This is a genomic window from Rhodoferax sp. P2_H8_2 (assembly GCF_056403235.1).
Map to the genome: position 1 here is coordinate 278,822 of NZ_JBFUFW010000004.1, position 108,191 is coordinate 387,012.

Consider the following 108,191-nt stretch of genomic DNA (forward strand, 5'->3'; position numbering starts at 1 on the left):
CAATTGTTTGCGACACTGGACACGACAACCCGCCAGTTGTACCTGGGTGAAGCCGGTCGTTCGGTCTCGCTGTCCGACACCGTGGGATTTATCCGCGACCTGCCGCACGGCCTGGTCGATGCGTTTCAGGCCACTTTGCAGGAAGCGATCGATGCTGATTTGCTGCTGCATGTGGTGGACGCTGCCAACCCCGAATACGCCGAGCAAATTGCCCAGGTGCAAATGGTGCTGGCCGAAATCGGTGCCCAGGACATTCCGCAGTTGTTGGTCTTCAACAAAATCGACAATCTGGATGCGCAGCACCAGCCTTTGCAGACGGAAGATCTGTATGACCTGGATGGCGTGCCTACGCCGCGCATCTTTGTCAGTGCACGCGATCTGACTGGTGTTCCCGCGCTGCGCCAGGCGTTGGCGCGGATTGCGATGACTGAAACCCCTGCCATTTCTGGGGGCGACTTTGAATTGGGCACAATCGACCCCATATCCGATTGACGAGTTGATGCGTTGAAATATTGAGATGAAACTAACTATGAATGCCTTGGACTGGTCCGGCTGGAGCGTAAAGCTTCGCAAAATGTTCAATCTCAACGACTCTCGTTGGGGCCGCGGTGACAAACCTGCGGAATCCTCCCAACCAGAGCAGCCGCCGGAAGGCGAGGGCGCGCCACCGCCCAAGCAACCCAACGACAACGGACGCAAGGGCGGTCCCAATTCAGGCCCGCCTGATCTGGACGAACTGTGGCGCGACTTCAACCGCAAACTCGGCGGCTTGTTTGGAAAATCACCCCAGCCGCCTCGTGGCGGCTCTGGTGGCGGGTTCCAGCCCGACATGAAGAGTGCCGGTGTGGGCATTGGCCTGATTCTGGGCGTGGTCGTGTTGATTTGGCTCGGTACCGGCTTTTTCATCGTGCAGGAAGGCCAGCAGGCGGTGATCACCCAATTCGGCAAATACAAGTCCACCGTCAACGCCGGTTTCAACTGGCGCTTGCCGTACCCGATTCAGCGCCACGAACTGGTGTTTGTGACGCAAATCCGTTCGGTCGATGTGGGCCGCGATACGGTTCTGAAGGCCACAGGCCTGAAAGAGTCGGCCATGCTGACACAGGATGAAAACATTCTGGACATCAAGTTCGCAGTGCAATACCGCCTGAGCGATGCACGCGCCTTCCTGTTCGAAAGTAAGAATCCGACCGATGCCGTGGTGCAAGCCGCGGAAACCGCCGTGCGCGAAGTCATCGGCAAGATGAAGATGGACGCTGCCTTGTCGGAAGAGCGTGACCAGATTGCCCCCCAAGTACGCACGCTGATGCAGCAGATCCTGGACCGCTACAAGGTCGGCGTCGAAGTTGTGGCGATCAACTTGCAGCAAGGTGGGGTTCGTCCGCCCGAGCAGGTGCAAGCCGCGTTTGACGATGTGCTGAAGGCTGGCCAGCAGCGAGAGCAATCCAAAAACGAAGCGCAGGCGTATGCAAACAATGTGATTCCCAGTGCGGTCGGTTCTGCTTCCCGTTTGAAGGAAGAAGCGGATGCCTACAAAGCCCGTGTGGTGGCACAGGCGCAAGGTGATGCACAGCGTTTCCGCTCGGTCTATGCCGAATATCAGAAGGCCCCGCAGGTCACGCGTGACCGCATGTACCTGGACACCATGCAGCAAATTTACGGCAATGTGACCAAGGTCATTGTGGAGTCCCGCCAGGGCTCGAGCCTGCTGTATTTGCCGCTGGAAAAGATTTTGCAGATGAACGCGTCGCAAGCGTCCACCGATACCAGCGCGCCTTCAAGCCCGCCGGTGCAGGTGCTGCCCCCAGCCAACATCACGGGCGATGCCCGCAGCCGCGATGCGTCCCGCACGCGTGAGCGCGACGTGCGCTAGGAGCTATTCATGAATCGTTTGGGTTTTATCTTTTCTTCGCTGCTGGTGGTGCTCGCACTGGCCAGTTCCACCTTGTTCGTCGTTGACCAGCGCCAGTTTGGTGTTGTTTACGCGTTGGGACAAATCAAGGAAGTCATCACCGAACCGGGCTTGAACTTCAAGCTGCCGCCGCCGTTCCAGAATGTCTCCTACATCGACAAGCGCCTGCTGACGCTGGACAGCACCGATGCCGAGCCTATGCTGACGGCGGAGAAGCAGCGCGTGGTGATTGACTGGTACGTGCGCTGGCGCATTACCGAGCCGTCCGAATACATCCGCAATGTCGGTTTGAACGAGACGGCTGGCGCGCAGCAGTTGAACCGCGTGGTGCGCAATGCGTTCCAGGAAGAAATCAACAAGCGCACGGTCAAGGAATTGTTGTCCTTGAAGCGCGAAGCGCTGATGACCGACGTGAAGGCTGAAGTGCTGGAGAAGGTGCGCGGTGCCAAGCCTTGGGGTGTGGATGTGGTGGATGTGCGCATCACCCGCGTTGACTATGTGGAAGCGATTACCGAATCGGTCTACCGCCGTATGGAAGCCGAGCGCAAGCGCGTAGCCAATGAGCTGCGCTCTACCGGTGCGGCTGAAGGCGAAAAGATTCGCGCCGATGCAGACCGCCAGCGCGAAGTGACAATTGCCAATGCCTACCGCGACGCGCAGAAGATCAAGGGCGAAGGCGATGCCGAAGCCGCCCGCATCTATGGAGACGCGTTTGGCAAAGACCCACAATTCGCGCAGTTTTACCGCAGCCTGGACGCCTACAAGGCCAGCTTTGCGAACAAGAGCGACGTGATGGTGCTGGACCCTGCGTCTTCTGAGTTCTTCAAGGTCTTCCGCAATGGCGGTTCCGCCGTTGGCAACGGCAAGAAATAAGTGTTTGACAACGACGTTTTCTGGCTGGCGTTTGCCCTGGTGCTGATTTTTGAAGGACTGTTTCCTTTTTTGTCGCCCACGGGCTGGCGCCGCATGTTCACACAGTTGCTGCAACTGTCGGATGGACAGATCCGCTTCTTCGCATTGCTGAGTCTGGTGGCGGGCATGCTGCTGATCTGGAGCCTCGCGCCCTAAAACGGACCCACAAGCCGGGCAAAAACAGACCTTTAGCCCGGTAAAATCGCAGTTTTAATAGCTGCTCCAATTTCATGTCTGCTTGGGTCCTCCCGGATCACATTGCCGATGTGCTGCCTTCCGAGGCGCGCCACATCGAAGAAATACGTCGAGACCTCCTGGACATGGCACGCTGCTATGGCTACGAACTCGTCATGCCGCCGCTTTTGGAGCATCTGGAGTCGCTGCTGTCAGGCACCGGCGAAGCGCTCGATCTGCAAACCTTCAAACTGGTAGATCAGCTCTCGGGCCGCATGATGGGCCTGCGTGCCGACAGCACGCCACAGGTGGCCCGTATTGACGCCCATTTGCTGAACCGTGCAGGCGTGACCCGTCTTTGCTACTGCGGCCCGGTGCTGCACACCCGCCCGGGCGGCCCGCACGCCACCCGCGAGCCCTTGCAGTTTGGCGCTGAAATCTACGGCCATAAAGGCCTGGAAGCCGATCTCGAAGTATTGACACTGGCACTGGACGCGATGCGCGCCGCCCGTGTGGATGGTATTCGGGTCGACCTGGCAGACGCCCGCATCGTCCATTCGCTGGTGGCGCAAGCGGGTCTGGACAATGCGACGTCTGCTCTGCTGCACGCAGCGCTGGCTGCCAAAGACATCAGCGAAATCCGCGCACATACCCAATCTGCCCCCGCGGCCATTGCCAAAGCTTTGGTCGATTTGACACATCTGTACGGCGACGCCTCCGTGCTCAAAGAGGCTGCCAAGGTATTGCCCGCATTGCCCGGCATTCAGGAAGCATTGGCGCACCTGCAATGGCTGGCTGGCCATGTGGAAGGCGCGCAAGTGTCGTTTGATCTTGCCGACTTGCGTGGCTATGCCTATTACAGCGGAGCCATGTTCTCGATGTATGCGCCTGGCGCCTGCGACGCGTTGGCCCGTGGTGGCCGCTATGACGCGGTCGGTGCCGTATTTGGCCGCAACCGTCCCGCGGTAGGCTTCAGTCTGGATATCAAGGCACTGGTTGAAGTGGCGCAGAAGCCGCCGCTGCGTGCCGCCATCCGTGCGCCGTGGGGTGAAGATGCTGCCCTGCGCGAAGCCGTGGCTTCGCTGCGCAAAGCGGGTGAGACCGTGGTCTGCGTGCTGCCTGGGCATGAGAGTGAAGTCGATGAATTTCTATGTGACCGCGAGCTGGTAACTGCCGCGGGTCAATGGGTCGTGAAGAATGTTTAATCAGGCAATGCAATGAACACAACCAAAGGTCGTAACGTAGTCGTCGTCGGTACCCAGTGGGGCGATGAAGGCAAGGGCAAGCTGGTCGACTGGCTCACCGAAAGCGCGCAGGGCGTGGTGCGTTTCCAGGGTGGCCACAACGCGGGCCATACGCTGGTCATCAACGGCGTGAAGACTGCGCTGCATCTGATCCCCAGCGGCATCATGCGCCCGGGCGTCAAGTGCTACATCGGCAACGGCGTGGTGCTGTCAGCGGCCAAGCTGTTTGAAGAAATCGAAGGCTTGGAAAAAGTGGGTGTGGAACTGCGCTCGCGTCTGCGCGTCAGCGAAGCTTGCCCGTTGATCCTGCCGTTCCACGCGGCGCTGGATGTGGCGCGCGAAGCCTTCCGCGAAAAGGGCGGCACCGCCAAGATCGGCACCACCGGCCGCGGCATCGGCCCGGCCTACGAAGACAAGATTGCCCGCCGCGCACTGCGCGTGCAGGATCTGAAATACCCCGAACGCTTCGCCAGCAAGCTGCGCGAACTGCTGGACCTGCACAACCATGTGCTGACCAGCTACCTGGGCTCTGCGGCGTTTGACTTTGGTCCTACGCTGGCGCCTTACTTGAAGGACGGCCAGGTGCAATTCGAACCGGTGTACGCCGAAGCCATGCGCCACGCTGAGTTGCTGAAGCCGATGATGGCCGACGTATCGCGTGAACTGAACGACGCACACGAACACGGCGCCAACCTTCTGTTTGAAGGCGCGCAAGGCACGCTCTTGGACGTGGACCACGGTACCTACCCGTATGTGACCTCCAGCAACTGCGTGGCGGGCAATGCGGCGGCTGGCGCCGGTGTCGGCCCGGGCATGCTGCACTACATCCTCGGTATCACCAAGGCCTATTGCACCCGCGTGGGCGGCGGCCCGTTCCCGACCGAGCTGGACTGGGAAACCCCCGGCACACCCGGGTACCACATGAGCACCATCGGCGCCGAAAAGGGTGTGACCACTGGTCGCTCGCGCCGTTGCGGCTGGTTTGATGCGGCCCTCTTGAAGCGTTCGGCGCAGGTCAATGGCCTGTCTGGTTTGTGCATCACCAAGCTGGATGTGCTGGACGGTCTGAAAGAGCTGCTGCTGTGCACCGGCTACGAGCTGGACGGCCATGTCACCGACATCCTGCCCATGGGTGCGGACGACATCGAGCGCTGCAAGCCGATTTATGAAGTGATGGAAGGCTGGAGCGACAGCACCGTCGGCGTCACGCAGTACGACAAGCTGCCCGTGGCCGCGCGTCTGTATCTGCAACGCATTGAGCAGGTGACGGGTGTGCCGATCCACATGGTGTCGACCAGCCCGGACCGCGACCACACTATCATGATGCGTCATCCCTATCTGGCAGACTGAGCTGCCGGGACGCTTTGAAGTTTTAGTAAAAACGGGCTGCAGCGCGCATGGAATGTGCGTAATCAGCTATTGAAATAGGAGCATTGAGATGTTGACTGAAGACGGAAAACACCTGTACGTAAGCTACGACGAGTACCACAATCTCATCGAAAAACTGGCGATCAAGGTGTTCCAGTCCGGCTGGGAGTTCGACACCATCCTGTGCCTGGCGCGCGGTGGCCTGCGCCCGGGTGACATCCTTTCTCGTGTATTCGACAAGCCGCTGGCCATCATGTCCACCAGCTCCTACCGCGCTGAAGCCGGTACGCAGCAGGGCAACCTGGACATCGCCCGCTACATCACCACACCCAAGGGCGAGATCGCCGGCAAGGTGCTGCTGGTGGACGATCTGGCCGATTCTGGCCACACGCTCAACGCCGTGATCAGCCAGCTCAAGAACGACTACAAGCCCATCACCGAGCTGCGCAGCGCGGTGATCTGGACCAAGCAAGTCTCGGTGTTCACGCCCGATTATTCGGTCGAGTTTCTGCCCACCAACCCCTGGATTCACCAGCCCTTCGAAGGCTACGACGCGCTGCGTCCGCAACAACTGATCCAAAAATGGAGCGTGTGAAGATGTTGCCCCCACGCTCCGCCGCTGCGCGGGTCGCTGCCCCTCACGGGGGCTAATTTTGCTTGGGGCGGCCCGGCGCAAAATTGCATTTCTCATATGCCTCAACTGACCACCGAACTCATCCACCACCCCTACAAGCCGCCAGAAGGCTTTGAGGCGCCGCAAGAGGGCGTGTTCAAGGCGTCCACGGTGTTCTTCCCCAGCGTTGCCGCGATGCGCAGCCGCGAATGGAAAGACAAGACCGCATTCACCTACGGCCTGCACGGCACGCCTACCACCTATGTGCTGGAAGAAAAGCTGTGCACGCTGGAAGGTGGCCTGCAATGCCTGCTGCAACCCAGCGGCCTGGCGGCGGTGGCCAACGTCAACCTGTCGCTGCTCAGAGCAGGCGACGAGGTCCTGATCCCTGACAACATCTACGGCCCCAACAAGACCTTGTTGGACGGCGAGCTCAAAGACTGGGGCATCACCTACCAGATCTACGACCCGATGGACCCGCTGGATCTGGAAGCCCAGATATCCAGCCGCACCAAGCTGGTCTGGGTCGAAGCGGCCGGTTCCGTCACGCTGGAATTCCCCAATCTGGTCGAGCTGGTGCGCATCTGCAAGCGCCGCGGCGTCAAGGTTGCGCTGGACAATACCTGGGGCGCCGGTCTGGCGTTCAAGCCGTTTGACCTGCTGCCACGCGATGAGCCGGACTTCGGTGTTGATATCTCCGTTCACGCATTGACCAAATACCCCAGCGGTGGTGGCGATGTGCTGATGGGCAGCGTGATTACGCGTGACCAGGACCTGCACATGCGCCTGAAGCTAACGCATATGCGCTTGGGCTTGGGCGTAGGCGCGAATGATGCCGAGCTGGTGTTGCGCTCGTTGCCCAGCATGGCCATTCGCTACAAAGCGCACGACGAATCTGCGCGCACCCTGGCCACTTGGTGCGAGAGCCAGCCCGAGTTTGTACAGGTATTGCACCCGGCGTTGCCTAATTCGCCAGGCCATGAACACTGGCAGGCGCTGTGTATCAATGGCTTTGGTGGCGCGGCGGCCTTGTTCAGCGTGATGCTGGACGCGCGCTTTACCCAAGCGCAGACCGATGCGTTTTGCGATGCACTGAAGCTATTCCGCATTGGCTATAGCTGGGGCGGAGCGGTCAGTCTGGTCGTGCCTTATGAGCTGAAGACCATGCGCAAGGAATGGCCCGCGCATCTGGCGCAGGGCACGCTGGTTCGATTCTTCGTCGGCCTGGAAGACGTGGCTGACCTGCAGGCCGATCTGGCCCAGGCCTTAAAGGTACTGCGCTAGGCTGTTGCTGGCCTGCGTGTTTACCTCAATAGGCAGACGGGGCGGGCCGCTTTAGGCTTGCCGCATGGCAGAAGAAATCCCATTCGAAGCGCCTCCGGCCTATGTGCCACCTCCCTCAGAGGCGCCCCGCAAACAGATCGTTGCGCTCAGTTTTGCAGACCCGCTGCGCTGGCTTGCGCGCGGCTGGCGGGATATGTGGGCCCATCCCGGCATTGCCGCCTTTTATGGTGGGGCCTTCTGGGTCATGGCCATCGTGCTGGGCGCGGTGTTTCGTTCCCGCCCCGAATACACGATGACGATTGCTTCCGGCTGCCTGCTGGTCGGCCCGTTTTTGGCTATGGGTCTGTACGAAGTGAGCCGCCGTCGTGAATTGGGGTTGCCTCCGTCGCTTGGCGTTTCGCTGACCTGCTGGGACAGCCATATCCGCAGCATGGCGATGCTGGTACTGGTGTTGATCGTTTTGGAGCTGCTTTGGGGCAGGGCATCGCTGGTGGTGTTTGCGGTGTTCTTCAACACCGGCATGCCGTCCACCAGCAGCGTGATGCAGGCCATCTTCAATCCGCAGAACTGGCAGTTTGTGGCGGCCTACACCGTCATTGGCGGGGCGTTTGCGCTGCTTGTTTTTTCGCTGTCCGTGGTGTCCATCCCGATGATCCTGGACCGCGATACCGATGCCATATCTGCCGCCATCACCAGTCTGGAAGTCGTTTTCAGCAACACCTTCACGCTGGTGGTGTGGGGGATGCTGATTACGGCGCTGACCGCAGCGGCGTTGATGGTGCCCTGGGCACTCGGACTTTGGCTGGTCGGGCCGCTGTTGGGCCACGCAAGCTGGCATGCCTACCGCGGGGCGGTCGTCTGGCTGGACTGACTCGCATTGTGGAGTGTTACAGTCTCACCAACTATTGAAGGATTATCTTGGCAACACCCAATTACGGTTACGAGAAGCGTCAGAAAGAACTGGCCAAAAAGAAGAAAAAAGAAGAAAAACTGAAGAACAAGGCCGAGCGCAAGACGGGCGACGGCGTTGAAGACAATCCTTCTGACGAAACTACAGACGCACCAGCGCCGGAAACCCCTGGCAACACACCAGCCTGAGCGCGCTTAAGGCAACAGCTTGCGCAATGCAGACCACACGTTGTTCACAATAATCGGATGGGCAGTCTCATTGGGGTGGATGCGGTCTCCCTGAAACTGGCTATCCGCCACCCCCTGTAGCAAAAACGGCACCAGCACTGCCTTGTGGGCCTTAGCCGTGTTTGAAAACGCAGCCGCAAACTGGCGGTTGTAATCCTCTCCGTAATTTGGCGGCACCTGCATCCCGGCCAGCAAGACCTTAGCGCCCGCTGCTTGTGCGGCGGTGGCCATGGCCTGCAGGTTGTCCTGCGTCATCGCCAACGGCAAACCACGCAGCGCGTCATTGCCGCCCAGCTCAATGACCACCACTGCTGGCTTGTGCTGTGCCAATAGCGCTGGCAGGCGCGAGCGTCCGCCCGAAGTGGTGTCGCCGCTGATGCTGGCGTTGACTACGCGTGCCGCTACTTTCTCCTTGGCAAACTTCTGGTCCAGCAACGCGACCCAACCCGTGCCACGTTTGAGGCCATACTCTGCGCTAAGTGAATCCCCCACCACCAGAACCACTTTGCCCTTGGGCGGCGGAGTGGTGGACTGGGCTGCAGATAACCCCGCAAACCCTAACCCCAATGCCAGCGCGATAGAGTAGCGACGTACCAGAGAGAAACCCATGAGTGAATTCATTATTTCCGTTGAGCATGTTTTCAAGGCGGTGACCGATTCCACCGGCACGCTGGAGATCCTGCGTGACATTGATTTTGCACTCAAAGCGCAAGAGACCGCTGCCATCGTCGGAGCATCCGGATCAGGTAAAAGTACATTGCTGTCCATCATTGCCGGATTGGATACGCCCACCAGCGGTACCGTGCGTCTGGCCGGTGAAGATTTGTTTGCCATTGACGAAGACGCCCGCGCCGCGATGCGTGCCCGCAAGGTCGGCTTTGTGTTCCAGAGTTTTCAGTTGCTCGGCAACCTGACCGCGCTGGAAAACGTGATGCTGCCGCTGGAGTTGGATGGTCGCAAGGACGCCCGTGCGTTGGCGACGGAGATGCTGGCGCGCGTGGGCCTGTCGCAGCGGCTCAATTCATATCCCAAGGTTTTGAGCGGCGGTGAGCAGCAGCGCGTGGCGTTGGCCCGCGCCTTTGTCGTCAAGCCCGCCGTGTTGTTGGCCGACGAGCCGACCGGCAGCCTGGACTTCGCCACTGGCGAAAAGATCATGGAGCTGATGTTTGACCTGAACCGGGAGCAGGGTACGACGCTGGTGCTGGTCACGCACGACCGCGCCATTGCCGCCCGCTGCGACCGCCGCATCACGATTGAGGCCGGGCAAGTGGTACCTGCTACGCCCGCAGTTGAGGCATAAATCGGGCTGTATCGCCCGCAGAATGTGCGTAAGAAGCTACTAAATCGATAGCATTTCCATGGCAAAATTTGTTGCCCTTTTCCGCGGAATCAACGTCGGCAAGGCCAAGCGCATTGCCATGGCCGATTTGCGCAAGCTTCTGGAATCGATGGACTACACCGGCGTGGCGACCTTGCTTAACAGCGGCAATGCGGTGTTTGAAGCCAAGACCGGTAAAGACATCCAGCACGCCAAACGCATCCGCGGGGCTGTCGCCACCGAACTGGGCGTGGACGCGCTGGTGATCGTCAAATCTGCGAAGGACATTGCCGGAGCGATAGAGGGCAATGCATTGGGCGATATAGCCTCCGATCCCTCGCGTCTGCTGGTCGCCTTCACCGATGCGCCCAAGGCCCTGGCCGCACTCACCACGATGGCAGACGCTGCGTGGGGCAACGAGAAAGTGCATATCGGAAAGCACGCGGCCTACCTGTGGTGCGCCGATGGCATTCTGGAGAGCAAAGCTGCCGTCGCGCTGCTCAAGGGTTTGGCCCAATCCGGCACCACGCGCAACTGGGCCACACTCGAAAAAATCCACGCGCTGATGCAAAGCGACGCGTGAGCGAACCCAAGAATTAATACGAGAAGAGACCATGGGCGTTTTAAGCGGTATCCGCGTTATCGAAATTGCGGGCATTGGCCCTGGGCCATTTTGCGGCATGTTGCTGGCGGACATGGGGGCCGAGGTGATTCTGGTGGAGCGTGCTGCGGCCGGTGGCGGCGATGTGCTGAACCTGGGCAAAAACGCCATCGTCAACCGCGGCAAGCGCTCCATTGCGCTGGATCTGAAAGACCCGAATGCCATTGACGCCGTGCTGCAACTGATTGCCGGTGCCGACGCGCTGATCGAAGGCATGCGCCCCGGCGTGATGGAGCGGCTGGGCATGGGGCCGGACGTGTGCCTGGCACGCAACCCGCGCCTCGTCTATGGCCGCATGACCGGCTGGGGCCAAAGCGGCCCAATGGCCCAGGCTGCTGGGCACGACCTGAATTACATCGCGCTGTCTGGCGCACTGTGGTTTGCGGGCGAGCCGGGCCGCCCACCGGTGGCACCGCCCACGTTGGTAGGTGATCTGGGGGGCGGGGCTCTGTATCTGGCGATGGGCCTGTTGGCGGGCATTCTGAATGCGCGCAATGGCGGCAAAGGCCAGGTGGTGGACGCTGCCATCGTGGACGGCAGCGCGAATCTGATGAACCTGCTGCTGTCGGTCCACGCGGTCGGGCAAATGCCATATGAGCGAGGTCAGGGCATGCTGGACGGGCCGCACTGGTGCGGCAGCTACGCCTGTGCCGACGGCCTGTTTGTCGCTGTGCAGGCGCTGGAGCCGCAGTTCAACGCCTTGCTGTTTGCCAAGCTGGGCTTGGGCGACGACGCTGAATTCAAGAAGCCGTATGACTCCCGCGTGTGGCCGCGCCTTCGCGAGCGACTGGCAGCCTTGTTTGCAACCCAGCCGCGCCAGCATTGGGTTGATCTGCTGGAAGGCAGCGACGCCTGCTTTGCACCGGTGTTGACACCCTTGCAGGCGATGGACCACCCGCACATGGCGGCGCGCGGCGTGTATGCAAAGCAGGACGGTGTTCTGCAGGCTGCTCCTGCGCCGCGATTCTCCGTGACGGCGTCGGATGGCACCGGTGGCGTGCCCGCACGCGGCGCGCACACGGCAGATGTGCTGCGGGAGGCCGGTCTGGACGAGGCGGTGATCGCAGCGCTGTTGCCGCGATAATCGGGGCATGTCCTCCAAAGTCCTCTTCGGCTTCCATGCCGTGGGCGTGCGCCTCAAAACCGCCCCCAAATCCATCGTCGAAATCTACGTTGACCCTACACGCCGCGACGCGCGCATGCGGCAATTCACCGAGAAAGCGGCCGAAGCCGGCGTGCGCCTGATCGAAGCCGACGGCATGCGCCTGGCCAAGCTGGCCGGCAGCCACGGCCACCAGGGCGTAGCCGCCAAGGTGCAAGAGATCAAACAAGTCCATTCGCTGGATGAGCTGCTGGAAAACCTGGAAGCCGCCAACGCAGCCTTGCCAGCCGCAGAGCGCACCAACCCCCTGATTCTGGTGCTGGACGGCGTGACCGATCCGCACAACCTGGGCGCCTGCCTGCGCGTGGCCGATGGCGCGGGCGCGCATTGCGTGATCGCCCCCAAAGACCATGCCGCGGGTATCAACGCGACGGTCGCAAAGGTCGCCAGTGGCGCGGCCGAGACCGTGCCGTACTTCATGGTCACCAATCTGGCGCGCACGCTCAACGAACTGAAAGAGCGCAACATCTGGATCATTGGCACCAGCGACCAGGCCACCAGCAACCTGTACCAGGCCGACCTCAAAGGCCCGGTCGCGCTGGTGCTTGGCGCAGAAGGCGACGGCATGCGCCAGCTCACCGCCAAAACCTGCGACCAACTGGTCAGTATCCCCATGCAAGGCGCTGTTGAAAGCCTGAACGTGTCGGTGGCCAGCGGCGTCTGCCTGTACGAGGCCTTGCGCCAGCGCCGCACCGCATGACGACCGCCCGGGCAACCGGCATTGCAGCGCTCTTGCTGTTTGTCGGGCTGGCGATTTACCTGCTGCCTCTGCAGCCCAACATCGTTGCGCTGCAGTTCGCATTCAATGCCGGCACGTTTCGCGCCATATTGGAGCAGTGGGGGCCAGAGGGCGTGGCGCTGTTCCGCTCCCATCTGCCGGTTGATGTGGTGCTGCTGGTCGCCTACGGCACATTCGGCTACCTGTTCACCACGCGCACTGCAGTCTTCGCCCAGTACACACCCGTCTGGCGCATGCGCATCTCTGTGTTCATGCCCGTGGCCGCGCTGGCCGATGCGGTGGAGGACATCCTGCATTGGTATTTGACGGGTGACGGCTTCGTGAGCAACGCCCATGTTCTGGTGCCTGTCGCTACCGCCTATTCATCGCTGAAGTTCGCGGGCATTGCGATGTTTGGGCTGGCGGTGCTGCATGCGCGGTTCATTGCGCGGCGATAAACCTGTTGTTGTATCCCCAGAATGGGGGATATTCACGCGGGGTGGACTGACACAGAATCGCTGTTCACGGACTTCGGTCATTTCTTTCAACTGTGGGGTTTTCTGCTACTTTTATGAGAGCTGTCTACGCAAACTGGATAAGCGTTTATGCCACTTTTCACTGATCAGTTTTCCACGTTATATCGCTGTGTTTTGCGGTATACATTGCATTAGCCGTCACAAGCGCAGCTATGCCACCATCTTCGATATTTGACGAGTCTGACGCCTTAGCCGAGGAGCTGATGGCGCTGATTGCTGTACCGCTCTTCGACGATTCGCTGCGCATCCGAACTAGCGATGTCGCGTGCTCCCTTTCACTGGAGCATTGGGCGTCGGCGAGGGTGCTGCTTCATTCAGGCTTGCTGTCATCGGCTGTCGTTGTTCATCGCACCCAGTTCGAGGCGCTTGCTCGGTCGGTCTGGCTGCTGTACGCCGCGTCCGACGATCATCTTTCCAAACTGACCGCCACGTTGTCTTTTGAGTCCGAACAGGCCGCGAAGAACATGCCTCAAACTGCCGAGATGATGCTGGATCTAGCAAAGAGAGCGCCGCAGCAAGCTTACGACGCACTATCTCGCTTCAAAGAGAACTCATGGAGGGCGCTCAACTCCTACGCTCATGCAGGCATACACCCCATTCGTCGACACGGCGATGGGTATCCCGTCCAGTTACTGCACGACATTCTGCGCAATGCAAATGGCTTAGCGGTCGTCAGTTGCATGCAAGCCGCCGTCATTTCTGGGCAGCAGCCGCTACAGCGCAGCGTCTTGGCGTTAGCTGCCAAGCACCCAGCTTGTATGCCGCCGCCACTATGACGGCTAACAATTCGTTCAAGGCGGACGGCTGGGCCGCCGCTTAACTCAAGCGTTAAATGCCATGAAATGCCTCATTTTGATCGTTGCGCTCTTCATCGGAAGCGCCTTTGCTCAATCGTCCGAGCGTCCTTCAATCATTCGGGAACAGCAGGGCAATGTCACAAATTTGCGGATTGAGGGAAACTTGGAACCAACGCGGGATGTTGCCTGCATCGCTCTCAGTGAGGCTAAGTCGGCCTACACGCCGCCGGATATTCACACTGCTATCGTAAAGTGCATTTCCAGAGGGGATTTCGCCAAGGCGGCTTCGCTTTTCATGCTCGCGGGCATCTACTCGCGGTTCGACGCTGAACGCGTTGCCGACAAAACAGCGAGGGGGGGCGTGCGGGTGCTCATCATGAATACCTTCGGGCGCTTCTCCAAGGAACAGAAGGAAGGTTTTTCCGGCGCCGCGAACCAACTGACGCAAGCCTCCTCAGAGCTTCAAGCCTTTTGTTCGGAACTGGTTCGGATTGGTCCCCCTACTTACTTTCCGAAATATCTCATCCTGCATGGCATGAATGCTTTTACGTCTCCAAATCCGCTGGAAAATGCAATCGACCTAAGCTTTGATGCCGTCAGCACGTGGGCACGCCTTCAAGAGACCTACGCGCATTGCCCGAAATGACGACACCGAACCCCTCATTCCGGTGGTCTGCCCGGCGGTAACCGTGCTTTGCGGTATAAATTGCGTAGACCCTACCACCGTCAACTTTCTACACCGCCATGGCATTGAACCCTGAAGACGAATACGTGTACCTCGCGCCCAGTGGCCAGGGTGTCGCCTTGCCAGGAGGAGACAAGTTTTGGTCGATGCCTCCTGATGAGATGGCGAAGTTTGAGCAAGGTTGGGTTATCAGCGAGTTTGTTTGCTCTGAAGACTGGCAAAACTGGGAAATGCACCCATGCGCGGAGGAGTTTGTCTACTTGCTGAGCGGAGATATCGAGTTCCTTCAAGAACTACCGTCCGGCATCAGCGCAACCAAGATCACTGGCCGAGGTGCAGTTCTCGTCCCGCGTGGCGTCTGGCATACAGCGCGAGTTTTCGCCCCCAGTCGCATGCTCTTCGCCACCATGGGTGCTGGCACCCAGCACAAACCATTCGTTGGCGCCTAAGTCGCGCTGAACCATAGAACCAGGAAATCACATGACCATCGAAACCGAAAATGACGTCGTTGCACTCAAGCGCATAGGCCGGATTGTCTCCATGGTGCTGCACGAGATGCTCGACGCCGCGGAGCCCGGCATGACGACGCGCGAGTTGGATGCGTTGGGTGAGGAGTTGCTTGCCAAGCACGGCGCACGTTCGGCGCCCAAGCTGACTTACGACTTTCCGGGCTTTACCTGCATCAGCATCAACGAGGAGGCTGCGCATGGCATTCCGGGTGACAGGGTGATTCGAGCGGGTGACGTATTGAACGTGGATGTGTCGGCCGAGCTGGGCGGCTACTTTGCCGACACCGGTGGCACACGGGTTGTGCCACCCACCAACGCACAGAAGACACGCCTGTGCCATGCCACCCGCACGGCTTTGGCGATGGCCATGAAGCAGGCCCGCGCAGGGCGGCCCATCAATGGCATAGGTGCAGCCATCGAGCGCACGGCCAAGCAATACGGCTTCAAGATCATCGAGAACCTGGGCAGCCACGGGGTAGGGCGTGCATTGCATGAAGCGCCTGAGCACATTGCGGGCTACTTTGACCGGACTGACACGCGCCTGCTGGAAGAAGGCATGGTGATCACCATCGAACCTTTTCTTTCCACCAAGAGCCGCATCGTCACGGAGACTGACGATGGCTGGACGCTGGTGGGCGCACGCGGCAACCTGTCGGCACAGTACGAGCACACGATGATCATCACCAAGGGCGAGCCCATCGTGGTGACCCAACACTAAAGCAGCCACAACACCGAGGAGACGGACATGAAACGAGTGACAGGTATTGGCGGCATCTTTTTCTACGCAAAGGACCCTGCCGCGTTGGGCGCCTGGTACAAGAAGCACCTGGGCATTGACGTGCAACCCTGGGGCGGCGCAGCGTTTGACTGGGTCGATGCAGAGGGCAATCCGACAAAGGGAACCACGGCCTGGACCATTAGCAAAGCCGACGGCGGCCACTTTGCGCCCAGCCAATCGAGCTTCATGGTCAACTACCGCGTCGACAACCTGACGGCTTTGCTGCAAGCGCTCAAAGACGAAGGATGCAACGTACTGGAGAAAACGGATGACTCCGAGTACGGCAAGTTCGGTTGGGTGATGGACCCCGAGGGCAACAAGGTTGAACTGTGGGAGCCGCCTGCTGGGCAGTGATTTGACGCGCGTTAAAGCAAGCTTACTTGCGCTGATCGTTAGTGGCCATGCCGGGATCTACTTCTGGCATTGGTATCTCCCTCAAAAAATGTCTGCGGTGGCCACCGCGCCCTTGTCGGTTACGGTGACCGTGGTGCAGCCCAAGCCAGCCGTCAATGCTGGTCGATCGCCCAAGGCGGCAGGCCAGGCTTCCAGCAGGCGCTCTGAAGTCAGCATCCCCGCCCAGCCCGACAACAGTAATGCCATTGGTCTGGATGCACCGGACACAGCCCCCGCGTCGGTCGCGCCATTGCAATTGAACCTTCCGCGCGAGAGCCGCACCGCAGCCGCAATTGACAGCCCGGCCCGGATGGCCCTGGAAGACCCACGCTCCAACACCGCCAAGCCAACAAGCAGCGAACGCTTCGCCATCACGCTGGGCAGCTACGCGTGTGTAGTAACTGAGCGCATGCCCGATGGCAGCATCTACCGCGGCCCCGGCGTCTGGGACGCGGCCCCCAATTCGGATGTCACGGCCACCGGGGGAATTCTGGACCCGCGCGGCCCCTCGCGGGTCTGCCGACGAAAGGCACTCTAAGCAGCACCCGCGATGCGTCGCTTGTCAGTGCTATTAAAAACTACTAGTCTTGGCAGGCCAACCATGCAAACCAAAACCTTCACCAAAGAACTGCTCTCACCATGCGTGCTCTGAACCTCTCAGCCAGAAAGTCCAGATCGCAATGTTGAGTTGTCTACAGGGCCGGATCATCGGCGCGTTGATGGCGTGCTTGTGCAGCGGCGCAGTCCTTGCCCAACACCAAAGCCCCGGCCTGGTGGGGCCAGACGGGAGCTTGCCTGCCTTTCACGCGCAGTTGCGCGAACAAATGAACTTCAGCCTGGGCTGGACGGCAGCGCACCAATCGCAGCCGCAGGCCTGGCGGGCCGCGGGGTTGGCCAAGGCGCGCGAGCTGATGTTGCAGCCGGGTGTGGACGCAACGCCGTTTGCGGCCAAAGTGTTGAGCGAGATAGACCGTGGCAGCTACGTGGCGCGGCGGATTGAATTCAATGTGACGGCGCACAGTCGGGTGCTCGCCCTGATGCTGGTGCCCAAAGGCGCGGGGCCTTTTCCGGCGGCGCTGGTGCTGCATGACCACGGCGCGCGCTTTGACATTGGCAAAGAAAAACTGATTGCGCCGTGGGGCGATGCTGCGCGTGAGCAGTCCGCTGCCCAGTGGGTGGACAAGTATTTTTCGGGGCGTTTCCCGGGAGATGCGCTGGCGCAGCGCGGTTATGTGGTGCTGGCGGTAGATGCGCTGGGTTGGGGCGACCGCACGGCGCCGGGCTTTCAGACCAGCAGCCAGCAGGCGCTGGCCGCCAACCTGTTCAACCTGGGCACTTCGTTTGCCAGCATCATCGCCTCCGAAGACCTGCGCGCGGCGCGCTTTCTGGCCAGCCATTCCGAAGTGGACCCCCGCCGCGTAGCCGCGTTGGGTTTCTCTTTTGGGGCATTTCGGGCCTGGCAAGTGGCGGCTTTGTCCGACGACGTGACGGCCGGTATCGCCGTGAACTGGATGGCCACGGCGCAAGGGCTGATGGTGCCGGGCAACAACCAGCTCAAGGGACAGTCGGCATTTGCAATGCTGCACCCCTATGTGATGCGCTATCTGGACTATCCCGATGTGGCCGCCTTGGCGGCACCCAAGCCGATGTTGTTCTACGCAGGCGAGCAGGACAGACTGCTCCCTGTGGTTTCGACTCAGCAGGCGTTTGCCAAGATGCATGCCGTGTGGTCTGCGCATGGCGCGTCTGACAAGCTGCATACCCGCATTTGGCCAGTGGACCATGTGTTTGTGAAAGAACAGCAGGAGGCTGCGTTTGACTGGCTGGATGCGCAGTGGCTGCGAAAGTGATGCCATTGCACCCAAGCCAAGATTTAGATACTATCAATTTGGTAGCTGCTTACGCACATTCCGCGGGCGCTAGAGGCCTTTTTTCTTCCAATGCAAACCAAAACATTTAACAGCGGCCGCATCCGCAAAGCCGTTTACGACACCGAATCCCAGCAGCTGGATCTGCATTGGGATAACAAAACCGTGCTGGCGTACAAGCATGTTCCGCAGGAGGTGTACCGGCGGCTGTGCGCCGCGCCAAATCCGACGACCTACTGGGAAGACCGGATTGCCGAGGAGTATCCCAAGGGCAGGGCGATGGCTTCCGGTACGGGCGACGATAAGCCCAAAGATTTGAGCGATTTGTTTTCCAAACCATGAGGTGCTTATGCTGAAAGGTTCCTGCCACTGCGGCCAAGTTGAATGGACGTACGACCACATTCCCGATGCTGCGACCGCCTGCAACTGCACGGCCTGCCGCCGCTATGGAGGACTGTGGGCGTATGGATGGGAGGGTGAAGACGTGCACGTCTCGGGCGCTACCAAGACCTATGTGTGTGGAGATGCAATGCTGGCCCGTCATTTCTGCCCAGAATGCAGCTGCCTCGCCTATTGGCGCAGCCTGGAGCCGAACGCCGAAGGTCGGCGACGGATGGCAGTGAATTTGCGCCTCTCTGAGCCCGGGCCGGTTGCCGACGTGCCGGTCCGGCACTTTGATGGACTGGATAAATGGGAAGACTTGCCCAAGGATGGGCGATGCATCAAAGACATGTGGTTTTGAGCGGGCGCTACCGCCCAACCGCGCTACTGCGCTAAACCCAGCCCAACCACCCCAGCACTGCTCCGGCGCCAATCAGCACCAGGATGTGTACCTTGGTGCGCCAGACCACCACGGTAGCGACCACCGTGAGTAGCCACAGGCGCCAGTTCTCTATGGGGTTGCCGTGGCTGCTGGCCAAAATCCAGCCGGTGGCGCTGAGCAGCGCGATCACGATGGGCGCCATGCCTTGCTTGAAGGCGCGCACGGAGCGCAATTCGCGGTTCTGGTGGCCCCAGCGCGCGGCGGCGAAGGTGAGAGTGGTGCTGGGCAGCATGATGCCTATCATCGTGACCATTACGCCCAACAGTCCGTAGACTCCGGCCATCAGGCCCGCGCCCATGCCGCCTGCGGCGTTGACGCCGACGTTCCAGCCCAAGAGCGCAATGAACAGCACGTTAGGGCCGGGAGCCGCCTGTGCCAGCGCGATGCTGGAGGTGAACTGGCTGTCGGTCAACCATTGGTGCTCGCCCACCAGGTAGCGGTGCATGTCGGGCGCGGTGGTGATCGCACCGCCGACCGCCAATAGGGATAGCGACATGAAGTGCGTGAACAGCGCCAGCCAATCACCAAAGCCCAGACTGATGTGCAGTGCTTCGCTCATGGCTTGTTCTCTTCCAGCAGACCCAGTTGCCGGTAGGCCCAGAAGCAGGCGGCGCCGCCAAAGCCCAACAGCACCCAAAACAGCGGCCAGCGCAAAATTCCAATCGCGATGAACGTCAGTGCTGCCAGCGCCCAGCACACAGGCGCCCCCATCACATTGCCCTTCATCGCAGAGATCAGTTTCAGGCCAGTGGCGGTGATCAGCGCGGCGGCAATGGCGCCCATGCCGCGCAGCGCACCTTGGACCTGCGGCATATCCGAAATGCCGGCAAAGGCGATCGCAATGACCAGCACGATGCCCAACGGGAACAGCAACATGCCGGCCAGCGCAGCCAGCGCGCCGCGCATGCCGAAGTAGCGGTCACCAATCATCAGCGCGAGGTTGACGACGTTGGGGCCGGGCAGGATTTGGGCTACGGCCCAGTCTTCGACAAACTCCGCGCGCGTAAGCCACTTCTTGTTTTCCACCAACTCACGCTGAACCACGGCCAGCACGCCACCAAACCCCTGCAGCGCCAGAAAGGAAAATGACCAGAACAGGTCTTTGCAGGAATTGGGTTGGGGGTGGGAGGGATTGTCTTGCACGGGGAGGGCTGACCGCAGAGGTGTTGGGTATATGGTAACGGCCATCCAAAGGGTCGACTTTGCAAAGGTTTTGCGGAAAAATGATCGGCGTATTCAGTATTCAATTGGTATTTCCGGGAGGTCGCATGGGGTTTCGCAGCGTGGTTGCCAGCATGGTTACCGGTTTGGCCATTTGCGCGAGCGCTGGCGCCGAAAACAAACCGTTGTTGCTGTGCTTTGAAGATGTCCCACAAACGCCGTGGACGATGCCCGACGGCACAGGCTTGAATATTGACCTGCTGAAGCGCGTTGAAAAAATGCTCGGCGAGAACTTTGAGTTTTCTGCGAGGCCATGGGCACGGTGTTTGAAAGAAGTGCGTGAGGGAAGTGTTGACGGCTTGTTTGGGGCGGCAGACACTGAAGAGCGGCGTCACTGGGGCGTGTACCCAACCCTGCAAGATGGCCGCTCCGACACGCGGCGCGCGTTGCACGTCGACAGTTTCAATGTGTTTTTGCGCGTGGGCGGCCAGGCGTCGTGGGATGGCAAGGAACTCCGGGCCCCCGGCAAAGGTGTGCTGGTCCAACGTGGATACGTCACCGCCGATATCCTGCGCCAGCGCGGTTTCAAGGTGCAGGAAGCTACCACCTCCGGACCCGATGCGATACGCCAGCTTGCCGCGGGCATGTTTGACGTTGCCGTCATCCAGGGCGTTGAGCCCGAACTATTTCTGAGGTCAGACGCAGCCCTTACCAAAAGAGTCACGGCCTCCAAAACGCCCTACGAGTTGCTTCCCAGCTATCTGATCATCGGTCGTTTGACGTACGACCGGGACCCCAAACGGATAGAGGCAATCTGGAAAGCGATTGACATGGTCCGCAGGTCGCCGGAATACAAGGCGGCCGAGGCTGGAGCCCTGCACTGATCACACAGGTGCAGGAATCCCTTCGACCACAACCATATTGAAATAGTCGGTAGCGCCCGCGCGCTTGGCCCGCGCAGCACGGTACATCTCGCCGTCGTACCAGCCCTTGGCGGCTTCATAGCTGGGGAATTTCAACACCGCCATCCGGCTGGGATTCCATTCACCTTCCAGTGTCTCGAACTGACCGCCACGAACCATATATTCACCGCCCGCTGCCTTGATGGATGCGGGTGCATCGGCCATGTACTGCTTGTACTGCTCCATATCGGATATTTGCATATCGACGATGACGTAGGCGGCGGGCATGGTGGACTCCTTTTGATCTATTGGGGTGACTGCTACAGGCTGTTAGCGGTCTTGTGCCTCGCTCTAAAGCAGACACTAAATTCAGTGCTACCTGCCTGCACCTACTGGCTTCTTGGACTCGACAAACTCACTACCATTGAACAGGAACATATGCGGCTCCTTCGACGTAACAGAAGGCTTCTTGGGTGGGCTGTCCTTGATAGTGATTTCCTCTATCAGATCGAGATTGCCATCACCGTTTAAGTCGGCAAATCTCCAAGAAACGGTTTTGCTGTAGCACCCGATATCCATACCAATGGAGCCGCATCCTTCCTCAAACTCCGCCTTATGAAGAATCAGGGGAGTCCAGCCTTCAAATTGCACGATGACCCGAACTCCTGACGTTGTTCCTTGGCCGGAGCCAATTGTTTCGGCCACCACCTCCGAGACACCATTTCGGTCAAGGTCTTGGACCTGGGCAATCTTCGCAACTGGCTCAGCGACTTCGCGCACTTCCTTTAAACGTGGACGAACCATTGCAATATGGAACGTGTCATTCCTCCCACGGTTAAATGCCACATCTACGAGATAGGCAACTTCTCTGCCTCGAAGGTGAATTTCAACGGGTTCCCCAATAACGTCCATTGCTTCCACGGACTTCGCCGTCCACCAAGTCGCAATTGTTTCCTTTGTCGGCGGTGTCTCTGCCATCGCATTTGGCAGGTAGGCAATGGCACAGACAACAAGCAGAAGGGCGCGGAATAGCAACATGGTGGTCGATCAGGTGGCTAACGAAAAATGCAAAAGAACCATTAGGGGTGTATCAAGTTGGACTTTGTCGCTGGAAGTCTGCTTACGCTGCGAAGCAGAAGTCTAGCAATGTACCGGTGTCCCAACTCCATCAATAAAGTCAGGCCTTGGGTTTCTTCTTCACGGCCTTCTTGGCGGCCGGTTTGGCGGCCGTAGTTTTGGTCGCCACCTGTTTCGCCACCGGCGCATCCAGTCCCAGCGCTTCTTCCAGTTCCGCAATCGATTGCTCGGTGTAATCCAACATGCGCTGCAGCGCAGGGACCGAGCGGCGGCAGGCGATGAAGCCGAAACCCAGGTGGTCGCGGTAGCCGCTGATGGTGATGTTCAGCGCCAGGTAGTGCGTCGGGATGGAGACCGGGTAGATCTCGTCCAGCGCTGCGCCGTTCATGTACAGCGATTCGCGCGCGCCGGGTACGTTGGAGATCACCAGGTTGAACGGCGGATATTTGCCGGCCAGCTTGGTGGCCAGCGCAGGGCCGAAGGTGGCAATCGAAGTCATGCCATAGGCCATCTTTCCCAGGCGCGACATGCTGCGCAGCTTGTCCTTGGCTTGTGTGGTGGAGGTCTTGATCTTCTCCAGGCGTTTGAGTGGGTCCTTGATGTGCGTGGCCAGCTCGGCCAATAACAGCGTGACCTGGTTGCCGCCCAAGTCGGTCTCGCCGTGCAGCGATACCGGCACCATCGCAACCAATGGTTTGGAAGGCAGCTTTGCGTGGGTTTGCAGGTATTGGCGCAAGGCACCAGCGCAAATGGCGAGGGTCACGTCGTTGACGGTGGCGTTGGCGGCTTGGCCGATGCGCTTGAGGCGTGACAGCGCAAAGGACTGCGCGGCAAAGCGGCGTGAACCGGAAATCTCGACGTTGAAGGCGGTGGGCGGCGCTTTCAACGCAGCGATGGGCGTTTCTTCGCCGGCTGCGGAGCGGGCCAGGTCGACAAGGCCCGCGCCAATGCCGGGCAAGATCTCGCGCCCGGCCTGGGCCAGTTCATTCAATTGCTCCCGCAAGCCTTTGCTGGAAGACGCAGGGCGCGGGCGAGGGGGCTTGCCCAGCGTTTGTGCCCATAGCGGCGGCTTGTGTTCTTTGGCGGTGGTCGACATCGCCTGCGCGGTCATCTTCGCGCCGCTGACGCCGTCCACCAGCGCGTGGTGCATCTTGATATAGGTTGCGAAGCGCCCACCCGGCAGTCCTTCGATCACATAGCACTCCCACAGTGGGCGGTTGCGGTCCATCAGGTTGCCGTGCACGCGTGACACCAGCGCCAGCAATTCCCGGATGCGCCCGGGCTGCGGCAGCGCGAGATGGCGCACGTGGTAGTCCATCTCGAAATCTTTGTCCTCTTCCCAATGCCACATGCCAAAGCGCAGTTTGGGTTTCAGATTGAACGGTGCTTGCGCGCCCAGATGCTGGCGCCATTCCTCCAGCATCTTGCCGACAAACTCGGGGCCTGCGCCTTTTGGGGGCGTGTAGATGTTGAGCCCTGCAACATGCATGGGCTGGTTGCGCGTTTCCATCCACAGGAAGGCGGAATCGGTAGGGCTCAAGGCTTTCATCAAACGGCTCCAATAGGCTTAAACGGTCACACGCCCAGTGTAGGGATTCGCTGGCCGATGGATAGCAGTAGAAGCCCCTATGTCCGGGCCAGGGGAATGTGTGCCTCAGGCGGCTTGGCCGACCGCAGTGAACTGCGCAGCGTTGTCCCGCAGCCATTGCTCTGACAGGCCCGACTCCTGCTGGCGTGGATGGAAATCGGGTTTCATGTAGGCCTTCCACTCTGCAAAGTTGCCGCGGAACATGCCGTCTTTGGCCAGCAGCAAGCGCCAGCAACTGCGCCAGGTGCTCCATTTGAAAAGTGCACCGTCATGCCACAAATTGCGGACCGTCTGGCGGGTGATGTCGGCGAGGAAGGTGATGGTCACGTAACGGAAGATGCGCACGCGCCATTTGTCGTTGCCGTCCATGGCTTTGTAAATGTCAAACGCCGTGCTGCGGTGCTCGGACTCTTCAGCGCTGTGCCACAGCCACAAGGTTCGCAGGCGCGGCTCGGCGCCTTCCATTGCCTCGGGGTGGCGCAGCATCCAGTCGGCAAAGATCGCGGTCAAGTGCTCGGTGGCGGCAGTGGAGCCCACGTGGATACGCGTCTCCATGTGCGCGTAGCGTTGCAAGCGGCGCGCAGCGCGACGTTCCAGCACATTGTCAAAACCCTGATTGGACAGATGGCCGTTGAACAGCGCGTGGATGCGCCGGTGCGTGGCTTCCTGGCCGACAAAGCCCTGCACCTCAGTCGCCCACTGGGCGCGGACTTCTTCAGGCAGGGCTTTCAGCCCCGCGCGCACCGAGTCCATGAAGTACTGTTCGCCCACCGGGAAGCTCATGGACAGCGCGTTGAAGAAGGCCGAGCGAAACGCATCGCCGCCATTCCAGCGCACATCGAACGGCGTGTTGAGATCAATCAGCAGTTTGCGAACGGTCAGATCAGTCATACGGAGCCCCTAATGATCAGCCACACCATACAGCAAGCGCGCCGCGCCGTGTGGTGCGAAGGGCCGCCAGTTCTGCTGATTTTGCGCCAGCCGGTCAGCCAGCAAATACAGTGCGGCGGGGCTACAGGCCATGCCGCAATGGGTGGCGCCACGCAGGTGGATGTTTTCCGTCTGGCCCGCGCCGCTTTCAATCGAACACTTCCAGGCGACGATGCCATCGAGCTTGCTGTAGACCGACGTGGTTGGCACGGGCGGCGTAGCGCGAATTTCATGGTGGCGGTCAAAGTCCATGTCTTCAATGCGCTCGCCAGACAGCCATTCATAGGCGCGTATGCCAGTGGACGCCAGCGGATGGCCAGAGAAGGGCGAGCCTAACGTGATCACCTGGCGCACTTTGGTGGGCGCCAGCTTGGCCAGTTCGCGCGCATAGACACCGCCCAGGCTTTGGCCGATCACGGTGACTTGTTGACCGTGTTTCAGGTGAATACCGTGCAGCCGCGTAAGCAAGGCCTCGCCCATGTCGTCATTGAAGCCGCGGTTGCGGCCCTGTTTCCAGGCGTAGGACACATAGCCCAGGTCATCCAGGAATTTGCGTAGCAGCACGGTGGATACATCGGTAGCTCCCAAGCCAGGTAGCACCAGCACCGGGTGGCCGTCGCCGCGCTTGGCCATGCGCTTGACGGGGAAAAACATCGCCAGCCCGGCCCACAGCTCCCACACCGCGCGCGACTCCGAGGCCAACAGCCAGGAGGAGGGCGGCGCGATGTCGGGGAACTGCGTCAGCGAGGCGCGCAGGCGCTTAAGGCGAGACATGCGTTTGGGTTTGCTCATACAGAGGCGTCTTTCAAATGACTGGCCACCCATTCGATCACATCCCCGTCCAGGCACATCTGCACATGGCCAATGCCGGGGAAGACGGTCGCCTCAACGCCTTGCAACACCTGCGCGCGCTGCGGGAAGACGATGTTGTCTTGCGGCGTGAGGGCAATGCGAAACAGCGCGCGGGTGGCATCGGTTTCTGCTGCTGCCAGACCTTTGAGCCAATCGCTTTCCCAGACCATTTGTTTGCCGTTCGGCGTGTGCGCGCTTTTGGGCAATGCGTCGGCAATCTTGGTGCCGACATGGGGTGTGCCAAGGGTCAGCACGCGTGCAGCGCGCGCGCTGCCATGGGTGCGCAGCCAGGCGCGAATCGCCAAACCGCCCATGCTGTGGCCCACCAGCGCGACCTGCTTGTGGCCGCTTTGCGCGAGGAGGGTCTGCACCGCTGCGTCGACGATGGGTGCATAGCGGTCTATCGAGCAATACAGTGGCTCCAGGTTGACGGCATGCACCGCATGGCCCTGCGCGCGCAAGACGGGAATGATGTCGTCCCAGATGCGGTGGTTGCACACATAGCCATGCACCAGCACAACCGGAATGCGGTTGGCATCGCCCGTGGCGGGCAATAGCACGGGCGGCTGAGTGGCCCACGGCTGGCGGAAGATGAAAACAACAATGCCTGCCCAGTACTCGCCGAAGAGTGACTTGAACCAGTCGGACAGCGGTTCGTCACCGCGCGACAGGATGCCGCTCCAGGTGTCTACCAAAATCATCACCGCAAATGGCAGGCAAAGCGCAATGCATACGCCGGCCCAAGGTGGCACGCAGCCTGCGGATTGCAGGCAATAACCCAGGCCTGCGCCCAGCAAGAGTTGGGTGAAGATCGACAGGCGAAGGAGTTTGGCGAGCATAGGTTTCCGAGACGTGAGTGGATCAGCCTTGGGCGGAATTGTGCTTGGCTTTGGCCAGTGGCATCCAATGCAGCAGGCCATACAGCAGCGACAGAACGATGCTCACCCACAGCGGGCCGGGATAGGTTTTGATGTACTTGAACGCGATCAGCATTTCCAGCGCATGGACTGCCAGAAAAGCCAAAGCCAGCGTCTGAATGACAGGGCCTGCGCCATTGGGGAAGGTCCATAGCAGGCTGGCCAGCGCCAATGCGTACAGTGCGATGCAACCGGCTTTGAGAACTGTATTCATGAAGATGTTTCTCGGTTAAAGATGTTCAGTTGTTGGAGGTCGTGATTTGGTGCCGCGCACGCGCCCGCATGCGTTGGCCCAGGTTGCTGAACCAGCGCGATGCGCGGGTAGGAAACAGACGGAACAACAGATCCATGAACTTCGCGTCTGCGCCAATCAGTACGCGGGTCTTGCGTGACTCAATCGCTTCGATGATCACGGCAGCGGCCTCTGCGGGTGTGGTGCGGGCCAGCTTGGTGAAGTTGTCGCGCATTTCCTGGTCCGAATCAGCCACCATGCTCACATCGGTGATGCGTGCCTTGTTGGCGATGTTGGTCTTGATGCCGCCGGGGTGCACACACAGCACATCAATACCGTCGCTGCGCAGCTCTTCGCGCAGCGCATCGCTAAAACCGCGCACCGCGGCTTTGCTGGCGTTGTAGATGCTTTGTGTGGGGATCGAGATCATTGCGAAGATGCTGGAGGTATTGACCAGCACCGTATCCGGTTTGCCGCGCATCAATGGGATAAAGGCCCGGCAGCCGTGCACCACGCCCCAGAAGTTGATGTTCATCAGCCAATGCGCATCGTCGATCTGTAGTTTGTCCACTGGTGACAGCAATCCTACGCCTGCATTATTGATGACAATATCGGCTCCATAGCCCGTGGATATTGCGTAAGCAGCTAGCGATTTGATAGCATCTTCGCTTCCGGTGTCGGTTGCTTGTATGTGGCATTGCGCGCCCAAAGCCTGCGCCGCACGCTGCACGCGGGCCAAACCCGCTGCATCAATATCTGCCAACAGCAGCCGCGCGCCGCGTTGTGCCAAGGCCAGCGCCAACGCTTCTCCAATGCCCGATGCCCCACCGGTGATCACAACGGATTTGCCTTGTATGGGTCTTGCGTTCATTGCAGCGTGCTCCGGTGGGTATTCCTACTGCCCATGGGCAGACTGAACAGCATGCCATCTTCGCCTATTTTTAACCGGCTGGAGAACCCTGAAGAACGGGCTTTCATGGGGTAATTACCAAGCGGGTAAGCACCGACGAGAGGGCGCTTCTCCAGTGTCTAGAATTTGCTGCAAAACCAGATGGCCGACCCAATGAATGCCGTACTCCATGGGGAGTGCGAGCTATGGCCACAAGACGAAGTTGGATCGTATGAATGTTATTCACGGCATATTCAAGTTCTTTGACAAATGCCCGGCTGAAGCCCCTGAACTCAGCCTGGAGCGCGTACAGAGCGCCATGCGCTCGGCCTTGGAGCGCTACTGCGACGCAATCGACCAGTCGCTGGACACCAGAATCAGCCGCGCGAGCAATCTGGATGATCTCTGGTACCTGCGGCCCAATCTGATGCGGGCCATTGCGTCGCACAGAGGCGAGTCCGTCGCGCAGACCGTCCTCGCAGAAATCACCCGATTGTTTGAATGGCCGGCCCAAAAAGCCGCTTTGATGCGGCGATAAGCTTGGCGGCGCCCACCGGATTCGGGCGTTCAACACTCAATACTGCGGTTGGTACTTGCGGATCGCCGCCTTGACGTCAGCAGTCAACGCAAAGCCTGGACCATAGGCCTTGGCCAGCTCAGCGGAACGCGCCTCAAAGGCCTCGATCCCCATGCCATAGATGAACTGCATCGCGCCACCGGTCCACGCCGGAAATCCGATGCCGAAGATCGAGCCGATGTTGGCGTCGTGCACGCTGGTCAGCACGTTCTCGGACAGGCAGCGGGCGGTCTCTACAGCCTGGCGGTACAGCAGCCGGTCTTTCAGGTCGGTGATGTTCCACTGCGCATCTGACTTTTCGAACAGCCCCTTGAGTTCAGGCCACAGGAACTTCTTCACACCTTTCTCTGTGGGGTATTCGTAGAAGCCTGCACCACCGGCGCGGCCGGGGCGGTTATGTTGCTTGACCATCTTCTCGACGACCAACTCGCCCGGTGTCGCGGTGTAGGTCTTGCCCTCGGCTTCGAAATCTTTCTTGGTCTGGTCCATCACATGCAGCGACAGGGTGAGGGCGGTTTCGTCCAGCACGGCCAGTGGGCCGACCGGCATGCCGCACTGGATGCCAGCGTTTTCAATCGCTGCGGCGGGGATGCCTTCGCCCAGCATCGCGGCGCCTTCCATCACAAAGGTGCCAAACACACGGCTGGTGAAAAAGCCGCGCGAGTCGTTGACGACGATGGGGAACTTGCCCAGCGTCTGCACATAGTCGTAAGCGCGCGCCACGGTCTCGTCGTCGGTCTCCTTGCCCTTGATGATCTCCACCAGTTGCATCTTGTCGACGGGGCTGAAGAAGTGGATGCCAATGAACTTCTTCGCATCGCGGCTGGCTTTAGCGAGACCAGTGATCGGCAGCGTGGAGGTGTTGGAGGCGAAGAAGCCACCTGCGGCCAACAGGGGCTCGGTTTCCTGCGTGACCTTGGCCTTGAGCTCGCGGTTCTCGAATACGGCTTCGATGATCAGATCGCAACCCTTCAGGTCGTCGTTCGACGCGGTGGCCTGGATGCGGCCCAGGATTTCGGCCTGCACTTCGGGCTTCATGCGGCCCTTGTCGACGCGGCCTTGCGTGATTTTGGCGGCGTAACCCTTGCCGGTGTCGGCCTTCTCCTGGCTCACGTCTTTCAGCACCGTCGCGATCCCCTTGCTCGCTTGCGAATACGCAATGCCAGCGCCCATCATGCCGGCGCCCAGCAGGCCGACCTTGGCGGGCTTGAACTTGGCGATTCCAGCGGGGCGACTGGTGCCGCTCTTGATCGCGTTGAGGTTGAAGAAGAAGGTGTTGATCATCGCCTTCGCGTTAGTGCCAGTCATCAGCTTGGCGAGGTAGCGACTCTCGATGCGCAGCGCGGTCTCGATGTCTACCTGCAGGCCTTCGACCATACAAGCCATGATGGCTTCGGGCGCGGGATACAGGCCGCGGGTCTGCTTCTTGATCATGGCCGGGGCCACGGGCAGCATCTGCGCCACGGCCGGATTGCTTGGCAGGCCGCCAGGTACCTTGTAACCTTTGACTTCCCATGGGTGTTGGGCAGTGGGGTTGGCCGCAATCCACGCCAGCGCCTTGGTCTTCATCTCGGCTGCGGCGTTGTCGCCGGTCGCGACCAGGTCATGCACCAGGCCCAGGCCTTTGGCGTCTGCCGGCGAAAACAGCTTGCCTTCGACCAGATAGGGCTGCGCGCCCATCAGGCCCAGGTGGCGCGTCATCTTGGTCACGCCACTGGCGCCGGGCAGCAAGCCCAAGGTCACTTCGGGCAGGCCAAACTGGATCTTGCGGTCATCGATGGCGATGCGGTGGTGGCCGATCAGCGCCACTTCCCAGCCGCCGCCCAGCGCCGTGCCGTTGAGCAGGCTGACCACGGGCTTGCCCAGGGTCTCGATGGTGCGCATGTTCTTCTTCAGGTGCTCGATTTCCGTGAACGCGGTAGTTGCATCGGAAGGCTTGAGGCGCATCGCAGCTTTCAGATCGGCACCGGCAAAGAAGGTGGATTTGGCCGATGCCAGCAGGATGCCTTTGATCGCGTCCTTGTCCTTCAATACCTGCTCGGTGACGGCTGTCATGTCTTCCTGCCACTGCAGGCACATGGTGTTCACGGGCGAGTTAGGTTCGTCGAAGGTGATGGTGGCAATGCCGTCAGCCAGGGAATATTGGATAGTTTTCATGTTGGAGTCTGCTATTAATTGAGGAGCTGCTCACGCCTGTACTACGGGCGCTGGAGGCCTATTTCGTTTAAATTCTCTCGACAATAGTCGCAATGCCCATGCCGCCGCCCACGCACAGCGTGGCCAGGCCGTAGCGCAGCTTGCGGCGATGCAGCTCGTCAATCAGCGTGCCCAGAATCATCGCGCCGGTGGCGCCCAACGGGTGGCCCATCGCAATCGCGCCGCCGTTGACGTTGACCTTGTCGTGCGGCACTTTCATCTCTTTCATGAAGCGCATGACGACGGCGGCAAACGCTTCGTTCACTTCAAACAGGTCGATCTGGTCGATGGTCATACCTGCCTTGGCCAGTGCCTTGCGCGTCGCTGGCATCGGGCCAGTCAGCATGATGGTCGGGTCAGCGCCGGAGAGAGCCGTCGCGACGATGCGTGCGCGCGGCGTCAGCTTCTGCGCCTTGGCCGCAGCGTCATTGCCGATCAGCACAGCCGCTGCGCCGTCCACGATGCCGGATGAGTTGCCCGCGTGGTGCACATGGTGGATGCGCTCGACCTGCGGGTAACGCGTGAGCGCGACCTGATCGAAGCCCATGCCGCCCATTTGTTCAAAGGCGGGCTTCAGGCCGGCTAGGCCTTCGAGCGTGGTGCCGGGCTTGATGAATTCGTCTTTGCCCAGAATGGTTTGGCCCATGAAATCCTTGACCGGCATCACCGACTGATCGAAGTAGCCCGCGGCCTGCGCCTTGGTGGCGCGGCGTTGGGACTCTAGCGCGAACGCATCTACGTCGGCGCGGGTGAATCCCTCCAGTGTGGCGATCAGGTCAGCGCCAATGCCCTGTGGCACAAATGCAGTTTGCGAATTGGTTTCCGGGTCCATCGCCCAGGCGCCGCCGTCGGAGCCAATCGCCACACGGCTCATACTCTCCACGCCACCGGCGACCACCAGGTCTTCCCAGCCAGAGCGCACTTTTTGTGCGGCCATGTTGACGGCTTCCAGGCCCGAGGCGCAGAAGCGGTTGATCTGTACACCCGATGCCTGGAAGTCCCAGCCCGCCTTCAGTGCCGCCACTTTGGGGATCACCGAGCCCTGGTCGCCCACCGGCGAGACCACGCCCATCACCACGTCGTCGACCATCGCGGTGTCGAACTTATGACGCTGTTGCAGATCGGTCAGCAGGCCGGCGAGCAGCGTGACGGGTTTGACTTCGTGCAGGCTGCCGTCTTTTTTACCCTTGCCGCGGGGCGTGCGGATGGCGTCGAACACATAGGCTTCGGTCATGGGAAAACTCCGTGGAGAAAATTAAGCAGGGGATTGCGCAATGGAATGCCTTTTCAGGCCCGGATGCAGTATATTCTTTTTACCAAGCAATTGCTTTGTATAAATACCAGTTCCCAATATCTGCTTTCTGTCGAGGTGTCCCATGATTGAACGAACCATCTTCTCTTCCGACCACGAATCCTTTCGCGACAGCTTTCGCAAGTTTGTCGAAAAGGAGATCGTTCCGTTCCATGCCGATTGGGAAGAACAGGGCTATGTGGACCGCGCGGTCTGGAACAAGGCGGGTGACAACGGCTTCCTCTGCATGTCCATGCCCGAGGAATATGGCGGGTCTGAGGCTGACAAGCTGTTCTCGGTGATCCAGTTCGAAGAGATCTCGCGCGCTGGCGTAACCGGCATTGGCTTCAGCCTGCACAGCGAAATCGTCGCGCCTTACATCCTGCACTACGGCACACCGGAGCAGAAGGCCAAGTACCTGCCCAAGCTGGCATCCGGCGAGATGATTGGCGCGATTGCGATGAGCGAGCCTGCTGCAGGCTCCGACTTGCAGGGCATCAAGTCCACAGCCATCCAGCAGGCCGACGGCAGCTATTTGCTCAACGGCAGCAAGACCTTTATCACCAACGGCTGGCATGCCGACCTGGTGGTGGTCGTCGCCAAGACCAACCCGGCGGCGGGTGGCAAGGGCACCAGCCTGATTCTGGTGGAGCGCGGCATGCCGGGTTTCAGCGTCGGCAAGCGTCTGAAGAAGATGGGCATGAAGGCGCAGGACACGTCCGAGCTGTTCTTTGACAACGTCAAGATTCCCGCAGAGAACCTGCTGGGCGGCGCGGCCTATGAGAACAAGGGCTTCATCTGCCTGATGGAGCAGCTGCCGTGGGAGCGCCTGCAGATTGCGATCAGCGCTGTGGCAGCTGCGCAAGCCGCGATCGACTGGACCGTGGACTATGTGAAAGAGCGCAAAGTCTTTGGCCAACCCGTCGCCGCGTTTCAGAACACCCGCTACAAGCTGGCCGAAATGCAGACCGAAGTGCAGGTGGCGCGCGTGTTTGTCGACAAGTGCTGCGAGCTGGTCAACGTGGACAAGCTCGACACCGCGACGGCCAGCATGGCCAAGTACTGGACGACAGACTTGCAATGCAAGGTGATGGACGAATGCGTGCAGCTGTTCGGAGGCTACGGCTACATGTGGGAATACCCGATCACCCGTGCCTATGCCGATGCGCGTGTGCAGCGCATTTACGGCGGCACCAACGAGATCATGAAGGAAGTGATTACCCGGTCCATGGGCTTGAGCGGGAAGTAGAAGGAACTGGGCTATGTGGGCCGACGAACAGTAACCCGGGCCACGAAACCTTATCGTCTTCCTGAACAACGCAGGAACACACCATGCTCGACTACTCCATCATGAAGCCAGAAGGCATTCTGGTGCTCAAGGTTCACACGCCGCTGAGTGCGCAGGACTTCTCTGCGCTAGGTGCGGCCGTGGATGCCTATTTGTCTGATCACCCCAAACTGCACGGCGTATTGATCCATGCCAAGACATTCCCCGGTTGGGACTCGATAGCGGGGTTCGGTGCACATCTGGATTTCATCCGTGCGCATTACAACAAGGTCGAGCGTGTCGCCCTTGTCACGGACAGCCACATGGCAGATGTGGCGCAATCGCTTGCAAAATATTTTTCGGCGGCACAAGTGCGCCACTTTGCATTTGCTGAGGATGGCACCGCATTGGACTGGCTGCAAAGCGACTAGCGCGGATTCCTCTTTCTACCTTCTTCCAGAAAGCGATTGATCCGATTGAGCATGCCATCCGGAAAACTGCGGCTGCAAAACATGTGGCGGTAGTCTCCGCGTGGGCTGTCTTTGGGTTGGTAGCTTTCCAATGCCTCTGCGCCCGCTGCGGACATCGTGCGGTGGTAGTTGATTACCTCCGGCTCAAGAATCGTGGCATCGCCATGCTTGATATCCAGCATCTTGATGATGGAGGCGGCATCGTTTGCGTAGTCCAGCTTGGCGCTTGCATTCTTGATCAGCGCATCCACGTATTCGCCGTACGAGCGCCCACGAATCAGTACAACTGTTTTGCCAGGGTCGGAAAGAAGGGCTTTCAAATTCAGGCGTGGTGCTTTGGCGGACAAGCCTCTTGCCAAAAGCACTTCCAGCGGCTGATTGCGAAAGACCGGCGCACTGAATTTGCCAAGCTTCTGAAGCGCTGCGGTCTTGTAAATACCGACGGCACAGACAGGCGTTGTGCTGTTGGCTATCAACAGCTTCTGCCGCAAATTGGGTACTTCTTGCCACTCAGCCGGAACGCCCGCTTTGCGAAAGGCGTCTCGCACAGGCGTCAAAGACAAGCCGCCCGGTGAGCCATCCGGCAACTTCATCTTGAACGGTGGAATGACGTTGTAGTAAAGCACTACAGGTTCGGCAGCGAATACATGCAATGCGATCCAGCAGAGTGCGGTGACCGCCAGCTTTTTTTGTATTTTCCAACGTCTCATAGATTCATACTCTTCACTCACAGGCCAACTCACAAGCGGACTTACCCTGACAACTTCTGCTTTGCATCCTGCAACCCACGGGGCACAATGGCTGCAGACAGCGCAAGCCCTGCCGCATGAAATTCCCATTCAAACCCCATGGAAGCTACCAGGCCAAGATCGAAGGCCGGATACTGATTGCGCACAGCCAGGGCACCTGGAACCTGGAGATGTACTACGAGTCCGCGCGCATTGTTGCTCCGTTGATCAAGGAATTGAACCTGTCCGGCCCCTGGGCGTATATGGTGGTGATCGAAGAGACCGTGCTGTACCACAAGGAAGTACTGGATAAATCCGGCGAATGGGTTCGCACCAAATACGCCAACCAGTTGGTCGCCGCGGCGTGGGTCATGGCGCCGGATCTGGAAGGTTATTCATTGCTCAAGCCGGCGTATGCCAAGGCATACCACGGCCACATTCCCTGCGAAGTTTTTCACACCGAGCAGGAAGCCAAGGACTGGCTTACCCCGCAGATTGCTCTGCGCTGAATGGTGTTTCAGGCGGTACGGTGTCTGTCGGTGCAGCGGGTTGCTGCGCTTTGGACAGCAGGGTCTGAATCCATGACTGCACCTGACCGGACGCCAGAAGGCTGGTCAGCAGCGCAGGCCCGAGGGTGTTGACCATGGTTGGGCGAAACAGCCAGCGCCAGGGTTTTGCCCAGACCAATACCGCACCAGCGGCCACAGCGCCTGCAACGAGCGCAACCGGATAGCGTTGGGCAAGCGGTTGCAATGAAGCTTGCTTCCACCATGTTCCAAGTGCATCCATCAGTTCACCCGTGCCGGGCATGACGGTTTTCAATATATCCAGCGGACTGGAGCTCCCCGTCAAGAAAGCTTCAAGGGGCGAATCGGGTTGTTTGGCATTTTCTGCAAGGGCCACACGCAGGCGCTCGCGCGACAGGGCCAGGCGTTCACCGGGGGTCAACAAGGGCGCGCTCATGGAGTGCCCATGGTGCGCAACATTGTCAAATCCGCTTGCAACTGGCGGCGCAGTTCGGCAAAGGCCGCATCTTGCGCAGAACCGCCGCTACGGGCCATCACTCCGCAAATCAAGGCCAACACTGCCGGTGTCAGCGGTACCAGAATCACAGCCCAGGGTACAGGCTGCATCGCAGGAATCAAAATGGACCACAGCAATGTGGATACCCCGGCCAACACTGCCGCTACACCCATGAAACACAAGGCCAGCGCCCCCAGAATGGTGCGGCGCTTGATGGCCTGTGCTTGTGTCGCAAGCTCTGTTCCGATCAGCTCGCCATAGGCATGCACGTGGCTGCCCAACAGCTCGGGCTGGGTTGCAATCAAACGGATGAGCGGGTGCAGCATGGCAAGACTTTTCGGAAATGGAAAGTCTTTACTTTAATGCGTACGTGAGCGGCTGACCAGTCCGACCAGTGCCATCAATGCGGCGCCGGTAGCGGCTGCAATCAGCACGGCCTTGATAGGATCGTTCTTGATGTAGCGCACGGTCACATCGCCGGTGTGCTCAGCGGTCTTACGCAGTTGTTGGGCGCTGTCCTGAACAGCAGTGAGTCCGCGGTGGGCGAGGGTACTGGCTTGTTCTTGCAGGTGGGTAGCGGTGGAGGTAGCAGTCATGAGGGTCCTTTCGGTGGTGGAGGGGATTGGGCACTGGATGAAGTGCTTGGATTTCATTGTCCCGGTGCATGGCTTTAAACGGAATCAGCCAAGCACCCGTCCCTCTGTAGGACCACGCTGACACCCATGCCTCAGACAGTCTGGTCGCTGGACTCTGGCAACCGCACCTGGATCAGCGTGCCGCGTCCCACCGCGGACACTACGGTCAGTACACCGCCCTCTGCTTCTACCCGAAAGCGCATGCCAACCAGCCCATAGGCCGATGTGGGTTTGATCTGGGTGTCAAAGCCGGCCCCATCGTCACGCACAGACACTTCTACCAGGCCTTCTTTCATGCCCAGCGCAACCCACACCTGGCTGGGTCGCGCATGCTTGGTGATGTTCGTGATGGCCTCCTGAACCAGCCGGTAGACCATCAGCTCGGCGTTCGCTTTCAACAGGACGGGCTCCAGCGTGCTGTGGACTTGTACGTCGGATTGCGCCGCAAACTCCCCCAGCAAAATCTCCAGCGTGGCCACCAGACCCAGGTTGCTCAGTGCGGAAGGGCGCAAGTCTTCAATGATGCGCCGGCCCAGTGCAATGCCTGTGTTGAGTGTGGCGACCAGATGGGCCAGCAGTTCCAGCGACTCGGGTACAGATCCGGCGCCTGCCAGCCTTGAGCGTATGCGGGCTGCATCCAGCTTGGCCGAGGTGAGCAGCGCGCCCAGGTCATCGTGCAGATTGCGCGCCAGGCGGTGGCGTTCGTCTTCGCGCGCGGTTTGCAGATGGTGCGTCAGCTCGGTGAGTTGGGCCGTACGCTGGCGCACTTCAATCTCCAGTCGGTCGCGCTCGTCTTGTGCGATGTGTTGAACGGCCTGCTGCTGGCGTATCAACGCGAAGCTTTGGCGCAAATACATCACCAATGCCAGCAGGCTGATCGCGCTGAGCAAGGCCACGCCGACGCGACTGAGCATCAACGTGCGATAGACATCGTCCTGGCTGACCTTGCCGCGCGCGCTTTCCAGGTCCAGCAATTGGTCACTCAGCTTGCGGATGGTCTCCATCTGCGCATCGTCGTTGTCTTCCAGCGTAATGCGCCGGCCCGCGTCGTGCAGGCGGATCGTCTGCGCCAATTGGGCCAGCAGCCGGTCGCTCACCGTATGCAGTTGGGCCAAAACCCCGGTGGCGGCATCATCCTGGTGGTAGCGATCCTGCAGAAAACTGAAGGTGGTCTCCAGATCGGTCAGGGCCTTGTTGTAGGGCTGCAGGTACTCCCGGCGTTGGGTCAGCAGGTAGCTGCGCTGCGCGGTTTGCGCGGCCAGAATGCTTTGGCGCATGCCCTGAATGTCGGTACGCGCAGCGCCAGTGGCAGTGATCAGGTTGAGGTTGCGCACCGAATTCCAGTACGCCGCCTCGCTGATAAACACCATCGCGACGGCCGCGACCATGGCCAGCAGGAAGACCACGGGTCTGCGTTTGACGAGCTTAAATACGTTCATTTGCAGTTACCCAAGGCGAAGTGTGGGATCATGCCCTGCAAAGGGCCCCATAGCATGATTCGAATCGCCATCGTTGATGACCATGCCATGGTTAGGCTGGGACTGCGCCAGTTTTTTGCCGACCAGGCTGATTTCGAGGTTGTGGCCGAAGCGGCGAATGGCCGCGACGCGCAGGAAATCGTGCGCAAAGGTGGCGTGGATGTGCTGCTGATGGACATTTCCATGCCGTACCAAAGTGGTGTGGATGCCCTGGCGGCGATCAAGGCGCGCGCACCCGAGCTCCCTGTGCTGATTTTGAGTGGCTTTGCCGAAGAGCATTACGCCACCACGCTGCTGCGCCAGGGGGCCAGTGGCTACCTCAACAAAGACTGCGACCCGGAAGAAATCGTCAAGGCCATACGCACCGTGATGCGCGGGCGTAAGTACATCAGCGCCGCAGTGGCGGAGCGGTTGGCCGATGGTGTGGGCGGAGAGGGCGATCAAGCGGCGCATGCGCAACTGTCCGAACGCGAATTGCAGGTCTTTTTGCGGCTGGCCCGTGGCGAAGTCGTAGGCGAAATGGCCGTCAGCATGTGCCTGAGCATCAAGACGGTCAGCACCTACCGCACGCGGGTGATGGAAAAGATGAAGCTCGATTCCAATAGCGACCTGACGTATTACGCGCTGAAGAACGGCATGATCCAGTAGCCCCCTTCATGGCGCTGCTTCCAGGCTGCTGTCCTGCGGAAGCGAATTGCAATAGTCAATCAGCGCATCAATCTCGTTGGATTTATCGAATACCCGGTGCGCGCCCATTTCCAGGCACTTGCGCCGTATATCTGCGGTCGCGTAGTTGCTCAGGACCACGATGGCACGGGGTGGGCCTTGCATATTCTGCGTTGCACGCAATACGCCCAAACCTGATCCACTCTTCAAAAAAATATCGACGATGACCAGATCGACCGGGTGGTTTGTGCCTCCCAACCACTGGATCGCAGTCATCTCGGTTTCACAGCTACCCACCACCTTGACAGGTGTGAGCTCTTCCAGGGTGGCGACCAGGCTGTCCCGGATGACCTGGCTGTCTTCAACGATAAAGGTCTTGAGCACGTAGAGGACCCCGGTTGTGTGTTGAGCACCAGTATGCGCTTTAAGCCGGGCGCTATGTGTCGGCAGTAGTGCCGCACCTTTGCAGGACTAGTCCTACAAGTTCAGCTGAATGTAGGACGCCGACTACGCCATCTCGCGGCCTTGTCCGCTAGGCACAGCAGGGCAGCACGACGAAGATTCAGTCACGTTCCCTGCATACATCCACGGTGTGTTGCGAGGGCCTTTAAGTCACATAAGGAGCCACCATGACAACACTTTTCAAAACCATGCTCGCAGCTAGCGCGCTGGCCATTGCAGCGCAAGCAAGCGCACAAATCATTTTTTATGAACACCCGGATTTCCAGGGCAAATCGATAACCACCAGCAAGCCGCTGGACAACTTCACACGCTCGGGTTTCAACGACCGTGCTTCGTCAGCCATTGTGTTGCATGACCGTTGGGAAGTCTGTAACGACATCTATTACGGCGGTCGTTGTGTGGTGCTGCGCGAAGGCCGTTATCCATCGCTGATTGCGATGGGCCTGGATGACCGCGTTTCATCAACCCGCGAAGTGCACCGCGAAGCACGCTTTGACGATGCCCGCTATGCACCACCGCCAGTGATGCCGGTGTATGACAGCCGTCGCCGCGGTGGCGAACGTCTGTACCAGGCCAATGTGACTTCCGTGCGTGCCGTGGTCGGACCGCCTACCCAACGCTGCTGGATGGAGCGTGAGCAAGTGTCTCAAAACAAGCCCAACGTGGGCGGCGCATTGGCCGGCGCGTTGATCGGTGGTGTCTTGGGACACCAGATTGGCAGCGGCAGCGGACGCGACATAGCCACCGTGGGTGGTGCGGTGGTTGGTGGAGCGATTGGCTCCAATGCCGGTCGTGACAACACCCCCATCACACGGGATGTTCAGAAGTGCGCCACAACCGCCAATCAGGGTCCACCTGAATTCTGGGATGTGACCTACAACTTCCGCGGCCAGGAACACCGCATGCAGGTGACCACGCCTCCGGGCAGCACCATCACCGTCAACGGACGCGGCGAGCCTCGCGCGTAATCCGGAACTCATTTTTTAACCACGAAAGGAACGACCATGAACTGGGATCGAATCGAAGGTAACTGGAAACAACTCAAGGGCAGCGCCAAAGCCAAGTGGGGCAAGCTGACCGATGACCACCTGGATGTGCTGGCAGGCCAGCGCACCCAAATGGCCGGCAAGATTCAGGAACTGTATGGCATCAGCAAGGACGAAGCTGAAAAGCAGTTGTCCGAGTGGCAAGCCTCCGTCCTGGACAAGATGGACGATGTCAAAGCCCCGCGCAGCAAGGAGTAACACCATGCTTTACACCATTGCCTGCGTCCTGATCGTCCTGTGGTTGCTGGGTCTTGTGACCTCTTACACCGCAGGCGGATTGATCCACATCCTGCTGGTCATTGCCGTAGTGGTGGTTCTGCTGCGGATCATCCGCGGCGAGAAACCTTTCTAGTACGCATAGAAATCACTTTCTTCAACGTAAAGGAAACATCATGACAACACGTAACACATTGGCGGTCAGTACCGCCGCCCTGGCCCTGGTTCTGGGCCTTGCTGGCTGCGCCGGAATGTCGGACCGCGATCGCAACGTCGCTATCGGTGCCGGTGTTGGTGCAGTCGCTGGATCGGTCTTGACCGGTGGCAGTGGCGTTGGCACCGTTGGTGGGGCCGTCGCTGGTGGCGTGATCGCCAACGAAGTTGAAAAGAAGAAATAAGCCACTTCATGCTCAGACTCCACTTTTCCATCGCCTTGAACTATGAAGTCACGCAGCCGGGCTGCGACTTCATCTTCAATATCCATGCGGCGCAAACCGCACACCAGACGGTGGTAAGTGAGTCTCTCAGTATCAGCCAGCCCCTGATGACCAACCTGTACACCGACCCGGTGACACACAGCCGCTATATGCGCTTGCAGGCGTCGGTCGGGACGCTGGCTGTCCATTACGAAGCAGTCGTTGAGCTTGCGCACCACAGCGCGCAGCCCGACGACGTTGCCGAAGTGCCCATCGCCCAATTGCCGGGCGGGGTGCTTCCCTATATTTATCCGAGTCGCTATTGCGAGTCGGATCGCTTGCACCGCCTGGCGGTCAAGGAGTTCGGCCATCTGCCGCAGGGCTACACCCGGGTGCGCGCGATTTGCGACTGGGTGCAGCAGCGGGTCACCTTCCGCTCCAACGCCTCCAACGGCACCACCACGGCGGTCGACACGCTGATCGACGAAGTCGGTGTGTGCCGTGACTGTGCGCATCTGATGATTGCGCTGTGCCGTGGCGTGAACATACCGGCGCGTTTTGCGACCGGCATTGACTACGGCGCCGACCCCGTATTGGGCCCCACGGATTTCCATGCCTATGTCGAAGTCTTCCTCGGTGGACGCTGGTATCTGTTCGATCCATCTGGCACGGCCATCCCTATGGGCTTTGTGCGTTTTGCCACCGGGCGCGATGCCGCCGATTGCGCGTTCGCCACCATGTTTGGCGGTGTTCGCGGAGCGGCGCCCGTCATGAGCATTGAGGCCATTCCCAACGCGCAAGGCGAGTTGGTGGTGCCGCAACACGTGTCCTATGCCCTGTCGACCGACGGGCCACCCATTCACAACTAAAGGGACCACCGGTCCCTTGTTTACCGGAGAGAAAAGATGACTAAAAATTCAAAGACATTCCTGATAGCCGCTTGCAGCCTGGCAATTCTTGCCAGCGTAGGTTGCGCCAGCAAGCTGAAAACACCGGCAACCGCCAGTGTTGCGGTGTCCCGCGCGGCGGTAGACAACGCAGCCAGCGCTGACGGCACCCAGTTCGCTCCGGTAGAGATGGCCGCGGCCCGCGAAAAAATGGCACGCGCCAACGCAGCCATGGCTGCCAAGGACTACAAGACCGCTATGGATCTGGCCACCCAGGCACAGGCCGACGCCAAGCTGGCGCAAAGCAAAGCCAACTCAGCCAAGGCACAGACGGCGGCCGATGCATTGCAGGACGACATCCGCGTGCTGCGTGAAGAGCTGGACCGCGCCAACGCGCCCAAGCCGCAGTAACCGCCAACCCCATTCAAAACATCACAAGGATTCAACATGAAAAACTATCTCACCCCCGTCGCATTGGCCATGGTCTTGCTTCTCGGTGCTTGCGCATCGGCTCCTACTACGACAAGTCAACTGGAAACTGCGCGCAGTGATTACCGCCAGGTGCAGAACAACCCCAACGTTCCGACACTGGCGCCCCAGGAAATGCGCCAGGCTACCGATGCCATGCAGCAGGCTGACATGGCATCGAATGAAGGCAAAAATGCGGACAAGGTCAACCAGTTGGCCTATGTAGCACAGCAGAAAATTGCACTGACACAGGAAGTGGTCAAGAAAAAAATGGCTGAAGCCGACGTGGCGCGTATCGCCAAGGAACGTGACCAGATTCGTCTGGACCAGCGCACCGCTGAAGCCGACAAGGCCAACGCTGTTGCACAGCAGGCGCAAATGTCGGCACAACAGTCACAAGCCGCAGCACTGGCCGCACAGAACGAAGCCGCATTGGCCCAACGCAAGACCGATGAAGCCCGCGCACAAGCCGCCGATGCCCAAGCCCGCGCTGCCATGCTGGAGTCTCAATTGGCTGACCTCGCCGCCAAAAAGACAGACCGTGGCATGGTGATCACGCTGGGCGACGTGTTGTTTGCCACTGCCAAAGCCGATCTGAACCCCACCGGCTTGCAAAGTGCTCAAAAGCTGGCTGACGTGCTGAAGCAAAACCCTGCGCGTACTGTATTGGTAGAAGGTTTCACCGACAGCACCGGTAGCACCGCATTCAACCAGGAGCTCTCGGAGCGCCGCGGCATGTCGGTGCGTGATGCGCTGCTGCAAATGGGCATTGCGGCCAACCGCATTCAGGTGCGCGGCTACGGCGAATCGTTCCCGGTGGCTGGCAATGACACTGCCACCAACCGCCAGTTGAACCGCCGCGTGGAAATCGTGCTGTCCGACGACAGCGGACAAATCAAGCAGCGTTAAGCCAACAGATTTAAGTGAGTCGCTATTGATGCAATAGCTTTCACCGCAACATCTTCGGATGTTGCGGTGTTTTTATTTGTGGCCCAGCAAGCTGCCGATCTGTGCATCCTTGTCGCGCCAGAGCTGCTGCACCCATTGTGAAAATGCCTCGCGAAAAGCGGGGTCATTCGCATAGTCTCCGCCAATCAAATGCGCCGGGATCGGCAGGCGGCGTACCCGCACAGTCACACGGCGCATCTTGCCGCACAAAAACTGCGGGAAGGTTGGCGTGCCATCGGGGTAGACGATGGTGACATCAAGAATCGCCTGAAACTTCGCGCCCATCGCATCCAGCGCCAACGCCATGCCGCCGGCCTTGGGTTTGAGCAGGTGTTGGTAAGGCGATTGCTGTTTGGCGTGCTTGGCGGGTGTGAAGCGTGTGCCTTCCAGAAAGTTCATCACGCTGGTGGGAATCAGCGCAAACTTTTCGCAGGCGCGTCGCGTGGTTTCCTGGTCTTTGCCGCGCATCTCGGGGTGCTTCTTCAAAAACTCCTCGCTGTGGCGGCGCATGAATGGGAAGTCCAGTGCCCACCAGGCCAGGCCCATCACCGGCACCCAGATCAGCTGTGCTTTCAGAAAAAACTTGAGCAGCGGGATGCGGCGGTTCAGCAAATGCTGCAGCACCAGAATGTCCACCCAGCTTTGGTGGTTGCAACTGACCATGTACCAGCTGTGCGGCTCCAGGCCGTCAATCCCTTCGACATCCCATTGCGTGCGCTGTGTCAGCCACATCCAGCCGCTGTTGCAGGAGATCCAGGACTCGGCAATGAACAGCAGGATGGGGTCGATCATGAGCCGCACCGCTTTGAACGGCAGCAGAAACTTGAACGACGCAAACACCAGCAAGATGGGCACCCAGACCAGTGCGTTGAGCGCCATCAGCAGTGTGGCGATCAGGCCGACCAGGAACTTGGGTAAAAAATTCAACATCGGTTTGCTATCAAAAGGGGAGCTGCTCACGCATGTTATTCGGGCGTTTCAGCCATATTTAGCTCATAAAACTTCAGCATGTTACGCCCACCCGCCTTGGCCTTGTACATCGCGGTGTCGGCCTCCTTGAGTACGTCCTGGTGGCTGGGCGTGTGGGCACCGAACAGGGATGCGCCAATGCTGGGCGTACTGGTGTGGGCCACAGTGCCCAGAAGATAGGGCTCGTTCAGGCTGGCCAGAATCTTTTGCCCGACGATGTGGGCGTGCATGCGTGCGGCCTCAAAGTCGGTGCCGAGTTCTTCAATCAACACGACAAACTCATCGCCGCCCAGGCGCGCCACGGTGTCGATGGCCCGCACGCTTTGCACCAGGCGGCGGCCCACTTCCATCAGCAACAGGTCGCCCACATCGTGGCCCCGGGTGTCGTTGAGTTCCTTGAAGCGGTCCAGATCCAGAAACATCAGCGCGCCAGACTGGCCATGGCGCTTGGCGGCGGCCAGCGCGCGTTGCAGCCGGTCGGTCAGCATGCGCCGGTTGGGCAGGCCCGTCAGGCTGTCGTGGAAAGCCAGATGGCGGATGGCTTCGGCAGCTTCTTTCGCCTCGGTGACATCGCGCGCAATGGCAATGACGCGTTCATCGTCTCCGGGGGGCGTGGGTTTGCGCACGACCGACAGTTCATACCAGCGCTTGCCAATCGGCAACTGCAGGCTGTATTGGCGACCGCGTGACCTTCCGGTCTGGAAGGCTTCCTGCAATGCTTCCATGCAAATCTGCGTCGCATCCTGGGGGAGAACCTCCGCAATGGTTTTGCCGATGAGATAGTCGGTGTCACTTGCTTCGCCCATCTCGGAATGGCTATGCGCCGAGGTGTAGCGGCCCATGGTGTCAAATTCAAACAGCAGGTCCGGCAGCGCGTTCAACGTGGCTTGCAGTTCGGCCTGGGTCGCGCGCAGTTCGAGTTCACCTCTTTTGCGCGCAGAAATGTCAGACAGCGTGCCGACCATGCGCGTGGCGCTGCCGTCCTGCTGGATTTGCACCACCTTGCCGCGGCTGCTGAGCCAGATCCAGTGGCCATCACGATGGCGCGCGCGGAACTCCGCTTCGTAAGAGGGCGTGGCGCCGCTCAGGTGCTGGCGCATGGCCTGCAGTGCCAGGCCCAGATCGTCCGGGTGGATCAGGTGGCCCCAGGGGCGACCTTTTTCGCTTTCTTCGGAGGGACGCCCCAACATCTGGCAGGCGCGTGTGTCCAGGTAGTAGCCCGTGTCCACCGTCAGGTCGTGGCTCCAGCGGCCCAGATCCGCGCTCATGATCGCCAACTCCAGTTGCTCGGACGTGTCACGCAGCTGCTTTTCGGCATCCTTGCGCGCCTGGATGTTGCGTCCCATGCCGAGCACGCCGATCAGGACGCCAGCGGCGTCGTACATGGGGGTTTTGATGATTTCGTGCAGTTCGCCGTTTGGGTTGCTGGGACTTGCGTAGTTCTCTTCGAAGGCCACCGCTTTGCCCACGCGCATGGCCCGCCGGTCCGATTCCAGGAATTGCTCGGCCAGCGCTTCGCCTGCCCACTGGGCGTCCCGCGTGCCGATGATGTCCTTGCGCTCCACGCCCAGCGTGTGTGCATAGTTGTCGTTGCAGGTCATGTAGACGCCGTTGACATCCTTGAGCCAGACCTGGTCGGGAATCGTCTGCAGCAGGTTTTGCAGCATGGCCTCGCGCCGTATCAGCAGGGCGCGGGACGCGCGTTCCTCGGTGATGTCTTCGACCGTGCCTTCGAAGTACAGCACTTTGCCGGAAGCGTCGCGCACCGTATGGGCATGCTCGCGTACCCACACAGGGCCGCTCTGGTTGACGCGAACCATCTCGGAGACGAAGTCCCGTACGTGGCCCTGGCTTTCCAGCAGTGACATGAACTGCTGGCGCCGCCCGGGCTCCACATAGGGTGAGCTCGCCAGACTTTGGGTATCGGCGTGCAATTCGGCTTCGCTGGCGTAGCCGTACATGCGTACCAAAGTTGCATTGGCACGCAGCAGGGTGCCATCCGGCGCCGAGCGGTACGCCCCGATGGGGAGCAGTTCGAACAGGGTCGATTCGTCTGAATACGACACAAGGGCCTTTGCGCTAACGCCTACTTGAGGCTGCCAGAGAGGAACTGCGCCAGGCGTTCGCACTTGGGGTTGGCCAGTACCTCGCGCGGATTGCCCTGTTCTTCGATGACCCCGCGGTGCAGGAAGATCAGGTGGTTGGCCACCTCGCGGGCAAAGCCCATCTCGTGCGTCACGACGACCATCGTGCGGCCCTCTTGCGCCAGATTTTTCATGACCTTCAGCACTTCAGACACCAGTTCCGGGTCCAGCGCGCTGGTGGGTTCGTCGAACAACATGACCTCGGGCTCCATTGCCAGCGCACGGGCAATCGCCACACGCTGCTGCTGGCCGCCGGAGAGGTGTGCCGGGTAAGCGTCTTCCTTGCCCTCCAGGCCGACCTTGGCCAGGTACTTGCGCGCAATGGCAACCGCCTGGTCTTTGGGCACGCCCAGCACATGGACCGGCGCTTCGATGATGTTTTGCAGCACCGTCATGTGGGCCCACAAATTGAAATGCTGGAACACCATCGCCAGCTTGGTGCGCAAGCGGGCCAGTTGCTTGCTGTCCTTGGGCCCCAACTCGCCGTTTGCACCAGGTGTCAGCAGCATCTCTTCGCCAGCGACAAAAATCTTGCCCTCGTGCGGCTTTTCCAGCAGGTTCAGGCAGCGCAAAAAGGTGCTTTTGCCGGAGCCGGAACTGCCAATCATGGCGATCACGTCGCCCGCATGGGCCTTCAACGACACGCCCTTGAGCACTTCGTTCGAGCCAAAGCGCTTGTGGATGTTGTCAGCCTGCAGTTTGAGAATTTTGTCGTTCATGGAAAGAGGAGAGGGTTGAATCTATGCGCCCAGCAAATTGCCGGTGCGAAAGGCCAAGCTGCCAGCAATCTTGCCAATCTCACCGCCGCTGTGGGTGTAGCGGGTGCGAATCCGCGTGTACAGCAAACCGGCCACCCCGGCACGTATGGGCAACGCTGTGCCGCTGACGGGATCAATAACTTCGGCCACCAGATCGCCGACTCGCATGTGCTGGCCCACCGCGGCGTTGAACACGACCACGCCAGCTTGCGCGGACTTCAGCGTTTCAGAACCGGCCAGCGGCGTCGCATCGCAACGCGCTGCGGGCAGGGCGGGTGGTGCGCCCTTCAATGCGCCTATGTGTTGCAGGAACGACAGCAGCGCCTGTGCATCGGCCCTGGCCAGCGCATGCGTCACATCGCCTTCACCGCGGAATTCGACGGTGGTGCTGCAGCAGGCCTGCGGCAGCGGCGCCGGGTTGCCTGCGGCGCGCAGTTTGTCGGCCAGTTGCCACCAGACACCTGAGACACACTCATCAAACGAATTGCCGCCCGAGCCACTGGCCAGCAGCACAGCTTCACAGCCCAGGGTTTGGGCGAGCGGCTTCAGTTGGGGCCAGCAGGCTTCCTCGGTGTAGCAGTGCAGTACGGCTTCAAAATCGCAATGCAGGTCCAGCACATAGTCGGCATCCACAGCCAGTTGCACCAAGGTGCGGCGCAGGCTTTCCAGTTCGCTGGTCGGCGTCCAGTCCCGCAGCCAGTCGGCCATGGCTTTGCGCACCACAGCGACATTGGTCTGTGCATCCGACCCCAGTAGGGGTTGCACGGTGTGCCAAATTGCTTCTGCAAAATCCGGATAGTGGCGGTTGAAGTTTTCCGAGCTGCCCAGCTCGAAGCGGCCCATGGGTTTGTGGTCCAACCGCTGCGCCAGACCGATCGGGTTCGCAACCGGCACGATGATCACTTCGCCTTGAATCTGCCCCGCGTCTTCCAGTGTCTGCAGCGCCTGGCGAAGATGGTGGGCGACCAGCATGCCGGGCAACTCATCGGCATGCAGGCTGGCCTGTAGATAGACCTTGGGGCCAGCGCCCGCTGTTCCATAGTGGAAACTGGACAGCGTCTTGTGGCTGCCCAGACTGGGCGATAGGAGGGGATGGTCAATGCGCTGCATGGCAAATGTATGTCAGTGTTTGCGCGGAGCCAGATACCCGAGGAAGCGCTGCTCGGCCAAGCGGAAGATGCCGATCAGCACAAACGAGGCGACCAGGTAGATCGCGCCGGCCGCCAGAAACGCCTGGAACGGCAGGTAGTACTGCGCGTAAATGCGGCTGGCCGCGTTGGTGACGTCCAGCAGGTCCGGCACGGCACTCGCCAGGCTGGTGGCCTGCAACATCATCACCACTTCGTTGCTGTAAGCGGGCAGGGTGCGGCGCATGGCGCTTGGCAACACGATGCGGCGCATTACCTGGAAGCGACTCATGCCATAGGCCTGTGCGGCCTCAATTTCGCCTGCATAGGTTTCACGGATCGCACCGGCCAGCATTTCGGCGGTGTAGCCTGCCGTGTTCAGGCTGAAGGCGAGCACCGCACAGAATGAAGCTTCCTTGAAATAGATCCAGGGCCAGACATCGTCCCAGCGCGCCTGGATCCAGTCCATCTGCGCCAGACCGTAATAGATCAGGTAGATCTGGATCAACAGCGGCGTGCCACGCACCACATAGGTATAGGCGCCCACAATCCAGCGCAGCCAGGCCCACGGACCCGTAAGTGCCAACGCAAACACCAATGCCAGCACGGCGCCCACGCCCAGCGACGTGAACAGCAGCCACAGCGTGGTCAGGATGCCTTGGCCATAGAGGGCCAGGTTTTTGGCTTCGAAAATGACGGCCCAGTTCATAGCTGTGCCCTCTTGGTGCCCAGGCTGTAGCGAGCGTTCATCTTGCGCAGCACATACAGCGACACGGTGGTGAAAATCAGGAACAGTGCGGCAGTGAACAGCAAATACTCAAACGGGGAACGGGTGGCGGAACCTGCCTGTTTGCCCAGGTAGGTCATCTCTTTCAAACCGATCAGGCTCACCAGTGCGGTCGCCTTGATCAGCACCAGCCAGTTGTTGGTAAAGCCGGGCAGGGCGTAACGCACCATTTGCGGTGCAGTGATGCGGATGAAGGTCTGGACACGACCCATGCCGAAGGCCCAGGCGGCTTCGGCCTGGCCCTTGGGGATGGACAGCATGGCGCCGCGAAATGTCTCGGTCATGTAGGCGCCGTAGATGAAGCCAATCGTCAGCACACCGGCGACGAATGAATTGACGTCAATCGTTTCCTTGGAGCCGAGCAGCTCCATCAGGTTGTTCAGGCCAATCGTGCCGCCATAAAACACCAGCAACATGATCACCAGATCGGGAACACCACGAATGATGGTGGTGTAAACGGTGGAGATACCGACGAGCACCGGGTTGCCTGAGAGTTTGGCGCCAGCGCCCAGCAGGCCCAGCACAATAGAGACGACCAGCGAAGCCAGTGCCACCTCGACCGTGACTATCGAGCCTTGCAATATCGAGAGGTAATAGCCGTTCATGGGGGAGGTTTGCCTGTGCTTAAACGGAGACGGCGCACAGGGGAACTGTGCGCCGTCATCTTAGACCATCGAGGGTGGCTTAAAGTGCCGCCGGGCCGCCCCAAGGCACTTTGCGCCCCCTTTGGGGGGCAGCGACCCGCGCAGCGGCGGAGCGTGGGGGCATTATTTGCCGTAAGCGTCCAGGTTGTACTTTGCGAAGTACTTGTCATTGATGGTCTTGTAGGTGCCGTTTGCGCGGATTGCGGCAATCGCGGCATTCAGGTCTTTCTTCAGACCGTCTTCACCCTTGCGCAGCGCAACGCCTACGCCGATACCGAAGTACTTGGGTTCGTACAGTTCAGGGCCCACCAGCTCGTAGCCGGCGCCTTCAGGCTTGGACAGGAAGCCACCGGTGACTTCAATGTAGTCAGCCACAGTACCGTCCAGACGGCCGGACTTGATGTCCAGGTACACCTGGTCTTGTGCTTCGTAAGGAACGATCTTGGCGCCAGCAGGAGCCAGTTCGCCCAAAGCGTATTTTTCTTGCGTGGAAGACTTCAGCACGCCGATTTTCTTGCCCTTCAGGGAAGCAGGGCCGTCAAACTTGGTGCCCTTCTTGACCACTACGCGGGAAGGCGTGTTGTAGTACTTGTCGGTGAAGTCGACTTGCGCCAGGCGCTCTTCGGTGATGGACATCGAGCTGATGATGGTGTCGTACTTCTTGGCCATCAGACCGGGGATCATGCTGTCCCATGCCTGTTCGACGAACACGCACTTGCGCTTGATCTGGTCGCACAGGGCCTGGGCGATATCCACGTCAAAGCCAGTGGGCTTGCCATCGGCGGTCTTGAAGGTGAAGGGCTCGTAAGCCGGGTCAATGGCGACCTTCAGTTCTGCGGGAGCAGCAGCGACCGGTGCAGGCGCAGCGGCAGGAGCGGCAGCCTCTTCCTTTTTGCCGCAAGCAGCCAGCAGGGCTGCGATGGAAAGTGCCAATAGGACTTTTTTCATAGGTTTCCTTTGAAAAGGTAAGTGAGATAGCGGCCAGGGTGCCCAGCCGGTTGAAAAACTGGAAAAACGATTCTACGAGCTAAGACTTGCAATTTTGATGCCCGATGCATTTATGTCTTCAGTTTTATGCCTGTGGGCGGCCCGCAGATAGCCTTATTCCTAGGGGAAATCAGGGTCTTCCCTTAAAATCGCGGGTTCCCCAAAGATTCCATGAACGCCCCTCTAGACGTCTCCTTCTTCGCGCGCGCCGCAAAACCGCTGTCCAGTTACCGCAAGTACTGGGCGGCCCGCTTTGGCACGGCCAAATTCCTGCCCATGAGCCGTAAAGAAATGGACGCGCTGGGCTGGGACAGCTGCGACATCATTCTGGTCACGGGCGACGCCTACGTGGACCACCCCAGCTTTGGCATGGCGGTCATTGGCCGCATGCTGGAAGCCCAAGGTTTTCGGGTCGGCATCATTGCCCAGCCCGACTGGAGCAGCGCTGAGGCTTTCAAGGTCTTAGGCAAACCCAATTTGTTCTGGGGCGTGACCAGCGGCAACATGGATTCCATGATCAACCGCTACACCGCAGACCGCAAGATCCGCAGTGACGACGCCTACACGCCCGGCGACATCGGCGGCAAGCGCCCCGACCGCGCCGCGATCGTCTACAGCCAACGCTGCCGCGAAGCCTTCAAGGACGTGCCCATCATCCTGGGGGGCATCGAAGGCTCTCTGCGCCGCATTGCGCATTACGACTACTGGAGCGACAAGGTGCGCCGCAGCGTAGTGGTGGACGCCAAGTGCGACCTGCTGCTGTACGGCAACGCCGAGCGCGCAATTGTCGAGATCGCGCACCGCCTGGCGGCCAAAGAGCCGGTGGAAGACATCACCGATGTACGCGGAACTGCGTTCTTCCGCCGCTCCACGCCCGAAGGCTGGTTTGAGATCGACTCACGCAGCGTGGACGAGCCGGGCCGCGTTGAAGCGCATATCAACCCGTACATGACGACGTCCGAGCTGGCGGCCGAGAATGGCGCGACCTGTGCGAAAGAAGATGAAGCCAAGGCGGTGGCGCAAGCTGCTGAAGCCGGCGGTGCTACAAAAATAGGAGCTGCTCACGCAATCCCTGCGGGCGTTAGCAACATAAAACCCTTGAATTTTGTACCCAACCCGGCGTTGCACGGTTTGGGCAAATACAAGGTGGCGCCGCGTGACCGGTCCGTCATCCGTCTGCCCAGCTACGATCAGGTCAAGGGCGACCCCATCCTCTATGCCCACGCCAACCGCGTGCTGCATTTGGAAACCAACCCCGGCAATGCCCGCGCGCTGGTGCAGGCGCACGGCGAAGGCGTGACCGCGCGGGATGTCTGGATTACGCCGCCCCCGATCCCGCTGACCACGGCCGAGATGGACATGGTGTTTGACCTGCCGTATGCGCGTAGTCCGCACCCTGCTTACGCCGACGAAAACGGCAGCCACGATCACTCGACCAAGATCCCGGCCTGGGAAATGATCCGCTTCTCGGTGAACATCATGCGCGGCTGCTTTGGCGGTTGTACCTTCTGCTCGATCACCGAGCACGAAGGCCGCATCATCCAGAGCCGCTCCGAAGAATCCATCATCAAAGAGGTGGAAGACATCCGCGACAAGGTCAAGGGCTTTACCGGCACTATCTCCGACCTCGGTGGCCCGACCGCGAACATGTATCGCTTGGGCTGTCGCAGCCCTGAGATCGAAGCGGCTTGCCGCAAGCCGAGCTGCGTCTACCCTGGCATTTGCCAGAACCTGACGACCAACCACGACCCACTGATCAAGATCTACCGCCGCGCCCGCGCGCTCAAAGGCATCAAGAAAATCCTGATCGGCTCCGGCCTGCGTTACGACCTGGCGGTGAAGAGCCCGGAGTACGTGAAGGAACTGGTGCAGCACCACGTCGGCGGCTACCTGAAGATCGCGCCCGAGCACACCGAGCAGGGGCCTCTCACCAAGATGATGAAGCCGGGCATTGGCTCGTACGACAAGTTCAAGCAGTTGTTCGAGAAGTTCAGCGCCGAGGCGGGCAAGAAACAGTTCCTGATTCCCTACTTCATCGCAGCCCACCCGGGCACGACCGATGAAGACATGATGAATCTGGCGATCTGGCTGAAAAAGAACGGTTTCCGCGCCGATCAGGTGCAGACCTTCTACCCCAGCCCGATGGCGACCGCCACCGCGATGTACCACAGTGGCCGCAACCCGCTGCGCCGCATCCACCGCGTGGCCGAACACGAAGACGAGACCGTAGACATCGTTCGCGGCGAGAAGCGCCGCCGCCTGCACAAGGCCTTCTTGCGCTACCACGATGCGAACAACTGGCCACTGTTGCGCGAAGCGCTCAAGAACATGGGCCGGGCTGACCTGATCGGCAACGGCAAGCACCATTTGATCCCGACCTTCCAGCCACTGACCGATGGCGGCTACCAGAGCGCGCGCAAGAAGAACTCGACCACCGTACCGGTCAAAGCCGCCGCACCGGTGAAAGGCCGCATGCTGACCCAGCACACCGGCTTGCCACCGCGCGTGACGGGCTCGGCCAAACCCGGACCCAAGCCGATTCGCAAGGCGCGATGAAATCGAAGAGCGTGAGCGGAGGGCTGGTTTACTCCACCGACAGCGGGCGCATGTGCCCGGACTGCCGCCAACCCATCGCGCAATGCGTTTGCCATGTGAAGCCACCACCTGCCACCGATGGCGTGGCGCGCGTCTCGCGCCTGACTAAGGGCCGCGGCGGCAAGGACGTCACCGTGGTCAAAGGGCTTGCGCTGGACGCCGCCGCATTGACTGCGCTGGGCAAGCAGTTGAAAACCATGTGCGGCTCTGGGGGCACCGTGAAAGACGGGGTCGTTGAAGTGCAGGGCGACCACTGTGACCGCATCATCGAAGCCTTGAAGGGCAAGGGCTTTGTGGTGAAGCGGGCGGGCGGCTAGACGGGCAATAATGGTGACCCATAGAGGAACACCGCTTGAACAACGAACAACTGGGCTTTGCTTTTTTGCCGGACTTGCCGGTCTCTGAAGCAACGCCACTCAAAAAGACGCCCAAGCGCAAGGCAGAGGCGACGCACGCACCGGCAACGGCGCCTGTGGCGCCCGCAACGGGTGCGATGGAACCCGAGGCCATGGCCCGGATTCTGGAAGCGCATCCTGATTATCGTTTGCAACGCCGATTACAACCACGCCTGCAATGGCCTGGAGAAACGCCGGCATCCGTGACTCGGATTGTCGTGCTGGACACCGAAACCACCGGGCTGGACTCCAGCAAGGACGACATCATCGAACTCGCGCTGTTGCGCGTGGATATCGACAATGCCACCGGCCTGCCGGTGGGCGAGGTGCAGGTCTATGACGGGCTGGAAGACCCGGGCCGCCCCATCCCCAAAGAGGTCGTGGCGTTGACCGGGTTGACCGATGCCGATGTGCGTGGCCAGAAGATTGACGAGGCACGCGTGCTGGAGTTGTTAAGCGATGCCGATCTGGTGATCGCGCACAACGCCGGCTTTGACCGCCCGTTTGCCGAGCAGCGCATGGGCCGATTTGCCGATTTGCCGTGGGCCTGCTCATTCGCCGATATCGACTGGAAGGCGCAAGGCCGCAGCTCGGCCAAGCTAGAAAGTTTGGCGCAGGCGCAAGGCTGGTTTTACGACGCCCACCGCGCCGAGATGGATTGCCATGCGCTGCTGGCCGTGCTGGCAACCCAGCTGCCGACGCTGGCCCATACCGGTTTGGCCCATTTGCTGACTGCCGCGAAGGCACCGAGCTTTCGCGTACAGGCCACGATGGCACCGTTTGAAGCCAAGGACAAGTTGCGCACGCGTGGCTACCGCTGGAATGCTGAGCAACGCGTTTGGCACACCCGCATTGGTGACGCAGAGAGCCTGCAAGCCGAATTCGCGTGGTTGAAGGAGAGCGTCTACAACGGCCGTTCGGTCAAGGTGCAGGTGGAGCAACTGGATGCGCTGACCAAATACTCAGACCGCCCCGGTCTGGTCACCATGCAGGCGATTTGAGTTGCAACCCATGACGAGCACAACAGCAAGCATTGTTGGCATCCAGATGGCGCAAGCCCGCAAGGTCATCATCGGTGGCCGCGCGGTGATGACGGCTATTCACAAGACTGCGGTAGAAGGTGCCGTTGCCGTCGGCCCATTGGGTCTGCAAGGCGACGAGCAGGCGGACCTGACGGTCCATGGCGGGCTGGATAAGGCGGTTTACGCCTACCCGGTCGAGCACTACGACTTCTGGCGCGAAGCCCGCGCCAAAGCCGGGGTCGGCGGTATCGACGACGCGCTGCCGTTTGGCGCGATGGGTGAAAACCTGACACTGCAGGGTTTGCTGGAAAGCGATCTGTGGATAGGTGATGTGTTGCAGTTTCCGGATTGTGTGCTGCGCGTGTCGCAACCGCGCCAGCCGTGTTTCAAATTCAATGCCGCGATGGGCTTTAACCAGGCCACCAAGGTGATGGCGAAAAGCGGCCTGTGCGGCTTTTATCTGGCGGTGGATACGCCTGGCACGTTGCGCTCGGGTGATGCTTGCACCGTGGTGCCCGCGTCAAGGCAGGTCAGCGTCCCTGCACGATTCCAATCCATCATGTTCAGAGGATGAGCTTTCCATGAAGTTATTGCGCTACGGCCCTGCAGGGCAGGAAAAGCCCGGTGTTCTGGATGCGCAAGGGCGTGTGCGGGATTTGTCGGGTGTGATTCCCGATGTGGCTGCGGGCACGTTGCTGCCCGCCAGCCTGGAGAGACTCTCCAAGCTGGATATCAACAGCTTGCCGCTGGTCGCCGGTACGCCGCAACAGGAATTGCGACTAGGGCAGTGTGTGGGGCAGGTTGGCAAGCTGATTTGCATTGGACTGAACTACTCCGACCATGCGGCCGAAGCCGGCATGGCGGTGCCGCCCGAGCCAGTGGTATTTGGCAAATGGACCAGTTGCATCGTAGGCCCTGATGACGCGATAGAGATTCCCCGTGGTTCTGTGAAGACGGACTGGGAGGTCGAACTGGGCGTGGTGATCGGGCAGGGCGGGCGCTATATCGAAGAGCGCGATGCGATGGCCCATGTGGCTGGCTATTGCGTGGTCAACGATGTGTCAGAGCGCGAATTCCAGATCGAGCGTGCGGGCACTTGGGATAAGGGCAAGGGCTGCGATACCTTTGGCCCATTAGGCCCATGGCTGGTCACCAAAGACGAAGTGCCTGATCCGCAGAAGTTGAATCTGTGGCTGGAGGTGGACGGCGTGCGTCGCCAGAATGGCAGCACTGCCACGATGGTGTACCAGGTGCCGTTTTTGATCAGCTACTTGAGCCGCTTCATGAGTTTGCAGCCCGGGGATGTAATTTCTACCGGTACGCCGCCCGGTGTGGGTATGGGGCACAAACCGCCCGTGTATTTGCGGGCGGGTCAGACGGTGCGGTTGGGGGTTGAGGGCTTGGGTGTGCAGACGCAGAGGGTTGTTCAGGGCTGATTTCCTGGGTCTCTTTTTTGAGACTGCTCGTTGGTTGACGCTGTTTGCGAGGGCGGGCTGGATGTTTTGCTCCGTGTCCTCCGCCCGCTGAAGCGGGCTCCCCCTTGACTTGCGCAAAACACCCAGCCCGCCCTCGCAAACGAACCTCGTATACCAAAGTGAGAAAAGCCCGAACGCTGAGCTTCTCGCGGATGGTGTGGGGTGAGCCCCATTGCGTGGACTTGGGGTTTTGCCAAATCAAGGAGGAGGGGCCCTCACGGCCCCGGGGGACATTCGCTTTGGGGCTTACCCCGCACCGTCAGCGAGCGAGAGAGGTGAATCCGATTGCTACGAAATCAATAGCTGCTTACGCACATTCCATGAGACTTGCAGCCCAATTTAATGCCTAAATCCCTTAGGCTTTGACATTGCACTCACGCCGCAGCAGGCTGAGCGCGTCGTGCAACTGGTAGTCCATGTCGCTTTGCAAGGTACTTTGCGCGTCTTCGATGAAGTCTTGCCACAGCGCCTGGTAGTCGTCGTGGTACTGCACCGGCGCATGCTCGGCGATGAAGTCTGTCGCCAGCTCAATCTTCAGACCGCTCTTGCGGATTTTCTTGATCAGCGTGGCAGCGGTCTTTTCTGTGAGCAGCGTCTTTGGTGCTGAGCTTGCTGCCATCGTCAAAAACAGCGTCAGCAGCGAACCCTCGTCGTCGTGACCGCCAGTGGCCTTGTCCCATGCATCGGATACCGAACGTGCATGGTGGTCCACTTCGGCGAGCGCATCTTCCAGCCAAAAGTAGCGGCCCATGAAGGCGGGCGTCTGTTGCAGCAGTTTGCGCAGCGGCACTTTGCTTTGTGCCATCTTCAACAGATCCGCGACGAGGTTGGCGCGCAGGGCTTCAACGATGGGGAGCAGATCAGCCGGGAGTTTGGCGGGCAGGGCGATCTCAAGTCCCTTGGGGGATGTCGACTTTTTGGCCAGAGCAGTCAATAGCTTCTCAAGCGCAGGCCAATCGGGCATTTCGGTGTGCTTGGCAGACAGCGCCAAAAGCGACGTGCGGATGACAGCTTCTGCGTCCGCATTGGCTTCCTGCAGCGCGTCTTCGTCCATGTCCAATGCGTCAGCCAACCAGATCGCCGCATCCAGCACCTGTGCCACCTGATTGCGTTTGGCCAGCTCCGCCTGTACATCGGGCAGTGTGCGTAGCGTCCATTTGGCCAGCAGCGGAATGTGTTCGTCTTGAAAACCACCGCTCTCGTGCAGACCAAAGTGGCTGCTTTGCGGCATGGCGATCATGGCCTTGAGCATGTCGGAGCCGGCCTTGGAGCGCGACAGCAGGCTGTTGTCACGCAGCAGTTCCGCGGCCTGGTGCAGATCGCCCTGCGTCGTGCTTTCCAGGTGCAGGCTGATCAGGTTGACCATGCGCTCTTTGGCACGCTCCAGCTCGGGGCGCAGGAATTCGCTGCCAAAGTAGCGCGCAATCTGCACCATGCCTTTGGGCGCTTCGGTGCACATGGTTTCCAGCTTCTGCGGGCTCAGCATGCCGTGCTGCACACCAAACGCCAAGACCTTCTCGAAGAAGGCCCGGTCATCAAAAACCGAAACCGCGTGCTCGCTCATCAGATAGCCGATTCGTCGTCCGATTCCAGAGCGGCGGGTGTGGCCTTGCCGCGGTCGGTGTCGCCAGTTTCGACCTTGCCGTCGTCTTCTTCGGTTTCATCGTCTTCGTCTTCGCCCAGGTCGTGCGCACGCGCTTTGGCGCGCAGCACAAGCAGCATCTCAATGAACAGATCGGGGTTTTGGTAGCGCAACAGCCAGGCCAACTCCATCCAGTCCTGGTCGGCAATTTCGTCTTGCTCCACGCGGGGGGCAGCGTAGGCATTGGCGTACAGCGCGCTCTCCGGCATGATTTCTCCGTCTTCTTCGGAGGCATCGAAGTTGCCGCTGCGGGCAAAGGCCTCCACGCGGCCCCACTTCTCCGAGAAATAATCGGCCAGTGCTTCGCTGCCACCCTCCAGATCGCCGATGGCGTTCAGGAACTCCATCGGGTCGCTGTCGTCGCGGAACATCACCGAGTTCATCATGCCGCGCAGGTGGGTGCGAGTCAGGTCTTTGTATTGCTTCTCCAGCACCACGGCGCGGGCAAACATCTGCGGCGTCACCAGCAGATTGACGACCGACTCCTTGGAGTTGTCGTATTCGCGGATCACCGCCAGGATGTCCTTGGGCGGAAGCTGTTCCAGCACCACCATCAGCGCGCGGTCACCTTCGGCGTCAGCCAGTTCGGTCAACGCTGATTCGGCGCCAACGATGTCGCCAGCCGCAATCAGGCTTTGGGTTTTTTCAATCAGAGCGAGGTGAGAAGACATCTACTTATTCCTTGCGCTCAAAGCCCTGCGCCGCCATCCACTCGGCGCCGGCCTCTTCGAGGGCCTTGCGGCTAACGGCTTCTATGACGGCATCGGAGTCCAATGCCATTCCGGGACCTTCGTTCTGCGATTCGGCATCCGCGTCCTCGTCATCTTCATCCCCGGCCTGTGTATCCAGGCTGCTGTCGTGGCGGTGGTACATGTATTCCAGCGCTGCAGCCAGTGTCAAAAACCATTCGCCCAGCGGCTGCTTGACGACCTTGTGCACCAACGCCTGGGCCCACGGGCTCAGCGTCACGCTGGTGGCAATCACATCCCATTCGGGCAGCTCGTCGCTGTCCTGCGCAACCAGATGCTCCATCACCGCGTTGGAGGTGAACCGCATGCCTTGGTGAAACACCACGGCCACCATTTCCGGGCTCATTTCAATCATGTGGACCAGAAACTCCATCTCACCGCGCCGTTGTGCAAGACGCTGCTGCAGCACGTTCTTGCTATCGGAGTCAAAGCTCATGTCGTCAATTTCTGACTGGTAAGCGTTGCGCAGGTTGTGGAAAAACGGGGAAATTTGCATGAGGAGCCTATCAATCAATTGAGGACAGAGCTAAAAATCTGTCCCGCAAGTTTTAAGAAATTGTCTTGAAATAACTGTTCCAGATCTCTCTGGCGGTCTGTGCTGGATCGTCCAGCAGGTTGCGTCGGCGGTTCTCGTCATACGCCGTACGCTGCGCGTCATCTGCCAATACCTCGTACGCCTGCTGCACCGCCCGAAACCGCTCCGCTGCCTCAGGCGCCGGATTGCGGTCGGGGTGGTGCAGTGCAGCCAGTTGCCGGAACGCCTTCTTGATATCGGCAAGCTTGGCGTCACTGCGTAGGCCTAGCGTGGCGTAGTGGTCAGACATGGCACCCAAAAAGTATAGGCAATGAAAAAATCCCACTATCAAAAAGATAGCGGGATCTGTCAGCGTGAATTCACGCAGCCTTTCGGCATATTTGGCTCCTCGACCTGGGCTCGAACCAGGGACCTACGGATTAACAGTCCGGCGCTCTACCAACTGAGCTATCGAGGAATGAAGCCTCAGATTATAGCGTGGTTTTTTACCCCTTCGCCAGTGGGGCGAAATTTTTTAAGCAATTCCCAGCGTCTTGTGCAGCTTGGTGCTGGTGGTTGTGTATTGCAGGCCGATTTTCTGGTCAGGGAAAACAATCGCGGCGGCGCCAAAGGCGGCCAGCGTGGCTTCGTGAAAGCCGCACAGGATCAGTTTTTTCTTGCCCGGATAGGTATTGATGTCACCCACAGCAAAGATGCCCGGCACGCTGGTGGCAAAGCTTTCGGTATTGACTGTCAGTTGTTTGCGGTCCAGATCCAGTCCCCAGTCACTGACCGGGCCCAGTTTGGGTGACAGGCCAGGGAAAGCAGCCAGAGAGTCCAGAGCCATGGTGTGCGTATGGCCATCTGCGTCCGCGATCACCAGTGCGGCCAGTTGGCCTTGTGCGGTGTCGAAGCCGGTGATCTGGCCGATCTGCAATTGCAGTTGCCCAGTAGCCACTTTGTCTCTAAACATCTGCAGCGTTTGGGGCGCCGCATCGAATACATCACGCCGGTGCAGCACGGTGACTGATTTGGCTTTGTGAGGTGCGCAATCGGAGCACAAGTCCAGTGCAAACTCCAGCGCTGAATCTTTGTCGCCGAGGATGACAACGTCTTTGCCTGCGTAGCGCGCATTGGCGGTCGGGTGGTAGTGCAATTGCGTGTCGCGGAACAGGTCGATGCCCGGCACTTGCAGCGTGCGCGGCAGAAATGCGCCAACGCCTGCGGCGATAAAGACGGTCTTTGTCAGCAGTTGCGTGCCAGCGGAGGTCTGCACCAGAAAGCGACCGTCGGTCTGTCGTTCCAAAGTATTGACCAGTTGTCCGCCATGAAAGATGGCGTTGAACGGCGCCATCTGCTTTTGCAGGTTCTCCACCAGCTCGCGCCCAGTACAACGCGGCACGCCGGGGATATCAAAAATGGGTTTGTCGGCGTACAGCTCGATGCACTGGCCGCCCATATGGGGCAGTGCGTCGATGAGGTGGGCCTGGATGTCGAGCAGGCCCAGCTCGAAGACCTGAAACAGGCCTACTGGCCCCGCGCCGATGACGACGGCATCGGTTTCCAGCAGGGTGGAGACCGATGCCGTTGTGATTGGCGCGCTCTGCATTGGGCCGCGGTTTAGCGGATCAAGTGGACCAGCTTGCCGGTAACGTCTTTCCAGTCCTCTGCGTCAGGCAGGGGTGCCTTGCGCTTGGTGATGCTCTTCCATGTTGCCAACCGGGCCAGTTCGGCATTCAGCGGCGTCATGTGCTGCTGGTCCTTGGGCACGTCTTCTTCGGCGTAAATCGCATTCACCGGGCATTCGGGGATGCAGACCGCGCAGTCAATGCATTCGTCCGGATCGATAGTCAGAAAGTTGGGGCCTTCGCGGAAGCAGTCTACGGGGCAGACATCGACGCAATCGGTGTACTTGCACTTGATGCAGGCTTCGGTGACGGTATGGGTCATGGTGTTGTTTTGGGCTTGGAGAGGACGGCGGGCGCACAGGGCAGAGTTGCCAGAAGCGCGCCAAGCCCTTGATTTTATCAGTTGAGCAGCAATGCACCGGAGGTCTTGTGGCTGGCCGTGTCCACCAGGATCAACGAGCCCAGCACCCGGCTCTGAGCATAGGGCAGGGCGGCAATCGGTTCCTGCAGCGCGAGCTCAATGTGGCCAATCGCGTTGGGCAGGATCTCGGTGGCATCGTGTTCTTGCAGCGTGTTGATATCCAGGCTGTGCACGATGCGTTTGACCTTGGCCTTGATCCAGCGGTGGCCGTGCAGCGCGAGGTAGACGCGGCCGGCGACCAGTGGCTCATCGTCCATCCAGGCGACCGTGGCGCGGATCTCGCGCGTGGGCTGGAAGAACTTGACCGGCGTGTTATCGCCAAACTCGTCGTCCGATGCCGCGGCGCTGGTAGCGGTGGACAGCAACCAGTCGCCACGCGACACATCCACTTCACGGTCCAGCACAATGCCCGCGCCATGGCCTGCGGCCACGTTCTTGGGCACGCGGGCATGGTTCAGTACCTGGGCCACCTTGGCGGTCTGGCCGCTGGGCAGCACGGAAATGGTGTCGCCGGGCTGTACGGTGCCCGTGGCCACACGGCCCCAGAACACGCGGCGGCCTTGGGTGGTGTCGGCGGAGTCGTGAAACTTTTCGACCCATTGCACCGGGAAGGCAAACGGCACTTCGGTCTCGGCTGCGGTCACGGGCAGGGTTTCCAACAAGGCCAGCAGGCTTGGGCCGATATAGCCGCACCATCCCGGAGTGGCCGAAACGACGTTATTGCCCTTCAGCGCAGACATCGGAATGGTGGCGGTGACGGCGATTCCCGCTTGTGCTGCAAAAGCGTGCAAGGCTTCGGTGATCTTGGCAAAGGCTTTAGCGGCGTCATCGCCCAATGCATCCAGCTTGTTCACCGCAAAGATGATGTTGGGTACGCGCAGCAGGTTCACCAGCAGGCTGTGGCGGCGGGTCTGGGGCAGCAGTTCCACCAGGCCGTCCACATTCCACTTCAGCTTGGTCGCATCGACCAGGACCACAGCGGCATGCGCGCTGCTGGCGGCCGTGACCATGTTGCGGGTGTATTGCTCGTGGCCGGGTGCGTCGCCAATGATGAACTTGCGGGTGGGCGTTGCGAAATAGCGGTAGGCCACGTCGATGGTGATGCCCTGTTCGCGCTCGGCAGAGAGGCCGTCGGTGAACAGCGCAAGATCGGCCTCGCCACTCTTGGAGACATTGGCCAGTTGGTCTTGCAGCACCGAGCGGCTGTCTACCAGCAGGCGGCCGATCAGTGTGCTCTTGCCATCGTCCACGCTGCCGCAAGTAATGAAACGCAGCGCCGATGAGGTATCAAAGTGGCCTGCAGCGCCCGTATTAGAGGCGTGAGCAGCTATCAAAGTCGTAGCGGTCATCAGAAATACCCGTCTTTCTTGCGCTTCTCCATCGAAGCCTCAGAGGTTTTGTCATCCATGCGCGTCGCGCCGCGCTCGCTGACATCGGCTTGCAGCGTTTCAATCACGATGTCGGCGGCGGTTGCGGCTGTGCTGTCCACCGGGCAGGTGCAGGTAATGTCGCCCACGGTACGGAAACGCACGTCGCGGGATTCAATTTTTTCGCCATCCTTGGCGGGCGTCAGATCGGTCACCGGCACCAGCAGGCCTTTGCGCTCGACCACGTCGCGTTTGTGCGTGTAGTACAGACTCGGCAGTGCGATCTTCTCGCGCTCGATGTACTGCCAGACGTCCAGCTCGGTCCAGTTGCTGATCGGGAACACGCGGAAGTGTTCGCCGGGCTGCAGGCGGGTGTTGAACAGCGTCCACAACTCGGGGCGCTGCGCCTTGGGTTGCCATTGGCCGAAGCTGTCGCGGTGGGAAAAGATGCGTTCCTTTGCGCGGGCCTTTTCCTCGTCGCGGCGGGCGCCGCCAATCAGCGCGTCAAAACGGAATTCGTCGATGGCCTCCAACAGCGTGACCGACTGGTGCACGTTGCGGCTTTCGCCCGGATGGGCCAGGCGCACGGTGCCACGCGCCATCGAGTCTTCGACGCTGCGCACGATCAATTCGGCACCCAGCTCCTTGGCGCGGAAGTCGCGGAAGTCGGTCACTTCGTGGAAGTTGTGACCGGTGTCGATCATCAGCAGCGGGTAGGGGATGCGGCCCACGCCGAAAGCCTTCTCGGCGCACTTGAGCATCACCAGCGAATCCTTGCCGCCGGAAAACAGCAGGGTGGGGCGCTCAAAGGCGGCAGCGACTTCGCGCAGGATGAAGATGGTTTCTTCTTCCAGCGCGTCCAGATGCTGGTTGGACAGGCGTTCGAAATGGGTGGGTTCGGTCATGGCATTCATGGCGGTGTCGTTTTCAGTGGGCCAGGTTCAGTGGGCAATGTGCAAACCGCATTCGCGCTGGTCTTCGCCCTTGGTCGGGTCCACGTAGTCGAAATTGTTCGGCAGGCCGTGCAGCTCGCAGTATTCATACAGGTCTTTGGACGACCAGTGCAGCAGCGGCGCGACCTTGATCAGGCCATCGGGATTGATGCTCACTGGCTCCATCTGGGCGCGAACAGCGCTGTCGGTGGCGCGCAGTGCGGTGAACCAGACTTTGGGCGCGGTCTCGCGTAGCGCGCGGGCAAAGGGCTCCAGCTTGACCTCTTCGGTGAATGCGGCGTGGCGTGGGTCATCGAGTCCGGGCAAGAGGCCTTCCACCGCCTCGCGGTGCGCGCGCGTGCGCAGCGGAAGATAAATGCGCAGGTTCAGACCGAGTTGCTTCGTCACTTCGTCGGCGTAGCGGTAAGTGGCTTCGGTGTTGTAGCCGTTGTCCATCCAGACCACGGGCACGTCGGGTTTGACGCGCGTGACCATGTGCAGGATCACTGCTTCGTAGGGGCGAAAATTGGTGGTGACGATGGGCGCGCGGTCGAGGGCTATGGCCCATTCGACCAACCCTTGGGCGTTGTGACCCAGCTCGGCGTTGACCTTTGCAAGATCGAGCGTGCTCATGCAGACACTCCTTCGCGGGCGAACACCGGCTGAACGGTGACAGCATCGCCCTGGTAGAAGGCGCGGTAGCGGTCAAACTGGCGTTGTGCAAATTCCAGGTGCTGGTCCTCGCGCAGTACGGCCACGTCAAAGCCCGTGCGCTCCATTTGCACCAACTGGTCGATCAGCACATCACCCGTCGCGCGGATTTCGCCCTTGAAACCCAGGCGACGGCGCAGCAGGAAAGCCTGGCTGAACGCGCGGCCGTCTGTGAACTTGGGGAAATGGAGGTCAATGCGCGTGACACCGGTCAGCGACACAGCGCGCGGATCTTCGGTGTTGGCGATTTCCAGAGTGTTTTGGGCCACATCGCCCGTGGAATGTGCGTGAGCAGCTATCAATTTCATAGTCATATCAGCTTCCCCTCAAGCTTCCTGCGCGTCTTTGGCGTAGCCGCTGGTCTTGGGCAGGGCGTGTAGGTCTTCGTGTTTGTCCGACAGGCGGGCCGAGTTGGCGGCGGTCTTGAAGGCGTCAAAACCGACGCGTTTGATCGTGTCGATAAAGGTCTCGCGGCCCTGGCGGTGCAGGCGGAAGGTGTCCAGCACGGCTTCGATCACGCCGGGTACTTCGGATGCGCCAAATGACGGGCCGACCACCTTGCCAGGCACTGCTGCGCCGCTCAGCTCGGAACCGTCGGAGCCGCCGAGCGACACCTGGTACCACTCCTTGCCGTCCTTATCCACACCCAGGATGCCGATATGGCCGCTGTGGTGGTGGCCGCAGGAGTTAATGCAGCCGCTGATGTGCAGGTCAATCTCACCCAGGTCGTGCAGCTCGTCCATGTCCTGATAGCGTTCGGTGATCGCCGCGGCCACCGGGATGGAGCGCGCATTCGCCAGCGCGCAGAAGTCGCCGCCGGGGCAGGCAATCATGTCGGTCAACAGGCGGATGTTGCTGCGCGCCAGACCAGCGTGGCTGGCGGCTACCCAAAGCGCGGGCAGGTCGTCCTGATGGACCCAGGGCAGCAACAGGTTTTGGTCATGCGTCACGCGGGCTTCGCCAGCGCTGAATTGGTCAGCCAAGGCTGCGGCGGTGTCGAGTTGGTCGGCATCCGCATCGCCGGGCGCCTGGCCCAGGCGCTTGAACGACAGCGTCACGCCGCGCAGCCGCGGGTTCTTATGCGCAGCCACGTTTTGCTTCAACCAGCGGTCATAGTCTTTCTGGCGCTCGGCTGGGACTGCTACAGTTTTAGGAGCTACCTGTGCACGTTCTGCAAGCGCTGGTGGCACAAAAGATGCTGAAACGCGGTCCAGCTCGGCCTGCGGAATGGTGTGCGGCGCACCGTCTACGGTGATGATCTGCTGGTACTCGGCTTCGACCTCGTCGATATAGCGCTGGCCTTCGGCCTTCACCAGAATCTTGATGCGCGCCTTGTACATGTTGTCGCGCCGGCCCCAGCGGTTGTAGACGCGCACCACGGCTTCCAGGAAATTCATGATCTGGTTCCAGGGCAGGAACTCACGGATCGTGGTGCCGATCACGGGCGTACGGCCCATGCCGCCGCCGACCAGCACCTTGAAGCCCAACTCGCCCGCTTCGTTCTTGATCAGGTGCAGACCCACATCGTGCCAGTAGGTGGCTGCGCGGTCGGCGGTAGCGCCCGTGATCGCGATCTTGAACTTGCGCGGCAGGTAGGCGAATTCGGGGTGCAGCGTGCTCCACTGGCGCAGGATTTCGGCAAACGGGCGCGGGTCGGCGATCTCGTCGGGCGCCACACCGGCCAGCTCGTCGCTGGTGATGTTGCGGATGCAGTTGCCGCTGGTCTGGATGCCGTGCATATTGACGCTGGCCAGCAGGTCCATCACATCGGCGCTTTTGGTCAGCGGAATCCAGTTGAACTGCACGTTCTGGCGGGTCGTGAAATGGCCGTAGCCGACCGGCAGGTGCGCGGTGCCCCAGGCAGCTTGCGCGCCAATCGCAGTGTCAAATACGGCCTTGCTGGGCTGATCGTATTCGCGGGCTATGCGCGCCAAAACACGCAACTGGTTGCTGGAGAGTTCGCCATACGGCACTGCGACGCGCAGCATCGGCGCATAGCGTTGCACATACCAGCCGTTTTGCAGGCGCAGCGGGCGGAAGTCGTCGTCGCTTAACGTTCCGGCAAGGTTGCGCTCCAGTTGGTCGCGGTACTGGGCGGCGCGGCTGCGCACGAACTGGCGGTCAAATTCTGTGTATTGGTACATGGAGCGGGACAGAGGGACGCACGAAGACCACTTCGTGTTGTTCCGCAACTGTAGGCGCCCGCCCTTAGATTGAAAACTATTTTTTAGCTATTTCAATATTCGAAATGCGAATATGGGCCGAATGTTCAGTACTTCTTACCGCTCAGTTCCCGCATACGTTCTTCAAAGTAGCTTCCCACGGTATAGCGATCAGACAACACGACTTCGCGGCGCGGGTGCAGGAACAGCGGCAGCGAGATGCGCGATTTGGTCGCGCCAAGCCCGGTCGGGTTCAGCACACGGTGTGTGGTCGAAGGGTAGTAGTGGCCTGAAGCCTCTTGCAGCATGTCGCCGATGTTGACGATCAGCAGGCCAAAGTCGCACGGCACATCCACCCAACTACCATCCTTGTCCAGCACCTGCAGACCGGGTTCAGTCGCTGCAGGCAGGATGGTCAGCAAATTGATATCGCCATGTGCGGCCGCACGCACTGCACCTGGCTCTTCATCGCCGCGCAGAGGCGGGTAGTGCAGCACGCGCAACAGCGTCTGGTCGCAGCCTTCGATCATCTTGGGCAGCGGCTCGGTGTAGCGGGCCTTGACCTCGGCGGGCGAGTTTTCTTCGACCCAGTTCAGCAGCGTGGCGGCCAATGTGGCGCCTTGCTTGTAGTAGCGCTGTGCAGCGTCAGACACCTCGGCGGGGTAACGCCCTTTGGGGTAGATGTGATAGAACTCTTTGAGGTCTTTCTTGGTGTTGTTCTTGGCCGTCTCCGACACGCTGGGCGAGAAATAGCCGTCGTGCGTGGCCGGATCGGTGGGGTACTTGTTCTTCGCGTCAGTCTTGAAGAAAGCCAGCCACTCGGCATAAATGCTCTCTACCAGTGCCTGATCCAGCGGGTGGTTTTTCAGCACGCCAAAGCCGGTTTCATGCAGGCTCTTGCAAAACTCTTGGGGGGCGGTGGGGCTTTTGAAATCGACGACGGGCAAATGCATGGCGAATCCTCTTACTTAATCAGTTGGGGACAGAGCTAAAGATCTGTCCCGCAAAGTTTTACTTTGTAATCCAGTTGGACAACATGGTGTCTTCAATCAGCTTCAGGCAACCGGGTGCGTCCACCTGCATGCAGACGTCGGTGACAGGCCTTGTGCCTTCCCATCCGGCTTGCGGATAGGGCGCTTCGCGGCGGTTCAATATGGTCTGGCCGACAGCCAAGCCGTCGGTCGCCACGCGGACGCAGCCGGATTCGACCTTGAACAGCTCGGGGTGCACCAGGTACACAAACGCCAGTAGGTCGTGCGCATAGCAGCCGGGGTTGGACGCAAGGTGCTTGTGCAGACCGGTATAAAACTCCGAGTAAAACTCCACCGCGTGGTGCAGCGTGTCGGTGGCGATGTGCTTGTGGTGATCGGCGATCTTCTTGAACAGCTTCAGCTCGGTCACCACCTTGTGCGTCACATCCAGACCCACCATGGCCAGCTTCCAGCCTGCAGTGAACACGAGATCGGCGGCATGCGGGTCGTTCCAGATGTTGGCTTCGGCAATCGGAGACACATTGCCAGGTTCCAGCACCGTGCCGCCCATGATGACTACGCCACGCACGAGGCTTGGTAACTTAGGTTCCAGCTTCAGCGCCGCTGCCAGATTGCCCAAGGGGCCGACCGCTACCAGCGTGATTTCGCCGGGGTTGGCGCGCGCCATGTCGACGATGAACTGGGCGGAAGAGCGCGGGTCCAGTGTGCCTTTGGCGGGCACGCGCGATGGCAGGTTGCCCAGGCCATCGGCACCGTGAATGAAATCGGGCGGCGTGCCTGCGGCCTTGAACCAGGGCGTTTTGACGCCTTGCGTGACGGGGATCGTGCGGTTGGCAATCGACGTCAGGTACAGCGCATTGATCGCGGCCTGCTCCACATACACATTGCCAAACGTGGTGGTGATGCCCACCACATCAATCTGCGGGTGCGCCAGCGCGAAATACAGCGCCATCGCATCGTCGATACCGGGGTCCGTGTCGTAAATTACTTTGTAGGGTGTTGTCATTGTCAGAGTCCGCAAAATTGGCGCAGCGCTGTGGTGTCAGCAGAGGCGGTGGAATGGGTGGTGAGGAAGTTTGCCACTTCGGCAGATTCAGGAATGCTGGATTGGGCGCCGAGTCGGGTGCAGGCCAGCGCGCTCGCGGCGCATGCGCGTTGCAACGCGGTAGGCAAACCCATTCCCTGGCTCATCGCCGCGACCAAGGCGCCGCAGAACGTGTCGCCAGCCGCCGTCGTGTCCACCGGTTCGATACGGAAAGCGTTCTGTAGATGGAAGGCACCGTCCTGGCGCGCGCAGCAACCCCGGGCGCCCAAGGTCACGACGACGGTAGGCACGGCCACCTTCGCCAGGCATTGGGCCACGCTGCCCTGGATGCCGGCAATGGTTGCCAGTTCGCCCTCGTTGACCACCAGCACATCGGTGGCGGCCAGCAGTTCTGCAGGCAAAGCCTGTGCAGGCGCGGCGTTGAGTACGATTTTGACGCCAGCTGCGCGTGCGGCTTGGGCGTAAGCAGTGACGGTGGGCAAGGGAGTTTCGAGTTGGAGCAGCAAATGGCTATAGCCGGTCAAACTGGGCAAATGCGCGGGCATCAGGGTGCCATTGGCACCGGGGGCGACGGTAATCGCGTTTTCGGCGTCGTCAGAAACGCAGATGAAAGCGGTACCAGTGGGCTGGTCCGGGGTGCGAATCGCGTGCAACACCACGCCAGCGTCATGGAGCGAGGCTTCAATCGGTTGCGCAAACGCATCATTGCCCAACGCGGCCAGAATATGGGTGGTCACACCGCCCGCACGGGCGCTGGCAACGGCCTGATTCGCCCCCTTGCCACCGGGAAAAGTCTTGAAATCGCGCCCCAGCACGGTTTCGCCGGGCGCGGGAATGTGTGATGCCTGCACCACAAAGTCCAGATTCGCCGAGCCTGCCACCAGTATCATTCCCGCTCCTGAATGCGTAAAGGTGCTGATTCTAGTGGTGGGTGGCATATGGTTTGCTATGCTTCACACATTGTTTTTTTCACGCTTTATTGATCAATCGACTGGACAAGAATATGAAACTGACCGCAAGCCGTAAGTTGGGACTGTGTGCCGCGTCGATGTTGGTCGCCGGAATGGCCCTGGCAGAACCCGCCGTGGTGTTCGATATGGGCGGCAAGTTCGACAAATCCTTCAATGAAGGTGCCTACCGCGGTATGGAACGCTGGAAGAAAGAAACCGGCAAGAAGTACTTCGAATTCGAAATCGCCAACGAATCCCAGCGCGAGCAGGCGCTGCGCCGCATGGCAGAGAAGGGCGCCAACCCCATCATTGGTATCGGTTTTGGCCAGGCCTCCAGCATCGAGAAGGTCGCCAAGGAATTTCCCAAGCTCAGCTTTGCCATCATCGACAGCGCTGTGACCGCGCCTAATGTGCAGTCTGTGCTGTTCAAGGAGCAGGAAGGCAGCTTTCTGGTCGGCGCAATGGCCGCTTTGACCAGCAAGACCGGCAAGGTTGGTTTTGTCGGCGGCATGGACATTCCCTTGATCCGCAAGTTTGAATGCGGTTACCGCCAGGGCGTCAAGGCTGTCAATCCCAAGGCTGAGGTCATCGCGAACATGACAGGTACGACTGGCGCCGCATGGAATGACCCAGGCCGCGGTGGTGAACTGGCCAAGGCCCAGTTTGCGCAGGGCGTGGACGTGGTGTTTGCCGCTGCTGGCGGTACTGGCATGGGTGTCTACCAAGCCGCCAAGGACGCCGGCAAGCTGGCCATTGGCGTAGACAGCAACCAGAACCATCTGCAACCGGGCACCATGCTGACCTCGATGTTGAAGCGCATCGACAACGCGGTGTACAACGTGGCCAAGCAACACACCCCGGGCGTTCAGGTTCTGGGCCTCAAAGAAGGTGGCGTGGATTACGCGATGGACGACAACAACGCCCGTCTGGTGTCCTCCAGCGTGCAAAAGAAAGTGGAAGAGTTGCGCGCTTCCATCATCACCGGCAAGATCAAGGTCGCCGATTACATGGCCGACAACGCCTGCAAGATCTGACGACCATTCGTTTCTGAAAATCATGGGTACTGCTGCCATTCGCATGCAGGGCATCTGCAAGCGTTTTGGCGCTGTGGCGGCCAATGCAGATGTAGACCTGACTGTGCAAACCGGCACGGTGCACGGCATCGTCGGTGAAAACGGCGCCGGCAAAAGCACGCTGATGTCCGTGCTGTACGGCTTCTATACCGCCGACAGCGGCAGCATTGCCATCTTCGACCAGAGCGCCAACATCCGTAATTCCGACGATGCGATTGCATTGGGCATCGGCATGGTGCACCAGCACTTCATGCTGGTCGACACACTGACCGCGCTGGAAAATGTGATGCTGGGCGCCGAGCCCAATTGGTGGATGCCGCGTGCCTCCAAAAAAGTACGTGATGAACTGCAGGCGCTGATGCAGAGCACCGGCCTGGTGGTCAAGCTCGATGCACTGGTGGCCGACTTGACTGTGGGCGACCGCCAGCGGCTGGAAATCCTGAAGGCGCTGTACCGCGGTGCCAAGATACTGATTTTGGACGAGCCCACGGCGGTGCTGACACCGCAAGAGACCGAACAACTGTTCGAAGTGCTGCGCGGCCTGCGCGCGCAGGGCACCACCGTGCTGCTGATCACCCACAAGCTCAAGGAAGTGATGGCGTTATGCGACGCCGTGACGGTGATGCGCGCTGGCAAGGTGGTGGAGAGCATTGCGATTGCAGACGCTTCCATCTCGGGCCTGGCGCAAAGCATGGTGGGCCGCCCGGTCAATATGGGCCGCGTGGAAGGCGAGCCGCGCCAGCCAGGCGCCACCTTGCTGGAACTGAAAGACGTGCAATTGCACGACGAGTTGGATGTGGCCCGCTTGAAGGACATCAACTTGGTTTTGCGTGCCGGCGAAATTGTGGGTATCGCCGGTGTGGCCGGCAATGGCCAGAGCGAACTGCTGGATGTGCTGGCCGGATTGCTGACGCCGCAACAGGGTAGCTTGCATGTAGGTGCGCGCCAATTCTCCGCGGGCGATGGGCTGGACCCCTTGACCGCCCGCGAACTGGGCATTGCCCATGTGCCGGAAGACCGCCACGCACGCGCGATGGTGATGACGTTTGCAGCCTGGGAATCGGCCGTGTTGGGCTACGAGCGCCAGCCGCAGTACTCGCCGCGCGGCTGGATGGCGCAAGACACGATGCGCGCGGCTACCGCCGACATGATGCAGCGCTTTGACGTGCGCCCGCCCAATCCCGAACTGGTCAGCAGCAAGTTCTCTGGCGGCAACCAGCAAAAGCTGGTGCTGGCCCGCGAAATCGGCCAGGCGCCCAAGGTGCTGCTGGTCGGCCAGCCGACGCGGGGCGTCGATATTGGCGCCATCGAATTCATTTACTCGCAACTGCGCGCGCTGCGCGATGCAGGCTGTGCGGTGCTGGTGGTGTCCAGCGAGCTGGACGAAATATTAGATTTGGCAGACCGCGTGGTCGTGATGAACGCGGGGCGTATTGCCGGTGAACTGGCAATTACTGATTGCACTGAAACCGTATTGGGTTGTTTGATGACCGGAGCAAGTTCATGAGCTCGCAAGGCTTGCCCCGTTGGGCTGATCTGGTCCTGCTGCCTGCAGTTTGCCTTGCTATCGCATTGGCCGTGGCGGGTGGCGTTGTGGCTTTGGTGGGGCAGGACCCTTGGGAGGTTATCCAGGCGCTGGTACGCGGCGCGTTTGGTTCGCAGCGCGGCCTGAGCTACACGCTGTATTACGCAACGACTTTCATTTTTACGGGTCTTGCGGTCTCCGTCGCTTTCCATGCCGGCCTGTTCAATATCGGCGGGGAAGGGCAGGCGATTCTGGGCGGTCTCGGTACCGGTTTGATCGCGCTGTGGCTCTCGCCTGTATTGCCAGCGTGGCTGATGTTGCCGTTGATGCTAATCGTCGGCGCCTTGTTCGGCGCGGTCTGGGGCGCAGTGCCTGGCTATTTGCAGGCCTACCGCGGCAGTCACGTCGTGATCACCACCATCATGTTCAATTTCATTGCCAGCAGCGTGCTTGTCTATGTGCTGGTCAATCACCTGCGTCCTGCTGGCAGTATGTCGGTGGAGAGTGCAGCGTTTGCAGCATCTGCGCATTTGCCAGCGATGCACGAAGCCCTGGCTTGGCTGGGTATGGAGTGGTCTGCGTCGCCGCTGAATCTGAGCCTGGTGCTGGCGCTGCTGGCAGCCTATGGCGTCTATCTGTACATCTGGCGCACCCGCGCGGGCTACCACCTGCGCGCTGTGGGCTCCAGCCCGGGTGCAGCGCAGTACGCAGGTATCAGCGCGCACCGCCAGACGGTCATTGCGATGGCGGTGTCTGGCGCACTCGCGGGCATGGTCGGCATGAATGAAATTGCCGGTGTGAACGGCCGCCTGCTGCTGGAGTTTGTCAGCGGCGCGGGCTTTACCGGTATTGCGGTGTCGCTGATGGGGCGCAACCACCCGGTGGGCATTGTGCTGGCGAGTATCTTGTTTGGCGCGCTGTTCCAGGGTGGGGCCGAAGTGGCCTTTGATGTACCCGGTTTCAGCCGCGACATGGTGGTGATGTTGCAAGGTTTTATCGTGCTGTTTTCGGGCGCCATGGTTTATGTGATTGCGCCGCTGCTGGCCAAGGCTTTGCGCCTTGCGGGCTACGGCTCACGTTGGGGAGTGAGCCATGGATGAAGTCCTGCTGGGCACCATGCTCGCATCCACGCTGCGGGTTTCCACTCCGCTGATCCTGTGCGCGCTGGCGGGCTTGTTGTCCGAGCGTTCTGGTGTGGTCGATATCGGGTTGGAAGGCAAGATGTTGCTGTCTGCGTTCGCCGCCGGTGCGGTGGGTGCAGCCTACGGCTCAACAACCTATGCATTGCTGGCGGCGATGGGTGTCGCAATCTGTCTGTCGTGGTTGCACGGCCTGGCTTGTGTGAGCCACTCGGGTGACCAAGTCGTCTCTGGCGTGGCGATCAACATCATCGCTGCGGGCCTGTCGGTCGTGCTGGGTATTGCATGGTTTGCGCAGGGTGGGCAAACGCCGCCGGTGTCCGGCGAAGTACGCATCAGCCCGTTGTTCCCCGGCGTGGTTGACGCACTGCAAAACATTCCATGGGTAGGTAGCCTCGTGGGTCAGGGGCTGCTGGGCCACAACGCACTGGTGTACCTGGCGTTTGCGCTGGTGCCGCTGGTCTGGATTTTATTGTTCCGCACCCGCTTTGGCTTGCGCCTGCGCGCGGTGGGTGAGAACCCGCTGATGGTGGATGCTGCAGGCGTGTCGGTGATCCGCCTGCGCTATGCCGCGCTGACTTTGAATGGTCTGTTGTGCGGCCTTGCTGGCAGCTATCTGGTGCTGGCGCAGAGCGCGAATTTCTCCCCCAATATGACCGCGGGCCGTGGTTTCATGGCACTGGCTGCACTGATCTTTGGGCGCTGGCATCCTGTGGGTGCGTTGTGGGCCTGTTTGCTTTTCGGCTTCCTCGATGCCGCTGCGATCCGCATGCAAGGCATTGCGCTGCCGGTGATTGGTGAAGTGCCGGTGCAGTTCATCCAGGCCTTGCCTTACGTGATGACCGTGGTGTTGTTGGCAGGCTTCATTGGCAAAGCCATTGCCCCTCAAGCACTCGGCAAACCCTTCGCCAAAGAAAGGTGATGGCCCCCACGTTCCACCGCTGCGCGGGTCACTGCCCCCCGAGGGGGCCTTCGCGCCTTGGGGCGGCCCGGCGGCGCTCAAACCCGCTGATTCGCGTTATGCTTAAACCATGGGTGTAAACGTCTGGGTCAAGGTTGTCGGGTTTGATGATGTCGAGCGGCATTCGCTCAACACCATCATTCGCCTGTCCGAGCGCAGCGTAGTTACCTATTTGCTGTGGACGCCGGATTCACCCTCTCCGCCGAAGGTCGCGTTGATCGACATGGACAGTTACGAGGCGAGCCTGGAACTGGCCTCGCCCACTTTGAACCCCAACCTGAAGCTCATTTGTGTGGGCGCCAATCCGCCTGAGAACGCCTGGCGCACATTGCAGCGGCCGGTGGATTGGGCGGCGCTGGTGCGCGAGATGGATGGCCTGTTTTCGCTGCAGCCCGATCTGGACATCGACCTGGGCTTTGGCGATACCGTGGCAGACAAGTTGGTACCTCCCGGCGTCAAGGTGACGCTGCTGGTGGGCATGACGCGCGAAGAGCGGCTGTACTTGCGGTCTCGCCTGTCGCTGGCCGGGCTCACCGACGTGGACGAGGCTCCGACGGCGGGCGAGTCCATCTCGCTGATCTCACAACGGCATTACGAATTGGCCATCATCAGCAATGAGCTGGACGATGCGGATCCGTGGTCGCTGGTGCAGGCCCTGCAAAACCTGGCGACACCGGTACGCACCATCATCATCGCGACGCATTTTCCGTCGTGGGCGACCGAACAAGAGGCCGAGCGCGCGGGCTGCTCCGGGCTGCTGGAGATCCCGTTCAATCCTCGGCAGATCTACGAAATGCTACAAAAGGTATAGCTGCTTACGCACGTATCTTGAGGCTTTGCGGCCTATTTAACTCCAAACTGCGCAGCAGATTAGCCTCCAGAGGCAAAGGCTCACCGCCCAGACGTGCTGCCAGAAATTCGGCGCACAGTGCCGAAAAACTCATACCCCGCGATCCCATACCAGCGCAGACCCACAGACCGGGTTGCGTCGGCAACTCTACCGGCCCTACCCAAGGCAAGCGGTCATGGGTCACGCAGCGCTCGCCGCTCCACGCGGTGACTTCCGCATTTTGAAACTGTGACTCCAAAGCCTTCGCTACACCCGGCAATAAGCCTTGCAGCCGCTGCAGATTGGCATGGTGTTGCGCGGCTTGGTCCTCCAGCGCGGCAGCCTCGGTCTCGAACGTGGCGCCTGCGGCCCAGAACGCGCCCCCGGGTGCGGGCACGTGGGGCACAAAGCTGCCCATGCCGTTGACCGGTGTCGCCGGAAAGCTGTCATGTGACGCGCCGCTTCCCAGCGTCATCGTGCCGTACATGGCATGCAGGGCTTGCAGCTTCGTCGCCAATTCCTCTGGCAGTGGCATGCTTTGCAGCAACGCGCGACAGCCCATCGCATTGGCTAAAACTACGACATCGGCTTGTGCAACCACTTGGTTTGCATTGTCGAACAGATGCCAGCCATCACCGACATACTCCAGCCGTGCGACATGCGCATTTCCTTGAAATGTCACGCCCAGCGTTTGCAGCCAAGCCCGCACCAAGGCGGTTGGTTTGACCCAACCCGCCATCGCATGCCACAGCGGTTCGCGTTGCTGGGTCACGGGGTTTAAGCGCATTTCGGTCACGCCGGAGGGCGCCCAATCCGTGCCGGTTTGCAGTTGCCGATTTGCCTCGGCCAGTGTCATGCGCGCGCCCGCGCGGGACAGGCGCGAGCGCGGGCTGTCGTCGGCTGAAACATGGGGCACTACCAGGCCGACAGGCAGGCCGGACGCGCCGCCTGCGGGCTCGGTGCAACGATCCACCACGGTGACCTGCCAGCCGCGCAACGCCAGGGCGCGGGCCACGCTGGTACCCGACAGCCCCGCGCCGATGACGGTACATCGGCCCGCAGGGCGGTCCCACGCTTTGCTGCCGTGGCGGGTGCGTTTGAGGGTCCAGCCTGGGTCAAACAAGGCCATGGTGTTCAGACCATTGCAGGGAGGCGGCGTGCGATGTGGCTTGAAGCCTGCGTCCATCCACGGAGCGGGCAAAGCATCTGGCGCGGTGCCGGGCAGCGCAATCAGTGTTCCCCGTTTGCAGCAACGTGCCAGCGCCTTGATGGCCCATTTGTCCGAGTCAAGCACGCTGGTCGGAACAAAAATCTGGTCGGCCTGGAAATCTTGCGCATCCAGCATGTCCGCTGATTGGCCCAAACACAGGGTTAGCGACAGTTGCCCACCTTCCAGCGCGATACGGTGGAATCCTGGCGCAAGGCTCATACAGGCTGCGTTCAGGCGCGTTGCGAGCGGGTGTGCAGGGGCAATGCCCTGGAAGCTATCTGCAATTGCCACGTAATGCAGCATGCGCGGGCGCTGCGGGTCTGCCAGCCAGGTGGCCCACATGTCCAGCAAGTGTTGCCCGTCGCTAAACGCACAGTCCAGTATGTTCCAGGCCGCACGCCCAGCCCATGCCTGCACCGTGGGTGTGGCAGACATGGCTTATCGAATCAGCAGGGAATCAGGCAGCAGGTGGGACGTAGCCCTGGGCCGCATCGGCACCGTCACCAAAGAAATGGTTTTCCATCTGGCGGGCCAGGTACTGACGCGCGCGCAGATCCGCCAGGTTCAAGCGGTTTTCATTGACCAGCATGGTCTGGTGCTTGAGCCAGCCAGCCCAGGCTTCCTTGCTGACACTTTCCCAAATGCGTTTACCCAGCTCACCCGGATAGGGTGGAAAATCCAGACCTTCGGCTTCTTTGCCCAGCTTGATACAGTTGACGGTGCGTGCCATGAAAAACCTCTGCGAGAAATTAGGGGTGTATTGGGGCCAAAGGGCCGAACCGGCAATCTTATTCGGTATCTGAAACCTTGCGGGACAGAGCCTTAGCTCTGTCCTCAACTGATTAAAGGAAACTATGTTGAACACTGTGATGACCTGGCTGGACGCTTACCCTCGCCGGGTGCTGGGCCTGCTCTGCCTGACCTGCGTAGCGATGCTGGCCTTCGGCGCCTATCTGCAGCATGTAATTGGCCTGGAGCCTTGCCCGATGTGTATCGTGCAGCGCTACGCTCTGGTTTTGATAGCTTTCTTCGCCGCGTTGGCAAGCGCCAGCGGAAAAAAAGGCCTGCAAATTGCGGGTGCCGTGCTGGTCGTCGTGGCGGCGGTGCTTGGCGCTTTTGTCGCGGCGCGGCAAAGCTGGCTGCAGTGGTATCCGCCCGAGATTGCATCCTGTGGGCGCGACCTCTACGGCATGATCGAAAACTTTCCGCTGCAGCGCGTGATACCCATGATGCTCAAAGGCAGCGGTGATTGCACCAAGATCGACTGGACCTTCCTGGGCGGCTCCATTGCCAACTGGTCCTTCTTGTGGTTCTGCTTCTTCGCAGTGGTTGGCGCGCTGATTGTCTGGCGGCGTAGCAAGATGGCATAAATGGACACCCAGTCCGATCAGCTTGAAGGCGGCTGCACCTGCCGCACGGTGCGCTACCGGATGACCAGCAAGCCCATGTTCGTGCATTGCTGCCATTGCCGCTGGTGCCAGCGCGAGACGGGGTCTTCGTTTGCATTGAATGCGCTGATCGAATCGGACCGCGTCGATTTACTGCAGGGCGAAGTCGAAATTGTCGATACCCCGTCCAACAGCGGAACTGGCCAGCGCATCGCGCGCTGCCCCAACTGCCGCATTGCGCTGTGGAGCAATTACGGCGGTGCGGCGGATCTGATCCGCTTTATCCGGGTTGGTACGCTGGATGAGCCGGACCGTTTGCCGCCTGACATTCATATCTTCACGTCCTCCAAACAGCCGTGGGTTGTGCTGCCGCCCGGTACACCGGCGGTCCCGGAGTACTACAAGTCTTCCGAGTTGTGGCCCGCAGACAGCCTGGAGCGCCGCGCAGCGGTGTTTGCAAAAGCCGACCCGGCAACCTGAAGCGGTCTTTTTTGGTGAAGGAAACATGGCAAAAGCAGAAGCGAAAACCAAAGCAACCCAAGCCAGCGTGCGCGACTATTTGGACGCCATTGAAGACGAAGACCGCCGCAAGGATTGCGAAATCCTGGCCGAGCTGATGCAAAAGACCACAGGCTTCCCGCCGGTCATGTGGGGTACCAGCATCGTCGGCTTTGGCAGTTACCACTACCGATACGCCAGTGGCCATGAGGGCGATGCGTGCCTGGTGGGTTTCTCTTCACGCAAAGGCGATATCAGCTTGTATGTGATGGCGGGTATGGACGAGCAAGCAGAGTTGCTGGAAAAGCTGGGCAAGCACAAGGCGGGCAAGGGCTGTCTGTATATCAAGCGCACGGCAGATGTGGACCTGAAGGTGCTGGCGAAGTTGGTCAAAAACTCGGTCGCTGAGTTGCAACTGCGCTACCCGTGAGGAATTTGCAATGAAACGCTTCGCCATCCTCGGCACGCTGGCGGCATTGCTACTGCTGGGGGTTGCCGCTACCAGCTACGTGCTGTCCTTGCCCCAGTTCGGCGGCAAGCTGCAAGGCGACGAGCTGGAGCGGGCCCGCCACAACGCGCACTACAGCGATGGCAAGTTCGTCAATGTAGTGCCGCAGGCTGGCTACCAATGGTCCGAGATCTGGCAGATGTTCAACGCGCAGATGTTCGGCAAGGAAGTGCGCGTGCCGCCCAGCGCGATTCCCGTCGTCGCGGTAACTCCTGACTCACTCAAAACTATTCCACCAGCGCCTGCGCTGCGCGCTTTCTGGATTGGCCATGCCAGTGTATTCATCGAACTGGACGGTGTGCGCATGCTGGTCGATCCGATCTTCTCGGATTACGCGTCGCCCTTTGAGATGGGCCCCAAGCGCTTTCACCCACCGCCCATTGCGCTGACCGATTTGCCATCCATCGATGCCGTGATGATCACGCACGACCACTACGACCATCTGGACATGCACACCGTGCAGCATCTGGCGGGCAAGGGCACTTTGTTTCTGGTGCCGCTCGGCATTGGGGCACATCTGAAGAAATGGGGCGTGCCGGACGCGCAGGTGCGCGAGCTGGAATGGGGACAGGAGCACTTGGTCAAGGGCGTACGCTTTGTCTCCACGCCGTCGCGCCACTATTCGGGCCGTGGTTTGAGCGACAAGAACGCGACGCTGTGGACCTCATGGTCGGTGTTGGGGACGAAGCACCGCTTCTACGTGAGTGGCGACACGGGCTACTCCGACCATTTCAAGACCATTGGCGACAAGTTTGGCCCGTTCGATCTGGCCTTCATCAAGATCGGCGCCTACGGCCCCAGCGACTCCTGGCACGACATCCATATGAGCGCGGAAGAGGCGGTGCAGGCCAGTGTCGATGTGCGCGCCAAGCGCATGTTCCCGGTGCACTGGGGCACGTTCAACCTGGCGTTCCACGATTGGGATGAGCCCGTCAAACACGCGCTGACTGCCGCGCGCGCACAGAAGGTCGATTTGATCACGCCACGCATCGGCGAGATGGTCGATGCACACCAGCCCTTCCAGTCCACAGCGTGGTGGGAAGCCGTTCGCTAATCCTCAGACGTCGAAGCGCACGCCCTGCGCGAGCGGCAAAGCGCTGGAGTAGTTGATGGTGTTGGTCGTGCGGCGCATATAGGCTTTCCAGGCATCCGAACCCGACTCGCGACCACCACCAGTTTGCTTTTCGCCACCGAAGGCACCGCCGATCTCGGCGCCAGATGTACCGATGTTGACGTTGGCAATACCGCAGTCCGAGCCGCTGGCCGACATGAAGCGCTCTGCCTCGCGCACATCGTTGGTGAAGATCGAGGACGACAGACCCTGTGGAACCGCGTTCTGCAGCGCAATCGCTTCATCCAGCGTCTCATATTTCAGCGTGTAGAGGATGGGCGCAAAGGTTTCTTCGCACACCACCGCGCTTTGTGCTGGCATGCGCACCAGCGCGGGCGTCACGTACCAGGCGTTGGGGTATTGCTCCGCCAGCGCGCGTTCGCCGCCGCTGATCACGCCGCCTTGTTCGCGTGCGGTGGCTAGTGCCTTTTGCGTCTGGTCAAACGCCGCCTGGTCAATCAGTGGCCCGACCAGCGTGCCTGCTTCCAGCGGATGGCCAAGGCGCAACTGCGCGCGTGCTTTCTCCAGCCGCTCCACCAGCGCATCGTGGATGCTGGTGTGCGCAATCAGGCGCCGTGTCGTGGTGCAGCGCTGTCCGGCTGTGCCGTAGGCGCCAAACAGAATGCCGCGCACCGCCAGATCCATGTCCGCGCTAGGCGTCACGATGATGGCGTTGTTGCCGCCCAGCTCCAGCAGGCTGCGGCCAAAGCGCTCGGCAACCACCGGCGCCACTGCGCGGCCCATGCGCGTAGACCCGGTGGCAGAGACCAGCGCCACGCCGGCGTTTGCTGCCAGCGCTTGACCCACGGTGCCGCGGCCGATCAATACTTGTGAGAGGTGTGCAGGTGCTATGCGGCCCTGGGCACGAAAAGCTTCCAGAGCCCGCTCCAGCAGTGCCTGTGTGGCCAGTGCAGTCAGTGGCGTCTTTTCGGAAGGCTTCCAGATGCAGGGGTTGCCGCAAACCAGCGCCAGTGCAGCGTTCCACGCCCATACCGCTACCGGGAAATTGAACGCACTGATGATGCCGACCACGCCCAGCGGCAGGTATTGCTCCATCATGCGATGGCCGGGGCGCTCGCTTGCGATGGTCAGTCCGTGCAACTGGCGCGAGAGCCCCACCGCAAAGTCGCAGATGTCAATCATCTCCTGCACCTCGCCTTCGCCCTCGCTGGCGACCTTGCCTGCCTCCAGCGCGACCAGCGCCGCCAGACCGGATTTGTGCCGGCGCAACTCTTCGCCAAACAAGCGCACCAGTTCGCCGCGCTGGGGCGCAGGTACATCGCGCCATTGCAGAAATGCGCTTTGGGCGTGCGCAACGGCCGCGTTGACGTCTCCTGCGCTGGATTCCTTCAATGCGCCCAGAGCGGCGCCATCCACTGGCGAGCGCACCTGCAGCGTGGCGCCGGCCGCGTTGGTGGGCACGTCCAGGGTGTTGAGAATGTCAATACCCGTTTGCATGTGTGTAGGGGTGTTTGTCTGCATGTCTGTCTCTGTTGCGTGAGTTCGAGTATCGGGGTAGAGCGTTTGGGGAGCGATGGATGATACTTGCGCCGGCAACCGCTGCGTGTTGCTAGGCGTCAAGCTTGAAATGCGAGGTATCAGGGGTACTCAATCTGGGTATATACGGCTACTATCTAACGCAATCCGCTTCTTCGCGGGCGATCTAAAAAGAGGAGAGCCACCATGTTGCAATTTTCTTCCTACTCGGTTGCCAAGCGACTAGGCCTGCTGACTGTCAGCGCCATCCTTGGCCTGGCTGTGCTGCTCAGCTATTTCATGATCTCGGAGCGCGCCATGCTGCTCCAAGAGCGACAGGCCAGTGTGCGGCAAGCAGTAGAAGTGGCGCACGGATTGGTGGTGCATTTCCATGATCTGTCCACCAAGGGCAAGATGACAGAGCCGGAGGCCAAGCAGGCCGCTATGGCCGCGCTCAAGACGCTGCGGTACAGCGGCGCCGAGTATTTCTGGATCAATGACATGCACCCCATCATGGTGATGCACCCCATCAAGCCGGAACTGGATGGGAAGGACCTCACGGAAAACAAGGACCCGACGGGCAAGCATTTGTTCGTTGAGTTTGTTAAAGCAGTCCAAGCCAATGGTGCGGGTGATGTGTCCTACATGTGGCCCAAGCCGGGCAGTGACAACCCCGTCCAGAAGGTGTCCTACGTCAAGGGTTTTGCGCCCTGGGGTTGGGTGATTGGCTCTGGTGTCTATGTCGACACAGTGGACGCAGCCATCAAAGCGCGTGCCTTGCAGTCCGGCATCGCCGCCTTTGTGCTGGCCATCGTTTTGCTGGGCGTGGGCCTGATGATCAAGGGCAGTATTGTCAAACAGCTGGGCGGCGAGCCTGGTGTGGTCAATGCCATTACCCACCGCATGGCACAGGGTGACCTGAGTGTCAGTGTGCCCCTTGAGTCGGGCGACAACGCCAGCGTCATGCATGGCATCAAGGCCATGCGCGACAACATGGCGGGCATCGTGGCGCTGGTCCGCGAGGGTAGCGAGTCGGTGGCAACGGCCAGCGCTGAAATTGCGCAAGGCAACAACGACCTGAGCGCCCGCACAGAAAGCCAGGCCAGTGCGTTGGAACAAACCGCAGCCAGCATGGAGGAACTGTCTTCCACCGTACGGCAGAACGCCGACAACGCCAATCAGGCCAACCAGTTGGCGCAAAGTGCGTCTACTGTGGCCGTGCGGGGCGGGGAAGTCGTGGCCCAGGTGGTGGACACCATGAAAGGCATCAATGACAGCTCGCGCAAGATTAGCGACATCATCAGCGTGATTGACGGGATCGCATTCCAGACCAATATCCTGGCGCTGAACGCTGCGGTAGAAGCGGCACGCGCCGGCGAGCAGGGGCGTGGCTTTGCGGTGGTGGCCAGCGAAGTGCGCAGTCTTGCAGGCCGTAGCGCGGAAGCAGCCAAGGAAATCAAGACGCTGATTACCGATAGCGTCCATCGGGTTGAGCAGGGCTCTGCGCTGGTCGATCAGGCGGGCGTCACAATGAACGAAGTGGTCGGCAGCATCCGCAAGGTCACCGACATCATGGGCGAGATCAGCACCGCGAGCAAGGAGCAAAGCATGGGCGTAGCTCAGGTGGGCGAAGCCGTTACACAAATGGACCAGGCTACGCAACAGAACGCGGCACTGGTCGAAGAGATGGCGGCGGCTGCATCCAGCCTGCGCGGCCAGGCGCAGGAACTGGTGCAGACCGTTGCGGTGTTCAAGCTCTAGGCCTTCATCTGACATTTTTCGGGCGCAGCGTAAAGGGCTGGTAAAGGCGCTATGTCGGGGTGCAAAAACCACCCCCTAAAGGCGTCACAATCTGGGGCATTGCCAGAGGACACTATGCGCACGACCATTCAAATTCTTTCCACAGCTTTCATTGCCCTTGCGGGCCTCACGCCACCGGCCCAAGCCGCGCAACCTTTGCGTGTTGCCAGCTGGAACCTCGGCTGGCACATCTCCAAAGCCGAGCTGCCCCAATGGTTGGGCCAGTGTGGCAAGACCTATCAGAAGGACGCTGCAGACGGCGTCTGGAAGCCCGCCGCCACCGGCACCGTCGGCTGGTTGATTGACGAGCCGCGCGCCAAGGTCGAAGGCGTTGATCTTTCGGTGATGCCGCCTTGCGGCGTCTATGAAGCGGACCGGCAGAAATTGATCGTCACACCCAAATCCTGGGCGCAGCGCGACTGGCAGATTGGTGAAGTCATTGGCAAATCCATCGCGCCAGACGTGATCGCGTTCCAGGAGGTCTCTGGCACACAGGCCGTGATCGAAGCCCTGGGCGACTACGCCAGCCAGTACCGCGTCTGCTCGTTCGACAGCAAATACAAGGTTCAACGCTTGGCATTCGCATGGAAGAAAGAACTGGGCGAGCCTGCCGAGGCTTGCACAGCCATTGACGCGATCTCGCTGCCGCATTTGCCGCTGGACCAGCAAGTGCGCCCCGGTTTTCAGATGGGCTTAAAGGTCAATGGACAACTGATCCGCTTCTTGACGGTGCACCTGAAATCCGGATGCGTATCGCCACTGGACCGCGGCAAGCTCGATGTGAACAGCGGCCCGAACGACCCATGCCCGGTTTTGCAACAGCAAGTCGCGCCACTCGAAGCCGCATTTGAAAAACTAGGTGCGGGTGGTGCATCGTTTGTCGTCATTGGCGACTTCAACCGCAACCTGTGGCACGAGCTGCATGAAGTGGCCGGTGCCAAAGCCGTGCGCTCCGATGGCAACACCGATCTGACGCAGCCACTGCCCGCCAACGTGCTGACGCAAAATTTCTACAAAGAGATCAACGATGGATTACCCGCCACCAGCAAAGCCACATTGCTGGAACTGAGCTGCCCCGGCGACGCCGCTACGCAAGCGCTGTGCGCCCGCTCCAAGACCGAGGCCGTCCCCCGCCGCGAGCTCGCTGTGCTGGGCTACAAGGAGGCACTGGGCTGCCGCAATGCCGTTGCTTTAGATCAGGCATTGGTGTCGGACGACCTGAAGACCAAAGTGATCGAATCACGCAAGATTTCTATTGGCGCTACAGGCCGGTCCGCTGCGCCAGCAGAGGGGCAGAGCGATCCCGTGTTGGCGACGTCTGATCACTGTCCTAGTTTGGTGACGTTGGGGCTCTAGGCTGTTTTTCAGCGGGAGCAGTCGTCGCTCGTCTCGTCTGAGCTGGCAGTAGTTAACCAATCGCAGCTTGGATGGAATCGCACTCGACGTACCTTAAGTCCGCTGAGCACGTAAAATGGAGGAATGAGCAAGCCCACCACCCACACAAAGATTCAGGGCGACGGCCTTCGCTACAAGGCCAAGGTCTCTGGCTCACCGTTCGCAGGATCGGCCAACCTTGGTGCCTCCACCATGTCGTGCTTCCTGTGTGGCAAGCACCGGCTGCGGGCTGAGCTCAAATCCAGGAACCTGTTGGGTAAATCACATGCGGTGTGTGCACCGAAATGTGGAACTTAGCGGGCCAACAGCACATTTGTCCGGCTTCTGCATGAACCTGTCGGCATGACTCTCCGGATCGATATGCCAAGCCCAACCGGGGATGAACTCAAAGCTGCACGAGTCAGGGCTGGACTGAGTCAGGTGGATGCTGCAGCGCTTATGGGATATCCGGTGCAGAGCGGCAGTAGGGGGGGGGTGCAGTCAAGAACTTGGCAGGCACTGGAAAGTGCGACCGACCCCAGAAATATGCCGGGACCCATCTTTGCAATGTTTCTGTTGCTGACCGGAACCCATGAAAATCTTGTTTTGGTCAAACGGGATACTGCGGCGTCAGAGAATGGGATTCAAGCTGGGTCATGAGCTTGCATGACTCCAATGCAGCGGAAGCGGACATCTCGGAATATCCCCCATATGGGGGATATCCACGCTCCATCGTCGGAGTGAAAATTGGCAAATCCATGTGTTGACTCAATTTTGAAATTTTGCCGGTTTGTCGATTTCTATACCTGTTTTCACCATGAAACTATTCGCTACCCTCGTCCTTCTCCTGCTCACCACGACACACTCGTGGGCCAATGACAGAGCTATTCGTGCTATGGCGAAGGGAAACCACGGCTACACGGAAAAAGAAATCCGAGCGGAAATAGTTAAGGGATGCGATGGCAACGGTGACATGGCACTTTGTGCTTGGTACGGGTACTACGAGAAGGACGTCGCTCTAAACGACACCTATCGAGAACTGATGCGACGTCTGTCGAGCAACGACATCAAGGAAGCTCTGCGCAAATCACAGAGAGCGTGGCTAGAGTTTCGCGATTCTCAATGCGTGTTCTCCACAGGCGATTGGGAAGGAGGCAGCTTCCGTAGAGTAGCAATCGCCATGTGTTGGAAGGGAATGACAGAGGAACGCGAAAAGGAGTTTTCTGAGATCCTGAAATGCAATGGAAATCAAGGTCCGTGCTTCGAAATGCGAGATTCAGAGTCCCGGTGAAAGCTCACACTTCAGTCGAACCGCGCCATACGGGCGCTTGGGCGTGCTGCAAACGGAACGTCAATTACTTTGCCCGTGAACGCTGCCGAATGTGTCTGCTTTGGAGCGAGTAAGAAGACCGCTAACAGCCTGAAGCCGACATCTGCACTTACTTAGTCTTGTGTGCCTTCGGCAACTTGAACCCGGCGCGCTTGTCTAACGCTCTCTGCCGCGCATCACACCCCTCAAGGTGGTCATTGACCAGTCCCATCGCCTGCATAAACGCATACATCGTGGTTGGGCCCACAAAGCTCCAGCCGCGTTTGCGCAGGTCTTTGGACAGGGCGATGGACTCGGCGGAGGTGGTCATGCCACTCAGGGTCTGGCGGGTGATGTGTTCGGGTCGGGTGGCGTTGTCGGGTTCGAAGCGCCAGAAGTAGGCGGCGAGTGAACCGAACTCAGCGCGCATTTCCTGGGCGCGTTTGGCGTTGTTGATCGTGGAGGCGATCTTGCCGCGGTGGCGCACGATGCCTGCGTCAAGCACCAGGCGTTTTTCGTCGGACTCATCGAACAATGCGACGCGGTCCATGTCAAAACCGGCGAACGCGAGGCGGAAGGATTCGCGCTTGTTCAATATCGTGAGCCAGCTCAGGCCCGCCTGAAAACCTTCCAGGCAAATCTTTTCGAACAGGCGTGAGTCGCTGTCGACCGGGAAGCCCCATTCGTTGTCGTGGTAGTGCTGGTAGTTGGGCGTGGCGCGGCACCACACGCATCGGCTTGCGTTGCTGTCGTCGGTGAAAAGGCCGGTGGGCGCGGTAGTGTCGTCAAGCATGTTTAGTACGGCGAATCACAAATACTGATGATATTTACAGTATATGGGATTACAGGCCATGGGCCCGGCGTGCAAGCCGATCAACTCAGCTTCTTGACCAATACCTGGCTCTTGCGGTCCCAGTTGTATTTGCGTTTACGTGCTTCGGGCAGCCATTCGGCGTCCACCTGTTGGAAGCCGCGCTTCAGGAACCAGTGCATCGTGCGCGTGGTCAGCACAAAAATGCTATCGAGGCCCGCGGCCTTGGCGCGCTGTTCGACGCGCTTCAACACGCGCTCGCCGTCGCCCTGGCCTTGCACTTCGGGCGACACGGTCAGCGCGGCCATCTCGGCCGTTTTAGCTTCGGGGTAGGGGTACAGCGCGGCGCAGGCGAAGATCACGCCGTCGTGCTCGATGATGGTGTAGTTGCCAACGTCGCGCTCGATCTCGGTGCGGCTGCGCTTGACCAGCGTGCCGTCTTTCTCAAATGGCTCGATCAGTTGCAGTATGCCGCCGACGTCGTCTTCGGTCGCTTCGCGCAACTCTTCCAGTTTCTCGTCAATCACCATCGTGCCTATGCCGTCGTGCACATAGACTTCCAGCAGGATGGAGCCGTCGACCGAGAACGGAATGATGTGGCTGCGCTCCACGCCTGCCTTGCAGGCCTTGACGCAGTGTTGCAAATAGAACGCGGTATCAGTCGGCTGGTTGGCCGTAGGCAGCTCTTTGAGCAGCTTTTCTGCGGCGGCCAGTGGCAGCTCGGTGTCGATGGGGTTGTCTTCGCTGGCGGGCTGCGTTGGGTCGATGCGGATACCGGGCACTTCGGTCAGGAAGATCAGCTTGTCGGCCTGCAATGCAATGGCGACGGACGTAGCGACTTCTTCCATAGCCAAGTTGAACGCTTCGCCAGTCGGCGAGAACCCGAATGGCGACAGCAACACCATTGCGCCCATGTCCAGCGTGCGGGTGATGCCCGCGATGTCTACCTTGCGCACCAGACCGCTGTGCTGGAAGTCAATGCCGTCGACGATGCCGACCGGGCGCGCCGTGATGAAGTTGCCGGAGATCACGCGCACCGTGGAGTCGGCCATGGGCGTGTTGGGCAGGCCCTGGCTGAACGCGGCTTCGATCTCGTAGCGCAACTGGCCTGCGGCTTCCTGTGCGCAGTCCAGCGCCACTTCGTCGGTGATGCGGATGCCGTGGCTGTATTTGGGCGTGTGGCCCTTAGCCTTGAGTTGTTCGTTTACCTGTGGGCGAAAGCCGTGCACCAACACGATCTTCACGCCCATGCTCTGGATCATCGCCAGGTCTTGCGCCAAGTGGTGCAGCTTGCCCGCAGCCACTGCCTCGCCCGCGATACCGACGACAAAGGTCTGGTTGCGGAACTTGTGGATATAGGGCGCGACCGACCGGAACCAGGGCACAAAGGTGAAGTTGAATACGGAGGTCATGCGGTCAGAGTGGCTATAGGGCGGCTGGGGAGGGCGTTGGCTGGGATAATCCTTGATTCTCTACGAAGTTATTGCCTTGACAGCCACGTCCCTCAAAATCGAATTCCCGGAAACCTTGCCCGTGTCGGGCAAACGCGACGAAATCATGGAAGCCATAGCGGCGCACCAGGTGGTTATCGTCTGTGGGGAAACTGGCTCAGGCAAGACCACGCAGCTCCCCAAGATCGCGCTGGCGATGGGCCGGGGCAAGCTCAACTACCCCGAAGGGCAACGCGGCAAGCTGATTGGCCACACGCAGCCGCGGCGGATTGCCGCCTCATCGGTGGCCAAACGCATTGCCGAAGAGCTGAAGACGCCGCTGGGCGATGTGGTGGGTTTCAAGGTGCGGTTTCAGGACCGCCTCTCTCGGGATGCATCGGTCAAGCTGATGACCGACGGTATCTTGCTGGCCGAGACGCAGACCGACCCGCTGCTGAACAACTACGACACCATCATCATCGACGAGGCGCACGAGCGCTCGCTGAACATTGACTTTTTGCTGGGCTATCTGCGCCAGATCCTGCCGCGCAGGCCGGACCTAAAGATCATCGTGACCTCGGCCACGATTGACGCGCAGCGCTTTGCGGACCACTTTGCATCCAAAAAAGGCCCCGCGCCGGTCATCATGGTCTCCGGGCGCATGTTCCCGGTGGAGCAGCGTTACCGGCCCTTTGAAGAAAGTCGCGAATACGACCTGAACAACGCGATTGCCGATGGCGTGGACGAGCTCTGGCGCGATCCGCATAACCAGGGCGACATCCTGGTGTTCCTGCCCGGCGAGCGCGAGATCCGTGAGGCTGCGGACCACCTGCGCAAGCACCTGAGCCACAGCCCGGTGATGCGCAACGCGGAAGTGCTGCCGCTGTTTGCGCGCCTGAGCCCTGCCGAGCAGGACCGTATTTTTGACGGCCACACCGGGCGGCGCATTGTGCTGGCGACCAACGTGGCCGAAACGTCGCTGACGGTTCCAGGCACCCGATACGTCATTGACGCAGGTACAGCCCGCATCAAGCGCTACAGTTTCCGTAGCAAGGTAGAGCAGTTGCTGGTGGAGCCCATCAGCCAAAGCTCTGCGAATCAGCGCGCCGGACGTTGCGGCCGGGTCGCCAATGGCATCTGCATTCGCCTGTACGACCAGAAAGATTTTGACGGCCGGCCGCGCTTTACCGATCCAGAAATTCTGCGCAGCTCGTTGGCCGGCGTCATCCTTCGAATGAAGTCGCTGCATCTGGGCATCGTCGAAGACTTCCCGTTTCTGGAGCGCCCGAGTGGCCGCGCGATTGCGGATGGCTACCAGTTGCTCAATGAGTTGGGTGCGGTGGATGATGCGAATGAACTGACGCAGCTTGGCGGCGAGTTGTCGAAGCTGCCGCTGGATCCGAGGGTTGGGCGCATGCTGCTCGAAGCACGTTCGCGCGAGGCGCTCGATGAGGCGCTGGTGATTGCGTCTGCGCTCTCTGTGCAGGACGTGCGCGACCGGCCCATGGAGGCGCAGCAGCAGGCCGATGCGGCGCACCAGAAGTTTGATGACGAGAAGAGCGAGTTCACGGGCTACCTGAAGCTGTGGAAATGGATTCACGATGCGCGGGGAGGCACTTCCTCCGGCTACGCCGATGACGCGGCAGCTCGGGGTACGCGGGTGTCCTCGTCGCGTAGCTCAATATCGGCCACCCGCGCACCCCAAGCCACCTCGCCATCGGGTCCATCGCACAAGTTGTCGAACCGCCAATACGAGCAGTTGCTGCGTCAAAACTTTGTGAACATCCGGCGTGTGCGCGAGTGGAAAGACATCCATTCGCAGCTGCACACCGTGGTTGCCGAGCACAAATGGCGCCTGAATACCACGCCCGCGAGCTACGAGCAGTTGCACCTGTCCATGTTGTCCGGCCTGCTGGGCAATATCGGCTGCAAGCTGGAAGAAGGGCAAAACGGCGAGTACCTAGGTGCGCGCAGCATCAAGTTCTTTGCCCACCCCGGCGCGCACCTGACCAAGAAGCCAGGCAAGTGGATCGTCGCGTCTGAACTGGTGGAAACCACACGCCTGTTCGGTCGCGGTATCGCGCACATCGAGCCACAGTGGCTGGAAAACGTGGGCGGGCATTTGTTGAAGAAGCAATTGCTCGACCCGCATTGGGAAAAGAAGGCCGCCGAGGTTGTGGCGCTGGAGCGCGCCACGCTGTACGGTATTGTCGTTTACAGCGGGCGCAAGGTGAACTATGGCCGTGTTGACATGCACGGCGCGCGGGAAATTTTTATCCGCGAAGCGCTGGTTGGCAAGGAGTGGGAAACGACGCTGCCATTCCTGGCCGCGAACCAGAAGCTGATCAAACAGGTCGAAGACCTGGAACACAAGGCGCGCCGCCAGGACGTGCTGGTGGACGACGAGTTGATCTATGCGTTCTACGACCAGCAGTTACCCGCTGACGTGTGTAGCGGTTACAGCTTTGAACGCTGGTACCGTGAAGAGGTCAAGAAGCAACCAGAGCTGCTGAAGCTGACGCGTGAGGAGCTGATGCGCCATGAGGCGGCGGGTATCACGACCGCATCGTTCCCAAAGACGATTCGGCTGGGTGGTGTGGATTGTGCGGCGACTTATCTGCACGAACCCGGCGATGCGCGCGACGGCCTGACGGTGACTGTGCCGCTGTTTGTGCTGAACCAGGTCAACGACGAGCGCTGTGAATGGCTGGTGCCCGGGATGTTGAAGGACAAAGTGCAGGCGTTGCTGAAGACGCTGCACCAACGGCCGCGTTCGCGGCTGGTGCCATTGCCGGAGACCGCCACCAAATTCGCCGAGGCGCTCAATGCACCCGAGAAGTTTGGCAGCGGCGGCTTGGTGGACGCCTTGCTGAAGCTGGTGCGTGATGCGACTTCGGTCGATGTGGTCAAAGCCGACATCAAGGTTGACATGCTCAGCCCGCATTTCTTCATGAACTTTCGCGTGGTGGATGAGCATGGTCGCCAGTTGGGGCACGGGCGCAATTTGGGCGCGCTGAAGGCCGAGCTGGGCTCGCAGGCGCGTGGTGCGTTTCAAGCGCTGGCTAGCATGAAGCTGGCGCAGGATGGAGCGAAAGCTGCAGAAAATTCAGAGGCAAATCGGCCTGCAGCGCCCGCAGAACGTGCGCAAGTAGCTCCTAATAGTGTAGCAACCGCAGCAGCCAAACAAACACCCAAGAGCAACGCGCCATCGATTCTGGACGGCCGGTTCACCGCATGGACCTTTGGCGAACTGCCCGAGTTGCTCGAAATCCGCAAGGGTGGGCAGACGCTGATCGGCTTCCCCGCGCTGATCGATGCGGGCGATGCAGTTACGGTCGAAGTGTTCGACGAACCCGAAGTGGCCGCCGCCAAACACCGCGCCGGTTTGCGCCGCCTGTTTGCGATCCAGATCAAGGATGCGCTGAAGTACCTGGAGAAGAACATTCCCGATCTGCAGAAGATGGCCGTGGCCTACATGAACGTGGGCAAGGCGGACAACGGAAGTGGTGGTGGAACGATTGAAGAGTTGCGCGAGCAAATCATCGCCGTGGCGCTGGACCGTGCCTTTCTGCTGGACCCACTGCCCACCGATGAGTTCGCCTTCAAGCGCCGCATCGAGGAGGGGCGGGGGCGTCTGACCTTGATCGCCAACGAGGTAGCGCGCATGGCAAGCACCATCCTGCTGGAGTTCGCCACCGCGGCCCGCAAGATCAAGGACACGAAGAACGCCGTGGACGCAACCACCGACGCGCAGCAGCAGCTCAACCGCCTGATGCCCAAGAAGTTTTTGCAGGCCACGCCGTGGGACCGGCTGCAGCATCTGGCGCGCTATCTGAAGGCCATCACGCTGCGCCTTGAAAAGTACCGCGGCGACCCCGCGCGTGACGCGGCGCGGATGACCGAGCTACGCCCGCAAGAGCAGCGCTACTGGCGACTGGTCGCCGAGCGCAAGGGCGCGGTGGACGATCGCATGCAGGAGTTCCGCTGGCTGCTCGAAGAGCTGCGCGTCAGTTTCTTCGCCCAGGAGCTTCGCACGCCACAGCCCGTGAGTGTGAAGCGCCTGGATAAGGCCTGGGCCCAGCTGTCAAGCTGAACTGGCCGTCTTGTGTGGTTTTGTGTTGAACCGCACAGACGCGTCAAACCGCACTTCGTAGCCTCTGGTCGACAGCCATCGTTTGGTGGTTGGAATGACAGCTCTATGGAGGTCTCATATGAAACTGTTTCACAAAGTCAATGCGGTATTGGGCGTTGTTCTCGCGGGTTTGGTCGCCTGTGGAGGCGGTGGTGGTAGTTCCGACAGCGGTTCTGATGGAAGCTTGCGGTTTGCCCTGACCGATGCCCCGGCGTGTGGCTACAACGTAGTGAACGTAACCATCCAGAAAATCCGGGTCCACAAGAGCGCCAGCGCCAGCGACACAGACTCTGGCTGGTCAGAAGTGGTTCTCAATCCTGCGAAACGCGTCGATCTTTTGACACTGAACAACGGGTTGTTGAGCGAAATGGGTCAGACCGCTCTGCCGTCCGGAAAATACACACAACTGCGTCTGGTTTTGGCTAGCAATGATGCGGCCAATCCGTTGCTGAATTCGGTGGTGCCCGCGGGCGGCGCAGAGGTGGCATTGAAAGCCCCCAGCGGTGCGCAATCGGGGATCAAGGCGAATGTGGATATTGATATCGCAGCCAACAAGATGGCAGATTTTGTTATCGACTTTGATGCCTGCAAATCGATTGTCTTAGCGGGGGGCTCCGGCCAGTACCTGCTCAAACCGGTGATCTCCGTGATTCCCCGTTACACATCCGGTGTAGCGGGCTACGTTGATGTCGCCACGCTTGCCAACGGCAATACCCGCGTTTCCTTGCAGCAGGGCGGTGTAGTAGTGAAGGCAACCGTTCCAGACAGTGCCGGCAAATTTACATTGCAACCGGTTGCTCCTGGCACTTACTCGCTGGTGGTGACTGCGCCAGGCCGCAGCACGGTGGTGGTGACCGGTGTGGTGGTGGCATCAGAGACGGTGACGACAGTGAACACGACCGGTGCGGCATTTACGTCTCCGGTCTCGCTAACTGGAACGGTTTCCGGCACTGCGACTGCGGATACCTATGTCCGTGTGCTGCAACCGTTGACGGGTGGAGTCACGGTTGATGTAGCCGGAAAATTTGTGGATAGCACCAACGGCGTCTACGAATTTGCACTGCCAACCACCTCTCCACTAGTTGCTCCCTATGTGGCCTCTCCCAATACATTGGTTTTTGCCGCAGATGTTGGAGCAACCGGGAAATACACCTTGGGTGCAAGTTTGGCCGGTTTTGCGGAAAAGACCGCTGTGCTGGGTATCCTGACTTCTGGCGCAACTATTTCCGCAAACTTTACGTTCCCCTGAGGGTCTTGTTGGCCCTTAAGCGCTTTGCTTTTGCAAAGCGCTTTTTTTTTGGTCGGCGCGAATGGATTCACTGGTCGGTCACACCATATAGAGAGCTATACCGCGGCTCCTGCACTTCGTCGCATGGCTCTGGTTCGGGTCTGGTGCACACCCTACAGTCGCCCCCATCGGACAAGCATCTGACCCCTGTCCTCCCCCTTCTACTATTGAGAGAACACATGACCCCTGCCATTTATCTGGGCGGCTTTTCTGCGACACCGCTGGCGCAACGCATCCTGCACTTTCCCTTAACCCGTATCCTTCTGTCCCTGATCTTCTTCATGGTGCCTTTCCTGCTGATACAGGCCGGGGCCACCCATTTCTTTGAGGAAAAGCTGTTCTCGCGCATAGGCCAGTTGCTTGGGGTTGGTGTGGGATGTTTGTCGTATGCGTTTTATGTTCTCAAGATAGAAAAGCGCGAGGTGTCAGAGCTGGCACTCCCGGCCGCTTTGCAGGAATACGGAGCAGGATTTTTACTGGGCGGGTTGATGGTTGGCATCTCCCTGGTCGGTATCGCCGTGCTGGGTGGGGTGCGCGCCATGTCGTTCGCACCGGGTACCACGGCCGCCATCATTGCGTTGCCGTTGATGATGCACATCACCGTAGGCATACTGGAAGAGATGTTGATGCGCGTGATCTTCTTCCGGATCGTGCAAGAGTACCTGGGCAGTTGGCTCGCGCTGTTGGCCTCGGGTCTGGTGTTTGGCGCGTTGCATATGGTCAATGACAACGTTTCTGTGTTGGGCATCGCCGACATCGCAGTGGCAGGTGTATTTTTCGCTGCCGCCTTTCTGCTGACGGGACGCATCTGGTTGTGTGCCGCCCTGCATGCGGGTTGGAACTTCTTTCAGGACGGTATCTTCTCGCTGGCCGTGTCTGGCCATGAAGTGAAGCAGGGGTTGTTGGTGACCGAGCTTGGCGGCCCCGATTGGTTGACCGGTGGAGCCTTCGGTCTGGAAGGCTCGGCAGTGGATCTGGTATTCGTCATCCTGGCCAGCGTTGTGTTGCTGGTGTTGGCCCAGCGTATGGGGCGCATTGTTCAACCCATTTGGAAGCGTTGATAGTCCCAAAGCGCACGCTGTGCAAGCGCACTACACTGGCCTTGCGTGAAAAGTCACGCAAGGCTTACGTAGAAGAAGGAGACATGCATGGCATCAGCGGAACAGGGCGGTATTGTTTTTCCATTGGGTGCGGACGGTTCGCGCAGCACTACGCGCACTGGCGCCAACATTCTGGCTGCGGCACTTGGTCCAGTCGCTGCGCAGCGGGCGCATGCCGCCATGCAAGAGAAGCACTGGCGCCGTACCTACCCCGCCTATTTCCGTAGCTTGGTCGAAGGCAGCTTGGCATCCAGCGAAGTCGCGATGCAAAGCGTGCAAAACGGTCTGGACAGCGCCTGGCAAAACATGTGCTGGAGCACGAACGGGCAGCCTGATATTTCGCTGACGGAAGCACTGGCCGCGGGGCAAAACCGTTTCACCACCCACACCGTCACCGGCAGCAGTAACGCGGCCCCAGCGCCCTGGACCGTGCCGCTGGATGGGGAAAATTTATCGGGTCCACGCCTGCACGCCAAGATTGCGGATTGGGAAGCGCGCGGCATCATCGAGCCGTCCGCTGCGCGCGCTTTGGAGCGCTGCATCGCACATCCGGAATGGTTTGACCTGTCGGATCGCACGATGGTGCTGTTGGGCGCGGGCAGTGAGGCCGGGCCGTTTCGCTGGCTGATGCAATGGCGAGCCAACGTGGTGGCGGTGGATATTGATAGACCGGATGTATGGAAGCGGCTGGTGGACACAGCGCAGGCTGGCAATGGTGTGTTGCACGCACCCGTAAGCGCTGGAGTTGAGTCAACAGGTGACTGGATCCAACAAGCCGGGGCCAACCTGATCACGCAAGCGCCCGACATCGCAGCTTGGTTACGCACATTTACCAGCCCACTGGATATTGCGTCGCTGGCCTATCTGGACGGCGAGCGCCATGTGAAAGTGGCGATGGGCATGGACATGATTGCCAAGGCGCTTTGTGAATCAGACAAGAACACTACTCTGGCATTCCTGGCCACACCGACCGACATGTTTGCGGTAACCCGCGAGACCGCACAGGCTTCCATGGACGCCTACGCCGCCCGCAAGGTCACCAAGCGCACGCTGCAAAGCTCGCTGCATCTGGCCACTGGCGACCGCTTCTTTCAGCCCAACGTGGAGACGCTGCTGGAGAGCGACAAGGGCGTGCAGTACGGCGTCGTCGACAGCATGGTGATAGAGCAGGGGCCTAACTACGCGCTGGCCAAGCGGCTGCAGCAGTGGCGCGCACAGGTCGAGCGCGCCGCGGGGCATCGCGTGTCGCTGAATGTGGCGCCCAGTACGACGACGGTGTCGGTGTTGAAGAACCCGGCACTGGCCGCAGGCTTTGCAGGCGCCAGCAGCTTTGGCATCGAAGTGTTTGAGCCCGAAACCACGAATGCGCTGATGGCCGCGCTGTGGGTGCACGACTTGCGCTGCAACGATTCAGCGGCCAATCCATCCGTGCCGCTAAACCATCCGCTGGAGCTGTTCATGGACAACGCGTGCCACGGTGGTTTGTGGCGTCTCGCCTATTTGCCACGCTCGGCGTTGCCGATTGCTGCGGCGCTGGGCTGGGTGCGCAGCCGGTTTACCTAGAGAGTCTCACTCTTCTGGCGTCTCAGGCGCTTCCGGTTCTTCGTCCAGCTTCACGCCGCGGCGCACCAGTGCTTCGCGCAGAAGGTATTCCACCTGCGCGTTGGCGCTGCGCAATTCCTTGGCTGCGAGCCGCTCAACGGCGGACCACAGCTTCGGATCAATGCGCAGCGGAAAGGATTTTTTGCCGGGACTGGCCATGCCTGGAAAGCTACCGCTAGCGCGGCGCTCCGAATGCAGCCTGCATTTTTTCTCCCGAGAAGAACTGCGCCAGTGCCCGCGTGAGTTCAGTATCGAGAGGAAGGGTGGGATCGCCGTACGAAGCGATCTGCTTCTGTCTGTCTGGGGGAACTGATTTCATGACGTGGTTCATTCCCGCTATGACCTTTAGTAGGCAGGTCTTGTTGGCGGCGTGGAGTTTCTCCGCATCATTTACACCCACCTGAATGTCCGTTCCCCCTTGTAGCAGTAGGCAAGGGATTCGCATTTTGGCTATTTCATCAGACGGAGAGTACTTGAACCAAGAAATGAGATATGGCTGGACGCTGGGGCGATACAGAGCCATGAGTGAGGTGGGAACTTCGCTGGCAGTAACACCGGCTTCAAGGGAACTCAAGATCTCTTCGTTGCGTGTTACCAGTTCGGGGGGTAAACGTCCTTGAAGCTGGCGGCGCAGTAAGGCGGACGCTTTCTCTGCAGGGCCTGCCACCGAAATGAAAGCTACAGCCGGACTCTGCTGAGATGCAAGCATACCGATCAGCGATCCTTCGCTGTGTCCTATAACAGCGACGCCGGTGAAGCGTGGGTCTTTCGTGAGCTTTGTGATCCAAGAAGCGGCATCTTGGACGTAGTCCTCAATGCGCAAGTCGGACTCTGCGCGGGCAGCGCTCTTACTGCCTGCAATGCCGCGCTTGTCGTATCGGACCGACGCGACACCGTTGTCGCGTAGCGTAGCTGCGAGTAACTTCAAACTGTCGTTCTTTCCAGCAGCCACGGGCGTGTTGCCGTCCCGGTCAGTCGGTCCGGACCCTGCGATCATTAAGACGACCGGGACTTTGGATCCGCCCGGCGGCATGGTCAGCGTGCCGTTGATCACGCCAGTTGGCGTTTCCAGCTCCACTGCCTGTTCCGCTGCAAACAGCGCAGTGCTGCTCGAGAGGAGTGCGAATAGTAGGAATGCGAGACGGTTCATCTGCGATGCCTAATTTAGTTGTACAGCGTGCCGGCGTTGATCACCGGTTGCGCTTCGCGGTCTGCGCACAGCACCACCAGCAGGTTGGAAATCATCGCCGCCTTGCGCTCGTCGTCCAGCACGACGATCTCGCGGTCGGACAGGCCCTTCAAGGCGGCTTCGACCATGCCGACCGCGCCTTGCACGATTTTGCTGCGTGCCGAGATGATGGCGTCGGCTTGCTGGCGGCGCAGCATCACTTGGGCGATCTCCGGCGCATAGGCCAGGTGCGACAGCTTGGCGTCCAGCACGCTGACGCCAGCCCGCACAAACCGTGCTTCCAGCTCAACACGCAAAGCGTCCGACACTTCATCCTGCGCACCGCGCAAGGTGGTGATAGTGGTCGTGCCGTGTTGTTCGCCTTCGTCGTAGGGGTACTGTGCTGCCAGGTGGCGCAGTGCGGCCTCGGCTTGCACCTGTGCGTAGCGTTCGTAGTCATCCACTTCGAATACGGCTTGCGCTGTGTCTCGTACGGCCCAGACCACGACTGCACCGATTTCTATCGGATTGCCGCGCTGGTCGTTAACTTTCAGCGGTGGAATGTTCAGGTTGCGGGCACGCAGCGAAATGATGCGTTTCGTGAAGAACGGATTGGCCCAGCGCAGGCCCTCGCTGCGGTCGGTACCCTTGTATTCGCCAAACAAGCTAAGGATGGCGGCGGACTTGGGTTGCAGCATGTAGAAACCCAGCGCGAACCATGGCACGGCCAGCACCACCAGCAATTGCGGCCAGATCTCTCGGGGCGGTACTTGCTTGCTGACCAGCAGATAAAAGGCATAGCAAAACCAGGCCAGCGGCAGAAGCGTGACGCCAACCATCGGAAGCCCGGGTATCGAAGGCCGCAGACGTTCGGAAATGGGAGCCAAAGTGGCGCCGGATGCAGAGTCGGTAGCTTTGTTCATATGTGTCCTGGTGAAATCAAAGTGATATCACTTTAGCAGGGTTTTGCAAAAATGCAAACACCGTTGAAATCTTCTGGTTTCTCGCCGGCTGTGCCGCCACAATACGTTGATATCGCCAGGGGGATTCAGTGAGCACAGATACAAATGGACTGAACCGCGAAGCACACGACACCAATGAAGTCGTGTTCCGCACCGGGGAATACGGAGACGCCGCCTACGTCATTGAGAGCGGCTGCGTCGAAGTTTTGGTGGGACCGGCCGATACAGCCAAACGCGTTGCCGTACTGACGGAAGGCGCGATGTTTGGCGAAGTGGCGCTCTTGGACCGGCAGGCCCGTACCGCCACTGTGCGCACGCTGATGCCCACCCGCCTCGTGCGCATTGACCGAAACCACGTAGAGGAATTGCTGGCACGGGCCGACCCGGTGATCCAGTATTTGCTGCGCCTGATGCTGGAGCGCTTTCGCAATTCCAGCGGTACGCCTTCCGGCACCGAACGGCCCGATTCCGATGTGTCGGGCAAGGCCGAATTGCATTCGCTGGCGGTGCATACGCTGTCGCTTGCACACGATCTGGCCGAGGCCATCACGGCCGACCAGTTGGTACTGCACTACCAGCCCATCATCTTGCTCAACGGCAATGTGCCAGTGGGCTTTGAGGCGCTGGTGCGCTGGCAACACCCCCGGCTTGGCATGATCAGCCCGGACGAATTCATTCCGCTGGCTGAGAAGACCGGGCTGGTGCATCGCATTGGCGAATGGGTGCTGCAGCGTTCTGCAACGGATTGGCCTTTGCTGCGGTCCTTTTGCATGGGGCAGGGTGATCACCAGCCGTTCATGAGTGTGAATTTGTCAGCGCCTGAGTTGTGCACGCCGGGCATTGTGCAAAGCATTCAAACCTGCCTGGCGCAACACGCCATGCCTGCGCAGGAGTTGCGCATTGAGTTGACCGAGACAGTGATCGTCAGCAGCCTGGAAGCCGTGTCCAGTGCCATCCATGCGTTGCGTGATTTGGGTGTGGGTATTGCGCTGGACGACTTTGGGACTGGCTACGCGGGTCTTGGCTATTTGCAGACGCTGCCGTTCTCCTGCCTGAAGATCGACAAGACCTTTGTGCAACAGATGCACGACTCCGGGCGCAGCTTTCAAATCGTCAAGTCGGCACTGGAGCTATCCAGGCAACTGGGCCTGAGCACGGTAGCAGAAGGCATAGAAGACGAAGCTACCGCCAACGCCCTGCGCGATATGGGCAGCACGTATGCCCAGGGCTATTACTTTGCCAGGCCGATGCCGGCGAGTGCTGTCGCGGCATGGGCACTCGGAAATCACCCTTAAATAAGGCTGCAGACCGCACAGAATGTGCGTAAGCAGCTCCTGTTTTTATAGCAATCCTACAGGCTTGCCATGGTGGGTGTACGCCAGGGCGTGGGCCGAGGGCGCGCAAAGGCCTTGTCCACCGCGTCTTCAGCGGCGCGCAGGGCGGCCGGGTTGGCGTTGTCAGGTCCAACGCGCAGCTCTACATAGGCCAGCAGCGCTTTCCACTGCGGCTGTGGGCCGCCCAGACGTGCAAACATGGCCTTGCTTTGCGCAAGCGATTGGGCCGCGGCTGTGGGGTCCAGTTCAGCCTCAAACAGCGCACGCTGTAACCAAAGAGTCGCGCGGCGCGGGCTATCACCTTCTGCCGATTTTTCGTACAGCGCAAACCGGCCTTGCAGCAACTCCAGCGCGCGCTTGGGTTGGCCGCGCAGGTAGGCTGTGAGTGCTGCCGTGCGGTTGACGGCGGCGACGCTCTCGGGGTTGGAGTTGTTGATGGCTGCCAAATCGACACGGGCCAGCGCCTGAGCGCTGTCAGCGATATCGAGCGCGCCGACACCCGCTGCCGCATCCGACAAACGGCGGTAGAAATCTGCACGGACCGCGCCCGCTCCGGGTATTGCGGATGGCGCGGCAGCAAGCATGCGCTGCAAATCTGCTTTGGCGCGGTCAGGCTTCGTCAGTCCCATGCGGCCCTGCTGACTCAATACCCACAACTCCGCATTCAGCAGGGCACTTGGCGCAGTACCGGGCTCCTGGAGCCGCGTTAGCAGCCCTTGACCGATCGACAGGCATTCCTGAAAGCGGCCCATCTCGCAGGCCAGGTTCTGCAGTCGGACAATGGAATCGAACACCAAGGCGTTGTTCTTCCCCAAAAGGGTTTCCATCTCGCCAATGACTTTTGTCAGCCGGGCTTCTATGCCCTCGTATTGGCCCAGGCGCAGGCGCATGGCCTCCAGGTTGCCACGCATGATCAGTGAATCGCGCACCTGCTGGCCGCCCAGTTTGGCCATGGCAGGCAGGTCGCCCTCTATCGTGGCCAGCGTCTCCAGCGCTTCGCGCCACAGGGCTTGTTGGGTCAGCAGCACGGCGGCGTCGTTGACCACATCGATGCGCTTGGCTAGGTCGTTGGGAAAGAGCTTGGTCATGATCGCCGCGCCCTGCTTCAGGCTCTCTCTGGCTTCCTGCATGCGCCCTACGCCGGCCAGACTGGAGCTGTAGCCTTGCAACAATCTTCCGTATTCTTCGCTCTTGGCGCCATAGCGCGCAGCAAATTTGGGCAGCAAGGGCTCTTCAATCGCCACGGCCTCAGCCTCGCGGTTGAGTCTGCGCAGAATCTGCGCCTTGTGTTTCAGCGTGTCCAGGCTCTCATCCGAATCCGCGGATTCGGTCTGCGCCAGCAGCTGTTGCAGCTGCTCCAGTTGCGCCAGGGTCACCGCATCGCGGTTCAGCGCGTCATTGGTTTCCACCAGACGCCCCAGCAGCAGGGCGTGTGTTTTCGGGTCATCTGCAAACTTGGTGGCCAGGTCTTTTTCGGATTGCTCCAGCAGCGCCAGCACTGTGGGCCAACTGCCGCCATGGTTGTCGGGGCTTGCGCTCTGGATCAGCTCGCCCAGATAGCCCGCCACTTGGGTCGCGCGCTTGGCCTCCTGTTGCGCGCGCTGGGTTTGCCACAGCGCCACCACCAGGCCTGCGCTGACCGCCACAAAGGCCACCGACGCCAGTGCCGCCACCAGCCGGTTGCGACGCAGCCAGAGGCGCGTGGTGTAGCGCCAGTTACCGCGCCGCGCCTCAACCGGCAAGTTGTTCAGCCAGCGCTCGAGGTCGGCAGCAAAGGCGCCCACCGTGGTGTAACGATCCGCCGGGTTCTTGCGCAGCGCCTTGGCGACGATGGCATCCAGATCGCCTAGTGCGCGTGCAGCGTCTGAGGGCCTGCCTGCGACAGAGGAGGGTGGGCTTTGCAAAGCCTTCGCAATGGATTTCGCCTCGTTGTGCACGATGGCGTGTTCGAGGGCGGTACGGTTCTCGCCGGCGAACGGCATGGCACCAGTGATCAACTCGAACGCCAGCACGCCCAGCGAGAACACATCGGCCGCAACGCCAGTGGCCTCGCCGGTGACCTGCTCGGGCGCGCAGTAGCCCAGCGTGAAGCCGCGGCCAGTCAGATGCGTCAAGGAAGTCGCACCGCCCGGGTCTACGTCGTCCATCAGCTTGGCAATGCCAAAGTCCAACAAGGCCGGTTCGCCCGCGTGGCTCACCACCACATTGGAGGGTTTGATGTCACGGTGCACGATCAGTTGGCCGTGTGCGTATTCAGTGGCCCGACAGACTTTGAGCAGCAGGCCGATGCGCTGTGCCAACTGCTGCGCATGGCCGCCGGCCCAATCGGTGATCGGCACGCCGTCGATGTATTCCATCACCAGGTAGGGCTCAGCCTGGTGCGTGCCCGCGTCCAGCAAGCGTGCAATGCCGGGGTGCGTCAGACGCGCCAGCAGGCGCCGCTCGCGCAGGAAACGATCCACCAGATCGGTTTTGCCCAGGCCCGTGCGCAAAAACTTGATGGCTGCATGGCCGTCAAAGTGGCCGTCGTGCCGCGCCGCCAGCCAGACCGCGCCCATGCCGCCTTCGCCAATTTTCCGTTCCAGTTGCCATGGGCCGACGACATCGCCTACGTTGACCGAGGGCCCCGCATCGGGTGCAGCGGCCACATCCACCTGGGCTTCAAACTCGCGCGCGCTCACGCCAATCAGGCTGGGCGATTGATCAGGGTGGCTGGACGACTGGTTCAGCTCATCCAGCATGGCCTGCACCGCAGCCACGTGCTCGGGCTCGCTGGCCTGAAGCGCTGCGAACCACGCCGCGCGTTCGTCCGGTGGCAGCTCTGCGACCTCGTCAAACAATACAAATCGGCGTTTCAGATCGGAGGAGGTGGCGGTCATGGTCGGTGTGCAGTTATCCGTAGGCTAACCCAAACTGCTGGGCTTTCAATGGTTAAGACGCGGACAAGCCACTGAATGCGACAGATGTTCCGGCATCCGTCTGTCTTTTTTAGCCCTTTGTCGTAAACGGCGCCCGCACCGCGTCTTATCCAATGCAACCCAACCACCCAAGGAGCAACATGCAGAAATCACCAACTTCTTCACGCAGCGCCAGCGCACTGACGCTGGCAATCATCACCATGGGCCTCGGCCTGCCACTGGCCGCCCAGGCAGATACGCCCCAGCGCCTGAGCGCCACTATCGACGGCAAAGTGTTTGAGAGCGATGACAGCGGCATCATGTACCTGATCCCAAGAAAGGGCGTACTCAACCTGATGGCAAGCACCAAGGGCGGGGCGGCCTATCCACCACCCAAGACGCTGTCGGACAAGCTCTCGATCAACTGCAACGACTATGACGGCAAGCCGGTCAAATTCACGTTTGCCAAATCGGGCAGCCGCAGCTGTGAAGTCAGCTTCACCAAAGGCGTCAGCAGGAAGCCTTTTGGCGACCCGGAAGCGGAGTACCGGATGGTCGACGGCAAAAACCAGCTGGAGATCACCTCGGTTAAAGGCAAGGTGATTGAAGGCACGTTCAGCTTCGAGCTGATGGAAGTCAAGACAAAGGCCAAGATGACGATTACTGGCGGCACCTTCAAGGCCGAAGACCGCCAGCTGTAACGCTTGCTTACAGACCCCTGGGCGGGGTCCCACTCGTTGTGGCCTCGTTGTGGCTTAAACTGCCGCGCACAGTGCAAGTGCGCCTGAGCACCCGAGCACGCCACAGCGAGGACTCCCACTTTGATGCCCACGGATTCTGCCGAACAGATTGCACAACTGTTGCAAGAGATACGCGCCGGTGACCAAAGCGCGGCGGCGCGGCTCTATGCATTGCTCTACCCCGAAATCAAACGCTTGGCGCATTCGCGCCTGTATGCCGTGGGCGGTGTCACCAGCCTGAACACCACCGGACTGGTGAACGAGGGGTTCTTGCGCATGGTGGAGCGCACCGGTATGGCCGGCGAATCACGCGCCCAGTTTTTTGCCTATGTGGGCAAGGTGCTGCGCTCGGTGGTGCTGGACCACCTGCGTGCCAACCAGGCGGAAAAGCGGGGCGGTGATCTGGTGCATGTCACGCTGTCGCAGGCCGATTCGATTGCCACCGAAGGACGCGACAACTGGTTTTTGCTGGACACAGCGTTGGAGCAATTGCGCACGCTGGATCTGGGGCTCTACGAGCTGGTGGAATTGCGCTACTTTGCCGGCTTGACCGTCGCCGACATTGCCAAGCTGCTGGGTGTTTCCACCCGCACCGTAGACCGCGACTGGGTAAAGGCCAAGGCCTGGCTGGAAAGCCTGATTGAGGACACGGCCTAAGCCGCAGCCTGCTACTTAGCGCAGTCGCCTAGCCGCTTCGCGGTCAACGCGGTTTTCATCACATTGCCGCCCATGTCGTGCTGGGTCACGCGCATGTCCATCGTGAATGTGTCTTCTGTGACCGTGCCTTGGCCTTCGCCGGTCATCTTGGGGTTGGTGCAGTTGTATTTGATGGTGATTGCACTGCCTTTGCGTTGCACCACAGGCGGCGTGCAACCCTCTACGCCCTGCTGATTCACATAGGCCTTGTTGGACGCTACGTCCTTGTCCGTCACGCACTGCTTGAAGCTGACAGGAATGGACATACCGAACATTTCGGTTTTGGTGGTGTATTCGTATTGGCCGGGTTTTAGGTTTTGGGCCTGGGCCAGGGGTGCAGCCAAACACGCGGCGAGGGCAGTGAGGGCGGCAATGGTGGAGTGGATGGATTTCATTTTCAGTTTTTCCCCCGCAAGGCGGCAAGGTTGACGCTTGATCTGTAATTAAGTGGTGTGCCTGGTTTGAAGGCGGCTAGCGCATAACCAGGCACATAACTGGTGGAGTTGTTACCTGGGATTAGGAAGCTGAAGTTGCATTCCACTACCGTAGCAAGAGCGGGGTTTGCCTGATAGTTTGGCAGCAAGTCTTTCTTGTCGATAGTGAAGGAGACGGTCCTTTTTACTTTGCCTTCCACTAGTGGAATGATCGAAAATGGTATGTCTGCCGCGCCTTCTGGTTTAAAAGTCACCGAGCTCACCCCTGTCAATATGCAACCAATTTTGATCGACGTAAACGCGGCCGGTATGTCGTGCACATCCACCGGAATGTTGAATGTGAATAGCGTTTGCGCATGGGCGCCAACGGTGCAGGACAACAGAGCGCATGGCAGCATGAGACGAATTGCTTTTTTCATGTGAATCTCCTGAATACGGTTTAGAAAATTAATGGCCCATGCCGGTCATGGTGAAGGTAGGCAAGGTGACTGTCTGGGGCGTAAATGAATTTGCGGAAGTGCCGCCCATAGGTGGGGTATAGCCAGTGCCAGTCATCGTGAATGCAGGCAAGGTGACGGTTTGTGCGGTGAATGGACCTGGGTTAGGACCGGGGCCAGCGCCAGGGTTGGTGTTACCCGCTTGGGGGGCTGCGTAACCCATGCCGGTCATCGTGAACGCAGGCAAGGTCACTACCGTAGCTGCCGCGCCTGCGGGAGCACCGCCCGGCAGACCGGGTGTATTGGGTGACTGCCCGTCCGACTTGCCTGGCTGACGCAGGGTTGCGGTGGGCGCGGTCAGGGTACCGAGTCCGGTTGCAGCTCCGCCAAATGCACCATTGGATGACGGCAGCGCGGACGACCGTCCCGGTGCGCCCAGCGCAGATACAGGAGCCTGGTTGACAACCCGCGGCAGCATTGGCGATGACGCGGGCAAAAGGGGCGGCGCAGCGGAGAGCCCTTGCGCATATGCCGCCGTGGCGGATAGCACCCCCAATACAAGGAGCGTGCCCACAGCGCGCAGATGTCCGCTGGTCTGACAACGCCCGACGCTGATGTAAGCATCCATAGGTCCTCCGATTAGCGCCCAGGGCGCAATGTGCACGTGGCCTGGCCGCGTGATGCTTGCTCACAGCGCGCCACTGCGGTCGCGTCATTGCAGACATAGCTGCCGGGGCTATTGACCTGGGCCGTGCATCCTGGTGGCACGGGTCGTGTTAGACCCGTACCGCCGCCCAGGCCACCACCGAGGTTGGAAGAGCCCATAGATCCCCCGAGTTGGCTGTTGCCCATTCCACCCGGGCGTAATTGGCCTGTCGCAGGTGGAGCCACAACCAGTGGGGGACGTATCGCGGGAATGGACTGGCGGATAACAGGCGGGGCTACCGGAGCGACAACGATGGGAGCAGCAATGACTGGAGCTGCCACTGGTGGGGCTACCACTGCGGGAACCATCGGAACCATCGGAACCATAGGAACTGTTGGCACCGGCGATGTAATCACTGGCGGGGCCACGACGGGCGTGCTGCCGCCCGGGGTGATCCGTGTTCCAGGCACTCGGCCGCCAACACCGATCCCTACCGGTTGGGTGTTGCCAGCCGCCACGCTGGCGCGGGCGATGGCCTTCATCTTCTCGTCACAGGCGCTGAGGATGGCGGCCTGTTCCTTGGACTTTGCCGGCGACAGGGTATGCGTGTCACCGCTTTGGTTGGCAGGGTTTTTGGCGAAATCGGCGAACTGCTGCTTGCACGTGGCGGCCATTCGGATCAGTTCTTCCTTGCATTCTGCGGTGTGGCACAGCATGTCGGCGCGGGGAGGGGGCGCAGCCAGCGTTACGCCATCCATCATTGGCAAGGGCGGCTCGTTCGAGGCGACTACGTTGAAGTTATCGCTGTCAAAGTTGGCTTGGGTGCCGTTGACAATCAGCTTGCCGGGTGTGGACGACTTGAAGCCTGCTGGCGGAGTGATCTGCACCAGGAAATGCATGGTCTTCTGGGAACCTTTTTGCGGTCCCATCACGCCATTGACCCAATCGGCCCTCATGGGAACGATGCCAAACGTCGCGGTGAAGTTTTGGATGCCCGAGGCCGGGTCGGCGTACTGCAGCACCCCGTCATCGTTGTAACGCAGCAGGCCGCGTACCAGGATGACCCTGCCGTTGTAGGTGGCGCCTCCAATAGTGAGCTCCTGTTTACTCAGGTCCGCAGAACTGGGGCATACGAGGTTGAGTTCATTTTTGAGCCCAGCGGCCAGGTTGTTGCAGGCGATGCTGGCGGCTTGCCGCGTTGCGGTGGGCAGGGTCTGGTCGGCGCAGGTGAGGGTGGTCGTCGGGATACCGGATGGAGCCGCATTGGATACACCAGGTATGCGGACACGCGGCGGCATCGTGCACTTGGCGGCCATGATGGCAGGGTAGGCATTTTGCCAGCCGATGACGGTCTTCACTGTGGCACTGTTGTTGTAGACCTTGGCGATCAGCGCGTCCAGCACGGTGTCGCGGTTTGGCAGTTCACTGGCTCGGCGCTTAGGGTCGCCGCCCGAAAACTGTGTGCTTTTGGCATTGCGGGTTTTTTCCCCGAGCGAGCCTGCGGCCCACGCCACATCGCCGCGGTCATTGCGCTTGGCGTTGCCGCGTGCGTCCAGACCAAAGTCGCGGAACAAACGCTTTGCCATCGCCTGGATGACCACATCGTTCAGGCCTGCGGCGCGGGCCAAGTCAGTTTGTTGCTTCACCAGGTAGCGGCCGTAATACTCCGCTGCGTTCGGCGTCAGCAGGTCCCAGGTGCGGTTGTAGACGGCGCGGGTAAAACCCCCACCAACAAAGTCACGCGTGCCGTCGCGCATGCCATCGCAGGTTAGGACAGCGGTACTCTGGTACTGGTTATGGCTGTCGAAGTATTGGACACAGTTGTCATAGATTGGCTTCACCGTCGCCGTCCAGACGTCTCGTGGCGGCGTGGCAGACAGGCCCAGCGCTACCGACTCCACATAGGGCTCCCAGAATCGTTGGTAATAGGTGCCCACGGGCATGTGCTGCGGGTCCTTGATCACATCGACATAGCCGGTGACAACTGCGCCGCCCACGACAACGATACCCTTGCCCAGCGGGCCGAGTTCTTCCAGAAACCCGGTACATTGTTTTGCGACCGCCACGGTGTCTTCGTAAATCTCCTTCACGACCTCTGGCCTGAGACCGGCGTCAACCAATCCGCAGCCGCAGTCGATACCGCCGGTGACTATTTCGGTGCCGGGGATGCTGGTCAGCAAGTCCACGGCGTTTTCTGCGGTCAGATTGACCAGTCCGCCTTTGAGTGAGTCAAGCGGTGAGGGCAGGTTGGGCGCCTTGTTCAGCGCGGCCTTGACTTCACCAAGGATCGGGTTGGCGACAAAACCGTAAATGCCTTTGGAGCAACTGTCATAGGTGTTGAGCTTCTGCTGTGTTGCAATGCCAACCGTGATGCCCATGGCAATCTGGGGAATGGCGGGCGGGGGTGTGACCAGTTGGCCCACACATACCGGCTTGGTGGCAATGAATTCCAATACGCTGGCGCCATTGGTTGCAGCGTGCTTTATGGCTTTGCCATTGGCCTTCAGGCAAGCCCAGCCCTTTTCCGCCGCATCCTTGAGACCGGCATGGGCGGGCGCCGCCATCAGCAGTGGGATGAGCGCCCCCAGCAGATAGAGAAGGGGTTTTCGGGCGCCGTGCGGGGCAGGTTGGTGGTGCAGGTTCACGTGGGTCTCCTGAAAAGGTGAGGGTGTCTAGTCACTAAGACGCCGGCTGACCTTGGTTTGCGACAACCCATTCCAAAAAGATTTCTTGGTGGGCTTGTCGCAATCTGCTGTGCGACTGCGTCTTAACCACTAAGCAGGCTTAAGAACCAAGCCTCCCGCAACCCCACATCAGGAGCTTTCATGTTTGCCAAACCCCAAAGTGCTTTCAACATTGCTAAGGCCATAACTGTCTTGACGCTGTGCTGCCTGAGCAGCGCGGCGCTCCATGCCGAGGGCAAAGACCCGGTGTCGGACCGGTCGTCCACCACCAAGAAGTTGGGAAGCTTGCCAGCCGTGGCGCTGGCCGCGCGGCCCATGGTGACGGTCTATGAGGTGACGTCCAACGTGTCCGAGATCGATGCCCGTGCGGCCACGGCCATGTTCACCACGGCCTTGATCAAGAGCAAGCAGTTCCGCGTTTTGGAGCGCAACAAGATTGCCAACGGCGTGGCGCGCGAACGCGAGATGAACCAGACCGGCGTGACCAGCGGCACCAGCGCCACGCGGCAAATCAAGGGCGCGAATGTGATTTTTGAGGCGACCTTTTCGGAAGCCGCCGCCGGCAAGTCCAGCAACGCGGGGGGCTTCTCGATTGGAGGCTTGCAACTGGGTGGCGGCAGCTCCAAAGACGAGATTGGCATGGACGTGCGTGTGCTGTCGGTCGGAAGTGGCGAGGTGCTGGACGCGATTAACGTACGCAAGGAAGTCGCATCTACCCAGACCAGCGTGAGCGGCATCGGCAGCCTGGTGGAAACCATCGCCGCCAACAAGGGGCAGGACCTGCAGGGCATGACGCCGGATGCGTCCTTCCAGTCGGCCCGCAAAGAGGGCATGGACCGGGCGATGCGCGCGCTGATCGAGCAGGCTATCTTTGAGCTGGCCCAGCGCTCGAATGAATGGGTGGATGACTAACATGCGCCGCCACAGCAACTCCCTGTTGCGCGGCCTGTTGGGGATGGCGTTGCTGGCCACGCTGGGCACCAGCATGGCGCAGACCGCAGACCGTGAGCCACTGCAGGTGTCGGTGCGGCGCGAGGGGTTCGTGCCTTACATGCCGCATGCCAGTTACCGCATCAATATCAAGGTGCCGCAAGCGAAATTGCAGGAAGGCTGGCGTTGCTGCTGGATAGAAGCGTTTTCGCGCCCGGTGGCGGCGCTGCTGAGCCAGCAAGAACTAAAGACCGTGGCCGGCAATGACGTGGATGTGCAACTGGACTCAGAGCGCACGGAATACTCGTTACGCGAACTCGCGCCGGGCAACTTTGAAGGGGCTCTGTACCTTTCATCCACGCAAGGCTGGGGCACCCGCGCAGCCCGCATCTATGTGCACCTGTACCAGAGCGCGGAGGGTGTGGACAGTATGTATGACCCGCGCACCGAGCGCTACCGCGTTTTGGGG

Annotated in this window: 117 protein-coding genes and 1 tRNA gene (2 of these 118 running past the window's edge); 64 read left to right on the forward strand and 54 right to left on the reverse strand. The window is 60.2% G+C overall.

Annotated elements, in window-relative coordinates; genetic code table 11:
• The 10 genes from hflX to AC1DV6_RS09810 all read left to right on the forward strand — a co-directional run.
• On the forward strand, window positions 1-492 hold the end of the coding sequence (gene hflX / locus AC1DV6_RS09765; RefSeq protein ID WP_477977263.1) for a GTPase HflX. Its footprint begins 669 nt before the window's first position; 492 of the gene's 1,161 nt are visible here — the last part of the coding sequence; its start codon lies off the left edge, out of view; the stop codon is at window positions 490-492.
• Window positions 493-517: 25 nt separating this feature from the next.
• On the forward strand, window positions 518-1,873 hold the full coding sequence (hflK, locus tag AC1DV6_RS09770) for an FtsH protease activity modulator HflK (RefSeq protein ID WP_477977264.1): 1,356 nt from the start codon (window positions 518-520) through the stop codon (window positions 1,871-1,873).
• Window positions 1,874-1,882: 9 nt separating this feature from the next.
• Window positions 1,883-2,785 (forward strand): protease modulator HflC, encoded by a 903-nt coding sequence (gene hflC / locus AC1DV6_RS09775; RefSeq protein ID WP_477977265.1) that lies wholly within the window; start codon window positions 1,883-1,885, stop codon window positions 2,783-2,785.
• Window positions 2,786-2,980, forward strand: a complete 195-nt coding sequence (locus tag AC1DV6_RS09780; protein ID WP_477977266.1) for a DUF2065 domain-containing protein — start codon at window positions 2,786-2,788, stop codon at window positions 2,978-2,980.
• A gap of 74 nt (window positions 2,981-3,054) precedes the next feature.
• Entirely contained in the window at window positions 3,055-4,203 is a 1,149-nt protein-coding gene (locus AC1DV6_RS09785) for an ATP phosphoribosyltransferase regulatory subunit (RefSeq protein ID WP_477977267.1), read from the forward strand.
• A 12-nt stretch (window positions 4,204-4,215) separates the two neighbouring features.
• Complete coding sequence (locus tag AC1DV6_RS09790; RefSeq protein WP_477977268.1) at window positions 4,216-5,592, forward strand: adenylosuccinate synthase; 1,377 nt, start codon at window positions 4,216-4,218, stop codon at window positions 5,590-5,592.
• A gap of 88 nt (window positions 5,593-5,680) precedes the next feature.
• The gene (locus AC1DV6_RS09795; RefSeq protein WP_477977269.1) at window positions 5,681-6,205 is read left to right on the forward strand and encodes a phosphoribosyltransferase; all 525 of its coding nucleotides are present in this window, start codon (window positions 5,681-5,683) and stop codon (window positions 6,203-6,205) included.
• 96 nt (window positions 6,206-6,301) lie between these two features.
• Window positions 6,302-7,507: a PLP-dependent transferase gene (locus AC1DV6_RS09800; protein ID WP_477977270.1), complete on the forward strand. Its 1,206-nt coding sequence runs from the start codon at window positions 6,302-6,304 to the stop codon at window positions 7,505-7,507.
• Between the two features lie 64 nt (window positions 7,508-7,571).
• On the forward strand, window positions 7,572-8,378 hold the full coding sequence (locus tag AC1DV6_RS09805; protein ID WP_477977271.1) for a DUF2189 domain-containing protein: 807 nt from the start codon (window positions 7,572-7,574) through the stop codon (window positions 8,376-8,378).
• A 47-nt stretch (window positions 8,379-8,425) separates the two neighbouring features.
• Entirely contained in the window at window positions 8,426-8,605 is a 180-nt protein-coding gene (locus AC1DV6_RS09810) for a hypothetical protein (RefSeq protein ID WP_477977272.1), read from the forward strand.
• Between the two features lie 6 nt (window positions 8,606-8,611).
• On the opposite strand, the gene AC1DV6_RS09815 is transcribed toward AC1DV6_RS09810, so the two are convergent.
• On the reverse strand, window positions 8,612-9,253 hold the full coding sequence (locus AC1DV6_RS09815) for an arylesterase (RefSeq protein ID WP_477977273.1): 642 nt from the start codon (window positions 9,251-9,253) through the stop codon (window positions 8,612-8,614).
• On the opposite strand from AC1DV6_RS09815, the gene AC1DV6_RS09820 reads away from it, so the two are divergent.
• The 14 genes from AC1DV6_RS09820 (at window position 9,252) to AC1DV6_RS09885 (ending at window position 18,811) form a co-directional block, all read left to right on the forward strand.
• Window positions 9,252-9,944: an ABC transporter ATP-binding protein gene (locus AC1DV6_RS09820; RefSeq protein WP_477977274.1), complete on the forward strand. Its 693-nt coding sequence runs from the start codon at window positions 9,252-9,254 to the stop codon at window positions 9,942-9,944. The two genes, AC1DV6_RS09815 and AC1DV6_RS09820, sit on opposite strands and share 2 nt — an antisense overlap.
• A gap of 58 nt (window positions 9,945-10,002) precedes the next feature.
• The gene (locus AC1DV6_RS09825; protein WP_477977275.1) at window positions 10,003-10,545 is read left to right on the forward strand and encodes a DUF1697 domain-containing protein; all 543 of its coding nucleotides are present in this window, start codon (window positions 10,003-10,005) and stop codon (window positions 10,543-10,545) included.
• Window positions 10,546-10,576: 31 nt separating this feature from the next.
• Window positions 10,577-11,707: a CaiB/BaiF CoA transferase family protein gene (locus tag AC1DV6_RS09830; RefSeq protein WP_477977276.1), complete on the forward strand. Its 1,131-nt coding sequence runs from the start codon at window positions 10,577-10,579 to the stop codon at window positions 11,705-11,707.
• Window positions 11,708-11,714: 7 nt separating this feature from the next.
• Window positions 11,715-12,485, forward strand: a complete 771-nt coding sequence (gene rlmB / locus AC1DV6_RS09835; RefSeq protein ID WP_477977277.1) for a 23S rRNA (guanosine(2251)-2'-O)-methyltransferase RlmB — start codon at window positions 11,715-11,717, stop codon at window positions 12,483-12,485.
• Window positions 12,482-12,961, forward strand: coding sequence for a hypothetical protein (locus tag AC1DV6_RS09840; protein ID WP_477977278.1), 480 nt, complete (start codon window positions 12,482-12,484; stop codon window positions 12,959-12,961). Before rlmB ends, AC1DV6_RS09840 begins: the two co-directional genes overlap by 4 nt.
• Before the next feature lie 230 nt (window positions 12,962-13,191).
• On the forward strand, window positions 13,192-13,815 hold the full coding sequence (locus tag AC1DV6_RS09845; RefSeq protein WP_477977279.1) for a DUF6988 family protein: 624 nt from the start codon (window positions 13,192-13,194) through the stop codon (window positions 13,813-13,815).
• A 61-nt stretch (window positions 13,816-13,876) separates the two neighbouring features.
• Window positions 13,877-14,482 carry a hypothetical protein gene (locus AC1DV6_RS09850; protein WP_477977280.1) on the forward strand — a complete coding sequence of 202 codons (606 nt, stop codon included), beginning with the start codon at window positions 13,877-13,879 and terminating at the stop codon, window positions 14,480-14,482.
• 98 nt (window positions 14,483-14,580) lie between these two features.
• Window positions 14,581-14,970: a cupin domain-containing protein gene (locus AC1DV6_RS09855; RefSeq protein WP_477977281.1), complete on the forward strand. Its 390-nt coding sequence runs from the start codon at window positions 14,581-14,583 to the stop codon at window positions 14,968-14,970.
• A 31-nt stretch (window positions 14,971-15,001) separates the two neighbouring features.
• A complete protein-coding gene (map, locus tag AC1DV6_RS09860) occupies window positions 15,002-15,748 on the forward strand; it encodes a type I methionyl aminopeptidase (RefSeq protein ID WP_477977282.1) in 747 nt (248 codons plus the stop codon).
• Between the two features lie 27 nt (window positions 15,749-15,775).
• Window positions 15,776-16,162 (forward strand): VOC family protein, encoded by a 387-nt coding sequence (locus tag AC1DV6_RS09865; RefSeq protein WP_477977283.1) that lies wholly within the window; start codon window positions 15,776-15,778, stop codon window positions 16,160-16,162.
• Window positions 16,163-16,250: 88 nt separating this feature from the next.
• The gene (locus AC1DV6_RS09870) at window positions 16,251-16,739 is read left to right on the forward strand and encodes a hypothetical protein (protein WP_477977284.1); all 489 of its coding nucleotides are present in this window, start codon (window positions 16,251-16,253) and stop codon (window positions 16,737-16,739) included.
• Between the two features lie 142 nt (window positions 16,740-16,881).
• A complete protein-coding gene (locus AC1DV6_RS09875) occupies window positions 16,882-18,051 on the forward strand; it encodes a dienelactone hydrolase family protein (protein WP_477977285.1) in 1,170 nt (389 codons plus the stop codon).
• Window positions 18,052-18,141: 90 nt separating this feature from the next.
• A complete protein-coding gene (locus AC1DV6_RS09880) occupies window positions 18,142-18,411 on the forward strand; it encodes a KTSC domain-containing protein (RefSeq protein WP_477977286.1) in 270 nt (89 codons plus the stop codon).
• Between the two features lie 7 nt (window positions 18,412-18,418).
• Entirely contained in the window at window positions 18,419-18,811 is a 393-nt protein-coding gene (locus AC1DV6_RS09885) for a GFA family protein (protein ID WP_477977287.1), read from the forward strand.
• 31 nt (window positions 18,812-18,842) lie between these two features.
• Here AC1DV6_RS09885 and AC1DV6_RS09890 read toward each other — a convergent pair whose 3' ends face one another.
• Both AC1DV6_RS09890 and AC1DV6_RS09895 read right to left on the reverse strand, forming a co-directional pair.
• Window positions 18,843-19,451: a chromate transporter gene (locus AC1DV6_RS09890; RefSeq protein ID WP_477977288.1), complete on the reverse strand. Its 609-nt coding sequence runs from the start codon at window positions 19,449-19,451 to the stop codon at window positions 18,843-18,845.
• Window positions 19,448-20,080 (reverse strand): chromate transporter, encoded by a 633-nt coding sequence (locus AC1DV6_RS09895; protein ID WP_477977289.1) that lies wholly within the window; start codon window positions 20,078-20,080, stop codon window positions 19,448-19,450. The genes AC1DV6_RS09890 and AC1DV6_RS09895 overlap by 4 nt, the downstream gene beginning before the upstream one ends.
• Window positions 20,081-20,160: 80 nt before the next feature.
• Between AC1DV6_RS09895 and AC1DV6_RS09900 the strand changes: the two genes are divergently transcribed.
• Window positions 20,161-20,937 carry a type 2 periplasmic-binding domain-containing protein gene (locus tag AC1DV6_RS09900; RefSeq protein ID WP_477977290.1) on the forward strand — a complete coding sequence of 259 codons (777 nt, stop codon included), beginning with the start codon at window positions 20,161-20,163 and terminating at the stop codon, window positions 20,935-20,937.
• Here the strand turns inward: AC1DV6_RS09900 and AC1DV6_RS09905 are convergent, their stop codons facing one another.
• The 8 genes from AC1DV6_RS09905 to AC1DV6_RS09940 form a co-directional block, all read right to left on the reverse strand.
• Window positions 20,938-21,243: a DUF1330 domain-containing protein gene (locus AC1DV6_RS09905; RefSeq protein ID WP_477977291.1), complete on the reverse strand. Its 306-nt coding sequence runs from the start codon at window positions 21,241-21,243 to the stop codon at window positions 20,938-20,940. It lies immediately after the preceding gene.
• A gap of 87 nt (window positions 21,244-21,330) precedes the next feature.
• Window positions 21,331-21,993: a hypothetical protein gene (locus AC1DV6_RS09910; RefSeq protein ID WP_477977292.1), complete on the reverse strand. Its 663-nt coding sequence runs from the start codon at window positions 21,991-21,993 to the stop codon at window positions 21,331-21,333.
• A 139-nt stretch (window positions 21,994-22,132) separates the two neighbouring features.
• Window positions 22,133-23,581 carry a WS/DGAT/MGAT family O-acyltransferase gene (locus tag AC1DV6_RS09915; protein WP_477977293.1) on the reverse strand — a complete coding sequence of 483 codons (1,449 nt, stop codon included), beginning with the start codon at window positions 23,579-23,581 and terminating at the stop codon, window positions 22,133-22,135.
• Window positions 23,582-23,686: 105 nt separating this feature from the next.
• Entirely contained in the window at window positions 23,687-24,511 is an 825-nt protein-coding gene (locus AC1DV6_RS09920) for a metal-dependent hydrolase (protein ID WP_477977294.1), read from the reverse strand.
• Window positions 24,512-24,520: 9 nt separating this feature from the next.
• Complete coding sequence (locus AC1DV6_RS09925; protein ID WP_477977295.1) at window positions 24,521-25,342, reverse strand: esterase/lipase family protein; 822 nt, start codon at window positions 25,340-25,342, stop codon at window positions 24,521-24,523.
• The gene (locus tag AC1DV6_RS09930) at window positions 25,339-26,241 is read right to left on the reverse strand and encodes an esterase/lipase family protein (protein ID WP_477977296.1); all 903 of its coding nucleotides are present in this window, start codon (window positions 26,239-26,241) and stop codon (window positions 25,339-25,341) included. Before AC1DV6_RS09930 ends, AC1DV6_RS09925 begins: the two co-directional genes overlap by 4 nt.
• A gap of 22 nt (window positions 26,242-26,263) precedes the next feature.
• Complete coding sequence (locus AC1DV6_RS09935) at window positions 26,264-26,533, reverse strand: hypothetical protein (RefSeq protein WP_477977297.1); 270 nt, start codon at window positions 26,531-26,533, stop codon at window positions 26,264-26,266.
• Between the two features lie 25 nt (window positions 26,534-26,558).
• Entirely contained in the window at window positions 26,559-27,422 is an 864-nt protein-coding gene (locus tag AC1DV6_RS09940) for an SDR family NAD(P)-dependent oxidoreductase (protein WP_477977298.1), read from the reverse strand.
• Window positions 27,423-27,672: 250 nt separating this feature from the next.
• Here AC1DV6_RS09940 and AC1DV6_RS09945 point away from each other — a divergent pair, with 250 nt between their 5' ends.
• A complete protein-coding gene (locus tag AC1DV6_RS09945) occupies window positions 27,673-27,978 on the forward strand; it encodes a hypothetical protein (protein ID WP_477977299.1) in 306 nt (101 codons plus the stop codon).
• Window positions 27,979-28,014: 36 nt separating this feature from the next.
• On the opposite strand, the gene AC1DV6_RS09950 is transcribed toward AC1DV6_RS09945, so the two are convergent.
• On the reverse strand, window positions 28,015-30,174 hold the full coding sequence (locus AC1DV6_RS09950; RefSeq protein ID WP_477977300.1) for a 3-hydroxyacyl-CoA dehydrogenase NAD-binding domain-containing protein: 2,160 nt from the start codon (window positions 30,172-30,174) through the stop codon (window positions 28,015-28,017).
• A gap of 67 nt (window positions 30,175-30,241) precedes the next feature.
• On the reverse strand, window positions 30,242-31,447 hold the full coding sequence (locus AC1DV6_RS09955) for an acetyl-CoA C-acetyltransferase (protein ID WP_477977301.1): 1,206 nt from the start codon (window positions 31,445-31,447) through the stop codon (window positions 30,242-30,244).
• A 142-nt stretch (window positions 31,448-31,589) separates the two neighbouring features.
• Here AC1DV6_RS09955 and AC1DV6_RS09960 point away from each other — a divergent pair, with 142 nt between their 5' ends.
• Both AC1DV6_RS09960 and AC1DV6_RS09965 read left to right on the forward strand, forming a co-directional pair.
• Complete coding sequence (locus AC1DV6_RS09960; protein WP_477977302.1) at window positions 31,590-32,753, forward strand: acyl-CoA dehydrogenase family protein; 1,164 nt, start codon at window positions 31,590-31,592, stop codon at window positions 32,751-32,753.
• A gap of 83 nt (window positions 32,754-32,836) precedes the next feature.
• Window positions 32,837-33,202, forward strand: coding sequence for a SpoIIAA family protein (locus AC1DV6_RS09965; RefSeq protein ID WP_477977303.1), 366 nt, complete (start codon window positions 32,837-32,839; stop codon window positions 33,200-33,202).
• On the opposite strand, the gene AC1DV6_RS09970 is transcribed toward AC1DV6_RS09965, so the two are convergent.
• Window positions 33,199-33,951 carry a hypothetical protein gene (locus AC1DV6_RS09970; protein ID WP_477977304.1) on the reverse strand — a complete coding sequence of 251 codons (753 nt, stop codon included), beginning with the start codon at window positions 33,949-33,951 and terminating at the stop codon, window positions 33,199-33,201. The genes AC1DV6_RS09965 and AC1DV6_RS09970 overlap by 4 nt on opposite strands.
• A gap of 116 nt (window positions 33,952-34,067) precedes the next feature.
• Between AC1DV6_RS09970 and AC1DV6_RS09975 the strand changes: the two genes are divergently transcribed.
• Window positions 34,068-34,478, forward strand: a complete 411-nt coding sequence (locus AC1DV6_RS09975; protein WP_477977305.1) for a hypothetical protein — start codon at window positions 34,068-34,070, stop codon at window positions 34,476-34,478.
• Here AC1DV6_RS09975 and AC1DV6_RS09980 read toward each other — a convergent pair.
• The 4 genes from AC1DV6_RS09980 to AC1DV6_RS09995 all read right to left on the reverse strand — a co-directional run bounded on the left by AC1DV6_RS09980 (window position 34,453) and on the right by AC1DV6_RS09995 (window position 37,066).
• Complete coding sequence (locus tag AC1DV6_RS09980) at window positions 34,453-34,932, reverse strand: hypothetical protein (protein WP_477977306.1); 480 nt, start codon at window positions 34,930-34,932, stop codon at window positions 34,453-34,455. The genes AC1DV6_RS09975 and AC1DV6_RS09980 overlap by 26 nt on opposite strands.
• Window positions 34,929-35,318: a phage holin family protein gene (locus AC1DV6_RS09985; protein ID WP_477977307.1), complete on the reverse strand. Its 390-nt coding sequence runs from the start codon at window positions 35,316-35,318 to the stop codon at window positions 34,929-34,931. Before AC1DV6_RS09985 ends, AC1DV6_RS09980 begins: the two co-directional genes overlap by 4 nt.
• 33 nt (window positions 35,319-35,351) lie before the next feature.
• A complete protein-coding gene (locus AC1DV6_RS09990) occupies window positions 35,352-35,588 on the reverse strand; it encodes a hypothetical protein (RefSeq protein ID WP_477977308.1) in 237 nt (78 codons plus the stop codon).
• Between the two features lie 131 nt (window positions 35,589-35,719).
• On the reverse strand, window positions 35,720-37,066 hold the full coding sequence (locus tag AC1DV6_RS09995) for a CHASE3 domain-containing protein (protein WP_477977309.1): 1,347 nt from the start codon (window positions 37,064-37,066) through the stop codon (window positions 35,720-35,722).
• 54 nt (window positions 37,067-37,120) lie between these two features.
• Between AC1DV6_RS09995 and AC1DV6_RS10000 the strand changes: the two genes are divergently transcribed.
• Complete coding sequence (locus tag AC1DV6_RS10000; protein ID WP_477977310.1) at window positions 37,121-37,753, forward strand: response regulator; 633 nt, start codon at window positions 37,121-37,123, stop codon at window positions 37,751-37,753.
• 6 nt (window positions 37,754-37,759) lie between these two features.
• On the opposite strand, the gene AC1DV6_RS10005 is transcribed toward AC1DV6_RS10000, so the two are convergent.
• Window positions 37,760-38,155 carry a response regulator gene (locus AC1DV6_RS10005; protein ID WP_477977311.1) on the reverse strand — a complete coding sequence of 132 codons (396 nt, stop codon included), beginning with the start codon at window positions 38,153-38,155 and terminating at the stop codon, window positions 37,760-37,762.
• Window positions 38,156-38,400: 245 nt separating this feature from the next.
• Between AC1DV6_RS10005 and AC1DV6_RS10010 the strand changes: the two genes are divergently transcribed.
• Genes AC1DV6_RS10010 through AC1DV6_RS10040 form a run of 7 tightly spaced genes read left to right on the forward strand, consistent with a single transcriptional unit; the run spans window position 38,401 to window position 42,175 of the window.
• Window positions 38,401-39,201 (forward strand): beta/gamma crystallin-related protein, encoded by an 801-nt coding sequence (locus AC1DV6_RS10010; protein WP_477977312.1) that lies wholly within the window; start codon window positions 38,401-38,403, stop codon window positions 39,199-39,201.
• A 36-nt stretch (window positions 39,202-39,237) separates the two neighbouring features.
• A complete protein-coding gene (locus tag AC1DV6_RS10015) occupies window positions 39,238-39,477 on the forward strand; it encodes a CsbD family protein (protein WP_477977313.1) in 240 nt (79 codons plus the stop codon).
• 4 nt (window positions 39,478-39,481) lie between these two features.
• Complete coding sequence (locus tag AC1DV6_RS10020; RefSeq protein WP_477977314.1) at window positions 39,482-39,631, forward strand: lmo0937 family membrane protein; 150 nt, start codon at window positions 39,482-39,484, stop codon at window positions 39,629-39,631.
• Window positions 39,632-39,671: 40 nt separating this feature from the next.
• Window positions 39,672-39,893 (forward strand): glycine zipper 2TM domain-containing protein, encoded by a 222-nt coding sequence (locus AC1DV6_RS10025; protein WP_477977315.1) that lies wholly within the window; start codon window positions 39,672-39,674, stop codon window positions 39,891-39,893.
• Window positions 39,894-39,901: 8 nt separating this feature from the next.
• Window positions 39,902-40,780: a transglutaminase-like domain-containing protein gene (locus AC1DV6_RS10030; protein WP_477977316.1), complete on the forward strand. Its 879-nt coding sequence runs from the start codon at window positions 39,902-39,904 to the stop codon at window positions 40,778-40,780.
• 36 nt (window positions 40,781-40,816) lie between these two features.
• A complete protein-coding gene (locus AC1DV6_RS10035; protein ID WP_477977317.1) occupies window positions 40,817-41,209 on the forward strand; it encodes a DUF4398 domain-containing protein in 393 nt (130 codons plus the stop codon).
• Between the two features lie 36 nt (window positions 41,210-41,245).
• Window positions 41,246-42,175 (forward strand): OmpA family protein, encoded by a 930-nt coding sequence (locus AC1DV6_RS10040; protein ID WP_477977318.1) that lies wholly within the window; start codon window positions 41,246-41,248, stop codon window positions 42,173-42,175.
• A gap of 72 nt (window positions 42,176-42,247) precedes the next feature.
• On the opposite strand, the gene AC1DV6_RS10045 is transcribed toward AC1DV6_RS10040, so the two are convergent.
• The 7 genes from AC1DV6_RS10045 to AC1DV6_RS10075 form a co-directional block, all read right to left on the reverse strand.
• Window positions 42,248-43,144: an acyltransferase gene (locus tag AC1DV6_RS10045; protein WP_477977399.1), complete on the reverse strand. Its 897-nt coding sequence runs from the start codon at window positions 43,142-43,144 to the stop codon at window positions 42,248-42,250.
• Window positions 43,145-43,179: 35 nt separating this feature from the next.
• On the reverse strand, window positions 43,180-45,249 hold the full coding sequence (locus AC1DV6_RS10050; protein WP_477977319.1) for a diguanylate cyclase domain-containing protein: 2,070 nt from the start codon (window positions 45,247-45,249) through the stop codon (window positions 43,180-43,182).
• Window positions 45,250-45,269: 20 nt separating this feature from the next.
• Window positions 45,270-46,046, reverse strand: a complete 777-nt coding sequence (locus tag AC1DV6_RS10055; protein ID WP_477977320.1) for an ABC transporter ATP-binding protein — start codon at window positions 46,044-46,046, stop codon at window positions 45,270-45,272.
• Window positions 46,047-46,067: 21 nt separating this feature from the next.
• On the reverse strand, window positions 46,068-47,195 hold the full coding sequence (locus AC1DV6_RS10060; RefSeq protein WP_477977321.1) for a succinylglutamate desuccinylase/aspartoacylase family protein: 1,128 nt from the start codon (window positions 47,193-47,195) through the stop codon (window positions 46,068-46,070).
• Window positions 47,196-47,207: 12 nt separating this feature from the next.
• Window positions 47,208-47,921, reverse strand: coding sequence for an ABC transporter permease (locus AC1DV6_RS10065; RefSeq protein ID WP_477977322.1), 714 nt, complete (start codon window positions 47,919-47,921; stop codon window positions 47,208-47,210).
• Window positions 47,918-48,604 (reverse strand): ABC transporter permease, encoded by a 687-nt coding sequence (locus AC1DV6_RS10070; protein WP_477977323.1) that lies wholly within the window; start codon window positions 48,602-48,604, stop codon window positions 47,918-47,920. The genes AC1DV6_RS10065 and AC1DV6_RS10070 overlap by 4 nt, the downstream gene beginning before the upstream one ends.
• Before the next feature lie 162 nt (window positions 48,605-48,766).
• Entirely contained in the window at window positions 48,767-49,591 is an 825-nt protein-coding gene (locus AC1DV6_RS10075) for a transporter substrate-binding domain-containing protein (RefSeq protein WP_477977324.1), read from the reverse strand.
• 210 nt (window positions 49,592-49,801) lie between these two features.
• On the opposite strand from AC1DV6_RS10075, the gene AC1DV6_RS10080 reads away from it, so the two are divergent.
• The 5 genes from AC1DV6_RS10080 to AC1DV6_RS10100 are packed head-to-tail and all read left to right on the forward strand — an operon-like array spanning window position 49,802 to window position 55,078.
• A complete protein-coding gene (locus AC1DV6_RS10080; RefSeq protein ID WP_477977325.1) occupies window positions 49,802-52,186 on the forward strand; it encodes a YgiQ family radical SAM protein in 2,385 nt (794 codons plus the stop codon).
• Window positions 52,183-52,542: a translation initiation factor Sui1 gene (locus tag AC1DV6_RS10085; protein ID WP_477977326.1), complete on the forward strand. Its 360-nt coding sequence runs from the start codon at window positions 52,183-52,185 to the stop codon at window positions 52,540-52,542. The genes AC1DV6_RS10080 and AC1DV6_RS10085 overlap by 4 nt, the downstream gene beginning before the upstream one ends.
• Before the next feature lie 35 nt (window positions 52,543-52,577).
• Entirely contained in the window at window positions 52,578-53,621 is a 1,044-nt protein-coding gene (locus AC1DV6_RS10090; protein ID WP_477977327.1) for a 3'-5' exonuclease, read from the forward strand.
• A 10-nt stretch (window positions 53,622-53,631) separates the two neighbouring features.
• Complete coding sequence (locus AC1DV6_RS10095; RefSeq protein WP_477977328.1) at window positions 53,632-54,216, forward strand: MOSC domain-containing protein; 585 nt, start codon at window positions 53,632-53,634, stop codon at window positions 54,214-54,216.
• Window positions 54,217-54,223: 7 nt separating this feature from the next.
• Entirely contained in the window at window positions 54,224-55,078 is an 855-nt protein-coding gene (locus AC1DV6_RS10100; protein WP_477977329.1) for an ureidoglycolate lyase, read from the forward strand.
• A 394-nt stretch (window positions 55,079-55,472) separates the two neighbouring features.
• On the opposite strand, the gene AC1DV6_RS10105 is transcribed toward AC1DV6_RS10100, so the two are convergent.
• The 15 genes from AC1DV6_RS10105 to AC1DV6_RS10175 all read right to left on the reverse strand — a co-directional run bounded on the left by AC1DV6_RS10105 (window position 55,473) and on the right by AC1DV6_RS10175 (window position 68,170).
• A complete protein-coding gene (locus AC1DV6_RS10105; protein ID WP_477977330.1) occupies window positions 55,473-56,681 on the reverse strand; it encodes a hypothetical protein in 1,209 nt (402 codons plus the stop codon).
• Window positions 56,681-57,430 carry a hypothetical protein gene (locus AC1DV6_RS10110; protein WP_477977331.1) on the reverse strand — a complete coding sequence of 250 codons (750 nt, stop codon included), beginning with the start codon at window positions 57,428-57,430 and terminating at the stop codon, window positions 56,681-56,683. Before AC1DV6_RS10110 ends, AC1DV6_RS10105 begins: the two co-directional genes overlap by 1 nt.
• 4 nt (window positions 57,431-57,434) lie before the next feature.
• Entirely contained in the window at window positions 57,435-58,004 is a 570-nt protein-coding gene (locus tag AC1DV6_RS10115) for a hypothetical protein (RefSeq protein WP_477977332.1), read from the reverse strand.
• A 52-nt stretch (window positions 58,005-58,056) separates the two neighbouring features.
• On the reverse strand, window positions 58,057-58,332 hold the full coding sequence (locus AC1DV6_RS10120; RefSeq protein ID WP_477977333.1) for a DnaJ domain-containing protein: 276 nt from the start codon (window positions 58,330-58,332) through the stop codon (window positions 58,057-58,059).
• Between the two features lie 92 nt (window positions 58,333-58,424).
• Window positions 58,425-58,500 (reverse strand) — tRNA-Asn (locus AC1DV6_RS10125).
• 57 nt (window positions 58,501-58,557) lie between these two features.
• Complete coding sequence (locus tag AC1DV6_RS10130) at window positions 58,558-59,631, reverse strand: NAD(P)/FAD-dependent oxidoreductase (protein WP_477977334.1); 1,074 nt, start codon at window positions 59,629-59,631, stop codon at window positions 58,558-58,560.
• Between the two features lie 11 nt (window positions 59,632-59,642).
• The gene (gene fdxA, locus AC1DV6_RS10135) at window positions 59,643-59,972 is read right to left on the reverse strand and encodes a ferredoxin FdxA (RefSeq protein ID WP_477977335.1); all 330 of its coding nucleotides are present in this window, start codon (window positions 59,970-59,972) and stop codon (window positions 59,643-59,645) included.
• Between the two features lie 77 nt (window positions 59,973-60,049).
• Window positions 60,050-61,420 carry a sulfate adenylyltransferase subunit 1 gene (locus tag AC1DV6_RS10140; RefSeq protein ID WP_477977336.1) on the reverse strand — a complete coding sequence of 457 codons (1,371 nt, stop codon included), beginning with the start codon at window positions 61,418-61,420 and terminating at the stop codon, window positions 60,050-60,052.
• Window positions 61,420-62,352, reverse strand: a complete 933-nt coding sequence (gene cysD, locus AC1DV6_RS10145) for a sulfate adenylyltransferase subunit CysD (protein ID WP_477977337.1) — start codon at window positions 62,350-62,352, stop codon at window positions 61,420-61,422. Before cysD ends, AC1DV6_RS10140 begins: the two co-directional genes overlap by 1 nt.
• 27 nt (window positions 62,353-62,379) lie before the next feature.
• Window positions 62,380-63,003, reverse strand: coding sequence for a phosphoadenosine phosphosulfate reductase domain-containing protein (locus tag AC1DV6_RS10150; protein ID WP_477977338.1), 624 nt, complete (start codon window positions 63,001-63,003; stop codon window positions 62,380-62,382).
• Complete coding sequence (locus tag AC1DV6_RS10155; protein ID WP_477977400.1) at window positions 63,000-63,389, reverse strand: DUF934 domain-containing protein; 390 nt, start codon at window positions 63,387-63,389, stop codon at window positions 63,000-63,002. The genes AC1DV6_RS10150 and AC1DV6_RS10155 overlap by 4 nt, the downstream gene beginning before the upstream one ends.
• Before the next feature lie 18 nt (window positions 63,390-63,407).
• Window positions 63,408-65,225: a nitrite/sulfite reductase gene (locus tag AC1DV6_RS10160; protein WP_477977339.1), complete on the reverse strand. Its 1,818-nt coding sequence runs from the start codon at window positions 65,223-65,225 to the stop codon at window positions 63,408-63,410.
• Window positions 65,226-65,350: 125 nt separating this feature from the next.
• A complete protein-coding gene (locus tag AC1DV6_RS10165; RefSeq protein WP_477977340.1) occupies window positions 65,351-66,196 on the reverse strand; it encodes an isopenicillin N synthase family dioxygenase in 846 nt (281 codons plus the stop codon).
• 58 nt (window positions 66,197-66,254) lie between these two features.
• Window positions 66,255-67,241 (reverse strand): nucleoside hydrolase, encoded by a 987-nt coding sequence (locus AC1DV6_RS10170; RefSeq protein ID WP_477977341.1) that lies wholly within the window; start codon window positions 67,239-67,241, stop codon window positions 66,255-66,257.
• A gap of 2 nt (window positions 67,242-67,243) precedes the next feature.
• A complete protein-coding gene (locus AC1DV6_RS10175; RefSeq protein WP_477977342.1) occupies window positions 67,244-68,170 on the reverse strand; it encodes a ribokinase in 927 nt (308 codons plus the stop codon).
• Between the two features lie 113 nt (window positions 68,171-68,283).
• Here AC1DV6_RS10175 and AC1DV6_RS10180 point away from each other — a divergent pair, with 113 nt between their 5' ends.
• The 5 genes from AC1DV6_RS10180 to AC1DV6_RS10200 all read left to right on the forward strand — a co-directional run bounded on the left by AC1DV6_RS10180 (window position 68,284) and on the right by AC1DV6_RS10200 (window position 73,739).
• Window positions 68,284-69,264, forward strand: coding sequence for a BMP family lipoprotein (locus tag AC1DV6_RS10180; protein WP_477977343.1), 981 nt, complete (start codon window positions 68,284-68,286; stop codon window positions 69,262-69,264).
• Between the two features lie 22 nt (window positions 69,265-69,286).
• Window positions 69,287-70,810 carry an ABC transporter ATP-binding protein gene (locus tag AC1DV6_RS10185; protein WP_477977344.1) on the forward strand — a complete coding sequence of 508 codons (1,524 nt, stop codon included), beginning with the start codon at window positions 69,287-69,289 and terminating at the stop codon, window positions 70,808-70,810.
• Window positions 70,807-71,928, forward strand: coding sequence for an ABC transporter permease (locus AC1DV6_RS10190; protein WP_477977345.1), 1,122 nt, complete (start codon window positions 70,807-70,809; stop codon window positions 71,926-71,928). Before AC1DV6_RS10185 ends, AC1DV6_RS10190 begins: the two co-directional genes overlap by 4 nt.
• Window positions 71,921-72,889, forward strand: coding sequence for an ABC transporter permease (locus AC1DV6_RS10195; protein ID WP_477977346.1), 969 nt, complete (start codon window positions 71,921-71,923; stop codon window positions 72,887-72,889). Before AC1DV6_RS10190 ends, AC1DV6_RS10195 begins: the two co-directional genes overlap by 8 nt.
• Before the next feature lie 109 nt (window positions 72,890-72,998).
• Entirely contained in the window at window positions 72,999-73,739 is a 741-nt protein-coding gene (locus tag AC1DV6_RS10200; RefSeq protein WP_477977347.1) for a hypothetical protein, read from the forward strand.
• Window positions 73,740-73,743: 4 nt separating this feature from the next.
• Here AC1DV6_RS10200 and AC1DV6_RS10205 read toward each other — a convergent pair whose 3' ends face one another.
• Both AC1DV6_RS10205 and AC1DV6_RS10210 read right to left on the reverse strand, forming a co-directional pair.
• Complete coding sequence (locus AC1DV6_RS10205) at window positions 73,744-75,402, reverse strand: FAD-dependent oxidoreductase (protein ID WP_477977348.1); 1,659 nt, start codon at window positions 75,400-75,402, stop codon at window positions 73,744-73,746.
• 22 nt (window positions 75,403-75,424) lie between these two features.
• A complete protein-coding gene (locus AC1DV6_RS10210; RefSeq protein WP_477977349.1) occupies window positions 75,425-75,697 on the reverse strand; it encodes an oxidative damage protection protein in 273 nt (90 codons plus the stop codon).
• A gap of 124 nt (window positions 75,698-75,821) precedes the next feature.
• Here AC1DV6_RS10210 and AC1DV6_RS10215 point away from each other — a divergent pair, with 124 nt between their 5' ends.
• From AC1DV6_RS10215 to AC1DV6_RS10230, 4 genes are read left to right on the forward strand one after another with little or no spacing between them, the layout of a single operon-like run.
• A complete protein-coding gene (locus AC1DV6_RS10215; RefSeq protein WP_477977350.1) occupies window positions 75,822-76,337 on the forward strand; it encodes a disulfide bond formation protein B in 516 nt (171 codons plus the stop codon).
• Window positions 76,338-76,835, forward strand: a complete 498-nt coding sequence (locus tag AC1DV6_RS10220) for a GFA family protein (protein WP_477977351.1) — start codon at window positions 76,338-76,340, stop codon at window positions 76,833-76,835.
• A 25-nt stretch (window positions 76,836-76,860) separates the two neighbouring features.
• On the forward strand, window positions 76,861-77,283 hold the full coding sequence (locus tag AC1DV6_RS10225) for a DUF1801 domain-containing protein (RefSeq protein ID WP_477977352.1): 423 nt from the start codon (window positions 76,861-76,863) through the stop codon (window positions 77,281-77,283).
• A gap of 10 nt (window positions 77,284-77,293) precedes the next feature.
• On the forward strand, window positions 77,294-78,415 hold the full coding sequence (locus tag AC1DV6_RS10230) for an MBL fold metallo-hydrolase (RefSeq protein WP_477977353.1): 1,122 nt from the start codon (window positions 77,294-77,296) through the stop codon (window positions 78,413-78,415).
• A gap of 3 nt (window positions 78,416-78,418) precedes the next feature.
• On the opposite strand, the gene amaB is transcribed toward AC1DV6_RS10230, so the two are convergent.
• Window positions 78,419-79,930, reverse strand: a complete 1,512-nt coding sequence (gene amaB / locus AC1DV6_RS10235; protein WP_477977401.1) for an L-piperidine-6-carboxylate dehydrogenase — start codon at window positions 79,928-79,930, stop codon at window positions 78,419-78,421.
• 225 nt (window positions 79,931-80,155) lie between these two features.
• Here amaB and AC1DV6_RS10240 point away from each other — a divergent pair, with 225 nt between their 5' ends.
• From AC1DV6_RS10240 to AC1DV6_RS10255, 4 genes are all read left to right on the forward strand, one after another.
• Window positions 80,156-81,709: a methyl-accepting chemotaxis protein gene (locus tag AC1DV6_RS10240; RefSeq protein WP_477977354.1), complete on the forward strand. Its 1,554-nt coding sequence runs from the start codon at window positions 80,156-80,158 to the stop codon at window positions 81,707-81,709.
• Window positions 81,710-81,823: 114 nt separating this feature from the next.
• Window positions 81,824-83,104: an endonuclease/exonuclease/phosphatase family protein gene (locus AC1DV6_RS10245; RefSeq protein WP_477977355.1), complete on the forward strand. Its 1,281-nt coding sequence runs from the start codon at window positions 81,824-81,826 to the stop codon at window positions 83,102-83,104.
• Window positions 83,105-83,227: 123 nt separating this feature from the next.
• Window positions 83,228-83,440: a hypothetical protein gene (locus AC1DV6_RS10250; protein WP_477977356.1), complete on the forward strand. Its 213-nt coding sequence runs from the start codon at window positions 83,228-83,230 to the stop codon at window positions 83,438-83,440.
• Between the two features lie 655 nt (window positions 83,441-84,095).
• Window positions 84,096-84,413: a lysozyme inhibitor LprI family protein gene (locus AC1DV6_RS10255; RefSeq protein WP_477977402.1), complete on the forward strand. Its 318-nt coding sequence runs from the start codon at window positions 84,096-84,098 to the stop codon at window positions 84,411-84,413.
• 148 nt (window positions 84,414-84,561) lie between these two features.
• On the opposite strand, the gene AC1DV6_RS10260 is transcribed toward AC1DV6_RS10255, so the two are convergent.
• The gene (locus tag AC1DV6_RS10260) at window positions 84,562-85,224 is read right to left on the reverse strand and encodes a DNA-3-methyladenine glycosylase I (RefSeq protein ID WP_477977357.1); all 663 of its coding nucleotides are present in this window, start codon (window positions 85,222-85,224) and stop codon (window positions 84,562-84,564) included.
• Between the two features lie 80 nt (window positions 85,225-85,304).
• Entirely contained in the window at window positions 85,305-86,654 is a 1,350-nt protein-coding gene (argA, locus tag AC1DV6_RS10265) for an amino-acid N-acetyltransferase (protein ID WP_477977358.1), read from the reverse strand.
• A gap of 76 nt (window positions 86,655-86,730) precedes the next feature.
• Here argA and hrpA point away from each other — a divergent pair, with 76 nt between their 5' ends.
• The 4 genes from hrpA to AC1DV6_RS10285 all read left to right on the forward strand — a co-directional run bounded on the left by hrpA (window position 86,731) and on the right by AC1DV6_RS10285 (window position 94,755).
• Window positions 86,731-90,765, forward strand: coding sequence for an ATP-dependent RNA helicase HrpA (gene hrpA, locus AC1DV6_RS10270; protein WP_477977359.1), 4,035 nt, complete (start codon window positions 86,731-86,733; stop codon window positions 90,763-90,765).
• A 118-nt stretch (window positions 90,766-90,883) separates the two neighbouring features.
• A complete protein-coding gene (locus tag AC1DV6_RS10275; RefSeq protein ID WP_477977360.1) occupies window positions 90,884-92,053 on the forward strand; it encodes a DUF4382 domain-containing protein in 1,170 nt (389 codons plus the stop codon).
• 218 nt (window positions 92,054-92,271) lie between these two features.
• Window positions 92,272-93,153, forward strand: coding sequence for a lysostaphin resistance A-like protein (locus tag AC1DV6_RS10280; RefSeq protein WP_477977361.1), 882 nt, complete (start codon window positions 92,272-92,274; stop codon window positions 93,151-93,153).
• A gap of 87 nt (window positions 93,154-93,240) precedes the next feature.
• Window positions 93,241-94,755, forward strand: a complete 1,515-nt coding sequence (locus tag AC1DV6_RS10285; protein WP_477977362.1) for a hypothetical protein — start codon at window positions 93,241-93,243, stop codon at window positions 94,753-94,755.
• A 6-nt stretch (window positions 94,756-94,761) separates the two neighbouring features.
• Here the strand turns inward: AC1DV6_RS10285 and AC1DV6_RS10290 are convergent, their stop codons facing one another.
• From AC1DV6_RS10290 to AC1DV6_RS10300, 3 genes are read right to left on the reverse strand one after another with little or no spacing between them, the layout of a single operon-like run.
• Window positions 94,762-94,953 carry a type II toxin-antitoxin system antitoxin gene (locus AC1DV6_RS10290; RefSeq protein ID WP_477977363.1) on the reverse strand — a complete coding sequence of 64 codons (192 nt, stop codon included), beginning with the start codon at window positions 94,951-94,953 and terminating at the stop codon, window positions 94,762-94,764.
• Window positions 94,954-94,969: 16 nt separating this feature from the next.
• The gene (locus tag AC1DV6_RS10295; RefSeq protein ID WP_477977364.1) at window positions 94,970-95,944 is read right to left on the reverse strand and encodes an alpha/beta hydrolase family protein; all 975 of its coding nucleotides are present in this window, start codon (window positions 95,942-95,944) and stop codon (window positions 94,970-94,972) included.
• A gap of 14 nt (window positions 95,945-95,958) precedes the next feature.
• Window positions 95,959-96,885 (reverse strand): SPFH domain-containing protein, encoded by a 927-nt coding sequence (locus AC1DV6_RS10300; protein ID WP_477977365.1) that lies wholly within the window; start codon window positions 96,883-96,885, stop codon window positions 95,959-95,961.
• Window positions 96,886-97,013: 128 nt separating this feature from the next.
• Here AC1DV6_RS10300 and AC1DV6_RS10305 point away from each other — a divergent pair, with 128 nt between their 5' ends.
• A complete protein-coding gene (locus AC1DV6_RS10305) occupies window positions 97,014-98,219 on the forward strand; it encodes an EAL domain-containing protein (protein ID WP_477977366.1) in 1,206 nt (401 codons plus the stop codon).
• A gap of 56 nt (window positions 98,220-98,275) precedes the next feature.
• Here AC1DV6_RS10305 and AC1DV6_RS10310 read toward each other — a convergent pair whose 3' ends face one another.
• Window positions 98,276-101,137, reverse strand: a complete 2,862-nt coding sequence (locus tag AC1DV6_RS10310; RefSeq protein WP_477977367.1) for a serine/threonine protein kinase — start codon at window positions 101,135-101,137, stop codon at window positions 98,276-98,278.
• A gap of 179 nt (window positions 101,138-101,316) precedes the next feature.
• Between AC1DV6_RS10310 and AC1DV6_RS10315 the strand changes: the two genes are divergently transcribed.
• Window positions 101,317-101,856, forward strand: a complete 540-nt coding sequence (locus AC1DV6_RS10315) for a hypothetical protein (RefSeq protein ID WP_477977368.1) — start codon at window positions 101,317-101,319, stop codon at window positions 101,854-101,856.
• Between the two features lie 123 nt (window positions 101,857-101,979).
• Window positions 101,980-102,552, forward strand: coding sequence for an ECF-type sigma factor (locus AC1DV6_RS10320; RefSeq protein ID WP_477977369.1), 573 nt, complete (start codon window positions 101,980-101,982; stop codon window positions 102,550-102,552).
• A gap of 11 nt (window positions 102,553-102,563) precedes the next feature.
• On the opposite strand, the gene AC1DV6_RS10325 is transcribed toward AC1DV6_RS10320, so the two are convergent.
• Genes AC1DV6_RS10325 through AC1DV6_RS10340 form a run of 4 tightly spaced genes read right to left on the reverse strand, consistent with a single transcriptional unit; the run spans window position 102,564 to window position 106,753 of the window.
• Complete coding sequence (locus AC1DV6_RS10325) at window positions 102,564-102,986, reverse strand: DUF3617 domain-containing protein (protein ID WP_477977370.1); 423 nt, start codon at window positions 102,984-102,986, stop codon at window positions 102,564-102,566.
• 2 nt (window positions 102,987-102,988) lie between these two features.
• The gene (locus AC1DV6_RS10330; protein ID WP_477977371.1) at window positions 102,989-103,444 is read right to left on the reverse strand and encodes a hypothetical protein; all 456 of its coding nucleotides are present in this window, start codon (window positions 103,442-103,444) and stop codon (window positions 102,989-102,991) included.
• 28 nt (window positions 103,445-103,472) lie between these two features.
• Window positions 103,473-104,090 (reverse strand): hypothetical protein, encoded by a 618-nt coding sequence (locus AC1DV6_RS10335; protein ID WP_477977372.1) that lies wholly within the window; start codon window positions 104,088-104,090, stop codon window positions 103,473-103,475.
• A gap of 11 nt (window positions 104,091-104,101) precedes the next feature.
• Window positions 104,102-106,753 carry a hypothetical protein gene (locus tag AC1DV6_RS10340; protein ID WP_477977373.1) on the reverse strand — a complete coding sequence of 884 codons (2,652 nt, stop codon included), beginning with the start codon at window positions 106,751-106,753 and terminating at the stop codon, window positions 104,102-104,104.
• 180 nt (window positions 106,754-106,933) lie between these two features.
• Between AC1DV6_RS10340 and AC1DV6_RS10345 the strand changes: the two genes are divergently transcribed.
• Window positions 106,934-107,704 carry a CsgG/HfaB family protein gene (locus AC1DV6_RS10345; RefSeq protein ID WP_477977374.1) on the forward strand — a complete coding sequence of 257 codons (771 nt, stop codon included), beginning with the start codon at window positions 106,934-106,936 and terminating at the stop codon, window positions 107,702-107,704.
• Window positions 107,697-108,191, forward strand: partial view of a hypothetical protein gene (locus AC1DV6_RS10350; protein WP_477977375.1) — the 5' portion only. 147 nt of this gene lie beyond the right edge of the window; only the first 495 of its 642 coding nucleotides appear in the window; the start codon lies at window positions 107,697-107,699; the stop codon falls past the right edge of the window. The genes AC1DV6_RS10345 and AC1DV6_RS10350 overlap by 8 nt, the downstream gene beginning before the upstream one ends.

What these genes read in the sequence shown, in the direction of transcription:
- AC1DV6_RS09790 (WP_477977268.1), top strand. Translation starts at nt 4,216, where the DNA reads ATGAACACAACCAAAGGTCGTAACGTAGTCGTCGTCGGTACCCAGTGG.
- AC1DV6_RS09950 (WP_477977300.1), bottom strand. Translation starts at nt 30,174, where the DNA reads ATGAAAACTATCCAATATTCCCTGGCTGACGGCATTGCCACCATCACC.
- AC1DV6_RS10085 (WP_477977326.1), top strand. Translation starts at nt 52,183, where the DNA reads ATGAAATCGAAGAGCGTGAGCGGAGGGCTGGTTTACTCCACCGACAGC.
- AC1DV6_RS09795 (WP_477977269.1), top strand. Translation starts at nt 5,681, where the DNA reads ATGTTGACTGAAGACGGAAAACACCTGTACGTAAGCTACGACGAGTAC.
- AC1DV6_RS10165 (WP_477977340.1), bottom strand. Translation starts at nt 66,196, where the DNA reads ATGCATTTGCCCGTCGTCGATTTCAAAAGCCCCACCGCCCCCCAAGAG.
- AC1DV6_RS09880 (WP_477977286.1), top strand. Translation starts at nt 18,142, where the DNA reads ATGCAAACCAAAACATTTAACAGCGGCCGCATCCGCAAAGCCGTTTAC.
- cysD (WP_477977337.1), bottom strand. Translation starts at nt 62,352, where the DNA reads ATGAATGCCATGACCGAACCCACCCATTTCGAACGCCTGTCCAACCAG.
- AC1DV6_RS09920 (WP_477977294.1), bottom strand. Translation starts at nt 24,511, where the DNA reads ATGACTGATCTGACCGTTCGCAAACTGCTGATTGATCTCAACACGCCG.
- AC1DV6_RS09900 (WP_477977290.1), top strand. Translation starts at nt 20,161, where the DNA reads ATGGGGTTTCGCAGCGTGGTTGCCAGCATGGTTACCGGTTTGGCCATT.
- AC1DV6_RS10190 (WP_477977345.1), top strand. Translation starts at nt 70,807, where the DNA reads ATGAGCTCGCAAGGCTTGCCCCGTTGGGCTGATCTGGTCCTGCTGCCT.
- hflK (WP_477977264.1), top strand. Translation starts at nt 518, where the DNA reads ATGAAACTAACTATGAATGCCTTGGACTGGTCCGGCTGGAGCGTAAAG.
- AC1DV6_RS10120 (WP_477977333.1), bottom strand. Translation starts at nt 58,332, where the DNA reads ATGTCTGACCACTACGCCACGCTAGGCCTACGCAGTGACGCCAAGCTT.
- AC1DV6_RS09870 (WP_477977284.1), top strand. Translation starts at nt 16,251, where the DNA reads ATGTCTGCGGTGGCCACCGCGCCCTTGTCGGTTACGGTGACCGTGGTG.
- AC1DV6_RS09800 (WP_477977270.1), top strand. Translation starts at nt 6,302, where the DNA reads ATGCCTCAACTGACCACCGAACTCATCCACCACCCCTACAAGCCGCCA.
- AC1DV6_RS10295 (WP_477977364.1), bottom strand. Translation starts at nt 95,944, where the DNA reads ATGAACCGTCTCGCATTCCTACTATTCGCACTCCTCTCGAGCAGCACT.
- AC1DV6_RS09825 (WP_477977275.1), top strand. Translation starts at nt 10,003, where the DNA reads ATGGCAAAATTTGTTGCCCTTTTCCGCGGAATCAACGTCGGCAAGGCC.
- AC1DV6_RS10220 (WP_477977351.1), top strand. Translation starts at nt 76,338, where the DNA reads ATGGACACCCAGTCCGATCAGCTTGAAGGCGGCTGCACCTGCCGCACG.
- AC1DV6_RS09935 (WP_477977297.1), bottom strand. Translation starts at nt 26,533, where the DNA reads ATGAATACAGTTCTCAAAGCCGGTTGCATCGCACTGTACGCATTGGCG.
- AC1DV6_RS09820 (WP_477977274.1), top strand. Translation starts at nt 9,252, where the DNA reads ATGAGTGAATTCATTATTTCCGTTGAGCATGTTTTCAAGGCGGTGACC.
- AC1DV6_RS09805 (WP_477977271.1), top strand. Translation starts at nt 7,572, where the DNA reads ATGGCAGAAGAAATCCCATTCGAAGCGCCTCCGGCCTATGTGCCACCT.
- AC1DV6_RS09965 (WP_477977303.1), top strand. Translation starts at nt 32,837, where the DNA reads ATGCTCGACTACTCCATCATGAAGCCAGAAGGCATTCTGGTGCTCAAG.
- AC1DV6_RS10010 (WP_477977312.1), top strand. Translation starts at nt 38,401, where the DNA reads ATGACAACACTTTTCAAAACCATGCTCGCAGCTAGCGCGCTGGCCATT.
- AC1DV6_RS10260 (WP_477977357.1), bottom strand. Translation starts at nt 85,224, where the DNA reads ATGCTTGACGACACTACCGCGCCCACCGGCCTTTTCACCGACGACAGC.
- AC1DV6_RS09970 (WP_477977304.1), bottom strand. Translation starts at nt 33,951, where the DNA reads ATGAGACGTTGGAAAATACAAAAAAAGCTGGCGGTCACCGCACTCTGC.
- AC1DV6_RS10035 (WP_477977317.1), top strand. Translation starts at nt 40,817, where the DNA reads ATGACTAAAAATTCAAAGACATTCCTGATAGCCGCTTGCAGCCTGGCA.
- AC1DV6_RS10100 (WP_477977329.1), top strand. Translation starts at nt 54,224, where the DNA reads ATGAAGTTATTGCGCTACGGCCCTGCAGGGCAGGAAAAGCCCGGTGTT.
- AC1DV6_RS10175 (WP_477977342.1), bottom strand. Translation starts at nt 68,170, where the DNA reads ATGATACTGGTGGCAGGCTCGGCGAATCTGGACTTTGTGGTGCAGGCA.
- AC1DV6_RS09815 (WP_477977273.1), bottom strand. Translation starts at nt 9,253, where the DNA reads ATGGGTTTCTCTCTGGTACGTCGCTACTCTATCGCGCTGGCATTGGGG.
- AC1DV6_RS09945 (WP_477977299.1), top strand. Translation starts at nt 27,673, where the DNA reads ATGAATGTTATTCACGGCATATTCAAGTTCTTTGACAAATGCCCGGCT.
- AC1DV6_RS09940 (WP_477977298.1), bottom strand. Translation starts at nt 27,422, where the DNA reads ATGAACGCAAGACCCATACAAGGCAAATCCGTTGTGATCACCGGTGGG.
- AC1DV6_RS10025 (WP_477977315.1), top strand. Translation starts at nt 39,672, where the DNA reads ATGACAACACGTAACACATTGGCGGTCAGTACCGCCGCCCTGGCCCTG.
- AC1DV6_RS10070 (WP_477977323.1), bottom strand. Translation starts at nt 48,604, where the DNA reads ATGAACGGCTATTACCTCTCGATATTGCAAGGCTCGATAGTCACGGTC.
- AC1DV6_RS10285 (WP_477977362.1), top strand. Translation starts at nt 93,241, where the DNA reads ATGGCATCAGCGGAACAGGGCGGTATTGTTTTTCCATTGGGTGCGGAC.
- hflC (WP_477977265.1), top strand. Translation starts at nt 1,883, where the DNA reads ATGAATCGTTTGGGTTTTATCTTTTCTTCGCTGCTGGTGGTGCTCGCA.
- AC1DV6_RS10030 (WP_477977316.1), top strand. Translation starts at nt 39,902, where the DNA reads ATGCTCAGACTCCACTTTTCCATCGCCTTGAACTATGAAGTCACGCAG.
- AC1DV6_RS10140 (WP_477977336.1), bottom strand. Translation starts at nt 61,420, where the DNA reads ATGACCGCTACGACTTTGATAGCTGCTCACGCCTCTAATACGGGCGCT.
- AC1DV6_RS09980 (WP_477977306.1), bottom strand. Translation starts at nt 34,932, where the DNA reads ATGAGCGCGCCCTTGTTGACCCCCGGTGAACGCCTGGCCCTGTCGCGC.
- AC1DV6_RS10095 (WP_477977328.1), top strand. Translation starts at nt 53,632, where the DNA reads ATGACGAGCACAACAGCAAGCATTGTTGGCATCCAGATGGCGCAAGCC.
- AC1DV6_RS10275 (WP_477977360.1), top strand. Translation starts at nt 90,884, where the DNA reads ATGAAACTGTTTCACAAAGTCAATGCGGTATTGGGCGTTGTTCTCGCG.
- AC1DV6_RS10055 (WP_477977320.1), bottom strand. Translation starts at nt 46,046, where the DNA reads ATGAACGACAAAATTCTCAAACTGCAGGCTGACAACATCCACAAGCGC.
- AC1DV6_RS10345 (WP_477977374.1), top strand. Translation starts at nt 106,934, where the DNA reads ATGTTTGCCAAACCCCAAAGTGCTTTCAACATTGCTAAGGCCATAACT.
- AC1DV6_RS10195 (WP_477977346.1), top strand. Translation starts at nt 71,921, where the DNA reads ATGGATGAAGTCCTGCTGGGCACCATGCTCGCATCCACGCTGCGGGTT.
- AC1DV6_RS10060 (WP_477977321.1), bottom strand. Translation starts at nt 47,195, where the DNA reads ATGCAGCGCATTGACCATCCCCTCCTATCGCCCAGTCTGGGCAGCCAC.
- AC1DV6_RS09850 (WP_477977280.1), top strand. Translation starts at nt 13,877, where the DNA reads ATGAAATGCCTCATTTTGATCGTTGCGCTCTTCATCGGAAGCGCCTTT.
- AC1DV6_RS09995 (WP_477977309.1), bottom strand. Translation starts at nt 37,066, where the DNA reads ATGAACGTATTTAAGCTCGTCAAACGCAGACCCGTGGTCTTCCTGCTG.
- AC1DV6_RS10230 (WP_477977353.1), top strand. Translation starts at nt 77,294, where the DNA reads ATGAAACGCTTCGCCATCCTCGGCACGCTGGCGGCATTGCTACTGCTG.
- AC1DV6_RS10110 (WP_477977331.1), bottom strand. Translation starts at nt 57,430, where the DNA reads ATGTCTTCTCACCTCGCTCTGATTGAAAAAACCCAAAGCCTGATTGCG.
- AC1DV6_RS09830 (WP_477977276.1), top strand. Translation starts at nt 10,577, where the DNA reads ATGGGCGTTTTAAGCGGTATCCGCGTTATCGAAATTGCGGGCATTGGC.
- AC1DV6_RS09955 (WP_477977301.1), bottom strand. Translation starts at nt 31,447, where the DNA reads ATGACCGAAGCCTATGTGTTCGACGCCATCCGCACGCCCCGCGGCAAG.
- AC1DV6_RS09840 (WP_477977278.1), top strand. Translation starts at nt 12,482, where the DNA reads ATGACGACCGCCCGGGCAACCGGCATTGCAGCGCTCTTGCTGTTTGTC.
- AC1DV6_RS10210 (WP_477977349.1), bottom strand. Translation starts at nt 75,697, where the DNA reads ATGGCACGCACCGTCAACTGTATCAAGCTGGGCAAAGAAGCCGAAGGT.
- AC1DV6_RS10225 (WP_477977352.1), top strand. Translation starts at nt 76,861, where the DNA reads ATGGCAAAAGCAGAAGCGAAAACCAAAGCAACCCAAGCCAGCGTGCGC.
- AC1DV6_RS09855 (WP_477977281.1), top strand. Translation starts at nt 14,581, where the DNA reads ATGGCATTGAACCCTGAAGACGAATACGTGTACCTCGCGCCCAGTGGC.
- AC1DV6_RS09915 (WP_477977293.1), bottom strand. Translation starts at nt 23,581, where the DNA reads ATGAAAGCCTTGAGCCCTACCGATTCCGCCTTCCTGTGGATGGAAACG.
- AC1DV6_RS10300 (WP_477977365.1), bottom strand. Translation starts at nt 96,885, where the DNA reads ATGAACAAAGCTACCGACTCTGCATCCGGCGCCACTTTGGCTCCCATT.
- AC1DV6_RS09975 (WP_477977305.1), top strand. Translation starts at nt 34,068, where the DNA reads ATGAAATTCCCATTCAAACCCCATGGAAGCTACCAGGCCAAGATCGAA.
- fdxA (WP_477977335.1), bottom strand. Translation starts at nt 59,972, where the DNA reads ATGACCCATACCGTCACCGAAGCCTGCATCAAGTGCAAGTACACCGAT.
- map (WP_477977282.1), top strand. Translation starts at nt 15,002, where the DNA reads ATGACCATCGAAACCGAAAATGACGTCGTTGCACTCAAGCGCATAGGC.
- AC1DV6_RS09905 (WP_477977291.1), bottom strand. Translation starts at nt 21,243, where the DNA reads ATGCCCGCCGCCTACGTCATCGTCGATATGCAAATATCCGATATGGAG.
- AC1DV6_RS10000 (WP_477977310.1), top strand. Translation starts at nt 37,121, where the DNA reads ATGATTCGAATCGCCATCGTTGATGACCATGCCATGGTTAGGCTGGGA.
- AC1DV6_RS10290 (WP_477977363.1), bottom strand. Translation starts at nt 94,953, where the DNA reads ATGGCCAGTCCCGGCAAAAAATCCTTTCCGCTGCGCATTGATCCGAAG.
- AC1DV6_RS10075 (WP_477977324.1), bottom strand. Translation starts at nt 49,591, where the DNA reads ATGAAAAAAGTCCTATTGGCACTTTCCATCGCAGCCCTGCTGGCTGCT.
- AC1DV6_RS10065 (WP_477977322.1), bottom strand. Translation starts at nt 47,921, where the DNA reads ATGAACTGGGCCGTCATTTTCGAAGCCAAAAACCTGGCCCTCTATGGC.
- AC1DV6_RS10320 (WP_477977369.1), top strand. Translation starts at nt 101,980, where the DNA reads ATGCCCACGGATTCTGCCGAACAGATTGCACAACTGTTGCAAGAGATA.
- AC1DV6_RS10335 (WP_477977372.1), bottom strand. Translation starts at nt 104,090, where the DNA reads ATGGATGCTTACATCAGCGTCGGGCGTTGTCAGACCAGCGGACATCTG.
- AC1DV6_RS09875 (WP_477977285.1), top strand. Translation starts at nt 16,882, where the DNA reads ATGTTGAGTTGTCTACAGGGCCGGATCATCGGCGCGTTGATGGCGTGC.
- AC1DV6_RS09960 (WP_477977302.1), top strand. Translation starts at nt 31,590, where the DNA reads ATGATTGAACGAACCATCTTCTCTTCCGACCACGAATCCTTTCGCGAC.
- AC1DV6_RS10280 (WP_477977361.1), top strand. Translation starts at nt 92,272, where the DNA reads ATGACCCCTGCCATTTATCTGGGCGGCTTTTCTGCGACACCGCTGGCG.
- AC1DV6_RS10020 (WP_477977314.1), top strand. Translation starts at nt 39,482, where the DNA reads ATGCTTTACACCATTGCCTGCGTCCTGATCGTCCTGTGGTTGCTGGGT.
- AC1DV6_RS10160 (WP_477977339.1), bottom strand. Translation starts at nt 65,225, where the DNA reads ATGTACCAATACACAGAATTTGACCGCCAGTTCGTGCGCAGCCGCGCC.
- AC1DV6_RS10250 (WP_477977356.1), top strand. Translation starts at nt 83,228, where the DNA reads ATGAGCAAGCCCACCACCCACACAAAGATTCAGGGCGACGGCCTTCGC.
- AC1DV6_RS10200 (WP_477977347.1), top strand. Translation starts at nt 72,999, where the DNA reads ATGGGTGTAAACGTCTGGGTCAAGGTTGTCGGGTTTGATGATGTCGAG.
- AC1DV6_RS10170 (WP_477977341.1), bottom strand. Translation starts at nt 67,241, where the DNA reads ATGACAACACCCTACAAAGTAATTTACGACACGGACCCCGGTATCGAC.
- AC1DV6_RS09895 (WP_477977289.1), bottom strand. Translation starts at nt 20,080, where the DNA reads ATGGCCGTTACCATATACCCAACACCTCTGCGGTCAGCCCTCCCCGTG.
- AC1DV6_RS09930 (WP_477977296.1), bottom strand. Translation starts at nt 26,241, where the DNA reads ATGCTCGCCAAACTCCTTCGCCTGTCGATCTTCACCCAACTCTTGCTG.
- AC1DV6_RS10215 (WP_477977350.1), top strand. Translation starts at nt 75,822, where the DNA reads ATGTTGAACACTGTGATGACCTGGCTGGACGCTTACCCTCGCCGGGTG.
- AC1DV6_RS09885 (WP_477977287.1), top strand. Translation starts at nt 18,419, where the DNA reads ATGCTGAAAGGTTCCTGCCACTGCGGCCAAGTTGAATGGACGTACGAC.
- AC1DV6_RS10255 (WP_477977402.1), top strand. Translation starts at nt 84,096, where the DNA reads ATGGCACTTTGTGCTTGGTACGGGTACTACGAGAAGGACGTCGCTCTA.
- AC1DV6_RS10240 (WP_477977354.1), top strand. Translation starts at nt 80,156, where the DNA reads ATGTTGCAATTTTCTTCCTACTCGGTTGCCAAGCGACTAGGCCTGCTG.
- AC1DV6_RS10315 (WP_477977368.1), top strand. Translation starts at nt 101,317, where the DNA reads ATGCAGAAATCACCAACTTCTTCACGCAGCGCCAGCGCACTGACGCTG.
- AC1DV6_RS09890 (WP_477977288.1), bottom strand. Translation starts at nt 19,451, where the DNA reads ATGAGCGAAGCACTGCACATCAGTCTGGGCTTTGGTGATTGGCTGGCG.
- rlmB (WP_477977277.1), top strand. Translation starts at nt 11,715, where the DNA reads ATGTCCTCCAAAGTCCTCTTCGGCTTCCATGCCGTGGGCGTGCGCCTC.
- AC1DV6_RS09845 (WP_477977279.1), top strand. Translation starts at nt 13,192, where the DNA reads ATGCCACCATCTTCGATATTTGACGAGTCTGACGCCTTAGCCGAGGAG.
- AC1DV6_RS10045 (WP_477977399.1), bottom strand. Translation starts at nt 43,144, where the DNA reads ATGTTGAATTTTTTACCCAAGTTCCTGGTCGGCCTGATCGCCACACTG.
- AC1DV6_RS10310 (WP_477977367.1), bottom strand. Translation starts at nt 101,137, where the DNA reads ATGACCGCCACCTCCTCCGATCTGAAACGCCGATTTGTATTGTTTGAC.
- AC1DV6_RS10150 (WP_477977338.1), bottom strand. Translation starts at nt 63,003, where the DNA reads ATGAGCACGCTCGATCTTGCAAAGGTCAACGCCGAGCTGGGTCACAAC.
- AC1DV6_RS10155 (WP_477977400.1), bottom strand. Translation starts at nt 63,389, where the DNA reads ATGAAATTGATAGCTGCTCACGCACATTCCACGGGCGATGTGGCCCAA.
- AC1DV6_RS10185 (WP_477977344.1), top strand. Translation starts at nt 69,287, where the DNA reads ATGGGTACTGCTGCCATTCGCATGCAGGGCATCTGCAAGCGTTTTGGC.
- AC1DV6_RS09985 (WP_477977307.1), bottom strand. Translation starts at nt 35,318, where the DNA reads ATGCTGCACCCGCTCATCCGTTTGATTGCAACCCAGCCCGAGCTGTTG.
- AC1DV6_RS10040 (WP_477977318.1), top strand. Translation starts at nt 41,246, where the DNA reads ATGAAAAACTATCTCACCCCCGTCGCATTGGCCATGGTCTTGCTTCTC.
- AC1DV6_RS10080 (WP_477977325.1), top strand. Translation starts at nt 49,802, where the DNA reads ATGAACGCCCCTCTAGACGTCTCCTTCTTCGCGCGCGCCGCAAAACCG.
- AC1DV6_RS09910 (WP_477977292.1), bottom strand. Translation starts at nt 21,993, where the DNA reads ATGTTGCTATTCCGCGCCCTTCTGCTTGTTGTCTGTGCCATTGCCTAC.
- AC1DV6_RS09865 (WP_477977283.1), top strand. Translation starts at nt 15,776, where the DNA reads ATGAAACGAGTGACAGGTATTGGCGGCATCTTTTTCTACGCAAAGGAC.
- AC1DV6_RS10115 (WP_477977332.1), bottom strand. Translation starts at nt 58,004, where the DNA reads ATGCAAATTTCCCCGTTTTTCCACAACCTGCGCAACGCTTACCAGTCA.
- AC1DV6_RS10325 (WP_477977370.1), bottom strand. Translation starts at nt 102,986, where the DNA reads ATGAAATCCATCCACTCCACCATTGCCGCCCTCACTGCCCTCGCCGCG.
- AC1DV6_RS09785 (WP_477977267.1), top strand. Translation starts at nt 3,055, where the DNA reads ATGTCTGCTTGGGTCCTCCCGGATCACATTGCCGATGTGCTGCCTTCC.
- AC1DV6_RS10105 (WP_477977330.1), bottom strand. Translation starts at nt 56,681, where the DNA reads ATGAGCGAGCACGCGGTTTCGGTTTTTGATGACCGGGCCTTCTTCGAG.
- AC1DV6_RS09925 (WP_477977295.1), bottom strand. Translation starts at nt 25,342, where the DNA reads ATGAGCAAACCCAAACGCATGTCTCGCCTTAAGCGCCTGCGCGCCTCG.
- AC1DV6_RS10180 (WP_477977343.1), top strand. Translation starts at nt 68,284, where the DNA reads ATGAAACTGACCGCAAGCCGTAAGTTGGGACTGTGTGCCGCGTCGATG.
- AC1DV6_RS10130 (WP_477977334.1), bottom strand. Translation starts at nt 59,631, where the DNA reads ATGCAGAGCGCGCCAATCACAACGGCATCGGTCTCCACCCTGCTGGAA.
- AC1DV6_RS10205 (WP_477977348.1), bottom strand. Translation starts at nt 75,402, where the DNA reads ATGTCTGCCACACCCACGGTGCAGGCATGGGCTGGGCGTGCGGCCTGG.
- AC1DV6_RS09990 (WP_477977308.1), bottom strand. Translation starts at nt 35,588, where the DNA reads ATGACTGCTACCTCCACCGCTACCCACCTGCAAGAACAAGCCAGTACC.
- argA (WP_477977358.1), bottom strand. Translation starts at nt 86,654, where the DNA reads ATGACCTCCGTATTCAACTTCACCTTTGTGCCCTGGTTCCGGTCGGTC.
- AC1DV6_RS10245 (WP_477977355.1), top strand. Translation starts at nt 81,824, where the DNA reads ATGCGCACGACCATTCAAATTCTTTCCACAGCTTTCATTGCCCTTGCG.
- AC1DV6_RS10015 (WP_477977313.1), top strand. Translation starts at nt 39,238, where the DNA reads ATGAACTGGGATCGAATCGAAGGTAACTGGAAACAACTCAAGGGCAGC.
- amaB (WP_477977401.1), bottom strand. Translation starts at nt 79,930, where the DNA reads ATGCAAACGGGTATTGACATTCTCAACACCCTGGACGTGCCCACCAAC.
- AC1DV6_RS10330 (WP_477977371.1), bottom strand. Translation starts at nt 103,444, where the DNA reads ATGAAAAAAGCAATTCGTCTCATGCTGCCATGCGCTCTGTTGTCCTGC.